At 60.0% G+C, this 115343-nt stretch carries 106 protein-coding genes, 4 tRNA genes and 1 pseudogene; 54 read left to right on the plus strand and 57 right to left on the minus strand.

The window, feature by feature from the left end:
• Positions 1-13: 13 nt before the first annotated feature.
• The 6 genes from msrQ to JN524_RS20295 all read right to left on the minus strand — a co-directional run bounded on the left by msrQ (position 14) and on the right by JN524_RS20295 (position 5989).
• The gene (gene msrQ, locus JN524_RS20270) at positions 14-625 is read right to left on the minus strand and encodes a protein-methionine-sulfoxide reductase heme-binding subunit MsrQ (protein WP_202370497.1); all 612 of its coding nucleotides are present in this window, start codon (positions 623-625) and stop codon (positions 14-16) included.
• A complete protein-coding gene (msrP, locus tag JN524_RS20275; protein ID WP_202370498.1) occupies positions 625-1638 on the minus strand; it encodes a protein-methionine-sulfoxide reductase catalytic subunit MsrP in 1014 nt (337 codons plus the stop codon). The genes msrQ and msrP overlap by 1 nt, the downstream gene beginning before the upstream one ends.
• Positions 1639-1701: 63 nt before the next feature.
• Positions 1702-2559, minus strand: a complete 858-nt coding sequence (gene pssA, locus JN524_RS20280; RefSeq protein ID WP_202370499.1) for a CDP-diacylglycerol--serine O-phosphatidyltransferase — start codon at positions 2557-2559, stop codon at positions 1702-1704.
• Between the two features lie 146 nt (positions 2560-2705).
• The gene (ilvC, locus tag JN524_RS20285; protein ID WP_007959661.1) at positions 2706-3722 is read right to left on the minus strand and encodes a ketol-acid reductoisomerase; all 1017 of its coding nucleotides are present in this window, start codon (positions 3720-3722) and stop codon (positions 2706-2708) included.
• 48 nt (positions 3723-3770) lie between these two features.
• Entirely contained in the window at positions 3771-4262 is a 492-nt protein-coding gene (ilvN, locus tag JN524_RS20290) for an acetolactate synthase small subunit (protein ID WP_003205610.1), read from the minus strand.
• Between the two features lie 2 nt (positions 4263-4264).
• Positions 4265-5989, minus strand: coding sequence for an acetolactate synthase 3 large subunit (locus JN524_RS20295; RefSeq protein WP_098968456.1), 1725 nt, complete (start codon positions 5987-5989; stop codon positions 4265-4267).
• 399 nt (positions 5990-6388) lie between these two features.
• Between JN524_RS20295 and JN524_RS20300 the strand changes: the two genes are divergently transcribed.
• On the plus strand, positions 6389-6805 hold the full coding sequence (locus tag JN524_RS20300) for a DUF4124 domain-containing protein (protein WP_202370500.1): 417 nt from the start codon (positions 6389-6391) through the stop codon (positions 6803-6805).
• A 100-nt stretch (positions 6806-6905) separates the two neighbouring features.
• Here the strand turns inward: JN524_RS20300 and JN524_RS20305 are convergent, their stop codons facing one another.
• From JN524_RS20305 to mrcB, 3 genes are read right to left on the minus strand one after another with little or no spacing between them, the layout of a single operon-like run.
• Entirely contained in the window at positions 6906-7241 is a 336-nt protein-coding gene (locus JN524_RS20305) for a YqcC family protein (RefSeq protein ID WP_202370501.1), read from the minus strand.
• A complete protein-coding gene (locus tag JN524_RS20310; protein ID WP_202370502.1) occupies positions 7241-7996 on the minus strand; it encodes a hypothetical protein in 756 nt (251 codons plus the stop codon). The genes JN524_RS20305 and JN524_RS20310 overlap by 1 nt, the downstream gene beginning before the upstream one ends.
• Positions 7997-8012: 16 nt before the next feature.
• Positions 8013-10337, minus strand: a complete 2325-nt coding sequence (gene mrcB, locus JN524_RS20315) for a penicillin-binding protein 1B (protein WP_202370503.1) — start codon at positions 10335-10337, stop codon at positions 8013-8015.
• A 116-nt stretch (positions 10338-10453) separates the two neighbouring features.
• Here mrcB and JN524_RS20320 point away from each other — a divergent pair, with 116 nt between their 5' ends.
• The 4 genes from JN524_RS20320 (at position 10454) to JN524_RS20335 (ending at position 13823) form a co-directional block, all read left to right on the plus strand.
• Entirely contained in the window at positions 10454-12010 is a 1557-nt protein-coding gene (locus JN524_RS20320) for an AAA family ATPase (RefSeq protein ID WP_202370504.1), read from the plus strand.
• 91 nt (positions 12011-12101) lie between these two features.
• Positions 12102-12446 (plus strand): pentapeptide repeat-containing protein, encoded by a 345-nt coding sequence (locus JN524_RS20325; protein WP_098965625.1) that lies wholly within the window; start codon positions 12102-12104, stop codon positions 12444-12446.
• Between the two features lie 287 nt (positions 12447-12733).
• Positions 12734-13006, plus strand: coding sequence for a TfoX/Sxy family protein (locus JN524_RS20330; protein WP_003228231.1), 273 nt, complete (start codon positions 12734-12736; stop codon positions 13004-13006).
• 16 nt (positions 13007-13022) lie between these two features.
• On the plus strand, positions 13023-13823 hold the full coding sequence (locus JN524_RS20335; RefSeq protein ID WP_202370505.1) for a Crp/Fnr family transcriptional regulator: 801 nt from the start codon (positions 13023-13025) through the stop codon (positions 13821-13823).
• A 226-nt stretch (positions 13824-14049) separates the two neighbouring features.
• Here the strand turns inward: JN524_RS20335 and JN524_RS20340 are convergent, their stop codons facing one another.
• The 4 genes from JN524_RS20340 to JN524_RS20355 are packed head-to-tail and all read right to left on the minus strand — an operon-like array spanning position 14050 to position 17595.
• Positions 14050-14901 carry a ChaN family lipoprotein gene (locus JN524_RS20340; protein WP_202370506.1) on the minus strand — a complete coding sequence of 284 codons (852 nt, stop codon included), beginning with the start codon at positions 14899-14901 and terminating at the stop codon, positions 14050-14052.
• Positions 14902-14921: 20 nt separating this feature from the next.
• Positions 14922-15689, minus strand: a complete 768-nt coding sequence (locus JN524_RS20345) for a heme ABC transporter ATP-binding protein (RefSeq protein WP_202370507.1) — start codon at positions 15687-15689, stop codon at positions 14922-14924.
• On the minus strand, positions 15689-16672 hold the full coding sequence (locus tag JN524_RS20350; RefSeq protein WP_202370653.1) for a FecCD family ABC transporter permease: 984 nt from the start codon (positions 16670-16672) through the stop codon (positions 15689-15691). Before JN524_RS20350 ends, JN524_RS20345 begins: the two co-directional genes overlap by 1 nt.
• Before the next feature lie 50 nt (positions 16673-16722).
• Positions 16723-17595, minus strand: a complete 873-nt coding sequence (locus JN524_RS20355) for a heme/hemin ABC transporter substrate-binding protein (protein ID WP_202370508.1) — start codon at positions 17593-17595, stop codon at positions 16723-16725.
• Positions 17596-17757: 162 nt separating this feature from the next.
• Between JN524_RS20355 and JN524_RS20360 the strand changes: the two genes are divergently transcribed.
• Complete coding sequence (locus JN524_RS20360; protein WP_183786012.1) at positions 17758-18075, plus strand: Rieske (2Fe-2S) protein; 318 nt, start codon at positions 17758-17760, stop codon at positions 18073-18075.
• On the opposite strand, the gene sfsA is transcribed toward JN524_RS20360, so the two are convergent.
• On the minus strand, positions 18072-18785 hold the full coding sequence (gene sfsA / locus JN524_RS20365) for a DNA/RNA nuclease SfsA (RefSeq protein WP_202370509.1): 714 nt from the start codon (positions 18783-18785) through the stop codon (positions 18072-18074). The two genes, JN524_RS20360 and sfsA, sit on opposite strands and share 4 nt — an antisense overlap.
• Positions 18785-19957, minus strand: coding sequence for a pyridoxal phosphate-dependent aminotransferase (locus JN524_RS20370; protein WP_202370510.1), 1173 nt, complete (start codon positions 19955-19957; stop codon positions 18785-18787). Before JN524_RS20370 ends, sfsA begins: the two co-directional genes overlap by 1 nt.
• A 334-nt stretch (positions 19958-20291) precedes the next feature.
• Here JN524_RS20370 and dksA point away from each other — a divergent pair, with 334 nt between their 5' ends.
• From dksA to JN524_RS20450, 16 genes are all read left to right on the plus strand, one after another.
• Positions 20292-20735, plus strand: a complete 444-nt coding sequence (dksA, locus tag JN524_RS20375; protein WP_003228250.1) for an RNA polymerase-binding protein DksA — start codon at positions 20292-20294, stop codon at positions 20733-20735.
• A 196-nt stretch (positions 20736-20931) separates the two neighbouring features.
• A complete protein-coding gene (gluQRS, locus tag JN524_RS20380; RefSeq protein ID WP_202370511.1) occupies positions 20932-21828 on the plus strand; it encodes a tRNA glutamyl-Q(34) synthetase GluQRS in 897 nt (298 codons plus the stop codon).
• 77 nt (positions 21829-21905) lie between these two features.
• Entirely contained in the window at positions 21906-22082 is a 177-nt protein-coding gene (locus JN524_RS20385; protein WP_003176118.1) for a hypothetical protein, read from the plus strand.
• Positions 22066-25020: a sensor histidine kinase gene (locus JN524_RS20390; RefSeq protein WP_202370512.1), complete on the plus strand. Its 2955-nt coding sequence runs from the start codon at positions 22066-22068 to the stop codon at positions 25018-25020. The genes JN524_RS20385 and JN524_RS20390 overlap by 17 nt, the downstream gene beginning before the upstream one ends.
• A 22-nt stretch (positions 25021-25042) precedes the next feature.
• Positions 25043-26479 (plus strand): sigma-54-dependent transcriptional regulator, encoded by a 1437-nt coding sequence (locus tag JN524_RS20395; RefSeq protein WP_103367311.1) that lies wholly within the window; start codon positions 25043-25045, stop codon positions 26477-26479.
• 734 nt (positions 26480-27213) lie between these two features.
• The gene (locus JN524_RS20400; RefSeq protein ID WP_047600294.1) at positions 27214-28614 is read left to right on the plus strand and encodes a polynucleotide adenylyltransferase PcnB; all 1401 of its coding nucleotides are present in this window, start codon (positions 27214-27216) and stop codon (positions 28612-28614) included.
• 3 nt (positions 28615-28617) lie between these two features.
• Positions 28618-29103 (plus strand): 2-amino-4-hydroxy-6-hydroxymethyldihydropteridine diphosphokinase, encoded by a 486-nt coding sequence (gene folK, locus JN524_RS20405; protein WP_202370513.1) that lies wholly within the window; start codon positions 28618-28620, stop codon positions 29101-29103.
• Positions 29104-29505: 402 nt separating this feature from the next.
• Positions 29506-30306, plus strand: a complete 801-nt coding sequence (gene panB / locus JN524_RS20410; RefSeq protein ID WP_202370514.1) for a 3-methyl-2-oxobutanoate hydroxymethyltransferase — start codon at positions 29506-29508, stop codon at positions 30304-30306.
• Positions 30303-31163, plus strand: coding sequence for a pantoate--beta-alanine ligase (gene panC / locus JN524_RS20415; RefSeq protein ID WP_202370515.1), 861 nt, complete (start codon positions 30303-30305; stop codon positions 31161-31163). Before panB ends, panC begins: the two co-directional genes overlap by 4 nt.
• A gap of 199 nt (positions 31164-31362) precedes the next feature.
• A complete protein-coding gene (panD, locus tag JN524_RS20420; RefSeq protein ID WP_007963888.1) occupies positions 31363-31743 on the plus strand; it encodes an aspartate 1-decarboxylase in 381 nt (126 codons plus the stop codon).
• A gap of 230 nt (positions 31744-31973) precedes the next feature.
• Positions 31974-33638, plus strand: coding sequence for a glucose-6-phosphate isomerase (pgi, locus tag JN524_RS20425; RefSeq protein WP_027614102.1), 1665 nt, complete (start codon positions 31974-31976; stop codon positions 33636-33638).
• Positions 33639-33851: 213 nt separating this feature from the next.
• Entirely contained in the window at positions 33852-35789 is a 1938-nt protein-coding gene (gene acs, locus JN524_RS20430) for an acetate--CoA ligase (RefSeq protein WP_202370516.1), read from the plus strand.
• A gap of 51 nt (positions 35790-35840) precedes the next feature.
• Positions 35841-36713 carry an oxygenase MpaB family protein gene (locus JN524_RS20435; protein WP_202370517.1) on the plus strand — a complete coding sequence of 291 codons (873 nt, stop codon included), beginning with the start codon at positions 35841-35843 and terminating at the stop codon, positions 36711-36713.
• A 184-nt stretch (positions 36714-36897) separates the two neighbouring features.
• Entirely contained in the window at positions 36898-37914 is a 1017-nt protein-coding gene (locus JN524_RS20440) for a class I SAM-dependent rRNA methyltransferase (RefSeq protein ID WP_202370518.1), read from the plus strand.
• 219 nt (positions 37915-38133) lie between these two features.
• Positions 38134-41082 carry a DUF748 domain-containing protein gene (locus tag JN524_RS20445; protein WP_202370519.1) on the plus strand — a complete coding sequence of 983 codons (2949 nt, stop codon included), beginning with the start codon at positions 38134-38136 and terminating at the stop codon, positions 41080-41082.
• Positions 41082-41378 (plus strand): DUF2845 domain-containing protein, encoded by a 297-nt coding sequence (locus tag JN524_RS20450; protein WP_027614107.1) that lies wholly within the window; start codon positions 41082-41084, stop codon positions 41376-41378. The genes JN524_RS20445 and JN524_RS20450 overlap by 1 nt, the downstream gene beginning before the upstream one ends.
• 265 nt (positions 41379-41643) lie before the next feature.
• Here JN524_RS20450 and JN524_RS20455 read toward each other — a convergent pair whose 3' ends face one another.
• Together JN524_RS20455 and JN524_RS20460 are read right to left on the minus strand one after the other, a co-directional pair.
• Complete coding sequence (locus tag JN524_RS20455; RefSeq protein WP_025108814.1) at positions 41644-42000, minus strand: BON domain-containing protein; 357 nt, start codon at positions 41998-42000, stop codon at positions 41644-41646.
• A gap of 299 nt (positions 42001-42299) precedes the next feature.
• The gene (locus tag JN524_RS20460) at positions 42300-42740 is read right to left on the minus strand and encodes a pilin (RefSeq protein ID WP_098965660.1); all 441 of its coding nucleotides are present in this window, start codon (positions 42738-42740) and stop codon (positions 42300-42302) included.
• 228 nt (positions 42741-42968) lie between these two features.
• Here JN524_RS20460 and pilB point away from each other — a divergent pair, with 228 nt between their 5' ends.
• From pilB to yacG, 5 genes are read left to right on the plus strand one after another with little or no spacing between them, the layout of a single operon-like run.
• Positions 42969-44669, plus strand: coding sequence for a type IV-A pilus assembly ATPase PilB (pilB, locus tag JN524_RS20465; RefSeq protein ID WP_097089222.1), 1701 nt, complete (start codon positions 42969-42971; stop codon positions 44667-44669).
• 2 nt (positions 44670-44671) lie between these two features.
• A complete protein-coding gene (locus tag JN524_RS20470; RefSeq protein ID WP_098965663.1) occupies positions 44672-45889 on the plus strand; it encodes a type II secretion system F family protein in 1218 nt (405 codons plus the stop codon).
• Position 45890: 1 nt separating this feature from the next.
• A complete protein-coding gene (locus JN524_RS20475) occupies positions 45891-46763 on the plus strand; it encodes a prepilin peptidase (RefSeq protein WP_096795219.1) in 873 nt (290 codons plus the stop codon).
• The gene (gene coaE / locus JN524_RS20480; RefSeq protein WP_202370520.1) at positions 46760-47383 is read left to right on the plus strand and encodes a dephospho-CoA kinase; all 624 of its coding nucleotides are present in this window, start codon (positions 46760-46762) and stop codon (positions 47381-47383) included. The genes JN524_RS20475 and coaE overlap by 4 nt, the downstream gene beginning before the upstream one ends.
• Positions 47380-47577, plus strand: a complete 198-nt coding sequence (gene yacG, locus JN524_RS20485) for a DNA gyrase inhibitor YacG (RefSeq protein WP_003228296.1) — start codon at positions 47380-47382, stop codon at positions 47575-47577. Before coaE ends, yacG begins: the two co-directional genes overlap by 4 nt.
• A gap of 6 nt (positions 47578-47583) precedes the next feature.
• Here the strand turns inward: yacG and JN524_RS20490 are convergent, their stop codons facing one another.
• Positions 47584-47799: a hypothetical protein gene (locus JN524_RS20490; protein ID WP_003228298.1), complete on the minus strand. Its 216-nt coding sequence runs from the start codon at positions 47797-47799 to the stop codon at positions 47584-47586.
• 65 nt (positions 47800-47864) lie between these two features.
• Entirely contained in the window at positions 47865-48554 is a 690-nt protein-coding gene (locus JN524_RS20495) for an energy-coupling factor ABC transporter permease (RefSeq protein WP_202370521.1), read from the minus strand.
• Positions 48555-48671: 117 nt separating this feature from the next.
• On the opposite strand from JN524_RS20495, the gene JN524_RS20500 reads away from it, so the two are divergent.
• From JN524_RS20500 to JN524_RS20515, 4 genes are all read left to right on the plus strand, one after another.
• On the plus strand, positions 48672-49298 hold the full coding sequence (locus tag JN524_RS20500) for a DUF1780 domain-containing protein (RefSeq protein WP_003228301.1): 627 nt from the start codon (positions 48672-48674) through the stop codon (positions 49296-49298).
• A complete protein-coding gene (locus JN524_RS20505) occupies positions 49295-49822 on the plus strand; it encodes an MOSC domain-containing protein (RefSeq protein WP_202370522.1) in 528 nt (175 codons plus the stop codon). Before JN524_RS20500 ends, JN524_RS20505 begins: the two co-directional genes overlap by 4 nt.
• Before the next feature lie 51 nt (positions 49823-49873).
• A complete protein-coding gene (locus JN524_RS20510) occupies positions 49874-50047 on the plus strand; it encodes a DUF3094 family protein (RefSeq protein ID WP_003228304.1) in 174 nt (57 codons plus the stop codon).
• 63 nt (positions 50048-50110) lie between these two features.
• Entirely contained in the window at positions 50111-51409 is a 1299-nt protein-coding gene (locus JN524_RS20515; RefSeq protein WP_047600277.1) for an NAD(P)/FAD-dependent oxidoreductase, read from the plus strand.
• A 171-nt stretch (positions 51410-51580) separates the two neighbouring features.
• Here the strand turns inward: JN524_RS20515 and JN524_RS20520 are convergent.
• The 7 genes from JN524_RS20520 to rluD form a co-directional block, all read right to left on the minus strand.
• A tRNA-Pro gene (locus JN524_RS20520) sits at positions 51581-51657 on the minus strand.
• Between the two features lie 97 nt (positions 51658-51754).
• Positions 51755-51830 (minus strand) — tRNA-Lys (locus JN524_RS20525).
• Between the two features lie 5 nt (positions 51831-51835).
• A tRNA-Pro gene (locus tag JN524_RS20530) sits at positions 51836-51912 on the minus strand.
• Between the two features lie 9 nt (positions 51913-51921).
• Positions 51922-51997 (minus strand) — tRNA-Asn (locus JN524_RS20535).
• Positions 51998-52293: 296 nt separating this feature from the next.
• A complete protein-coding gene (gene clpB, locus JN524_RS20540; RefSeq protein ID WP_007963856.1) occupies positions 52294-54858 on the minus strand; it encodes an ATP-dependent chaperone ClpB in 2565 nt (854 codons plus the stop codon).
• A 131-nt stretch (positions 54859-54989) separates the two neighbouring features.
• Positions 54990-55712 carry a peptidoglycan editing factor PgeF gene (gene pgeF, locus JN524_RS20545; protein WP_134787357.1) on the minus strand — a complete coding sequence of 241 codons (723 nt, stop codon included), beginning with the start codon at positions 55710-55712 and terminating at the stop codon, positions 54990-54992.
• Entirely contained in the window at positions 55709-56671 is a 963-nt protein-coding gene (gene rluD / locus JN524_RS20550; protein ID WP_007963852.1) for a 23S rRNA pseudouridine(1911/1915/1917) synthase RluD, read from the minus strand. Before rluD ends, pgeF begins: the two co-directional genes overlap by 4 nt.
• Before the next feature lie 151 nt (positions 56672-56822).
• Here rluD and JN524_RS20555 point away from each other — a divergent pair, with 151 nt between their 5' ends.
• From JN524_RS20555 to JN524_RS20570, 4 genes are all read left to right on the plus strand, one after another.
• A complete protein-coding gene (locus JN524_RS20555; RefSeq protein WP_027612809.1) occupies positions 56823-57845 on the plus strand; it encodes an outer membrane protein assembly factor BamD in 1023 nt (340 codons plus the stop codon).
• Between the two features lie 127 nt (positions 57846-57972).
• Entirely contained in the window at positions 57973-58206 is a 234-nt protein-coding gene (locus JN524_RS20560) for a PP0621 family protein (protein WP_097089235.1), read from the plus strand.
• Entirely contained in the window at positions 58196-59785 is a 1590-nt protein-coding gene (locus JN524_RS20565; protein ID WP_202370523.1) for an ATP-binding protein, read from the plus strand. The genes JN524_RS20560 and JN524_RS20565 overlap by 11 nt, the downstream gene beginning before the upstream one ends.
• Entirely contained in the window at positions 59782-61128 is a 1347-nt protein-coding gene (locus JN524_RS20570; protein ID WP_202370524.1) for a sigma-54-dependent transcriptional regulator, read from the plus strand. Before JN524_RS20565 ends, JN524_RS20570 begins: the two co-directional genes overlap by 4 nt.
• An 82-nt stretch (positions 61129-61210) precedes the next feature.
• On the opposite strand, the gene thiO is transcribed toward JN524_RS20570, so the two are convergent.
• From thiO to JN524_RS20605, 7 genes are read right to left on the minus strand one after another with little or no spacing between them, the layout of a single operon-like run.
• Positions 61211-62311, minus strand: a complete 1101-nt coding sequence (gene thiO / locus JN524_RS20575) for a glycine oxidase ThiO (RefSeq protein WP_202370525.1) — start codon at positions 62309-62311, stop codon at positions 61211-61213.
• A gap of 57 nt (positions 62312-62368) precedes the next feature.
• Positions 62369-62770, minus strand: coding sequence for a type IV pilin protein (locus tag JN524_RS20580; RefSeq protein ID WP_202370526.1), 402 nt, complete (start codon positions 62768-62770; stop codon positions 62369-62371).
• 15 nt (positions 62771-62785) lie between these two features.
• Complete coding sequence (locus JN524_RS20585; protein WP_202370527.1) at positions 62786-65869, minus strand: pilus assembly protein; 3084 nt, start codon at positions 65867-65869, stop codon at positions 62786-62788.
• Entirely contained in the window at positions 65856-66335 is a 480-nt protein-coding gene (locus JN524_RS20590; RefSeq protein WP_202370528.1) for a pilus assembly PilX family protein, read from the minus strand. Before JN524_RS20590 ends, JN524_RS20585 begins: the two co-directional genes overlap by 14 nt.
• Positions 66336-66346: 11 nt before the next feature.
• Positions 66347-67060: a PilW family protein gene (locus JN524_RS20595; protein ID WP_202370529.1), complete on the minus strand. Its 714-nt coding sequence runs from the start codon at positions 67058-67060 to the stop codon at positions 66347-66349.
• The gene (gene pilV, locus JN524_RS20600; RefSeq protein ID WP_202370530.1) at positions 67057-67506 is read right to left on the minus strand and encodes a type IV pilus modification protein PilV; all 450 of its coding nucleotides are present in this window, start codon (positions 67504-67506) and stop codon (positions 67057-67059) included. Before pilV ends, JN524_RS20595 begins: the two co-directional genes overlap by 4 nt.
• Positions 67503-67976 carry a GspH/FimT family pseudopilin gene (locus tag JN524_RS20605; protein ID WP_135296591.1) on the minus strand — a complete coding sequence of 158 codons (474 nt, stop codon included), beginning with the start codon at positions 67974-67976 and terminating at the stop codon, positions 67503-67505. The genes pilV and JN524_RS20605 overlap by 4 nt, the downstream gene beginning before the upstream one ends.
• A 131-nt stretch (positions 67977-68107) precedes the next feature.
• On the opposite strand from JN524_RS20605, the gene JN524_RS20610 reads away from it, so the two are divergent.
• On the plus strand, positions 68108-68665 hold the full coding sequence (locus tag JN524_RS20610; RefSeq protein WP_202370531.1) for a GspH/FimT family pseudopilin: 558 nt from the start codon (positions 68108-68110) through the stop codon (positions 68663-68665).
• On the opposite strand, the gene ispH is transcribed toward JN524_RS20610, so the two are convergent.
• The 6 genes from ispH to murJ form a co-directional block, all read right to left on the minus strand.
• Positions 68631-69575, minus strand: coding sequence for a 4-hydroxy-3-methylbut-2-enyl diphosphate reductase (gene ispH / locus JN524_RS20615; protein WP_202370532.1), 945 nt, complete (start codon positions 69573-69575; stop codon positions 68631-68633). The genes JN524_RS20610 and ispH overlap by 35 nt on opposite strands.
• A gap of 234 nt (positions 69576-69809) precedes the next feature.
• Positions 69810-70247, minus strand: coding sequence for an FKBP-type peptidyl-prolyl cis-trans isomerase (fkpB, locus tag JN524_RS20620; protein WP_177325639.1), 438 nt, complete (start codon positions 70245-70247; stop codon positions 69810-69812).
• 7 nt (positions 70248-70254) lie between these two features.
• Complete coding sequence (lspA, locus tag JN524_RS20625; RefSeq protein ID WP_202370533.1) at positions 70255-70767, minus strand: signal peptidase II; 513 nt, start codon at positions 70765-70767, stop codon at positions 70255-70257.
• Complete coding sequence (ileS, locus tag JN524_RS20630; RefSeq protein ID WP_202370534.1) at positions 70760-73591, minus strand: isoleucine--tRNA ligase; 2832 nt, start codon at positions 73589-73591, stop codon at positions 70760-70762. Before ileS ends, lspA begins: the two co-directional genes overlap by 8 nt.
• A 13-nt stretch (positions 73592-73604) precedes the next feature.
• Positions 73605-74543 carry a bifunctional riboflavin kinase/FAD synthetase gene (gene ribF, locus JN524_RS20635; RefSeq protein WP_042561145.1) on the minus strand — a complete coding sequence of 313 codons (939 nt, stop codon included), beginning with the start codon at positions 74541-74543 and terminating at the stop codon, positions 73605-73607.
• 129 nt (positions 74544-74672) lie between these two features.
• Entirely contained in the window at positions 74673-76211 is a 1539-nt protein-coding gene (gene murJ, locus JN524_RS20640) for a murein biosynthesis integral membrane protein MurJ (protein ID WP_202370535.1), read from the minus strand.
• Positions 76212-76463: 252 nt separating this feature from the next.
• Here murJ and rpsT point away from each other — a divergent pair, with 252 nt between their 5' ends.
• Entirely contained in the window at positions 76464-76736 is a 273-nt protein-coding gene (gene rpsT, locus JN524_RS20645) for a 30S ribosomal protein S20 (RefSeq protein WP_003228351.1), read from the plus strand.
• A 127-nt stretch (positions 76737-76863) separates the two neighbouring features.
• Here rpsT and JN524_RS20650 read toward each other — a convergent pair whose 3' ends face one another.
• The 5 genes from JN524_RS20650 to rplU all read right to left on the minus strand — a co-directional run bounded on the left by JN524_RS20650 (position 76864) and on the right by rplU (position 80602).
• Complete coding sequence (locus tag JN524_RS20650; protein WP_202370536.1) at positions 76864-77331, minus strand: CreA family protein; 468 nt, start codon at positions 77329-77331, stop codon at positions 76864-76866.
• Positions 77332-77342: 11 nt separating this feature from the next.
• Entirely contained in the window at positions 77343-78461 is a 1119-nt protein-coding gene (proB, locus tag JN524_RS20655; RefSeq protein ID WP_027612826.1) for a glutamate 5-kinase, read from the minus strand.
• 118 nt (positions 78462-78579) lie between these two features.
• Complete coding sequence (cgtA, locus tag JN524_RS20660; RefSeq protein ID WP_003228358.1) at positions 78580-79803, minus strand: Obg family GTPase CgtA; 1224 nt, start codon at positions 79801-79803, stop codon at positions 78580-78582.
• 194 nt (positions 79804-79997) lie between these two features.
• Positions 79998-80255, minus strand: a complete 258-nt coding sequence (gene rpmA, locus JN524_RS20665) for a 50S ribosomal protein L27 (RefSeq protein ID WP_003228360.1) — start codon at positions 80253-80255, stop codon at positions 79998-80000.
• A 35-nt stretch (positions 80256-80290) separates the two neighbouring features.
• Complete coding sequence (gene rplU, locus JN524_RS20670; RefSeq protein WP_003228361.1) at positions 80291-80602, minus strand: 50S ribosomal protein L21; 312 nt, start codon at positions 80600-80602, stop codon at positions 80291-80293.
• A 241-nt stretch (positions 80603-80843) separates the two neighbouring features.
• On the opposite strand from rplU, the gene JN524_RS20675 reads away from it, so the two are divergent.
• The 4 genes and pseudogenes from JN524_RS20675 (at position 80844) to JN524_RS20685 (ending at position 82796) form a co-directional block, all read left to right on the plus strand.
• Positions 80844-81812 (plus strand): polyprenyl synthetase family protein, encoded by a 969-nt coding sequence (locus JN524_RS20675; protein WP_003228362.1) that lies wholly within the window; start codon positions 80844-80846, stop codon positions 81810-81812.
• Positions 81790-81915 (plus strand): annotated as a pseudogene (locus JN524_RS27585) (metal ABC transporter ATP-binding protein); the annotation flags it as partial. The gene JN524_RS20675 and the pseudogene JN524_RS27585, both read left to right, overlap by 23 nt.
• Positions 81916-81992: 77 nt before the next feature.
• Positions 81993-82334, plus strand: coding sequence for a zinc ribbon domain-containing protein YjdM (locus JN524_RS20680; RefSeq protein ID WP_202370537.1), 342 nt, complete (start codon positions 81993-81995; stop codon positions 82332-82334).
• 204 nt (positions 82335-82538) lie between these two features.
• Positions 82539-82796, plus strand: coding sequence for a PA4570 family protein (locus JN524_RS20685; protein ID WP_003228365.1), 258 nt, complete (start codon positions 82539-82541; stop codon positions 82794-82796).
• Between the two features lie 137 nt (positions 82797-82933).
• Here the strand turns inward: JN524_RS20685 and JN524_RS20690 are convergent, their stop codons facing one another.
• The 3 genes from JN524_RS20690 to JN524_RS20700 form a co-directional block, all read right to left on the minus strand.
• A complete protein-coding gene (locus tag JN524_RS20690; RefSeq protein ID WP_003228367.1) occupies positions 82934-83551 on the minus strand; it encodes an FKBP-type peptidyl-prolyl cis-trans isomerase in 618 nt (205 codons plus the stop codon).
• Between the two features lie 121 nt (positions 83552-83672).
• The gene (locus JN524_RS20695) at positions 83673-83978 is read right to left on the minus strand and encodes a DUF6482 family protein (RefSeq protein ID WP_096795239.1); all 306 of its coding nucleotides are present in this window, start codon (positions 83976-83978) and stop codon (positions 83673-83675) included.
• Positions 83979-84113: 135 nt separating this feature from the next.
• Positions 84114-84602 carry a TIGR00645 family protein gene (locus JN524_RS20700; protein WP_007963798.1) on the minus strand — a complete coding sequence of 163 codons (489 nt, stop codon included), beginning with the start codon at positions 84600-84602 and terminating at the stop codon, positions 84114-84116.
• Between the two features lie 174 nt (positions 84603-84776).
• On the opposite strand from JN524_RS20700, the gene JN524_RS20705 reads away from it, so the two are divergent.
• Complete coding sequence (locus JN524_RS20705) at positions 84777-86609, plus strand: hypothetical protein (RefSeq protein ID WP_202370538.1); 1833 nt, start codon at positions 84777-84779, stop codon at positions 86607-86609.
• 6 nt (positions 86610-86615) lie between these two features.
• Here JN524_RS20705 and JN524_RS20710 read toward each other — a convergent pair whose 3' ends face one another.
• Positions 86616-86945 carry a PA4575 family protein gene (locus JN524_RS20710; protein ID WP_007963794.1) on the minus strand — a complete coding sequence of 110 codons (330 nt, stop codon included), beginning with the start codon at positions 86943-86945 and terminating at the stop codon, positions 86616-86618.
• 326 nt (positions 86946-87271) lie between these two features.
• Positions 87272-89710, minus strand: coding sequence for a Lon protease family protein (locus JN524_RS20715; protein ID WP_027612829.1), 2439 nt, complete (start codon positions 89708-89710; stop codon positions 87272-87274).
• Between the two features lie 299 nt (positions 89711-90009).
• On the opposite strand from JN524_RS20715, the gene JN524_RS20720 reads away from it, so the two are divergent.
• From JN524_RS20720 to JN524_RS20735, 4 genes are all read left to right on the plus strand, one after another.
• A complete protein-coding gene (locus JN524_RS20720; RefSeq protein WP_007909797.1) occupies positions 90010-90498 on the plus strand; it encodes a DUF3015 domain-containing protein in 489 nt (162 codons plus the stop codon).
• A 264-nt stretch (positions 90499-90762) separates the two neighbouring features.
• Positions 90763-92616, plus strand: coding sequence for an Lnb N-terminal periplasmic domain-containing protein (locus tag JN524_RS20725; RefSeq protein WP_202370539.1), 1854 nt, complete (start codon positions 90763-90765; stop codon positions 92614-92616).
• A 218-nt stretch (positions 92617-92834) separates the two neighbouring features.
• The gene (locus tag JN524_RS20730; RefSeq protein ID WP_007963787.1) at positions 92835-93191 is read left to right on the plus strand and encodes a hypothetical protein; all 357 of its coding nucleotides are present in this window, start codon (positions 92835-92837) and stop codon (positions 93189-93191) included.
• A gap of 71 nt (positions 93192-93262) precedes the next feature.
• Complete coding sequence (locus tag JN524_RS20735) at positions 93263-93757, plus strand: GreA/GreB family elongation factor (RefSeq protein ID WP_202370540.1); 495 nt, start codon at positions 93263-93265, stop codon at positions 93755-93757.
• Here JN524_RS20735 and gdhA read toward each other — a convergent pair.
• Positions 93754-95091, minus strand: a complete 1338-nt coding sequence (gene gdhA, locus JN524_RS20740) for an NADP-specific glutamate dehydrogenase (protein WP_202370541.1) — start codon at positions 95089-95091, stop codon at positions 93754-93756. The genes JN524_RS20735 and gdhA overlap by 4 nt on opposite strands.
• Positions 95092-95464: 373 nt before the next feature.
• Positions 95465-97129: an energy-dependent translational throttle protein EttA gene (ettA, locus tag JN524_RS20745; RefSeq protein ID WP_003228391.1), complete on the minus strand. Its 1665-nt coding sequence runs from the start codon at positions 97127-97129 to the stop codon at positions 95465-95467.
• A gap of 428 nt (positions 97130-97557) precedes the next feature.
• Between ettA and JN524_RS20750 the strand changes: the two genes are divergently transcribed.
• The 7 genes from JN524_RS20750 to JN524_RS20780 all read left to right on the plus strand — a co-directional run bounded on the left by JN524_RS20750 (position 97558) and on the right by JN524_RS20780 (position 107510).
• Positions 97558-101406, plus strand: coding sequence for a sensor domain-containing protein (locus tag JN524_RS20750; RefSeq protein ID WP_202370542.1), 3849 nt, complete (start codon positions 97558-97560; stop codon positions 101404-101406).
• Positions 101407-101642: 236 nt separating this feature from the next.
• Positions 101643-102896, plus strand: a complete 1254-nt coding sequence (gene glyA / locus JN524_RS20755) for a serine hydroxymethyltransferase (protein WP_003228394.1) — start codon at positions 101643-101645, stop codon at positions 102894-102896.
• 284 nt (positions 102897-103180) lie between these two features.
• Complete coding sequence (locus JN524_RS20760; RefSeq protein ID WP_202370543.1) at positions 103181-103753, plus strand: hypothetical protein; 573 nt, start codon at positions 103181-103183, stop codon at positions 103751-103753.
• 79 nt (positions 103754-103832) lie between these two features.
• Positions 103833-104387 (plus strand): hypothetical protein, encoded by a 555-nt coding sequence (locus JN524_RS20765; RefSeq protein ID WP_202370544.1) that lies wholly within the window; start codon positions 103833-103835, stop codon positions 104385-104387.
• A 286-nt stretch (positions 104388-104673) separates the two neighbouring features.
• A complete protein-coding gene (locus JN524_RS20770) occupies positions 104674-105987 on the plus strand; it encodes a C4-dicarboxylate transporter DctA (protein ID WP_007963773.1) in 1314 nt (437 codons plus the stop codon).
• 84 nt (positions 105988-106071) lie between these two features.
• Entirely contained in the window at positions 106072-106776 is a 705-nt protein-coding gene (locus JN524_RS20775; protein WP_025108765.1) for a FadR/GntR family transcriptional regulator, read from the plus strand.
• Between the two features lie 23 nt (positions 106777-106799).
• Positions 106800-107510 carry a GntR family transcriptional regulator gene (locus JN524_RS20780; RefSeq protein WP_202370545.1) on the plus strand — a complete coding sequence of 237 codons (711 nt, stop codon included), beginning with the start codon at positions 106800-106802 and terminating at the stop codon, positions 107508-107510.
• A gap of 98 nt (positions 107511-107608) precedes the next feature.
• On the opposite strand, the gene yjiA is transcribed toward JN524_RS20780, so the two are convergent.
• From yjiA to JN524_RS20795, 3 genes are all read right to left on the minus strand, one after another.
• On the minus strand, positions 107609-108580 hold the full coding sequence (yjiA, locus tag JN524_RS20785; RefSeq protein ID WP_202370546.1) for a GTPase: 972 nt from the start codon (positions 108578-108580) through the stop codon (positions 107609-107611).
• A gap of 152 nt (positions 108581-108732) precedes the next feature.
• Positions 108733-108930 carry a YbdD/YjiX family protein gene (locus tag JN524_RS20790; RefSeq protein ID WP_003228401.1) on the minus strand — a complete coding sequence of 66 codons (198 nt, stop codon included), beginning with the start codon at positions 108928-108930 and terminating at the stop codon, positions 108733-108735.
• A gap of 15 nt (positions 108931-108945) precedes the next feature.
• Positions 108946-111012 (minus strand): carbon starvation CstA family protein, encoded by a 2067-nt coding sequence (locus JN524_RS20795; protein WP_007963766.1) that lies wholly within the window; start codon positions 111010-111012, stop codon positions 108946-108948.
• 159 nt (positions 111013-111171) lie between these two features.
• On the opposite strand from JN524_RS20795, the gene JN524_RS20800 reads away from it, so the two are divergent.
• Entirely contained in the window at positions 111172-111540 is a 369-nt protein-coding gene (locus tag JN524_RS20800) for a PilZ domain-containing protein (RefSeq protein ID WP_202370547.1), read from the plus strand.
• A 151-nt stretch (positions 111541-111691) separates the two neighbouring features.
• Here the strand turns inward: JN524_RS20800 and radA are convergent, their stop codons facing one another.
• From radA to katB, 3 genes are read right to left on the minus strand one after another with little or no spacing between them, the layout of a single operon-like run.
• Positions 111692-113059, minus strand: coding sequence for a DNA repair protein RadA (gene radA / locus JN524_RS20805; protein ID WP_007963764.1), 1368 nt, complete (start codon positions 113057-113059; stop codon positions 111692-111694).
• Positions 113060-113102: 43 nt separating this feature from the next.
• On the minus strand, positions 113103-113639 hold the full coding sequence (locus JN524_RS20810; protein ID WP_202370548.1) for an ankyrin repeat domain-containing protein: 537 nt from the start codon (positions 113637-113639) through the stop codon (positions 113103-113105).
• A gap of 60 nt (positions 113640-113699) precedes the next feature.
• Positions 113700-115241, minus strand: coding sequence for a catalase KatB (gene katB, locus JN524_RS20815; protein ID WP_202370549.1), 1542 nt, complete (start codon positions 115239-115241; stop codon positions 113700-113702).
• Between the last annotated feature and the right edge of the window lie 102 nt (positions 115242-115343).

Below are 115343 nucleotides of genomic sequence, written 5' to 3' on the forward strand. Positions count from 1 at the left end.
GTTAATTTCAGTTTTATTGCAAAACCTGCTTTTTAGTCAGCAAACGCGGGATTCGACGCGCTATGGCAGGCACACGCAGCAGCAAAAGCATTGCACCTATAAAGGCATAGATCGCCCACTCCTTGAGATCAGCACGCACGATCCACAACATATGAAGCAATCCCAGCCCCAGAATCACGTAGACCAACCGATGCAGTTTCTTCCAACGCACACCCAGGCGGCGCTGACTGTAGCGATTGGACGTAACCGCCAACGCCAACAGACCAAGAAAACCCAGCGTCCCCACAATAATGTACGGCCGCTTACGCAACTCCACGCCCAGCTGCGACCAGTCGAAACCGAGAATAAACGCCATATAGCTGAACAAATGCAGAACCACATAGGCAAAACACCAAAGTCCCAACTGACGGCGCACAGCAATCCAGCCCGCCCACCCCGTCAATTTCTGCAACGGCGTCATGCTCAATGTAATCAACAGCAATACCAACGTCCCCAGCCCCAATCGATCAACCAGCACCTTGCCGGGATCCGGGCCGAGCAAATCGGCAAACGCCTGATAAAACCAGAGCAATGGCCAGATCGCTGCGGCAATGAAAACGCCTATACGCCAGAACGGATATCGCATCAGTAGTTCTTCCGCAGATCGAGCCCTGTATATAAAGAAGCGACTTCATCCGCGTAGCCGTTGAACATCTGTGTATCACGCACATTCGGCTTGAACAGACTGTTCGGCAGACGCCGCTCCCGTGCCTGAGTCCAGCGAGGGTGATCAACCGTCGGATTCACGTTGGCATAAAACCCGTATTCATCTGCCGCGATGCTCTGCCAAGTGGTCTTGGGCTGCTCGCTGACCAGACTGATCCGCACAATGGACTTCACACTCTTGAAGCCGTACTTCCACGGCACCACCAGACGCAACGGCGCACCGTTCTGATTCGGTAATTCACGGCCATACATGCCAACCGCCAGAATCGCCAAGGGATTCATTGCCTCATCCAGGCGCAAGCCTTCTACATAAGGCCAATCGATCAGGGCGAACCCCGAACGCTGGCCTGGCATGCTCTTGGGATCCTGCAGGGTTTCGAAGCGAATGTATTTGGCCTTAGAGGTCGGCTCGACCTGCTTGAGCAACGCAGAAATCGGAAAGCCAATCCACGGGATGACCATCGACCACGCCTCAACACAGCGAAGGCGATAGATACGCTCCTCCAACTGGTACGGCTTCATGAAGTCTTCCAGCGCGTAACGCCCTGGCTTACCCACCTCCCCGTCCACGACCACGCTCCACGGCTCGGTTTTCAGCGAACCGGCATTGGCCGCCGGATCGCCCTTGTCGGTGCCGAACTCATAGAAGTTGTTGTAATGGGTCGCGTCTTTATAAGGCGTGATCGCCTCATCCTTGACGTTGACGGCGCCCCACTTGGTAGAAGGGAGCTTATCGGCAAACCAGGCAGGCGCCTTGCCCGGCTCGACATCGGCATAACGCGCCGCGTCTTCAGCGCTGGCCCAACGCGGCAGGCTGCTCACGGCGATACCGGCAGCGGTAGCTCCGAGCAATTGGCGACGGGACAGATAAATGGATTCAGGCGTGACATCCGACTCATGGCAGTCGGACGCTTTGGGGATTTTGATCAGCATGGCAACTCCGCAGCTTTGGAGGACAGATGCACCCATAGACTGCGGAGTATGCGGGAAATTACATCATTCGGCTTTTTTGTGACGACGAAGACGCAACAGGTATTGCACAGGGCCGGAAGCGGCGTAACCGAGGAACACCAGCAGCAAAATGCGCGGTGGATCGCTGAACACTACGGCGAATACCAGCACCACGGCGAGAATCGCCACGAACGGCACGCGCCCCTTCAAGTCCAGCTCCTTGAAGCTGTTGTACTTGATGTTGCTGACCATCAGCATGCCGGCAGCCGCCACCATCAAGGCGACCAGGAACGACATCTTCGAACCCTGAATGCCGTAATCGCTGAAGGCCCAGACGATGCCTGCGACCACGCCGGCAGCTGCCGGGCTGGCCAGGCCGATGAAGTATCGCTTGTCAGCCGTACCGACCTGAGTATTGAAACGCGCCAGACGCAATGCCGCTCCGGCTACATAGATGAAGGCAACCATCCAGCCGACCTTGCCCATGTCACCCAATGCCCAGCCAAAGGCCAGTAGCGCCGGTGCGACACCAAAAGCGACCATGTCGGACAGCGAGTCATATTCGGCGCCGAAGGCACTTTGCGTATTGGTCATGCGCGCTACGCGACCATCGAGACCGTCGAGCACCATGGCTACAAAGATTGCGATCGCGGCAAAGGCGAAATACTTGCTCGCATTCGCAGAGTCACCGGCACTCAAGGCAGCCTGGGCACTCATCGAGTTGATGATGGAATAAAACCCTGCGAACAGGTTCGCAGTGGTGAACAGATTCGGCAGCAGATAGATACCACGATGCCGGACTTTACGACCTTCTGCGTCGTGCCCTTCCTCGACATGTTCATCGATGGGCAGCAGGCTTTCGGCGTCAGAAGCCTGGTTCGGCTCTTCGGGACGTTCGCTCATGGACATTACCTTGCAACGGTTTGGAAAGTTTCGACAGGTGCCTGTGACGACGGTTCGGCCACAAACGATGCAGCTTTATACCAGAACCATCGGTTTCAAACGAAAAAACGCGGCCGAGGCCGCGTTTTTCGTACAAGGATGACGACTTAGTTTTTGGCTTTGTCGACGATCTTGTTGGCACCGATCCACGGCATCATGGAGCGCAGTTGCTCGCCGATGATTTCGATACCGTGAGCGGCGTTGTTACGACGCTTGGCGGTCATCGAAGGGTAGCCGGTAGCGCCTTCGCTGATGAACATTTTGGCGTATTCGCCGTCCTGAATACGTTTCAGGGCATTGCGCATGGCCTGACGGGATTCGGCGTTGATCACTTCCGGGCCGGTCACGTACTCGCCGTATTCAGCGTTGTTGGAGATCGAGTAGTTCATGTTGGCGATACCGCCTTCGTACATGAGGTCAACGATCAGCTTCAGTTCATGCAGGCACTCGAAGTAGGCCATTTCCGGCGCGTAGCCAGCTTCAACCAGAGTTTCGAAACCGGCTTTCACCAGCTCAACGGTACCGCCGCACAGTACGGCTTGTTCGCCGAACAGATCGGTTTCGGTCTCGTCCTTGAAGGTGGTTTCGATGATGCCGGTACGACCGCCACCCACGCCAGCTGCGTAGGACAGTGCAACGTTTTTAGCGTTGCCCGAAGCGTCCTGGTATATCGCGATCAGGTCAGGGATACCGCCGCCCTTCACGAACTCGGAACGCACGGTGTGACCCGGCGCTTTCGGCGCGATCATGATCACGTCGAGGTCGGCACGCGGAACAACCTGGTTGTAGTGGATCGCGAAACCGTGGGAGAAGGCCAGGGTGGCGCCTTTCTTGATGTTCGGCTCGATTTCGTTCTTGTACAGCTGGGACTGGAATTCGTCCGGGGTCAGGATCATGACCAGGTCGGCGCCGGCAACAGCGGCGGCCACGTCGGTCACTTTCAGGCCGTGAGCTTCGGCTTTGGCAACGGTAGCCGAACCTTTACGCAGACCGACGGTTACGTCGACACCGGAATCTTTCAGGTTGCACGCTTGGGCGTGGCCCTGGGAACCGTAACCGATGATGGCAACTTTCTTGCCCTGGATGATCGACAGGTCGCAGTCTTTATCGTAGAAAACTTTCATGAATTTCCCCTATATATCCAGGCCGTTCAGGCCATTCGCTAATTTGGTTTAGATGCTGAGTACTTTGTCGCCGCGGGCAATGCCGGTCACGCCGCTACGGACGGTTTCCAGAATCGATGCGGTGCCGATGGACTGAATGAAGCTGTCGAGCTTGTCGCTGGTACCGGTCAGTTGAACCGTATACACGCTGGCGCTGACGTCGACGATCTGTCCACGGTAAATATCGGTGGTGCGTTTGATCTCGGCGCGCTGGGCGCCAGTGGCCTTGACCTTGACCAGCATCAGCTCGCGCTCGATGTGAGCGCTTTCCGACAGGTCCACCAGCTTGACCACTTCGATCAGCTTGTTCAGGTTTTTGGTGATCTGCTCGATGATTTCATCGTGGCCAACAGTGGTCAGCGTCAGACGCGACAGAGTCGGGTCTTCGGTTGGCGCCACCGTCAGGCTTTCAATGTTGTAGTTGCGCTGCGAGAACAGGCCGACTACGCGAGACAAAGCGCCGGGTTCGTTTTCCAGAAGCAGGGAAATAATGTGCCGCATGATTAAGTACGCTCCGTCTTGCTCAGCCACATATCGCGCATGGAGCCGTCTTTGATCTGCATCGGATAGACGTGCTCGCTGGTATCGACCGAAATATCGATCACCACCAGACGATCTTTCATGGCGAACGCCTCTTCCATCTTCGACTTCAAGTCTTTGGAATCGGTGATGCGCACGCCGACATGACCGTAGGCTTCAGCCAGTTTGACGAAGTCAGGCAGCGACTCCATATAGGAGTGCGAGTGACGGCTGCCGTAGCTCATGTCCTGCCACTGACGAACCATCCCCAGAACGCCGTTGTTCAGGATGACGATTTTCACCGGCAAGCCGTATTGCAGGCAGGTCGACAGCTCCTGGATGTTCATCTGGATGCTGCCTTCGCCAGTGACGCAGGCAACGTCGTCATCCGGGAAGCTCAACTTGATGCCCATGGCCGCCGGGAAACCGAAGCCCATGGTGCCCAGGCCACCGGAGTTGATCCAGCGGTTCGGCTTGTTGAACTTGTAGTACTGCGCCGCGAACATCTGGTGCTGGCCCACGTCGGAAGTGATGAAGGCATCGCCTTTGGTCACTTCGCACAGGGTCTCGATCACGGTCTGCGGCTTGATCAGGCTGCCGTCGCCCTTTTCATAAGGGAACAGGCCGCGATCACCGCGCCACTCATCGACTTGCTTCCACCAGCTGGCGACGGACTCCTTGTTCGGGGTCTCGCCGATTTCCTTGAGGATCGCGACCATTTCGGTCAGGACGCTCTCCACCGGACCAACGATTGGCACGTCGGCCTTGATGGTCTTGGAGATCGAAGCCGGGTCGATGTCGATGTGGATGATCTTGGCGTTCGGGCAGAACTTCGCCGCGCCGTTGATCACACGGTCATCGAAACGCGCGCCGACAGCCAGGATCACGTCGGCATGGTGCATCGCCAGGTTGGCGGTGTAGCTGCCGTGCATGCCGAGCATGCCGATGAACTGCCGGTCGGTACCCGGGAAGCCACCCAGGCCCATCAAGGTGTTGGTCACTGGCAGGTTGAGCATTTTCGCCAGTTCGGTCAGCGGTGCGGAACCGTTGCCGAGGATCACGCCGCCACCGGAATAGAGCACTGGGCGCTTGGCCGCCAGGAGCATTTCTGCCGCCTTGCGGATTTGCCCGGAGTGACCGCGGACGGCCGGGCTGTAGGAACGCAGCTTGGCTTTTTTCGGGAAGATGTATTCGAACTTCTCGGCCGGGTTGGTCATGTCTTTCGGGATATCGACCACGACCGGGCCCGGACGACCGGATTGCGCCAGGTAGAAAGCTTTCTTCATGACTTCCGGGATTTCCGAGGCGTGCTTGATCATGAAGCTGTGTTTCACGATCGGCCGGGAAATACCGATCATGTCGGTTTCCTGGAACGCGTCGGTGCCGACCATGGTGCTTGGCACCTGACCGGAAATGATCACCATTGGAATCGAATCCATATAGGCGGTGGCGATACCGGTGATGGCGTTTGTGGCGCCAGGACCTGATGTCACCAATACCACGCCGGCTTTACCGGTGGCACGGGCGTAGCCGTCAGCCATATGGGTAGCCGCTTGTTCGTGACGAACCAGGATGTGGGTCACTTCCGGTTCTTTGAACAGGGCATCGTAAACATGAAGGAGAGCACCACCCGGGTACCCGTAGATATATTTGACGCCTTCGTCACGCAAGAAGCGGACGAGCATCTCACCGCCAGATAAAAGCTCCACGTTGTTCACCTCTAAAACGCCAGAATACCGTCCACACAAAAGGGGCGGGTCTTAATAGGTTTACTTCTCGGCAGAGCATGAGCGACGGTGGTCGCCGACTACGTCAGCACTGACTGAGCAAGTATTGGGATCGTCCCAAGTGTTGCGGGCCTTTCCCACCCAGCGCGAGGTAACGCGTTGCGGGTGTAACAGGTCGACGCGGATATGCGCCTCATGATCTACCGAGCGGGTCTGCTTCTGGCAGTCCCTCTACAGCGGACTTTGGATTCTTCTGTTTCGCCCTCTCCAAGTCAAGCCGTCAATGTGCTTAATTGTGGGTAAGCACATGAGAACGCAAGAAAAAACCTGAAAACAGCTACTCTGTTAGCGTCAATTGCGCAATTTTGCCAAGGAATCAGCATGCGAACGCTTCTGTTAACTCTGCTGATCGGCCTCAGCCCCTGGTGCTCGGCCGCTCAGATCTACCAATGGGTCGATGCCCAAGGCGTCACGCACTTCGATGCGCAGCCACCGCAAGGGCTGCCGGCGACGACTATGCAGACGCCCTCCTCGCCCCCACCGAAACCTGCCGCCATGCCTGGAAGCGGTGCGCTGGGCGATCAGAAAGTCATCGACGACAAGGTGAAGAAACAGGTGGCGGAGCAGCAGGCGCAGCTCAAGGCATTTTGCGAACAGGTACGGACGAACCTGGCGCAATTGCAGAACAATCCGCGTTTGCGGGAAGAAGTGGATGGGCAGTTGCGGCGACTGGACGATGCGCAGCGTCAGGAGCGCATCATCGAAGCACAGAAGCAGATTGCGCAGAACTGCGATTAAAAATCTGTAGGAGCTGCCGCAGGCTGCGATCTTTTGATGCTGTTTTCAAAAGCAAGATCAAAAGATCGCAGCCTTCGGCAGCTCCTACAGGGGATCGGCTCTAGCGGGAGGCGGTGATCAGCCGGTCAAACTCTTTGAGCAGTACCTGCAGCTGGCGATCCTTGCCCTGCAGATTGCGCTGGGCGAAGACCATTTCAGCCATTTCCTGAATGCCCGAGGCGTTGGGCAAAGGCAGATCCTGCTCAAGGATCATTTTCATCCGTGGCAGGAAGATCCATTGCAGCCATTGCTCGAAATCCAGCGTGTCGACCGAAAACGGTTCGACACTGCTAAGGGCTTCGGCTGATGGCTGGACCTCGTCCCACCAACCCTGCGTGCGCAGTTCACGCTCGATCAGCAGCAACTGATCGGCGATTTTCAGGAAACGGGAATCCATCACAGCGAAACCTTGGCCTTCTGACGAGCCAGAGCGGCGCCGGCGGAATCGCCTTGTTTCTCACGGGATTGCGCGATGATTTCCCATAGGTTGGCCTGCAAGTCCGGACGACCGTTGGCCATGGTCAGTGCGCGACGGGCGAACTGCTCCGCCTGTGGCGCGTCACCTTGAGCCATGCGTACTTGCGCCAGACGATAAAGCACTTGCGGCTCACGTGGGGCTACACGCTGAGCACGCTCGAGGCTGGAAGACGCACCGTTGAGGTCGCCACCGGCCTGCTGCTGTTGCGCCGTGGTCAGCAAGGCGAGCACCGGGCCATCGAGCTGTTCGTCCGCCGACAGACCACCGCCACTGCTGGCCGAAGGAATCCCGCTTGGCGTCGAAGGCATGCTGTAGCTGCCGGAGTTGATCGGTGCCGATTCGACCGGCGACGGGTTGTACGGCCCCGCGGTGATACCGCCGGAAGCCGGGCCCGGAACGATCGGCGAGGAACTGATCGGTGCCGATGTCGTGGCGCCACCACCCGGCACCATCACCACCACACCGGTATCGCCTTGCGGGATGGCCTGGGATTGCACCTGGCCCTGGACTGGGCGTTTGACCGTCGTCTTGCGGAAACCGCCGTTGGCCGACAGCCGTTCGCTGTTGGATACGGCTGTGCCGGAGTCCACCACCGGGATCGAACCACGCTGTACGGTAGAGCAGCCGCTGAGCAAAGCCACGGCAGTCACCGCTGGAATCAACCACTTGTTCACTTGAAACCCTCTTTGCTTAATTCATCCAGCCCTTGACCCAATCCATCACCGACTCCGGCGAGGCAGGCGTTTCGCTTGCACACGCGGCGCCGGGTGGCGGTTCGCTGCCGCGAATATACGGCATCTGCACCGCCCCCGGACAGTTGGCATCGGAGCCTTGCCCGGTACGCGAATCGACCCACGCCTGCACGATGTTGTCCGGCTGTGGCATGTCCAGCGGCAGCGGATCGGCTTTGCGCATGAAACTGGTCCAGACCTGCAATGCACCGGTCGCCCCGGTGAACGGGGTCTTGCCGTTGTCGTCGCGACCCAGCCAGACCACCGCCAGCAGATCCTGACTGAAACCGGCGAACCAGCTGTCACGCGAATCGTTACTGGTACCGGTCTTGCCGGCCAGCGTCAGGGTCTTGGGCAGCACGTTGTAAACCGAGCTGCCGGTACCTTCACGCATCACACGCTGCATGGCGTTCTGGATCAGGTAGATGGACGCCGGATCAAATCGCTGCTCGATCTGGAACGGATAACGCTTGAGCGGCTCGCCCTCGGCGGTCAGCACACTGCGAATCCCGCGCATCGGCGTATTGAAACCACCGTTGGCGAGGGTCTGATACATGGTCGCCACTTCGATCGGGGTCATGCCGCCAGCACCCAGCAACATCGACGGGAACGCCGGGAATTCCCGGGTTACCCCCAGACGCGCAAGAGTCTTGAGCACATTCGGCACACCGACTTCCAGACCCAGACGCGAGGTCGACAGGTTGTAGGAATGCGCCAGCCCTTGGTAAAGGAAGACTGTGCCGTGGGAGCGACGGTCGTAGTTCTGCGGCTTCCACACCTGGCCGTCCGCGCCCTTGATCGACAGCGGATCATCCGACAGCCAACTGGTCAGCGTGTAATGGCTCGGTTTTTCCAGTGCGGTCAGATACACCGCTGGCTTGACCAGGGAACCGATCGGCCGCACGGCGTCCAGTGCCCGGTTGAAACCGGCGTAACTGGCCTGACGGCTACCGATCATCGCCTGCACTTCGCCGGTTTCCGGGTTGGTCACGACCATTGCCGCTTCCACGTCATCGGAGCCCTTGCGTCCGGCCAGGCGTTTAAAGGTGTCATTCACCGACGCTTCGGCTTTCATCTGTAGAATCGGGTCGAAACTGGTGAAGATCCGCAGGCCTTCTTCGGTCAAGTCTTCGTCACGGTAGTCTTCACGCAACTGGCGTTTGACCAGATCGATAAAGCCCGGGAACGAGCTATCGGCGAGCTTGCCGCGCGTGGTCACACCCAGTGGCATTTTCTTCGCCGCTTCGACCTGTTCGGCAGTCGCCACGCCTTGCTGCTCAAGCACGTCGAGCACCAGGTTACGCCGCTCCAGCGCACGCTCGGGGTTGCGGCGCGGGTTGTAGTAGGACGGGCCCTTGACCATGCCGACCAGCAACGCGACCTGATGCAGCTTCAGCTCGGACAATGGCTGGCCGAAGAAAAACTGGCTGGCCAGACCGAAACCGTGCACGGCACGCTGACCGTCCTGCCCGACGAAGACTTCGTTGAGGTAGGCCTCAAGAATTTCCTTCTTGTCGTAGTGCAGCTCCAGCAGCATCGCCATCATCGCTTCGGTGAGCTTGCGGCTCAGGCTGCGTTCGTTGGTGAGGTAGAAGTTCTTGACCAGTTGCTGAGTCAGCGTACTGCCGCCCTGGGTCATCTTGCCGCCAGAGGTGTTGACCCAGATCGCCCGGGCAATCGATTTCGGCGACACGCCCCAGTGGCTGTAATAGTCGCGGTCTTCCACCGCTACCAGGGTTTCCAGCAGGTACGGTGGCACCTGATCGAGCTTGATCAGGATGCGGTCTTCGAGGTTTTTCGGGTAGATGCCGCCGATCATCAGCGGCTCGAGCCGCACCACGGACAATTTACCGCCGTTGAGCCCGGAGAGCTCGGCCACATAGTCGCCAGAGAAACGCACGCGTACTGGCTGGGCTTTTTCCAGGCCTTCATAGAACTGGAAGCCGCGGGTATTCAGATCAACGGTATTGCCGTTGACGGCTGCAGCGCCGGGGCCATTGCTCACGGCTTCGCGGCGATAGCCCAGGGCATCGAGTTCGGTGAGGAAATCTTCCTTGCTCAGCTTTTGTCCGACGAACAGCTCAAGCGGACGCGCGTAGACCTTGGCCGGGATGGTCCAGCGCTTGCCGGAGAACTTCTCCTGCACCACGGCATCGAGGTAAACGGCGAAGCCGGCCAGCACCACAAGGCCGACCAGGCTCAGTTTAATGGCCCAGCTCAACCACGGGCTGAGGCCCTTGGAGACTGGTTTTTTCTTGGTACGGGGGGATCGAGTTCGAGTCATGGCGGCGGATTATACGCACTTTATTCATCCTCAACAGGAGCGCTCCGAGGTTTGCGTCAGGCTGGCGAGCGGCCATAATGGCGGCCTCGAATTTCCCAGTCTCTGAAGGATCGCCCGTGAGCCAGTCCCTGATCGCTGCCCTGCAAAACCCGGCCCTCTACCCGCACCCCGTCGAAGGGTTCCAGGTCATCGAAACCCATATCTCGTGGGTGATCCTCACCGGCCCGTTTGCTTATAAAGTGAAGAAGCCGGTGAATTTCGGCTTCCTTGACTTCACCGGCCTCGAATCCCGCGCACATTTCTGTGCTGAAGAGCTGCGCCTGAACCAGCGTCTGACCGACGATTTGTATCTGGACGTGTTGCCAGTGACCGGCAGCGTTGATGCGCCACAACTGGGTGGCGACGGCCCAGTGATCGAATATGTGCTGAAAATGCTTCAATTCCCGCAGACCGGCCTGCTCAGCACCCTGCAGGCCAACGGTGAGCTGACCACCCAGCACATTGATGAAATGGCCGAGCAGATCGCCAAATTCCACCTCAGTGCGCCAAAAGTCCCGGCCGAACACGAGGCCGGTACCCCGGACAGCGTGATGGCCCCGGTGCGCCAGAACTTCGAACAGATCCTGCCGTTCCTCAGCGACAAAAACGATCTGCTGCAACTCGAGGCCCTGCAAGCCTGGGCCGAGAGCAGCTTCGATCGTCTCAAGGCACTGTTCAGCCAGCGCAAGGCCGAGGGTTTCACTCGCGAATGCCACGGTGACATTCACCTGGGCAACGCGACTGTCATCAATGGCAAAGTGGTGATCTTCGACTGCATCGAGTTCAACGAACCGTTCCGCTTCACTGACGTCTGGGCCGACACCGGTTTCCTGGCGATGGACCTGGAAGACCGTGGCCTGAAATCCCTCGCCCGCCGCTTCGTCAGCCAGTACTTGGAGCTGACCGGCGACTATCAAGGCCTGGAAGTGCTGAACTTCTATAAAGCCTACCGCGCACTGGTTCGCGCCAAAGTTGCACTGTTCAGCATGCCGGCGGACGCCACCCCGGTGCAGCGCGCCACCACCCTGCGCCAGTACCGCAACTACGCCAACCTGGCGGAAAGCTACAGCACCATTCCATCGCGCTTCATGGCCATCACCCACGGCGTATCGGCTGTCGGCAAGAGCCACGTGGCGATGCGTCTGGTCGAAGCGCTGGGCGCGATTCGCCTGCGTTCCGACGTCGAGCGCAAGCGCCTGTTCGGCGAGCAGACCGTAGCCAACGACGTGCAGGCCGGGATTTACAGCGCCGACGCCAGCGTTGCCACCTATGCCCGCCTGCATGAGATTGCCGGAGTGATCCTACACGCCGGTTTCCCGGTGGTGATCGATGCGACCTACCTCAAGCGCGAGCAACGCGACAACGCCGCTCAAGTGGCCGAGGCCACCGGCACGCCGTTCCTGATCCTCGACTGCAACGCACCGCAAGCCGTGATCGAGAGCTGGCTGGCGATTCGTCAGGCAGACAAAAAGGACCCTTCCGACGCCACGCTGGCGGTGATCGAGGCCCAGCAGGCCAGCCGCGAAGCGCTGACGCCAGAAGAGATTCTGCGCAGCAAACGCGTACAGACCAATGAAAGCGGGACCCTCGACACCGTAGTTGCACAGATCCGCCAGCGCCTGCCAGGCCTGTAAGAAACTATTTCGGCCGTGAAGCCCTCGCTTGCTTCACGGCCGTCAAATAGTGGCACTATACTGGCGTCATAAAACCAACAGGTGATGTGACATGAGCCAGCCGAAACTTCTCGACACCCCGCTTTATGCCTTGCTGCACAAAGACGACATCACAGGCTTCAACAAGGAACGCCCGAACGACGGCCCGATCGACATGGTCGGTGGCGACTTCCGGGGTCTCGATCTACGTGAACTGAACGCCGATGGCGTGGATTTTCGGGACGCCTACTTCCGTTCTGCCGATTTGCGTGGCATCGACTTCCGTAATGCATCACTCGAAGGCGCGAGCCTGGCGCATGCGCAGATTTCCGGCGCGTACTTCCCGCCGGAACTGAGTGCGGACGAGATCCTGATGTCGATGAATTTCGGCACCCGCCTGCGCTATCGCACACGCTGAGCACCATCGGCAGCCCCTGACACAACACCCTCCCCTTGTAGGAGTGAGCCTGCTCGCGATAGCCGACTGACATTCAAAATGGATGTCGGCTTTTACGCCGCTGTCGCGAGCAGGCTCACTCCTACAGTTGTATGCGTCACACTCCTTACTATTGCATTCGCCAGATGTCATCGCCTTTCTTAGAAGCGTTTGCGTCGAATCCGACCAAACAACCACGCTTTTCCTACTGATGGCTACACTCCTGAGAAGATCGCCCACGCACCATTCGGCCGTCGCAAGGAGGCTTGATGAATGATGAACTGCAACACCTGAAGAATCTTGGCAAGACGTCGGCGCAGTGGCTGCATGCCGTGGGCATTCACAGCGCCTCGGACTTGCGTCGCCTGGGGGCGGTGGACGCCTATCGGGCCGTGCGTACCCGCGGGTTTCGCGCATCAAAGGTGTTGTTGTACGCGATCGAAGGGGCGCTGATGGATGTGCACTGGAACGACATCCCGGCCGAACGTAAAGACGCCTTGAACAAGCAGCTCGAAGCCATCTCCTCACGTCACAAGAACTGAACAGGCGCTGACGGCCATGTATCTGCTCGGGGAACAATCGGCACCGGTCGATGCACTGATCAATCGCTTGCAGAGCTTGCCCGCGCGCTGGCTGGAAGGCCTTGCGCCGTGCGGGCCAGCCTTTGAGCCAGAAATCTCTGACAACTTGATGGAGCAGCTCCCACACGATCAGCTGTTTCTGCTGACAGAAGGCGTGATCCACGGCTACATCGGCGGCCGTGCGTTGTTTTACTGGCAGGAAGGTGATCTGCTCGGTCTACAGCAAGGTGACGCCTGGGCCGATTGCCGACTGCGCAGCGAAGGGCCATCGCGCTTGTTGCCCTATCGGCGAACCGAACTGTTCCAGCATTTGTATGCCGAACCGGGCCGGGCCGAGCAATGGCTTGAGTATCTGCTGGGGCAGATGGCGCTGCTGGCTCACGCGGTGGCCGAACTGAAGCCACGGGAGTTTCGCAGCACCAATGGCTTCAAACGGGTCGAAAGCGGTGAGGTGTTGATCCGGCAGGGCGATGCCGCTGATCACGTCTTCGTGATCATCGAGGGGCATGCTGAAGCGTTTGTTGATGGGCACAAGGTCGGCGAAGTGCCCAAGGACGAGATTTTCGGCGCCATGGCGGTGTTCACCGGTGAACCGCGCAATGCCACTGTCATCGCTCGCGAGCCAAGCACGGTGATGCTGATTCCAGGCGAACAGTTTCTGAGTATGACCCGCAACAATCCGAAGATCGCGCACAGCCTGATTGAGAGCATGGCCCGCCGCATCGGCCAGCTCAACCAGCAGATCACGCAACTGAGCGCGGTGAAAGCTGCGCGTTAAGTCCCTTGTTTCCGGGACATTCCGGCCATATGCACGACTAAATCAAGCAAATGGAAAAACAGTGGTTGACTCGCTAATGAGAATCGCTATGATTATCACAACTGATCGCGAGATCAGTCGATATTCTGAAAAGCCCTTGGTTCGGACTCTCAGATTATCTCCTCATCAGGCTAATCACGGTTATTTGACCCGGTTTTTACCGGGTCTTTTTTTGCCTGTGGAAAAGTCATTGGCCAAATTGTTTGCGCATCTGTGCGCAGTAATCCTGCGCGGGCGTGGCCGGGGTGTACCAGACGTAATCGGCCATCGCCGCAGTCACCTCGGCGCCCTGCTCGGCCAGCATCAGCACCGTTGGCGCTTGGGCTGCGCCCAGATCCAGAACATGCAGCGGCACGCCAGCATCCTTGCGCGCATGCCAGGCACCCGCCAGTAGCAAGGCTGGCGTCGGCGCGGCCAGCAAACGTTCGGCCATGCGTCGATCACGCTGTTGCTGAACCGCGAGCATCGCCGGCATCTGTGATTTGGGCAGCAAGCCGCAATGTGAATCGCTGATCTGCTCAAGCAGCCTGGCTTTCACCGAGGCCGCATTGCTGCGAACACCGCTCAGGACTGGCGGCTGACGATAGAACGCGCGGATTTCGCTGTTATCCAGATTAGCCGCCAACAGCGGATAGCCTTGCGTGAGGGCGAACCGAATGATCGGTCCATAAAGATTCCAGTCCCAGCCATCCTGCCAGGCCAACGCGGCGGCAAGATCGCTAGGCGGCGTTGCCGCATGACGAACCTGATCAACCTTCGGCTGTTGGTCCGGCGTGAGCATCTCCAAAAGCAGGCTGCCTTGGGGCCGCTGCTCACCCAGCGCCTGCAACAGCCATAACTGCACAGCGTGATGATCGGCGTTGTCATGTTGCTCGCCAACGATCAGCTGTTGCGGCTTGGCCAGACGCGCCAGCAGTTCCTGTGCCGTCAGTATCTGGCCGCTGTGCAGATCACGAATTTCGCCACTGATTGGCGGGGGCGGGGCAACATGCTGACACCCTGCAAGCAGCAACACCGCTAACAACCACATCCCGCGCATACCATCACCTCGATGAGAAATCAGCGGGCGATGATCAGCGGATGCCCACGCTCCGGGTGCGGCTGCACCAATACTTCGAGACCGAACACGGCTTTGAGAGAATCCGGTCGCAAAACCTGCTGCGGCGTATCCAGCGCCACCGGGCGCCCGCCCTCAAGCAGCAACACCCGATCACAATAGCGCGCCGCCAGATTCAGATCATGCAGGATGACCAGCACTGCTGCGCCACGGTCGGCAAATTCACGCACCGCTTGCAGCGTCGTATGTTGGTGCAACGGATCGAGCATTGAGGTCGGCTCATCCAGCAACAAGGTTTGCCCGGCCTGCCCCGGCCATAACTGCGCCAGCACCCGCGCCAGATGCACACGCTGGCGCTCGCCGCCTGACAATGCCAGATAACTGCGCCCGCTCAGATGCCCGGCATCCGCAGCGTCCAGCGCTGCCGCAATGATTTCGTCGTCGCGTACCCGACCGCTTTGATACGGCAAGCGGCCCATGCCGACCACTTCTTCCACACGAAAGGCAAAATCCAGCGTCGACACCTGCGGCAACACCGCCAGGCGCTGAGCGCGCTGCGTACCTGTCCAGTGACTCAGCGCCTTGTCGTCGAGCAACACTTCACCTTCACTGGCCGCAAGCTCACCGCACAGCGCACCGAGCAAGGTGCTTTTGCCGGCACCGTTCGGTCCGAGCACACCCAGCACCTCACCGGGTTCAAGCTGCAGGGTGACGTCGCTGAGGACGGTCTTGCGCCCGCGGCGGATGTGCAGATTGTGCGCACGCAGCATCAGGCACGCCCTCGCAACAGCAGATAAAGAAAGAACGGTGCACCGATAAATGCGGTAACAATGCCGATCGGCAATTCCGCCGGCGCCAGCGCCAGCCGCGCCACCAGATCCGCCAGCAACAACAGGCTCGCACCCGCCAGTATGGACGCTGGCAGCAACACCCGGTGATCGGGCCCGGCCAATAAACGCACCAGATGCGGCACCACCAGCCCGACGAAACCGATCATCCCGGCTGCCGCTACCGCCGCGCCAACACCCAACGCCGTGCAGAACACCAATTCACGTTTGAGCCGTTCGACATCAATCCCCAGGTGCCCGGCTTCGGACTCCCCCAGCAACAACGCATTCAGCGCCTTGGCACGCCGCGGCAACCACAGCGCGACGCCAGTGCTGATAATCAGCAACGGCCACAAACGCGCGTAACTGGCGCCATTGAGGCTGCCCAGATTCCAGAAAGTCAGCGTACGCAAAGTCGCGTCATCCGCCAGATAGGTGAACAATCCAACTGCCGAACTGGCCAGCGCCGTGAGGGCGATCCCTGCCAGCAGCATGGTTGCGACGTTGGTCTGGCCGTTGCGCCGTCCAAGTCGGTAGACCAGCGCTGCCACCCCCAGTCCACCGAGAAACGCGCACGCCGACAACAGGTACGGCCCGAACCACTCCGGCAAACCGCCAAAAAACGAACCGCCGACAATCGCAATCGCCGCCCCGAGCGCCGCGCCGCTGGACACCCCGACCAACCCGGGATCGGCCAGCGGATTGCGAAACAAGCCCTGCATCGCCACACCCGACAGTGCCAGCACACCGCCGACGGCCAGACCGAGCAAGGTGCGCGGCAGACGGATCTGCCCGAGGATCAGCTCGGCCTGCTCCAGCCCATCCGGCGCCAGCGGCACACCGAGCATGCGCAATGCAGCGCGTAACGTATCGAACAGCGGCAGGCTCACCGGCCCCAACGCCAAGGACAGCCAGATGGCCAGCAAACACAGGAGCGTCAGGCCGATAAACAGGCTTCGTGGTTTGACCAGTACGGTCATTGGCCGCTCGCAGTCGGGTAGAAGCCGTCAGACAAATTCTTCAGTGCCGCCGGTAAACGCGGCCCGAGCCCGCCGACCAGCAGCGTCGGATCCAGCTCCAGCACCCGTCCGGCCTTGGCCGCGCGGCTTGAATTGAGAATGGGGTTTTCCTTGAACAATGCCGCTTTTGCCGCCTCACCACTCAACGCGCGATCAGCGAACACCAGCACCTCAGGATCGAGCCCGGCCAGCGACTCCACGGAGAACGGCTTGTAACCGGTATGCGTCGCCAGGTTGTGTCCGCCGGCCCGTTGCAGCAGCCAGTCGGCGGCAGTGTCCTTGCCGGCAATCAATGGTTTGCCGCCGGCATGCCCGATCAGTACCAGCACACCGGGCGCCTTATGCCTGGTCTGCAACTCGGCGACTCGCGCTTTCTGCTCGGTAAGCTGCTGTTGATAACTTTCCAGCAACTGCGCCGCCTGCGCTTGCGCGCCCAGCAACTGTCCGAGATGCGTAACGTTTTTTTCCAGGGTCGACAGATCCGGCTGTGCCGAGAACAGTTCGACCCGCACCTTCGCGCTCTTCACCTGGGCGATGACAGGCGGCGGGCCCATTTCCTCGCTGCCGATGAGGATATCGGGGCGCAGACTGAGAATGCCTTCCGCCGAAAGACTGCGTTGATAGCCGATGCTGGGCAGCTTCTTCAGCGATTGCGGATGTTGGCTGGTGGTGTCGACCCCGACCAGTTTGGATTCGCCACCCAATGCACTCACCCACTCTGAAAGCGCCCCACCGGCGCTGACCCAACGCTGCGGCAAATCGGCAGCTGTCGCCTGAAGGCTGGCGAGCAGTCCGACACACAGCACAACAACGCGGGTAATCAGGCGCATACGCAGCTTTCCTTGAACAGTTTTCCCGGGCAGCGAACCGGCAGGCCAAGTATCCTTGGCGGCGGCTGCGTGCAGTGGGCGAAGGCGGCCATTTGATAATTGTTTGCATTTAAACGTCAAGCTCGGACATTTCCTGAAACGAGCTGACATTTGAGGATAGCCATGAAGTTTTTGTGCGCCGGCGCCGATCTCGCTGAGGCGGGCAGCCGCGGTTTCGACATCGACGGCAATAAACTGTTTGCCGTGCGCCGCAATGGTCAGGCCTATGTTTATCTCAACCGTTGCCCGCATCGCGGCGTCGGTCTGGAATGGCACCCCGACCAGTTTCTCGACCCGAGCAACAGCCTGATCCAGTGCGCCACCCACGGCGCACTGTTTCTGATCGAGGACGGCGAATGCGTCGCCGGGCCCTGCGCCGGGCAATCCCTGACCGCCATCCCCTGCCGCGAAGATGCCAAAGGGTTGTGGATAGATATTTAACCGTTGAGCAAAACGTCCAGCCGCCGGTCGATCACCATCTCTTCGTGGTTCAAGCGCACGCCGTAGGCCAACACCTCGACCCCGCACGCCACCGCTTCACGCAGGGCATCCGCGTACGCCGAATCGATTTCTTCGGCCGGTCGCACCGCGTCAATCCCGCTGAGATTGACGCAATACAACTGCACCGCACGAATACCGTCACGGGCCAGATGCGCCAGTTCACGCAGATGCTTAGCGCCGCGCTGGGTAACTGCGTCGGGAAAGGCCGCGACATTCGTCCCGTCGAACCCCAAAGTGACACTCTTCACTTCCACATAAGCCGGCCCGCTCGGGTATTCAAGGCGGAAATCGATACGGCTTTTTTCCTGACCGTATGCCACTTCGCGTTTAAGCGCCGTGAAGCCGTTCAACTCGCTGATGACACCGGCCTGCAGCGCCTCTTCAACGAGGGCGTTGGCGCGGCCGGTGTTCACGCAGAACAGCCGACCCTGCGGGGTTTCGCCGATTTCCCAAGTGCCGGGCAGCTTGCGCTTCGGGTCGTTTGAGCGACTGAACCACACTTGCCCGCCTTCGACTTGGCAGTTGAGCATCGAGCCGGTGTTCGGGCAGTGCAGGGTCAACAACTCGCCATTGACCGTTTCAACGTCCGCCAGAAAACGTTTGTAGCGACGAATCAGCCGCGCCTCTTCCAGAGCCGGATAAAAGCGCATCAGCCTTGCCAGCTCTTCAAGCCGCGAGCGATACGTTCCACCGCTTCCTGTAAGCGAGGGAGGTTTTGCGTGTAAGCAAAACGCACATGGTGGCTGGCCTGATAACGCCCGAAGTCCAGCCCTGGAGTAAAGGCAACATGCTCGGTTTCGAGGAAATGTCGACAGAAAGCGAAGGCATCACCGCCGAACTGGCTGATATCGGCATACAAGTAGAACGCACCTTCAGGCTCGACGGCGATGTTGAAACCCAATTCGCGCAACGCCGGCAGCAGGAAGTCGCGGCGGCGGCCAAATTCGGCGCGGCGCTCTTCGAGAATGCTGATGGTGTCCGGTTCGAAACAGGCCAGTGCGGCGTACTGCGCCATGCTCGGTGCGCTGATGTAGAGGTTCTGTGCGAGCTTTTCCAGCTCACTAACCGCAGCCTCCGGCGCCACCAGCCAGCCGAGCCGCCAACCGGTCATGCCGAAATATTTGGAGAAGCTATTGAGGACAAAGGCGCTGTCCTCGACTTCCAGCACGCTGGCGGCATCGGTGCCGTAAGTCAGGCCGTGGTAGATCTCGTCCACCACCAGATGGCCGTGGCGCGCCTTGATCGCGGTGGATAACCCGGCCAGTTCATCGCGGGTCAGGATGGTCCCGGTGGGGTTGGCTGGCGATGCCACCAACGCACCAACGCTGTCGTGATCCCAGTGACGTGCCACCAGATCCGGGGTCAGTTGGTAACGCACCTCCGGCCCGACCGGCACCAGTTGCGCCGCGCCTTCGACCAATCGCAGAAAGTGCCGGTTGCACGGGTAGCCCGGATCCGCCAGCAGCCAGTGTTTGCCCGGATCGACCAGCAAGGCACTGGCCAGCAACAGCGCACCGGAGCCCCCCGGCGTGATCAGGATCCGCCGCGGATCGATGTTCAAACCGTAACGCGATTGATAGAACCCGGAAATCGCCTCGCGCAGTTCAGGAATGCCGCGCGCGGCGGTGTAGCGGGTCTTGCCCGCCGTCAGCGCAGCCTGCCCGGCACGGATGATCGGCTCGGCCGTGGTGAAGTCCGGCTCGCCGATTTCCAGGTGGATCACGTCGTGACCTTCGGCCTGCAGTTCGTTGGCCCGCGCCAGCAGCGCCATTACATGGAACGGTTCGATCGCACGACTGCGCGCACTGTAAGGCTGAGCCATTGGTTTTCCTTCGACGGGGAAAAAGAGACGATTCTACCCATCTGCCGGAACGAGCGAGAACCCGTCGCGGTCACAGCCTCAAGAACGCTGGACTGTAACGATATGAGCGTACGCTCCAGGATTGACTAAAATCAGTGATTGAACAGGCTTTCATCAGCGCCAGACACAGCTTGCCAAACATCTGCAAGCGCCACCCGCCGGGACCTCGACATCCGGGAGTAGCGCGGGCCGAATTGATCTGGTAAGTTCGCCCGCTTGCAGCCGCAGGGCCGGCAGGTGTCGGTGATGGAGCAATCCTGCGCAATGGATTACAAGAGTAGAGGCGGTCCATTTCATGCCCACCCAAGCAAAGCAACAGCAGCAAGCGACGATCAGCGGCTTCGAACCTTACGTTCCGAAGGCCGGCGAAGAGTACATGGGCGCTCCCATGCGCGCGCACTTCACCAAGATCCTGAACAAGTGGAAACAGGACTTGATGCAGGAAGTCGACCGTACTGTTGATCACATGAAAGACGAAGCGGCCAACTTTCCTGACCCGGCCGACCGTGCCAGCCAGGAAGAAGAATTCGCCCTCGAGCTGCGCGCCCGCGACCGCGAGCGCAAGTTGATCAAGAAGATCGACAAGACCCTCGAACTGATCCAGGACGAAGAGTACGGCTGGTGCGAGTCCTGCGGCATCGAGATCGGCGTCAAGCGCCTCGAAGCCCGTCCTACTGCGGATTTGTGCATCGACTGCAAGACCCTGGCGGAAATCAAGGAAAAGCAGGTCGGCAAGTAATCTCGACCTGAACGAAAAACGGAGCGTGCGAACGCTCCGTTTTTGTTTCTGCCTTTTGCCTTTGCCCTTGTGGGAGCGAGCCTGCTCGCGAAAGCGGTGTGTCACTCAACATTTAATCATCTGACACTAAGCTTTCGCGAACAGGCTCGCTCCCACAAGTTGACCTGCGTATAGCCTGAAAAGTAGCTTCGTTTCCATGACTGCCAAAACCGCCCCCGCCTACATCGGCCGCTTCGCCCCGACCCCCAGTGGCCACCTGCACTTCGGTTCGCTGGTCGCCGCCCTCGCCTCTTACCTCGACGCGCGTGCGGTCGGCGGGCGCTGGCTGGTGCGCATGGAAGATCTCGATCCGCCCCGGGAAGAGCCCGGCGCGCAGGCGGCGATTCTCAAGGCGCTGGAAAGCTACGGGTTCGAATGGGACGGCGAAATGGTGCGCCAGAGTAACCGGCACGCTGCCTACGCCGAAGTCCTCAACAGTCTGTTCAATCACGGCCTGGCCTACGCCTGCACCTGTTCGCGCAAGCAGTTGGAGCCGTATCACGGCATTTACCCGGGCTTGTGCCGCAATGCCGGGCATGAGCAGCAAGACGCGGCGATCCGCCTGCGCGTGCCGGAACTGGAATATCACTTCATCGACCGCGTGCAGGGCGAGTTCCGCCAGCATCTGGGGCGCGACGTCGGCGATTTCGTGATTCGCCGCCGCGACGGCCTCTACGCCTATCAACTGGCCGTGGTGCTGGATGACGCCTGGCAAGGCATCACCGACATCGTGCGCGGTGCCGACCTGCTCGACTCCACGCCACGCCAGCTCTACCTGCAAGAACTGTTGGGCCTGCGTCAGCCGCGCTATCTGCACTTGCCATTGATCACGCAGCCGGACGGCAACAAACTCGGCAAATCCTACCGTTCGCCGCCGCTTGAGGCGGATCAGGCCACTCCTTTGCTGCTGCGGGCCCTGCGAGCGCTGGGACAAAACCCCGGTGCCGAACTGGCCCATGCCACACCCGAGGAATTGCTGAAATGGGGCGCAGCCCACTGGGATGCATCGAAGATCCCGCGCACACTGAGCCTGCCCGAGGCGCAACTGCAATGACGACACTTGCAGTCGCGCCGCCATCCGTTACCATCGCCGCACGTTTTCGGGCACGCGCATAAAAAAGAGAGGCCGGGATGTACATCTATCGCTTGGTCCTGCTTCTGGTCGTGGGAATCTATCTGTTTTCGCCAGCCATCATGGATTGGTGGATCGACGCCACGGGCGCCTGGTATCGGCCGTATCTGCTCTGGTTGATCCTGATTGTCGTGACCTTCATCCTGCAGAGCCAAAAAGATGCCGATGAGCTTTAGCCTGACCCAGATGATCCTGGTCAGCGCCGCGTACCTGACGGTGCTGTTCGGCGTCGCCTGGATCAGCGAACGGGGCATGATCCCGCGAGCGATCATTCGCCACCCGCTGACCTACACCCTGTCGCTAGGGGTCTACGCCAGTGCGTGGGCGTTTTACGGCACCGTGGGCCTGGCCTATCAGTACGGCTACGGCTTTCTCTCCAGTTACCTCGGGGTGTCCGGCGCGTTTCTGCTGGCGCCGGTGCTGCTGTATCCGATCCTGAAAATCACCCGCACCTATCAACTGTCGTCGCTGGCGGATCTGTTCGCCTTCCGCTTCCGCAGCACCTGGGCCGGCGCGCTGACCACGATCTTCATGCTGATCGGCGTACTGCCGCTGCTGGCGTTGCAGATTCAGGCGGTGGCCGATTCCATCGGCATCCTCACCGGCGAGCCGATCCAGAGCCGCGTCGCGCTGGCGTTCTGCGCACTGATCATCCTGTTCACGATTTTCTTCGGTTCCCGACATATCGCCACCCGCGAGAAACACGAAGGGCTGGTGTTCGCGATTGCCTTCGAATCGGTGATCAAACTGATCGCCCTCGGCGGCGTCGGCCTCTATGCGCTGTACGGCGTGTTCGACGGCCCGCAACAGCTTGAACTGTGGCTGCTGCAAAACCAGACCGCTCTCGCCGCGCTGCACACGCCGCTGCAGGAAGGGCCGTGGCGCACGCTGTTGCTGGTGTTCTTCGCCTCGGCGATCGTGATGCCGCACATGTACCACATGACCTTCACCGAAAACCTCAATCCGCGCTCGCTGGTCAGTGCCAGCTGGGGCCTGCCGCTGTTCCTGTTGCTGATGAGTCTGGCGGTTCCGCTGATTCTCTGGGCTGGCCTGAAACTCGGCGCCACCACTGACCCGGAATACTTCACCCTCGGCATCGGCATTGCCGCCAACAGCAAACCGCTGGCCTTGCTGGCGTACGTCGGCGGACTGTCGGCCGCCAGTGGCCTGATCATCGTCACCACCCTGGCGCTGTCGGGCATGGCGCTGAACCACTTGGTGCTGCCGCTGTACCAGCCACCGGCCGAAGGCAATATCTACCGCTGGCTGAAGTGGACCCGCCGGGCGCTGATCGTCGCGATCATCATGGCCGGTTTCTGCTTTTACCTGATGCTCGGCGCCGGACAGGACCTGGCCAACCTCGGCATCGTCGCCTTCGTTGCAACCTTGCAGTTCCTGCCCGGCGTGCTCTCGGTGCTGTACTGGCCGACCGCCAACCGTCGCGGCTTTATCGCCGGCTTGCTGGCGGGGATTCTGGTGTGGGTGGTGACCATGCTGTTGCCACTGGTCGGCAACCTGCAGGGTTTCTACATTCCACTGCTGAACATGATCTACGTGCTGGACGACACCAGTTGGCACATGGCGGCCATTGCCTCGCTGGCGGCCAACGTGCTGATGTTCACCCTGATCTCGCTGTTCACCAACGCCAGCCCTGAAGAAGCCAGCGCCGCCGAAGCCTGCGCAGTGGATAACGTGCGTCGCCCGCAACGCCGCGAACTGCATGCCGCTTCGCCCCAGGAGTTCGCCACGCAACTGGCCAAACCGCTAGGCGCCAAGGCGGCGCAAAAAGAAGTCGAACAGGCCCTGCGCGACCTCTATCTGCCGTTCGACGAACGCCGTCCTTATGCCTTGCGCCGCTTGCGCGACCGCATCGAAGCCAACCTCTCCGGCCTGATGGGCCCGAGCGTGGCGCAGGACATGGTCGAAACCTTCCTGCCGTACAAGGCTGGCGGCGAAAACTACGTAACCGAAGACATCCACTTCATCGAAAGCCGTCTCGAGGACTACCACTCGCGCCTCACCGGGCTAGCCGCCGAACTCGATGCCCTGCGCCGCTACCACCGCCAGACCTTGCAGGAATTGCCCATGGGCGTCTGCTCGCTGGCCAAGGATCAAGAGATTCTGATGTGGAACAAGGCCATGGAAGAACTCACCGGCATTGCCGCGCAACGGGTGGTCGGCTCGCGCCTGAGCACCATCGCCAATCCGTGGAAGCAATTGCTGCAAGGCTTCATCAACCTGCCCGATGAACATTTGCACAAGCAGCACCTGGCCCTCGACGGCCAGACCCGCTGGCTCAATCTGCACAAAGCGGCGATCGATGAACCGTTGGCACCGGGCAACAGCGGCCTGGTGCTGCTGGTGGAAGACCTGACCGAAACGCAGATGCTCGAAGACAAACTGGTGCACTCGGAACGTCTGGCGAGCATTGGTCGACTGGCGGCAGGTGTGGCTCATGAAATCGGCAACCCGATCACCGGCATCGCCTGTCTGGCGCAGAACCTGCGCGAAGAGCGTGAAGAAGATGGCGAACTGACGGAGATCAGCGGGCAGATTCTCGAACAGACCAAGCGCGTGTCGCGCATTGTGCAGTCGCTGATGAGCTTCGCCCACGCCGGCAGCCACCAGCACAGCGACGAGCCCGTCTGTCTGGCCGAAGTCGCGCAGGACGCAATTGGCCTGCTGGCGCTGAACCGGCGCAACTTCGAAGTGCAGTTCTACAACCTGTGCGACCCCGATCACTGGGTCGAAGGCGATCCGCAGCGCCTCGCCCAGGTGCTGATCAATCTGCTCTCCAACGCCCGTGATGCCTCGCCTGCGGGCAGTGCGGTGCGGGTCAAGAGTGAAGCCGGCGAACACACGGTCGATCTGATCGTCGAGGACGAAGGCAGTGGTATTCCGCAGAACATCATGGACCGATTGTTCGAACCTTTCTTCACCACCAAGGATCCGGGTGAAGGTACCGGTCTGGGCCTTGCACTGGTCTATTCCATCGTTGAAGAGCATTATGGACAAATCACCATCGACAGCCCGGCTGATGTACAAAGCCAGCGCGGCACCCGTATCCGGGTGACCTTACCGCGTCATGTCGAAGCGACGTCCGCTGTGAACTGAGACCGTCGAGAGTATCGAATCAATGCCGCACATTTTGATCGTCGAAGACGAAACCATTATCCGCTCCGCCTTGCGCCGCCTGCTGGAACGTAACCAGTATCAGGTCAGCGAAGCCGGTTCTGTGCAGGAAGCACAAGAACGCTTCAGTATTCCCACATTCGATCTGATCGTCAGCGACCTGCGCCTGCCTGGCGCCCCCGGCACCGAGCTGATCAAGCTTGGCCAGGGCAAACCGGTGCTGATCATGACCAGCTACGCCAGCCTGCGCTCTGCGGTCGACTCGATGAAGATGGGCGCGGTGGACTACATCGCCAAGCCTTTCGATCATGATGAAATGCTTCAGGCGGTCGCGCGGATCCTGCGTGATCACCAGTCGACACCTGCCGCCGGCGAAGTGCCTGCCGGCAAAGCAGCCAATGGCAGCGGCAAGTCGTCTGTCGACAACAGCAACGGCGAGATCGGCATCATTGGCTCGTGCCCGCCGATGCAGGATCTGTACAGCAAGATACGCAAAGTCGCGCCGACTGATTCCAATGTCCTGATCCAGGGCGAGTCCGGCACCGGTAAAGAACTGGTGGCCCGCGCCCTGCACAACCTGTCCAAGCGTGCCAAGGCACCGATGATTTCGGTGAACTGCGCAGCCATTCCGGAAAGCCTGATCGAGTCCGAACTGTTCGGCCACGAAAAAGGCGCGTTCACTGGCGCCAGCGCCGGTCGCGCCGGTCTGGTGGAAGCGGCGGACGGCGGCACGCTGTTCCTCGACGAGATCGGCGAACTGCCGTTGGAAGCCCAGGCCCGTCTGCTGCGCGTGCTGCAGGAAGGCGAGATTCGCCGCGTGGGTTCGGTGCAGTCGCAAAAGGTCGATGTGCGTTTGATCGCCGCGACCCACCGCGACCTCAAGAGCCTGGCGAAAATCGGCCAGTTCCGTGAAGACCTGTATTACCGTCTGCACGTGATTGCCCTGAAACTGCCGGCATTGCGCGAACGTGGCGCCGACGTCAACGAAATCGCCACCGCGTTCCTCGCTCGCCAGAGTGCGCGCATCAACCGTACCGACCTGAAATTTGCCGCCGATGCCGAACAGGCCATCCGGCACTATTCCTGGCCGGGTAACGTGCGCGAGCTGGAAAACGCAGTCGAGCGCGCAGTGATCCTGAGCGAAAGCCCGGAAATCTCTGCCGACCTGCTGGGCATCGACATCGAGTTGAGCGATCTGGAAGACGACGAGTTCATCGGCTTGCCTGCGCAAACCGCAGGTAACACCAGCAACAGCAGCCATGAGCCGACCGAAGACCTGTCGCTGGAAGATTACTTCCAGCACTTCGTTCTTGAGCATCAGGACCACATGACCGAGACCGAACTGGCGCGCAAACTGGGCGTCAGCCGCAAGTGCCTGTGGGAACGCCGTCAGCGCCTGGGCATTCCACGGCGCAAGACCGGGGTCGCCAGCGAGAGCTGAACGTTACCTGTCGAGTGTGCGCGTAACGCTTGAAGATGTGAAAAAACTGTTACCTCAGTCCTTTCACGTAACAGAAGCCGGGGTTATCGGTAACGAAACCCCGGCTTTTTTTCGCCCCGAGAAAACCGCCATATCGACCTAACCCCTTGTTTTATTGGGCTTCGCAAAAGTTGGCACGGCACCTGCTATATGTTTAGTACAAGAACAATAACAAGCAATGCACAAGACAATAAAAATAAGACGAATCGACTCACGCACAATAAAAACAAGACGGCGAGAGGCGCAGCTAACTGATTCTTTTGGAGAGGCGTTGTATTTGGGGCTTGCCCCACGACCAGGCCGAGAACAACAAAAACTGTCCTAAGACAGAGCCTGTACTGGTTGGATCGCAAGATCACTGCAACACAGCGACCAAAGCAATCCGTTTGCTCTTGGCTCCCGATTGGGAGGGTCATGAAGGAAAAGCTTCATGGCGAGGGCACTCAACAAAAACAAGAAGCCCGAATCAATAATAAAAAGAGCACGCAACTACTTCTGGGGGAGCTTCGGCTCCCCTTGTAGTTTCTTCCGTTCGGAAAATCCTGCTGTTTTATCCCTCCTCGACCCTTGCAGCTTGCGGCTTACAGCGCAAATCTGCTGCGTCCTACACCATCCCCCGACTAAATGCTAGAATCTGCGCCCATCATGCGGTCATTCTTTGGTATGGCCGAACATTCCTTCAAACAGTGCATCCCATGCTGAAGAAGCTGTTCCAGTCATTCCGAACTCCCGTGCGTCGTACGCAACACATCCGCAGCACCCCTGAAGTGCTCAACAGCGGCCAACATTCGCTGCAGAAGGGGCAATTCAGCCGCTATGCGGTCAATATCGTCGAACGCTTGCAGGGCGCCGGCTACCAGGCCTATCTGGTCGGTGGTTGCGTGCGTGACATGCTGTTGGGCATCACGCCCAAGGATTTCGACGTCGCCACCAGCGCCACTCCCGAGCAAGTCCGGGCCGAATTCCGCAATGCGCGGATTATCGGTCGCCGCTTCAAACTGGTGCATATCCATTTCGGTCGCGAAATCATCGAAGTCGCGACCTTCCGCGCCAATCACCCGGTCAATGAAGACGACGAAGACAGCAACCAGTCTTCGCGTAACGAGAGCGGGCGGATTCTGCGCGACAACGTTTACGGCACCCTGGAAGAAGACGCGCAACGCCGCGACTTCACCATCAACGCCCTGTATTACGATCCGGTCAGCGAGCGCATTCTCGATTACGCCAACGGCGTACACGACATCCGCAATCACCTGATCCGCCTGATCGGCGATCCGAAGCAGCGTTACCAGGAAGACCCGGTGCGCATGCTGCGCGCCGTGCGTTTCGCCGCCAAGCTGAATTTCGGCATCGAAAAACACACCGTGCAGCCGATCCGCGAACTGGCGCCGATGCTGCGCGAGATCCCGTCGGCCCGCCTGTTCGAGGAAGTGCTCAAGCTGTTCCTCTCCGGCCATGGCGCAATCACGTTCGAGATGCTGGTCGATCTGCAGCTGTTTGCCCCGTTGTTCCCGGCCAGTGCCGACGCACTGGAGCACAACCCGGAATACACCCACACGCTGATCAGCGAAGCGCTGACCAACACCGACCTGCGCATCAAGCAGAACAAACCGGTAACCCCGGCATTCCTGTTTGCCGCCCTGCTGTGGCCTGCCCTGCCGGCCCGCGTGTTGCGTCTGCAAGAGCGTGGCATGCCGCCGATTCCGGCGATGCAGGAAGGTGCGCACGAGCTGATCGCCGAACAGTGCCAGCGCATCGCCATTCCAAAGCGCTTCACCATGCCGATCCGCGAAATCTGGGACATGCAGGAACGCTTGCCACGCCGCAGCGGCAAACGCGCCGACCTGCTGCTGGACAATCCACGCTTCCGCGCCGGTTACGACTTCCTGCTGCTGCGTGAAAGCGCTGGCGAGCAGACCGACGGTCTGGGCGAATGGTGGACGGACTATCAGGACGCCAACGACAGCGAACGTCGCGACATGATCCGTGACCTCAGCGGCAAGGGCGATGACGCCAGCGGCGCGCCGCGCAAACGTCGCCGCAGCAGCGGCTCCAAGCGCAAGCGCGCCGGGGCACCGAGCGCATCGGGCGAATAAGGCATGGAACGCATCTATATCGGCCTGGGCAGCAACCTCGCTGACCCGGCCGAACAATTGCGCAGCGCGCTCAGCGCGCTGGGGCAATTGCCGCAGACTTCCCTTGTTGGTGTTTCGGCGTTCTATCAGAGCGATTCACTGCTGCCGGGACAACCGCGTTACACCAACGCGGTCGCCGCCCTCGACAGTGATCTCGCGCCGCTGGACCTGCTCGATGCGCTGCAAGCCATCGAGAACGATCAGGGCCGCGAACGCCTCGAACGCTGGGGCCCCCGCACGCTCGATCTGGACATCCTGTTGTTCGGCGATCGCCTGATCGACGAGCCGCGGCTGAAAGTCCCGCATTATCAAATTCAGGAACGGGCGTTCGTGCTCTATCCCCTGGCCGAACTCGCTCCCGAGGATCTGCGCCTGGCCGATGGCCGCGCGCTGTCCGATCTGCTCGCCGCCTGCCCGTTCATCGGCCTCGAACGCCTCGTTCACGCCTGACAAAAATCCCCTGTAGGAGCTGCCGGAGGCTGCGATCTTTTGATCTTGATCTTGTTTCTGAAAAACCAGGATCAAAAGATCGCAGCCTTCGGCAGCTCCTAAACCAGAGAGCGTACAGCATTGCTATTTTTGTCGGACAAAAACGCCCCGATCAAGCCCCGCCGCAGCGCTGAATCGCATCAGTAACGCCGGTAACACTCCCCTCGTAACAATGCGGTAACACACGCAATTGACTTCCGCTTGGCTCCTCACGACTATAGGCGTCCCGCTGCCGCCAACCCGGCACATACGGGCGCAATCCAGGCCTTATAAGCACGACAAAAGAGCGTGCGCCTGAGTAGACGAAGAATCACGCGCGTTACTCGCAGTAGTTTCCAGAGCGCCTGAACGAGGATTTTTTACATGCCAGCCATCACCCTGACCACGCTCCAGAGCCTCAAGCAGAAAGGTGAAAAGATCACCATGCTGACCTGCTATGACGCGACCTTCGCCCACGCCTGCAACGAGGCCGGTGTCGAAGTGCTGCTGGTGGGCGACTCCCTCGGCATGGTTCTGCAAGGGCACGACAGCACCTTGCCGGTGACCATCGCAGAAATGGCCTACCACACCGCGTGCGTCAAACGCGGCAACACCGACGCCCTGATCCTGGCTGACCTGCCGTTCATGGCCAACGCCACTATCGAACAAACCCTGACCAACAGCGCCACGCTGATGCAGGCCGGCGCGCACATGATCAAGGTCGAAGGCGCGCTGTGGCTGGCGGAGTCGATCCGCCTGCTGGCCGAACGCGGTGTGCCGGTCTGCGCGCACATGGGCCTGACCCCACAGGCCGTGAACATTCTTGGCGGCTATAAAGTGCAGGGCCGCAACGAGAACCAGGCGCGGCAGATGCGTGCCGACGCGATCTCGCTGGAACAGGCTGGCGTAGCCATGCTGCTGCTCGAATGCGTGCCGAGCGAACTGGCTGCGGAAATCAGCCAGGCCGTGAAGATTCCGGTCATCGGCATCGGCGCCGGTAGCGATACCGACGGCCAGGTACTGGTGCTGCACGACATGCTCGGCCTGTCGATCACCGGTCGCGTGCCGAAATTCGTGAAGAACTTCATGAACGGCCAAGACAGCATCCAGTCAGCATTGAAGGCTTATGTTAATGAAGTCAAAGGCGTCACGTTCCCTGGCATCGAACACGGATTCTCTGCATGAACACCGTTAAAACCGTACGCGAATTGCGCGCCGCCGTGGCGCGCGCCCGCAGTGAAGGCAAGCGCATCGGCTTCGTGCCGACCATGGGCAACCTGCACAGCGGCCATGTCGCGCTGATCACCAAAGCCACCCAGCGCGTGGACTTCGTGGTCGCGAGCATTTTCGTCAACCCGCTGCAGTTCGGCGCCGGCGAAGACCTCGACAAGTACCCGCGCACTCTGGCGGCGGATCAGGAGAAACTGCTGCAAGCCGGCTGCCATTTGCTGTTCGCCCCGACCGTCGAAGAGATGTACCCCGACGGCATGGCCGGGCAGACCCGGGTCAGCGTTCCGCAACTGTCCGAAGGCCTGTGCGGCGCTAGCCGTCCGGGGCACTTTGAGGGCGTGGCGACGGTGGTCAGCAAGCTGTTCAACATGGTCCAGCCGGATCTGGCGATCTTCGGTCAGAAAGACTTCCAGCAACTGGCGGTAATCCGCGCGCTGGTGCATGACCTGAACATGCCAATCCAGATCATCGGCGAACCCACCGTGCGTGCGGCCGACGGCCTGGCGCTGTCGTCGCGTAATGGCTTCCTCAGCGAAGATCAACGCGCGGTGGCCCCGGTGGTCTACCGCACCCTGAGCGCGATTGCCGAGTCGATCAAACAAGGCGAGCGTGATTTTCCGGCGCTGATCGCAGCCCAGGTGCAACAGCTGGAAGCCGCCGGCCTGCGTCCGGATTACCTGGAAATCCGTCATGCCCTGACCTTGCGTCCGGCGACGGCAGAAGACCGCGATCTGGTGATTCTGGTGGCGGCGTTCCTCGGCACCACGCGGTTGATCGACAACCTGCACCTGAACCTCGATACCCCAGTCTAAAAAACACCGCAATACCCCTGTGGGAGCGGGCTTGCTCGCGAATGCGGTGCATCATTCAGCAGATAGGTTGACTGACACACCGCATTCGCGAGCAAGCCCGCTCCCACATTGGTTTCTGGTGTCCACACAGACCATATTGCCGCCCCCAAAGCCTTCGGGCACACTGCCCGCCGTTTGCTTCCAACCCGGGAAATCCCTCATGCACGCCATCATGCTCAAGGCCAAGCTGCACCGCGCCGAAGTCACTCATGCGGTACTCGATTACGAAGGTTCCTGCGCCATTGATGGCGAGTGGCTGGACTTGTCCGGCATCCGTGAGTACGAGCAGATCCAGATCTATAACGTCGACAATGGCGAGCGCTTCACCACCTACGCGATTCGTGGCGAAGAAGGTTCGCGGATGATTTCGGTCAATGGCGCAGCCGCGCATAAAGCCAAGGTCGGCGACCGCGTGATCATTTGCGCCTACGCCCATTACAGCGAAGCGGAACTGGTCAATTTCAAACCGCGCATGCTGTACATGGCCCCAGGCAACGAGCTCAGCCACACCAGCAACGCCATTCCGGTTCAGGTGGCCTGAGCCGCTTCGACGCGCCACTCCCCTTCCGTTGGTCGGCCAGTTCCCGGTATTGATGTTAAAAAAGTACAGGGAACAGGTCAGAAGAAGTCAAGACAGATCGCAGCGCGAGGTTTACTGTATTCGCCCTGCGTTGAAAAATCGTGTCGACGCATTTGACCCTCGCCCAAACATGGCGTATCGGTCTGTTCTGTGTTCAAAAGGCCGTTCAAGTAAAAAGGAAAACCGCAGCGATGGCGTACTACCGCACTCCTCATGACGTTACCGCTCTGCCTGCCTGGCAAGCGTTGAAAGATCACCGCCAAGCCATGCAGGATTTCAGCATGCGCGAAGCCTTCAACGCCGATCCGCAGCGCTTCAATCAATTCACGCTCAGCAGCTGCGGACTGTTTCTCGATTATTCGAAGAACCTGATCAACGCCGAGACCCGCAACCTGCTGGTGGGTCTGGCCAATGAAGTCGATCTGAAAGGCGCGATCAAAGCGCTGTTCGACGGCGAAATCGTCAACGCCTCCGAAGGCCGCCCGGCACTGCACACCGCCCTGCGCCGCCCGGTGGGCGACAAGCTGTCGGTCAACGGTGTCAACGTGATGCCGGAAGTGCACAAGGTGCTGAACCAGATCACGGATCTGGTCGGCCGCATCCACGACGGCCTGTGGCGTGGTTACACCGAGAAGCCGATCACTGACGTGGTCAACATCGGCATCGGTGGCTCGTTCCTCGGCCCGGAGCTGGTCTCCGAAGCGCTGTTGTCCTACGCGCAGAAAGGCGTGCGTTGCCACTACCTGGCGAACATCGACGGCAGTGAGTTCCACGAACTGACGCAAAAGTTGCGCGCCGAAACCACACTGTTCATCGTTTCGTCGAAATCCTTCAACACCCTCGAAACCCTGAAGAACGCTCAGGCCGCCCGCGCCTGGTATCTGGCTCAGGGTGGTTCGGAAGCCGAGCTGTATCGCCACTTCATCGCGGTATCGAGCAACAACGCTGCGGCCGTTGCATTCGGCATCCGTGAAGAAAACATCTTCCCGATGTGGGACTGGGTAGGCGGTCGTTACTCGCTGTGGTCGGCCATCGGTCTGCCGATTGCCCTGGCCATCGGCATGTCCAACTTCAAGGAACTGCTGTCCGGTGCCTACACCATGGACCAGCATTTCCAGAGCGCACCGTTCGAACAGAACATGCCGGTGCTACTGGCCCTGCTCGGCGTCTGGTACGGCAACTTCTGGGGTGCGCAAAGCCACGCGATCCTGCCGTACGACCACTACCTGCGTAACATCACCAAGCACTTGCAACAGCTGGACATGGAGTCCAACGGCAAGAGCGTGCGTCAGGACGGCACCTCGGTGTCGACCGATACCGGCCCGGTGATCTGGGGTGGCGTCGGCTGCAACGGTCAGCATGCCTATCACCAGTTGCTGCATCAGGGCACCCAACTGATCCCGGCCGATTTCATCGTGCCGATCGTCAGCTTCAACCCGGTCTCCGATCACCATCAGTGGCTGTACGCCAACTGCCTGTCGCAGAGCCAGGCGCTGATGCTCGGCAAGACCCTGCCGGAAGCGGAAGCCGAACTGCGCGAAAAAGGCATGAGCGAAGAGCAGGTGCACAAACTCGCACCGCACAAGGTAATCCCGGGCAACCGTCCGAGCAACACCATCGTGGTCGAGCGCATCAGCCCGCGTCGTCTCGGCGCGCTGGTCGCCATGTATGAGCACAAAGTGTTCGTGCAGAGCGTGGTCTGGGGCATCAACGCCTTCGACCAGTGGGGCGTGGAACTGGGCAAGGAATTGGGCAAAGGCGTTTACAACCGTCTGGTCGGCAGCGATGAAACCGTTGCTGACGATGCCTCCACCCAGGGCCTGATCAACTACTTCCGCGGTCGTCACCGCGGGTGATTTGAAAGCGCCGCCTTATCCCTGTGGGAGGGGGCTTGCTCCCGAATGCGGTGTGTCATTCAGCAGAAATGTTGACTGAAACACCGCATTCGGGAGCAAGCCCCCTCCCACAGTTGTTTAAGGTCCATTCAAAATCAGATTCCGAATCTGGCTTGAACCTGTCGGCTGCTCGGCGCATCTTTATTCTTCGCACAACAAGAATAAGGAACCGTCATGTTCGATATCAGCACGTTCCCCAAAGCCGATGCCGTCCGCCGGGCTGCGCAGTTGAGTCAGGACGACTATAAGCGTCTGTACCGCGAATCCATTGAACACCCCAGCGCCTTCTGGGCCGAACAGGCCACCCGCTTCCTCGACTGGAGCACACCGTGGCAGACCGTCCAGCGCTACGACCTGAAAACCGGTGAAGCGTCCTGGTTTGCCGGCGGCCAACTGAACGTCAGTTACAACTGCATCGACCGTCACCTCGCCCAGCGCGGCGAGCAGACCGCGATCCTCTGGGAAGGCGACGACCCGGCCGAATCAGCGCAGATCACCTACAAAAAACTTCACCATCACGTCTGCCGCCTGGCCAATGTGCTGAAAAGCCGTGGGGTGAAAAAAGGTGATCGGGTGTGCATCTACATGCCGATGATCCCCGAGGCGGCCTACGCCATGCTCGCCTGCGCGCGGATCGGCGCGATTCACTCGGTGGTGTTCGGTGGTTTTTCCCCGGACTCCTTGCGTGACCGCATCCTCGACGCCGACTGCCGCACGGTGATCACCGCCGATGAGGGCGTACGCGGCGGCAACTTCGTGCCGCTCAAGCAGAACGTCGACAAGGCGCTGCAAAGTTGCCCGAATGTCAGCACCGTCATCGTCGTCGAACGCACTCAGGGCAAGGTCGATTGGGTCGAGGGCCGCGACCTCTGGTATCACCAGGCCGTGCGTGACGTCAGCGATGACTGCCCGCCGGAGCCAATGGATGCCGAGGATCCGCTGTTCATCCTTTACACCTCCGGCAGCACCGGCAAACCCAAGGGCGTGCTGCACACCACTGGCGGCTACCTGCTGCAAGCGGCGATGACCTTCAAATACGTGCTCGATTACCGCGAGGGCGAGGTGTTCTGGTGCACCGCCGACGTCGGCTGGGTCACCGGCCACAGTTACATCGTCTATGGCCCGCTGGCCAACGGCGCGACCACGCTGATCTTCGAAGGCGTGCCGAGTTATCCGAGCACTTCGCGCTTCTGGCAGGTGATCGACAAACACCACGTCAACATCTTCTACACCGCGCCGACGGCTCTGCGCGCGTTGATGCGTGAAGGTGCCGGGCCGCTGCAGGAAACGTCGCGCCAAAGCCTCAGATTACTCGGCAGTGTCGGTGAGCCAATCAACCCGGAAGCGTGGGAATGGTATTTCAATGTGGTCGGCGAACAGCGCTGCCCCATCGTCGATACCTGGTGGCAGACCGAAACCGGCGGCATCATGCTCAGCCCGCTGGTCAGTGCGCAACGAATCAAGCCGGGTTGCGCCACGCAGCCGATGTTCGGTGTGCAACCGGTACTGCTCGACGAGCACGGCAAGGAAATCAAAGGCGCCGGCAGCGGCGTGTTGGCGATCAAGTCGAGTTGGCCGGCGCAAATCCGCAGCGTCTACGGCGATCCGCAAAGAATGGTCGACACCTATTTCAAACCCTACCCCGGCTATTACTTCACCGGTGACGGCGCACGCCGCGACGAGGACGGCGATTACTGGATTACCGGGCGCATCGATGACGTGATCAACGTCTCCGGCCACCGCATCGGCACCGCCGAAGTGGAAAGCGCGCTGGTGCTGCACGACAGCATCGCCGAGGCGGCCGTGGTCGGTTACCCGCACGACGTCAAAGGCCAGGGCATCTACGCCTTCGTCACGCCCATGAACGGCGTCGAACCGAGCGATGAGCTGAAGAAAGAATTGCTCGCCCACGTCAGCAAGGAAATCGGCAGTTTCGCCAAACCGGACCTGATCCAGTGGGCGCCGGCCTTGCCGAAAACCCGTTCAGGCAAGATCATGCGCCGCATCTTGCGCAAGATTGCCTGCAACGAACTCGATAGCCTCGGCGACACTTCGACCCTGGCCGATCCGAGCGTAGTACAAGGCTTGATCGACAAACGCCTGAATCAGTAACGTCTGCGGCGCGGTCAACCGGCCGCGCCCGTCCACCCGCAATGAGTTGTCATGGAATTCATCCGCAGCCGTATCGAACAGCAACTCATGAGCCTGACCGGGCTGTCGCTCGGTCAGCTTGACCTGGAAAATCCCAAGGGCGATCCCGGGCTGTTCGGGCCGGACTCGGTCAGTTGGCAAGTCCACGGAGATTTCAGCAGCATGCTGATCGGCGGCATCAGCGCGTTGTTGCTGCAAGCCCTGCATCCGCTGGCGCTGGCCGGGGTCTGGGATCATTCGAACTTTCGTCAGGACATGCTCGGACGTCTGCGCCGCACCAGTCAGTTTGTCTCCGGCACCACGTTCGGCTCACGCCGCGACGCCGAATGGCTGATCGACAAGGTGCGCACCATTCACCTGCAAGTGGTCGGCACTGCGCCGGATGGCCGGCCGTATGCGGCCAGCGATCCGGACCTGCTGACGTGGGTGCATGTGGCCGAGGTCAGTCACTTTCTTGCGGCGCATTTGCGTTACCGCAACCCGCAATTGTCGGCGGCGGATCAGGATCGTTACTACGCGGAAATCGCCGTGGTCGCCGAGCGCCTGGGTGCGCGGCATGTGCCGAAATCGCGGCAGGCCGTGGCTGACTATCTGCAATGCATGCGCCCGCAACTGCTCTGTGATGACCGCAGCCGCGAAGTCCTGCGCCTGCTGCTCGACGCCCCGGCTCCGAGCGTGCTGGCCCGCCCGTTTGGCGATCTGATGATGAAGGCCGGCATCGACCTGCTGCCGGACTGGGCAAGCGCCATGTTCGGCATACGGCAGAATCCGCTGCAACGCCAGCTGATCCGCGCCAGCGTCAAGCGCAGTGCGCCGATGCTGCGCTGGGCGATGCGCAACGGTTCGGTGCAACGGGCCAAACGCCGAATGGGACTGCTCACCTGATTTATACACAGAACCTGTGGCGAGGGAGCTTGCTCCCGCTGGGTTGCGCAGCGACCCTCGGAATGTTGCGAGCGCTTCGCACTCGAGCGGGAGCAAGCTCCCTCGCCACAGATCTGCGCAATGTCTCAGGGCTTCGGTAACTGCTAAACTCCCGCGCCTCAATTCTCACCAGCAAGGCGCACGCATGTCTTCCTTGAATCAGGCGCTGCGCGCCGCCCTCGATAAACGCCAGAATCTGCTCGCTGAGCTGCACAGCCAGGGCACTGATTGCTATCGGCTGTTTCATGGCAGTCAGGAAGGCGCCGGTGGCCTGACCGTCGACCGCTACGGTCCGCAATTGCTGGTGCAAAGTTTTCACCAGACCCTGGAGCGTGACGACCTGCTGCAACTGCACGCCATGATCAATCAAACCCTGGGCTTTGACACCCTGCTGGTCTACAACGACCGCTCCCGGGGCAACTCGCGCATCGACCGCGAAGACAGCGTCTACAAAGCTGACGCCGCCGCGCTGGCGGATCTGGTCGGTCACGAATGGGGCCTGAACTATCGCGTGCGCGGGCGGCATGCCGGGCAGGATCCGCTGCTGTTTCTCGACCTGCGCAACACCCGCGGCTGGGTCAAGGATCACGCCAAGGGCAAAAGCGTGCTCAACCTGTTTGCCTACACCTGTGGCGTCGGCCTGAGTGCCGCTGCCGGTGGTGCGCGCGAGGTGTGCAATCTGGATTTCGCCGAGGGCAATCTGGCGGTCGGCCGGGAAAACGGTCTGCTCAACCCGCAATTGCCCGAGATGCAATTTATCCAGTCCGATTATTTCCCGGCGATCCGTCAGCTCGCCGGCCTGCCGATCAGCCAGCGGCGCGGGCAGAAACTGCCGAGCTATCAGCGCCTCGACCAGCGTCAATACGATCTGGTGCTGCTCGACCCGCCCGCTTGGGCCAAGAGCGCCTTCGGCACCGTCGACCTGCTGCGCGACTATCAGAGCCTGCTCAAGCCGGCGCTGCTGACCACCGCTGACAACGGCGTGCTGATCTGCTGCAACAACCTGGCAAAAGTCAGCATGGACGACTGGCGCGAACAGGTCCTGCGTTGTGCAGAGAAGGCCGGGCGACCGGTGCGCGAATGGAGCGTGATGACCCCGGGCGCGGACTTCCCGTCGCTGGATCAGCAGCCACCGCTGAAAACCCTGATCCTGCAGTTGTAACCCCCCCCTGCGGGACTGGCAACCATCCAATGTGGGAGCGAGCTTGCTCGCGAAGGCGGCGCGTCAGTCAGCATATTTCTCGACTGATCCGCCGCTTTCGCGAGCAAGCTCGCTCCCACAGTGTCTTGGTCCTACAGAACAATCTGAACAATCCTGCAACCCAAGATGCACTTCGGAACCAGAATCGCGTGCCATACTCCAAGGCACTCCGATTCAGAGATGACGCCGCACATGCCCAAAGGATTGATTCGCGCGATTGGCGCCTTGTTGACTGCTCTGGCCCTCTACAGCCTGCTGGGGTTTCTGATTTTGCCGGGCATCGCCCTGCGTATCGCCAACCAGCAACTGGCGAACTACGCCACGGTGCCGGCGCATATCCAGCGCATCGAACTCAATCCGTTCAGCCTGGAAGTCACCCTGTGGGGCTTGGTCGTCGGTGAGCCGGGCAAGGAGCAGGTCGGCTTCGAGCGGCTGTATGCCAACCTGCAACTCGACAGCCTGTGGACCAAGGCGCTGCACTTGGCCGATATCGAGCTGGACAAGCCCAAGACCGAAATCCTCTTCGCCAAGGACGGCCAGCTCAATCTGCTGGGCCTGTTCAAGATTCCCGCCAGCGAACCGACCCCGGCCGATCCGAATGCCAAGCCGTTCCCGCTGCGCATCGATCGCATCCAGCTGGCCGGTGGCAACGTACATTTCCAGGACGCCCGGCCGAGTGAACCGATCGAGTTCATCTACGACAAACTCGACTTCGAGCTGAAAAACCTCAGCACCCTCCCCGACGATAACGCCGACATGACCCTGGTCGCCGCCGGCCCGGCCGGTGGGCAGATCGACTGGAAAGGCAACTTCAGCCTGATCCCGTTCACCTCCGAAGGCACCTTGAAAGTCACCGACGGCAAGATGAAATCCTTCTGGCCTTACGTGCGTGACGCGCTGCCGCTGGTACTCGAAGACGGCGTGCTGAATCTCAGCACCGAGTACAAACTGAATCTGTCGAAAGAAACCGAACTGCTGTTGAACAACGTCGCGGTGAGCATTGCGCCATTCGCGATCAAGGCGCCGGACGGACGCCCATTGGCGAAACTTGAACGCCTCGACGTCAGCGAAACCTCGGTCGACCTGACCAAACAGCAAGTAGTGGTCGGCAAGATCCGCAGCAACAAACTGGAAACCTGGGCTGCGCTCGAAGCCGACGGCCAGCTCGACTGGCAGAAACTGTTCGCCAGCCAGCCATCGAAACCTGCCGCCAAGGCCGCCGCCGAACCCAAGACCACTCCGGCCGCCGCCGACTCGCCGAAAGCGCCGGCCGCGCCGAGCAAGCCCTGGCAAGTGCTGCTCAAAGACGTCCAGCTACGCAACTACACCGTGCATCTCGCCGACCGTTCGGCCAACCCGCCGGTGGCGCTGGATGTGACGCCGCTGAACATTGATCTGCAGGATTTCGACAGCCTCAACGGTTCGCCCTTCAAGGTCAGGCTCGACAGCGGCTTGGGCAAACAAGGCAAGATCAACGCCGATGGCGTGGTCAACCTCGCGCCGGTCACCGCCCAGCTCAATGTGAAAACCCAGGACATCGACCTGCGCGTTGCACAGTCCTACATCAATCCGTTCATTCGCCTGGAACTGCGCAGCGGCATGCTTGGTAGCGACCTCAAGGTCAACCTCAAGAGCACCGAACCGCTCGCACTCGGCGTGACCGGGCGCGCGCAGATCGATCAACTGCACACCCTCGACACCCTGAAAACCCGCGACTTCCTCAAGTGGCAGCAAGTGGTGGTTGAAGGCATCAACTATCAACACGGTGACAGCCTGTCGATCGACAAGGTCAACCTGTTCCAGCCGTACGCGCGGTTCATGATCAACGACGACCGCACCACCAACATCGACGACCTGCTGATCCCGCAGCCCGCTGACAATGGTGCGAAAACCGCAGCGGCGAAACCGGCCAGTAAAGACAAACCACTGGGCATTCACATCGGCGCGATTGCGATCAACGACGGCTCGGCCAACTTCGCCGACTTCAGCCTGACGCCGAATTTCGCTACGGCGGTCCAACAGCTCAACGGCCAGATCGGCACCATCGACAGTCGTCAGGCGAAACCGGCCAGCGTCGACATCAAGGGCAAGGTCGACCGCTATGCCCCGGTGACCATCAAAGGCGCGGTCAATCCGTTCGACCCGATGGCCAGCCTCGACATCGCCACCAGTTTCAAACGCGTCGAGCTGACTACCCTGACCCCGTATTCCGGCAAGTTCGCCGGTTACCGCATCCGCAAGGGCCGGCTCAACCTCGACCTGCACTACCTGATCACCAAGGGCCAGTTGAAGGCTGAAAACAAAGTGGTGGTCGAGCAACTGCAACTCGGTGAAAAAGTCGACAGCCCGGATGCCGTGAGCCTGCCGCTGAAACTGGCGATTGCCCTGCTCAAGGACGTAGACGGCAAGATCTCCATCGAACTACCAGTGACCGGCGACCTCAACAACCCGCAGTTCAGCGTGATGCCGATTGTCTGGCAGACCCTGCGCAACCTGATCGTCAAGGCCGCCGCCGCACCGTTCAAGATGATTGGCGGGCTGATCAACGGTGGCGGCTCCGAAGACCTCGGTACCGTGTCCTTTGCCCCGGGTTCGAGCGACCTGAGCAAGGATGCCGCGTCGGCGCTGGATAAACTGTCCAAGGCCCTCAAGGAACGTCCGGCCCTGCGTCTGGAAATCGAAGGCACTGCCGCACAGAGCAGCGACGGCCCGTTGATTGCCGAGCAGCGTCTGGAGCGCGAATACCAGTACACCTACTACAAGATGCTCCAGCGCCGTGGCGACAAGGTGCCGGCGCAAGCGTCCCTGCTGCAAGTGCCGGAGAGCGAGAAAGGCCCGCTGCTCGAAGGCATCTACCGCACCCGTCTGAAAACTCAGCCACCGGCCGAATGGAAGGATCTGGGCAAAGAAGAACGCACGGCGAAAATGCGTGATGGTGTGATCAAGTTCTGGAGTTCCAGCGATGTGCTGCTGCGGCAGTTGGGTCAGGAACGCGCCAGCAGCATCAAGGACTATCTGGTCGACAAAGGTCAACTGGCCGATGATCGGGTGTACTTCATCGATGCCAATCTGGGCGAAGCCGAGAGCGATGGCCGAGTGGTGACGCAAATGCACCTGGACGCCGAATGATGAACCACAAGTGGCTGCTTGCGCTGATGCTGGTGCTCGCCGCCAGCCCGGCTCTGGCCTCTGACACGCTGCGTTGTGGCAGCCAGTTGGTCAGTCTCGGCGACCGCGCCAGCGAAGTGCTGCAGAAGTGTGGCGAACCGGTCAGCCGCGATGTCCTCGGCTACAAGCGCAGCGCCAACCGCCGCGAAGAATTTCAGGTCGAGGAATGGACCTACGGCCCGAGCAACGGCATGTACCAGTACCTGCGCTTTGAAGGCAATCGCCTGCGGCAGATCAACAGCAAGCGCGGTAATTAATTCACCCCCCCTGTAGGAGTGAGCCTGCTCGCGATAGCGGTGTGTCAGTCAGCAGATTTCTCAATCTGACACACCGCTATCGCGAGCAGGCTCACTCCTACAATTGTTTTGTGGTGCCCCTGAAATAGAACAGGCCCCGACACAAGTGCCGGGGCCCGTAATGGTCACGTCCGTGTGACCGTTCGCATGAACTCTAAAGTTGCGGCAGACGTATTGCTCGGCCCGTCTGTCGCGCCTTCTCCCGGTCCAGGCGAGAAGTCATGCCTTACTCGGCTTTCAGGCCGTCAGCGGAGACCGCTTTGACGCCTTTGATTTTCTTGGCGATAGCCACGGCGGTGGTTTTCTGAGCCTCGGTCACTGCAACAGTGGAGGACAGGGATACAACGCCTTTGTTGGTTTCAACTTTGATATCGGTACCTGGGATGCCTTTTTCGGTTACCAGGTCGCTTTTGACTTTGGTAGTGATCCAGGTATCGGAAGTAGCTTCTTTAGCCTTGGTCATTTCACCAGCAGCCAGAGTCATTGGAGCCTGAGTAGCCTGGGTGGATTGTGCGAAAGCACCGGAAGCCATGGTCAGGGTCAGCGCGGTAGCAGCAGCGGCAGTGATAGCGAACTTCTTCATACGAGTAACTCCTGTTTTTCTGGAAAGTCTGCTGGTTGTCTTGTCAGCAGGGTTACTGGGTATATTGCGAAGGCTGTGCCAACTTTTCGAAAGACAATAAATCCTTTTAAATCAATGATTTACGAATTAAGCAAATTTTCGGAATCATGCAATTTGCATGACAAGTGCATTATCGACATGCAAGTTGCGGCTTTTCGGAAAGTTCCTAACACGCTGAAATTCTTGAAGCTTTTTTCCAGCGTCAAAAGACAAAAAAATGCCCCGCAAAGCGGGGCATCCGGTGACGCTTGTCGAGTCAATCAGGCACCGCTGCCAGGGCAACCCTTAGGCGCGTAGTCGGCGTTCACCGTCGAAGCGCAGCTCCAGACACCCGCCGCCGAGCCGGTCCCCGAAGAACGAGTCAGCGTGATGGTTTTGCCCAGCACTGGAGCCGGGGCGTTGGCCAAGGTGCAGACGATGGTCCCCGCGCCAGTCGACGCCGTGCCGGACGCGGTCACGGTGCCGCAATTGGTGGTAGTAAACGACGCGCTACCTGCCACCAGCGTCAGCGTCGGGTCCGTACCTTGATTAATGGTGTCCTCGAAAGGCACTTTTAGCGCGCTGATTTCCGCCAGTCCGGCAGTGACTTTCGAGCGTGCCTGATACTTGGTGTATTGCGGCAGGGCAATCGTCGCCAGAATCCCGATGATCGCCACCACGATCAGCAGCTCGATCAGAGTGAAACCTTTTTGGTTGTTCATAGACAGGCTCTCCATGCATGAGTCGGAATCTCATGATCTGCAAAGGGCTCAGCATAGGCCGTGCCAACCGCTTGCAGACCCCGCACGCTCAGCATAAAGGTGCCGTGTCGCGCTTTCCTACAACCCGTAACCGCACTATCTGACACTTTTTGTCACCTGTACCGGGCGTGTTTGGCGCTGTCACTTGACTAGGCTATAAGTCATGAACTGTCAGCATCCGGAATCCCCATGAATGACATCGCTCTGAGCGGTCTGGCCAAGCAATTGGTGCAGGCCGAACTGCTTACGGAAAAAAGCGCCCAGCAGGCCTGGCAACAGGCGCAGCGCAATCGGCTGTCGCTGGTCAGCTACCTGGTGCAGAACAAACTGGTGAAGAGCTCACAGGTGGCCGAGATCGCTTCCGAGCATTTCGGTATGGCCTTCATGGACCTCAATTGCCTGGACAAGGAAACCCAGCCCAAAGGCCTGGTCAGTGAAAAACTGGTGCGCCAGCATCACGCCCTGCCCTTGTGGCGCCGTGGCAACAAGCTGTTCGTGGGCATTTCCGACCCGAGCAATCATCAGGCGATCAATGACATTCAGTTCAGCACCGGGCTGAGCACCGAAGCCATTCTGGTGGAGGACGACAAGCTCACCGAGGCCATCGAGAAATTCTTCGACACCCACGCCAGCGGCCTCGAAGAAATGGCCGACGTCGATCTCGACGGCGTGGATGTCGAGTCCGTCGACGACAGCCGCCAGGACGCCATCGGCGGACTCGACGCCGATGACGCGCCGGTCGTGCGTTTCGTGCACAAGATGCTGCTCGACGCGATCAAGAGTGGCTCCTCTGACCTGCACTTCGAACCTTACGAAAAGACCTTCCGGGTGCGGGTGCGCACCGATGGCATCCTGCGCGAGGTGGCCAAACCGCCGATCCAGTTGGCCGGGCGAATCGCCGCACGCCTGAAAGTCATGGCTAGCCTCGACATCTCGGAACGGCGCAAACCCCAGGACGGGCGGATCAAGATGCGCCTGTCGAAGACCAAGTCCATCGACTTCCGGGTCAACACTTTGCCGACCCTATGGGGCGAAAAAGTGGTGATCCGGATCCTCGATCCGTCCAGCGCGCAGATCGGCATCGATGCATTGGGTTACGAACCGGCGCAGAAAGAACTGTACATGGCCGCGCTCAAGCAGCCCCAAGGGATGATTCTGGTAACCGGGCCAACGGGTTCGGGGAAAACCGTATCGCTGTACACCGGCCTGAATATTCTCAACACCGTCGACATCAACATTTCCACCGCCGAAGACCCGGTGGAAATCAACATGGAAGGCATCAACCAGGTCAACGTCAATCCGAAACAGGGGCTGGATTTTGCTCAGGCCCTGCGTTCGTTTCTGCGGCAGGATCCGGACGTGATCATGGTCGGGGAAATCCGCGACCTGGAAACCGCCGAAATCGCGATCAAGGCCGCGCAGACCGGCCACCTGGTGCTGTCCACGCTGCACACCAACAGCGCCGCCGAAACCCTGACCCGTCTGCACAACATGGGCATTCCCGGGTTCAACATCGCCACCTCGGTCAGCCTGATCATCGCCCAGCGCCTGGCGCGCAAGCTGTGCAGCCACTGCAAGAAACCGATCGAGATCCCCCGCGAAACACTGATCAAGGAAGGTTTCCCGCCGGAACAGATCGGCAGTTTCACGATCTATGAGCCGGTCGGTTGCGACCTCTGCAACGGCGGCTACAAGGGACGCGTGGGGATTTACGAAGTGGTGAAAAACACCCCTGACCTGCAACGGCTGATCATGGCCGAAGGCAATTCGCTGGAAATCGACAGCCAGATGCGTCGCGACGGCTTCGACGATCTGCGCACCTCCGGCCTGCACAAGGCCATGCAAGGCATCACCAGCCTGGAAGAAATCAACCGGGTCACCAAGGACTGAACATGGCGGTCAAGGCAGCGAAAATCAGCATCTACGCCTGGGAAGGCACGGATCGCAAAGGCAGCAAAGTCACGGGCGAGTTGAGCGGGCAGAACCCCGCGCTGATCAAGGCCCAACTGCGCAAGCAAGGAATCAATCCGGGCAAGGTACGCAAGAAATCCACCTCCCTGCTCAGCCTCGGCAAACGCATCAAGGCCCAGGACATCGCCCTGTTCACCCGGCAGATGGCAACCATGATGAAAGCCGGCGTACCGCTGCTGCAGTCGTTCGACATCATTGGCGAAGGCTTCGACAACCCGGCGATGCGCAAACTGGTAGACGAGGTGAAGCAGGAAGTGGCCGCCGGCAACAGCTTCGCCGCCGCACTGCGCAAGAAACCGCAGTATTTCGATGAGCTGTATTGCAACCTGGTGGATGCCGGCGAGCAATCCGGCGCCCTCGATACGTTGCTTGAGCGGGTCGCGACCTATAAGGAAAAAAGCGAAGCGCTCAAGGCCAAGATCAAGAAAGCCCTGACCTACCCCAGCGCCGTGGTGCTGGTGGCAATGGTCGTTACCGGGATTCTGCTGGTAAAAGTGGTGCCGCAGTTTCAGTCGGTATTTTCCGGCTTCGGCGCCGAATTGCCGGCCTTCACCCTGATGGTAATCAGTATCTCGGAGTTCCTGCAGCAATGGTGGTGGGCGGTGCTTGGTGCGCTGATCGCGGCGGTGTTCGGCATCCGCCATGCGCTGAAGAAGTCCCAGGCCTTGCGCGACCGCAAAGACACCTGGCTGCTGAAGCTGCCGCTGGTGGGCACGCTGATGTACAAATCGGCGGTGGCGCGATTCGCCCGCACCCTGTCGACTACCTTTGCCGCTGGCGTACCGCTGGTGGAGGCACTGGATTCGGTGGCGGGTGCCACCGGTAACGTGGTGTTCAAACGCGCGGTGCTGCGCATCCGTCAGGACGTCGCCACCGGCATGCAGCTGAATTTTTCCATGCGCAGCACCGGAGTCTTCCCGAACATGGCGGTGCAGATGACCGCCATCGGTGAGGAATCGGGCGCGCTGGATGACATGCTCGACAAGGTCGCCGGTTTTTATGAAGAGGAAGTGGATAACATGGTCGACAACCTCACCAGCCTGATGGAGCCGTTCGTCATGGTGGTGCTCGGGGTCATCGTCGGCGGGCTGGTCGTGGCCATGTACCTGCCGATCTTCCAGCTTGGCTCAGCGATCTGACATGCCTATCGACGAACTCTTCAGTCTGTATCCGCTGGCCTTTGTGTGCACCGCCCTGCTGTTGGGTCTGGTGGTCGGCAGTTTCCTCAACGTACTGGTCTGGCGCCTGCCGAAAATGCTCGAGCGCGATTGGCGCCAGCAGGCGCAGGATGTCCTCGGCCTGCCGAGCGAAACACCACTGCCGACCTACAACCTGATGCTGCCGCACTCTCAGTGCCCACACTGCGGCCACCGGATTCGGGCTTGGGAAAACATTCCGCTGCTCAGTTACCTGGTGCTGCGCGGACGCTGTTCGGCGTGTGCCGCGCCCATCAGCAAACGTTATCCCCTGACCGAACTGGCCTGCGGCCTGCTTTCGGCATTCGTTGCCTGGCATTTGGGTTTCGGCTGGCCGGCGGGCCTGTTGATCGTCCTTACCTGGGGGCTGCTGGCGATGAGCCTGATCGACACCGAACATCAACTGCTGCCCGATGTGCTGGTGTTGCCGTTGTTGTGGCTGGGGCTGATCGTCAACAGTTTCGGGCTGTTCGTCTCGCTGCACGCGGCGTTGTGGGGTGCGGTGGCCGGTTACATGGCGCTGTGGTCGGTGTTCTGGCTGTTCAAGCTGCTGACCGGCAAGGACGGCATCGGCCACGGCGATTTCAAGCTGCTGGCGCTGCTCGGGGCCTGGGGCGGCTGGCAGATTCTGCCGCTGACGATCCTGCTGTCATCGCTGGTGGGGGCGATTGTCGGGGTGGTTCTACTGCGTCTGCGTGAGCAGAAAACCTCGACGCCGATGCCCTTCGGCCCGTATCTGGCAATTGCCGGCTGGATTGCCTTGCTCTGGGGTGGTCAAATAACCGACTTCTATTGGCAGTTTGTCGGTTTGAAATGAATACCCCTGTGGAAAAACCCTGGATTCTCGGCCTGACCGGCGGCATCGGCAGCGGCAAAAGCGCCGCGGCCCAGCACTTCATCGATCTCGGGATCCATGTGGTCGACGCCGATCACGCAGCGCGCTGGGTGGTCGAGCCGGGGCGTCCGGCACTGGCGAAGATTGCTGAACACTTCGGTTCCGGTGTCCTGCAAGCCGATGGCACGCTGGACCGTGCGGCCCTGCGCAAGTTGATCTTTGAAGTGCCTGAAGAACGCCGCTGGCTCGAAGCCCTGCTGCATCCGTTGATCGCCGAGGAAATCGCTCACCATCTGGCGCTGGCAACATCGCCTTACGCGATTCTGGTTTCACCGTTGCTGATCGAATCCGGGCAGTACGCGATGACTCAAAGAATTCTGGTGATCGATGCCCCGCAACAACTGCAGATCGAACGCACCTTGCAGCGTGACCAGACCAGCGAACAGCAGGTCCAGGCGATCCTCAAGGCCCAGTCCAGCCGTGAAGACCGCGTGAGCCGTGCCGATGATGTGGTGGTCAACGACCGCGACCTCGCCTGGTTGCACAGCGAAGTCGAGCGCCTGCATCACTTTTACCTGACTTTATCCGGAGGCCAGTCATGAGCCCTACAACCGTCGAATGCCCAACCTGCGGCGCCCCCGTGGAATTTACCCCCGAGAACAAATTCCGCCCGTTCTGCTCCGATCGCTGCAAGCTGATCGACCTCGGCGCCTGGGCGTCCGAAGAGCACAAGATTCCGGTCGCCCCGGATGCCGAAGACGAAATGTTCTCCGGCGATTTCGACCCGCGTCACTGATCGCGATCAGGGCCGCATGAAGCCGTAGTCCTGATCGTCGTCGAGGTTTTCCGCGAGAAAGCGCAACTCGTCGGCCAGGTCTTCGGCGTTGCGCACCGTCTTGCTCTGTTGCACCACCGCGCTGAGCAAGGCGCGCAGACTCAGGCCCGGATCGAAGCCCACCTCCAGCGCCATGTCCAGACTCTGCCGCGTCTCCTGCCTCGCCCACTCGTAAACACTCATGCCGCTGCTCCTGAAGGAATTTGGCCGAGCATGAAATGCCGCGTGGATGACGGATTTGATGTGGATCAAGACTTGGGGTCGTCGTCCTTCCACGGCGCCGAAAGGTAGCGGGTGCGGTTGAAGGTTTCCAGCCACTCGGGGCTGAACACCACCAGCGCGCTGATCACCATGCCGTTGATGAACGCTTCGGGAAAGATCAGCAGCCACAGGTAGCCGATGAAGTCTTCCAGCCATTCCGGCATGGCGAACAGACCGTCGTACCAGAGCAGGCCCAGACTCAGCGTCAGACACAGCAATGCGGACAACGCCGCCGCAAAGAACCCGGAACAGAAGATGTACACAAACGGATTTCGCGGCTGGGCACGCTCGACGAGGATCGCCACGCACTCGGTGATCAACACCGGCAACAGGATCAGCAACGTACCGTTGACCCCGACCGCCGCCAGATCCTGACGCCCGAGCAACACCAGCCCGAGCTGCGCCACCAGCCCGCCGATGATCGCCAGCGGCCAGTCGAGCAGCAACGTCACGGCGGTCATACCGATGAAGTGATAAGAAACCCCGGTGTCGAAATCCCTGCGCACCATCCACAGCAGAAACAAGGCGAACACAGTGCCGAACAGCAGATGCTGACGACGACTGTCGCTGAACAACTCGACCCACGGCGCACGACAGATCGCCCACAACAGCACCGGCAGGTAAATCAGCCAGCCGAGTGTCAGGCTCGTCGACGACAGCAGTTCTGCACCGATCATGAATCCCTTACCTTCTCCATGGGTTTGATTCCTTCATCGGAGTCTACACCGCCCTCTTCCGGGCATCAGCCGATGCAAAGCTTTCTGCTTGTCGCATTTGAACGCTAAGCTTGGCCTATGGATGACTCAGATTACTTACGCCTGCTGACCATTGCGGCCGAGCAAGCCAACGCGTTCCTGTCCAATGCCCGCAAATGGGAGCGTGAGCGTTGGGTCTGCCAGCGCCTGCTGCAAGGCTTGAACATTCCCTACCGTGCCGATGAGTTCGCCCCCGCCGGCGAGCCGCCGGACGTGCTGTTTCGCGATGCCAATTTCGAAGTGTTCTTCGTTCTCGATGAAGGGCGCCGGCTCAACGACGAATGGCGCGATGAACTGCAACGCCGCCGCAGTGCGTTTTCCCTCAGCCAGTTGGTGCGTCGTGAAGCCAAGCCACGGCGGATCCCGGCCAATGAATTCTTACTGCGACTGGCGCCGACCTTGCGCAAAAAAGCGCACAACTACAAGGAACGCGGCATGGATCTGGGCGAACTGGACATCATCGCCTTCGCCAGCCTCAAGCGCGAGGTGCTGGACCTCAACAGCCATTTTCCACCGCCGACCGAGTATCTGCGTCAGGGTTGGCGCTCGCTGTCGCTGGTCGGCCCGACCTTCGCCCGGGTGCTGTTCGCCCATCCCGATGCGCCGGACTTTCTGCGCAGCAACCTCGGTCGCAGTATCGTCTTCGATGTCGGGATCAGCCTGTGACGCCGCTGCAGCAGTTGATTGCCGACGTCCCGCAGACTGGCCGCGTACGCTGGATCGGCGTGCGCCCCGAGTCTCGCGGCCCGATGATCGAGCTAGACGCGGTCGAGGCACGGCTCGAAGCCGGATTGACCGGTGACCACGCCCGCCCCGGCGTGCGCAATGCGCGGCAAGTGACGTTGATTCAGTTCGAACACTTGGCCGTGATCAGCGCGCTCATGGGCCGACCTGAAGATCAACCCGTGCGGGCTGAAGACCTGCGGCGCAATCTGGTGATCAGCGGTATCAATCTGTTTAGTCTCAAGGGTCGGCGCTTTCGCATCGGTCAGGCAATATTCGAGACCACCGGTTGGTGCCAGCCCTGCGCGCGCCTGCAAAACAACCTCGGTCCCGGCACCTTTCAAGCGGTGCGCGGGCATGGCGGAATTACCGCGCGGGTGTTACAAAGCGGGATCATTCGCCTCGACGACGGTGTGTCTGTCGAACCGGTTCCGGACAGCGGCTATGCTGCGTTCAACCCCGGTTGAAAACCGCTGTAGCTTCTGCACATTCAGCAACGTCTACCTGACGAGGCCTTTATGACCAGCCGCCTGAACCCCGAAGACCAAAAGCATGTCGAAGAGTACCTGCAACTGTCCCAACACCGTGTCGAGCGCCGGCCTTTTCGGCCGTGGATGCTCCTGGTGCTGGTGCTGGCAGTGACCATTGGTCTGGGCCTGCTGAGCCGACTTATCAGTTACCTGACGCTATGAGCAGCATTGCGCTCGCGAAGGTGATTGCACCGATTTCCTTTAAAAACCTTGCGAGTGATCCCTATGTCCCATCGTATTGTTATTGTCGGCGGCGGCGCCGGCGGTCTGGAGTTGGCTACCCGTCTGGGTAAGACTCTGGGCAAGCGCGGCACGGCCAGTGTGATGCTGGTCGACGCGAACCTGACGCACATCTGGAAGCCCCTGCTGCACGAAGTGGCCGCCGGATCCCTGAACTCTTCCGAGGATGAACTCAATTATGTTGCCCAGGCGAAATGGAACCACTTCGAGTTCCAGCTGGGGCGCATGAGCGGGCTCGATCGCGCGCAGAAGAAAATCCAGCTGGCCGCCACCTACGACGAAAACGGCGTGGAACTGGTTCCTGCGCGTGAAGTGGCCTACGACTCGCTGGTGATCAGCGTCGGCAGCACCACCAACGATTTCGGCACCCAGGGCGCAGCGCAGCACTGCCTGTTCCTCGACACCCGCAAACAGGCCGAGCGCTTTCACCAGCAATTGCTCAACCATTACCTGCGCGCGCATGCCGGGCAGACCGATGTGGTCGAGCAGATCAGTGTGGCGATCGTCGGGGCCGGCGCCACGGGTGTCGAACTGGCGGCAGAACTGCACAATGCCGCACACGAACTGGCGGCCTACGGTCTGGACCGAATCAAACCGGAAAACATGCACATCACCCTGATCGAAGCCGGCCCACGGGTGTTGCCAGCCCTGCCGGAGCGCATCAGCGGCCCGGTGCACAAGACTCTGGAGAAACTCGGGGTCAATGTGATGACCAACGCTTCGGTCAGCGAAGTGACCGCCGACAGCCTGATCACCGCCGATGGCAACGTGATCAAGGCCAGCCTGAAAGTCTGGGCTGCCGGGATTCGCGCGCCGGGTTTCCTCAAGGACATCGACGGCCTGGAGACCAACCGCATCAACCAGTTGCAAGTGCTGCCGACGTTGCAGACCACCCGCGACGAAAACATTTTCGCCTTCGGTGACTGCGCCGCCTGCCCTCAACCGGGTTCGGATCGCAACGTGCCACCGCGTGCGCAAGCCGCGCACCAACAGGCGTCGTTGCTGGCCAAGTCACTGAAGCTGCGCATCGAGGGCAAAACCCTGCCGGAGTACAAGTACACCGACTACGGCTCGCTGATTTCGCTGTCGCGTTTTTCGGCTGTGGGTAACTTGATGGGTAACCTGACCGGCAGTGTGATGCTGGAGGGCTGGCTGGCGCGGATGTTCTACGTGTCGCTGTACCGCATGCACCAGATGGCGCTGTACGGACCGTTCCGCACGGCGATGCTGATGCTGGGCAGCAAGATCGGTCGCGGCACCGAGCCACGCCTGAAGCTACATTGATCCACCCTGTAGGAGTGAGCCTGCTCGCGATAGCAGTGGGTCAGTCAATTCATTCATGACTGACACACCGCTATCGCGAGCAGGCTCACTCCTACAATGATTTTGCTTAGGGCCTGAGTTTTTCATGGGCAAAAAAAATCCCCGTATCTTTCGATACGAGGATTTTCAATATGGTCGGGGTAAGGGGATTCGAACTCCTGACATCCTGCTCCCAAAGCAGGCGCGCTACCGGACTGCGCTATACCCCGGTAAAAAAAAGGCGACCTTTCAAAGATCGCCTTCTTCGATCAGCGCTTTTGGCCTCTGATCTTAAGATTCGATCCCAGTGTTACCTGGTTTCAAAAATGGTGGGTCGTGTGGGATTCGAACCTACGACCAATTGGTTAAAAGCCAACTGCTCTACCAACTGAGCTAACGACCCAAAAATGGTCGGGGTAAGGGGATTCGAACTCCTGACATCCTGCTCCCAAAGCAGGCGCGCTACCGGACTGCGCTATACCCCGGTTTGAAATTGGCTCCGTGACCAGGACTCGAACCTGGGACCCAATGATTAACAGTCATTTGCTCTACCGACTGAGCTATCACGGAACTACATATTTCAATTTACAACGGTGAAACTTACAGCTCTTAGACTTCCGTTCGCATCACTGCGTTCGTGTGTCTGAGGCGCGCTATTCTACAACCTAGAACACCTCTGTCAACCCCCTAAATCGCTTTCAAGTTAATGATTTGCAACTTATTTCAGATTTCAGCTCAGTGAGCTGAGATGCTGCGGGTGACTGACTGCGGGGCGCACTTTACAAGCCTTTTCCTTAGACTTCAACAGCCTAACGAAAAAAAGGCCTCGCAAAGCGAGGCCTTCCTTATTTCATTGGCGTTGCCGCTCAGTCGAAAACGATTTCGTCGTTCACGACCTTGCCGGTTGCCGTGTCGCCTGGCAGGAAATGCCCCGACAGGATCAACTGCGCCAACGGGTTTTCGATCCAGCGCTGGATCGCACGTTTGAGAGGACGTGCGCCATAAACCGGGTCGTAACCGACGGCAATCAGCTTGTCCATCGCTTCCGGACTCAGTTCCAGCTTCAGCTCGCGCTCGGCCAGACGACTGCGCAGACGGCCCAACTGGATCTCGGTAATGCCCGCGATCTGATCCCGCGCCAATGGCTCGAAGATCACCACTTCGTCGACCCGGTTGATGAACTCCGGACGGAAGTGCGACGTCAGCGCGTCCATCACCGCTGCACGCTGGGCCTCACGGTCACCGACCAGTTCCTGGATCTGCGACGAACCGAGGTTCGAGGTCATGACGATCACGGTATTGCGGAAATCCACCGTGCGCCCGTGACTGTCGGTCAGACGCCCATCCTCCAGCACCTGCAGCAGGATGTTGAACACATCCGGATGTGCCTTCTCGACCTCGTCCAGCAGGATCACCGAGTAAGGCTTGCGGCGTACCGCTTCGGTCAGGTAACCACCCTCCTCGTAGCCGACATAGCCTGGTGGCGCACCAATCAGCCGTGCCACGGAATGTTTCTCCATGAACTCGGACATGTCGATCCGCACCATCGCCTCTTCAGTATCAAAGAGGAATTCGGCCAGCGCCTTGCACAGCTCGGTTTTACCGACACCGGTCGGGCCGAGGAACATAAACGAGCCGCTTGGACGATTCGGATCCGCCAGCCCGGCACGCGAGCGGCGTACCGCGTTGGCGACCGCAACCACTGCCTCGTCCTGACCAATCACACGCTGATGCAACAGGCTTTCCATCTTCATCAGCTTGTCGCGCTCGCCTTCGAGCATTTTCGACACCGGAATACCGGTCCACTTCGAAACGACTTCGGCGATTTCCTCTTCGGTCACCTTGCTGCGCAGCAGCTGGTTTTCGCTCTTGCCGTGCTGATCGACCATTTGCAGGCTGCGTTCCAGATCCGGGATCACCCCGTACTGCAATTCGGCCATGCGGTTGAGGTCGCCTTTACGGCGCGCCGCTTCCAGTTCCTGACGCGACTGCTCGATCTTTTGCTGAATCTGCGCCGAACCCTGTACCTCGGCTTTTTCCGAGTTCCAGATTTCTTCCAGATCCGAATATTCACGCTCGAGGCGAACGATTTCTTCCTGGAGTTTTTCCAGGCGTTTCATCGCCGCTTCATCGCTTTCTTTCTTCAGTGCCTGGGATTCAACCTTGAGCTGAATCAAACGACGTTCCAGACGATCCAGCACTTCCGGCTTGGAGTCGATCTCCATGCGGATACGGCTGGCAGCCTCATCGATCAGGTCGATGGCCTTGTCCGGCAACTGCCGGTCAGTGATATAGCGATGGCTGAGCTTGGCCGCGGCGATGATCGCGCCGTCAGTGATCGCCACTTTATGGTGAACCTCATAACGCTCCTTTAGGCCACGCAGGATGGCGATGGTGTCTTCTTCGCTCGGCTCGTCCACCAGGACTTTCTGGAAACGCCGCTCAAGCGCCGCATCCTTCTCTATATATTGGCGATACTCGTTGAGCGTGGTAGCGCCGACGCAGTGCAGCTCACCGCGCGCCAGTGCCGGTTTGAGCATGTTGCCGGCATCCATCGAGCCTTCGCCCTTACCGGCACCGACCATGGTGTGCAGTTCGTCGATGAACAGAATGATCTGCCCCTCCTGTTTCGACAGCTCGTTGAGCAGCGCTTTCAGGCGCTCTTCGAACTCACCGCGATACTTGGCACCGGCAATCAGCGCGCCCATGTCCAGCGACAGCAGACGTTTGCCCTTGAGGCCGTCCGGCACTTCGCCGTTGATGATGCGCTGGGCCAGACCTTCGGCAATCGCGGTTTTACCCACGCCAGGTTCGCCGATCAGCACCGGGTTGTTCTTGGTGCGACGCTGCAGAACCTGAATGGTGCGGCGAATTTCGTCGTCACGGCCGATCACCGGATCGAGCTTGCCGTCTTCGGCGCGCTTGGTCAGGTCGACGGTGTATTTGTCCAGCGCCTGACGCGACTCTTCGTGGTTGGCGTCATTCACCGCCTCACCACCGCGCAGGTTGTTGATCGCGTTTTCCAGGGCTTTCTTGCTCACGCCCTGGCCGAGCAGCAGTTTGCCGAGCTTGCTGTTCTCGTCCATCGCGGCGAGCAGCACCAGCTCGCTGGAAATGAACTGGTCGCCCTTCTGCTGAGCCAGGCGATCAGCCTGATTGAGCAGACGCGCCAGATCCTGCGACATGTTGACGTCGCCGGTCGGGTTCTGGATTTTCGGTAATTGGTCGAGCTCTTTGGTCAGCTCTTTGCGCAAGCTGTTGACGTCGAAGCCGACTTGCATCAACAGGGGTTTGATCGAACCACCCTGCTGTTCAAGCATGGCCTGCATCAAGTGCGCCGGCTCGATGGCCGGATGATCGTGGCCAACGGCCAGGGATTGGGCGTCGGACAACGCCAACTGTAATTTGCTGGTTAAACGGTCTATACGCATGGGGTCACCTTCCTTTTGAGCAGGCCGGACCTAAAAACCATCCTGAATAAAGAAACCTGCCAGATACCACTGTAGATGCGGTCGATTCTGGGAGATTCAAGCGTCAGCGAGTTGATTCAGGTCAGGCAAGTCTAGCGGGTGAGCCAGACAAGGGAGGCGAAACGGCCAGTGCGCGACGCACGGCGGTAAGAAAAGAAGCGCGGGTCGGTCACGGTGCAGAAACCGCCGCCATAAACCGCAGTGACACCGCGTTCAGCCAGGCGCAGGCGCGCCAGCAGATAGATGTCGGCCATGAACTTGCCAGCATTGTGGCTGGGGACGAAGGCTGCTGCCGCTTCCGGCAATTGATTGACAAAGACTTCGCGTACTTCCGGGCCGACTTCAAAGGCTTTCGGGCCAATGGCCGGGCCGAGCCAGACCAGTACGTCCGCCGCAGCAGTGTCGAGATGATCTAGAGTGGCTTCCAGTACGCCCGCCGCCAAACCGCGCCAACCGGCGTGAGCCGCCGCGACGCGAGTACCGGCACGGTTGCAGAACAATGCCGGCAGACAATCTGCGGTCATCGCCGTGCAGGCAATCCCGGGAGTCGCCGTCCAACTGGCATCGGCGGTGGCAACCACGCCCGGATCAGCATGGGCCACGGCAATCCCGTGTACTTGCTGCAACCAGGCAGGCTGTATAGAAAAGTGTTCGGTCAGACGCCGACGATTCTCGGCGACTGCATCCGGGCGATCATCGACATGATCACCCAGATTGAGGCTGTCGAACGGCGCCTCGCTGACACCCCCCTCGCGGGTGGTGACACAGGCCCTGACGCTGGCCGGCGCAGGCCAGTCCGGCGTCAGCCAGTTCATCCGACGAATGCCTCGCGATCCTGCTTGAGCAGGGTCAGCAGCCAGACGAAGTCTTCCGGCAGCGGCGATTCCCAGCTCATGCGCTCACCGGTGGTCGGATGATCCAGCTCAAGGAAGCGCGCGTGCAGCGCCTGACGCGGGAAGTGCTTGAGCGACTCGACCATGGTCGGGTTCGCGGCAGGCGGAATGCGGAAACGACCGCCGTACGCCGGGTCGCCGACCAACGGGAAGTTGATGTGCGACATGTGCACGCGAATCTGGTGGGTCCGGCCGGTTTCCAGTTTGACCCGCACGTGCGTGTGCGAACGGAAACGCTCCAGCACGCGGTAATGACTGACGGCCGGCTTGCCGCCTTCCATCACTGCCATGCGCTGGCGCTGCTGACCATGACGGCCGATCGGGGCGTTGATCTTGCCCCCGGCGGTCACGACACCGATCACGATGCACTCGTAGATCCGGCTGACACTGCGGCTTTGCAACTGGGCAACAAGCTTGGTCTGCGCCTGGATGGTCTTGGCCACCACCATCAGACCGGTGGTGTCCTTGTCCAGGCGGTGCACGATACCGGCGCGCGGGACATTGATGATGTCCGGCACGTGGTGCAGCAAGGCATTGAGCAAGGTGCCATCGGCGTGGCCGGCAGCCGGGTGCACCACCAGGCCCGCAGGCTTGTTGATCACCAGGATGTCGTCGTCTTCATAGACGATGTCGAGCTCGATGTCCTGGGCGATCCACTCGCCCTGGGCTTCCTGCTCGGCAGTCAGCTCAAGGATGGCACCGCCATGCACGATGTCGCGCGGGCGGATGACCGCCCCGTCCACAGTCAGGCGACCTTCTTTGATCCAGGCGGAAAGGCGCGAGCGTGAGTGCTCAGCGAAGAGTTGGGCGGCGACTTGATCGAGGCGTTGGCCGCCCAAATCGGACGGCACCTCTGCGCGAAGTTCAATTTTATCGGACATGCTCTGACTGGGCGTCGGCACAGCCTTTGGTTTCGGCTGCGCGCTTGTGGTTAAATACGGCGTCTTTTGCCCCGAGGCTTTTCAACGGGGCGCTCATCATAACAGGACGGCCCCGCCCAAGACAGCGGCCGTCATAGGGACGCAAGCCGCCATGCAAGTGAAACACCTGCTGCTGATCGCCATCCTCGCATTGACCGCTGCTTGCTCATCGAAGGAAGTCGTAGACGAAAACCTCAGCGAAGCCGAGCTGTATCAGCAGGCTCAGACTGACCTGGACAACAACAGCTACACCAGCGCCACAGCCAAGCTGAAGGCCCTGGAGTCGCGTTATCCGTTCGGTCGCTACGCCGATCAGGCACAGCTGGAGTTGATCTACGCCAACTACAAGAACGCCGAGCCGGAAGCTGCAAAGTCCGCCGCCGAGCGTTTCATTCGTTTGCATCCGCAGCATCCGAACGTGGATTACGCGTACTACTTGAAAGGTCTGACCTCTTTCGACCAGGACGTCGGCCTGCTGGCGCGCTTCCTGCCGCTGGACATGACCAAGCGTGACCCGGGCGCTGCCCGCGACTCGTACAACGAGTTTGCCCAGCTGACCAGCCGCTACCCGAACAGCCGCTACGCGCCGGACGCCAAGCAGCGCATGATCTACCTGCGCAACCTGCTGGCGGCCTACGAAATCCACGTAGCCGACTACTACCTGACTCGTCAGGCCTACGTCGCCGCCGCCAACCGTGGCCGTTATGTAGTGGAAAACTTCCAGGAAACCCCATCGGTCGGCGACGGCCTGGCGGTGATGACCGAGGCTTACCAGCGTTTGCACCTGGACGATCTGGCCGCCACCAGCCTGGAAACCCTGAAGCTCAACTACCCGAACCACCCGAGCCTGCAGGACGGTCAGTTCGTGCCATCGGTCGCCGAAGCCGACAACCGTTCGTTCCTGAGCAAGGCGACGCTGGGTCTGATCGAATCGCGTCCACCGCTGCCGCCGGGAGAAACCCGCGCCAACCAGGACGTGCAGAAGCAGTTCCAGGACGCGAAAGACGCAATTCCGAACGAGCTCAAGCCTAAAGACGAAAACGGTGACGTGATCGAGGAAGAACATCACGAGGCTGAGGGCAACAACGATGACCGTTCGTGGTTCAGCTACATGACCTTCGGCGTGTTCGACTGATCACACCGGGCGGCACAAAAAAGGGAGATCTGCGGATCTCCCTTTTTCATTGCAGCGCATTAATAGTCTGTGCGCTTGCCGGCTCCTTGGCTAAACTGCCGAATCATTAGCCGAAAAGCCGCCCATCATGCTTCGTTTACTGTTCTGGATTGTCCTGATTTTCGCTGCGGTATGGCTGTGGCGCAAATTCAAGGCGCCCGCCGCTTCCGCCCAGTCGCCCCGCGAGCATGACGCCGCGCCGATGGTGCGCTGCGCCCATTGCGGCGTGCACCTGCCGCGCGATCGCGCGCTGAACCTTCAGCAACAGTGGTATTGCAGCCAGGCTCACCTTGAGCAAGGCCCGGGCACCAGTGATCGCTGAGGCCGCCAACGCCGACAGTAAACAGGCGCAGCGCCTGCTGCGCCTTTATCACCTCTACCGTTTAAGCGTCGGCATCACCCTGGTGTTGCTGATCTCCAGCAACATGGACAACCGCCTGCTGACGTCGGCCGACGACGACCTGCTGCGCAGCGGCAGCTGGTTGTATCTGGTGTTGAACATTCTGCTGGTGGTGTTCCTGGAGAACACCCGCCGCCCGGCGCAGCTGTTCAGCCTGGCGCTGGTCGATGTGCTGCTGCTGTGCGGCCTGTTCTACGCGGCGGGCGGCGTCGCCAGCGCCATCGGCAACCTGCTGATTGTCTCGGTGGCGATCGCCAATACCCTGCTGCGCCGACGCATCGGCCTGCTCATTGCCGCCATCGGCGCGCTCGGCATTGTCGTTTCCAGCTTCCTGCTGGGTTTCAGCCATCCCCTGAGCGCCAATGATTACCTGCAAGCCGGGACCCTCGGCGCCCTGTGTTTTGCCGCATCGATGCTGGTACAGGGCCTGGTTCGACGCCTGGAAGTCAGCGAGACCCTCGCCGAACAGCGCGCCAGCGAGGTGGTCGGCCTCGAGGCCCTCAACGCCCTGATTCTGCAGCGCATGCGCACCGGCATTCTGGTGCTCGACGAACAGCGCCGGGTGCAACTGGCCAATCACAGCGCGAAAAACCTGCTGGCGCAGTCGCACCTTGAGGGGCATTTGATCGATGACTACTCGCCGGCACTGGTCGAGCGCCTGCAACTGTGGCTGAGCAACCCGACCCTGCGCCCGCAGAGCCTGAAGATTCCCGGCAACGGTCTGGAGCTGCAACCGAACTTCATCGCCCTCGCACAGAGCCCGAACCAGCAGACCCTGATATTTCTCGAAGACCTCGCGCAAGTCGCCCAGCAAGCCCAGCAACTCAAACTCGCCGCGCTCGGGCGCCTGACCGCCGGCATCGCCCATGAAATCCGTAACCCGCTGGGGGCCATCAGTCACGCCGCGCAGCTATTGGGCGAGTCCGAGGAACTCGATGGCGCGGATCGACGTCTGACACAGATTATTCAAGACCACTCCCAGCGCATGAACCGAGTCATTGAAAACGTCCTGCAACTGTCGCGTCGCCAGCAGAGCGCTCCGCAACGGCTGGATCTCAAGCCGTGGCTGGAACGCTTCGTCTGCGAGAGCCGCGAGCAGGCGACTGAGCGCCAGTCGATTCATTTGCGGATCAACTCCGGAGACTTCATCACATTGATGGACCCCGACCAGCTCACGCAAATTCTCGACAATCTGTTACGCAACGGCTGGCGGCACAGCGCCCTGCTGCACGAGCAGGCCGAGGTCTGGCTGGCACTGTTCATAGACCCCGACAGTCAGCTGGCGGTGCTCGAAGTACAGGACAACGGCCCCGGTGTGCCGCCCGATCAGCAGGCGCATCTGTTCGAACCGTTCTTCACCACCAGCAGCCAAGGCACCGGCCTTGGGCTTTATCTGTCCCGTGAGCTGTGCGAAAGCAACCAGGCGCGCCTAGACTTCAAACCACGCCAAGGCGGCGGCTGCTTTCGCATCACCTTTGCTCACGGACGGAAACAAAGTTGAACACGAGCCCACGGCAAAAAATCCTCATCGTCGACGACGAACCGGATATCCGCGAACTCCTGGAAATCACCCTGGGACGGATGAAACTCGACACCTTCAGCGCACGCAACCTCGGCGAAGCCCAAGCGTTGCTGCACAACAACACCTTCGACCTGTGCCTGACCGACATGCGCCTGCCCGACGGCACGGGGCTGGACCTGGTGCAGCACATCCAGCAACGTTATCCACAACTGCCGGTGGCGATGATCACCGCGTACGGCAGTCTGGAAACGGCGATCAACGCCTTGAAGGCCGGGGCCTTCGACTTCCTGACCAAGCCGGTTGATCTGACGCGCCTGCGCGAACTGGTCAGCACCGCATTGCGCATGCCGGCGGCGGGTGGCGCTGTATCGTCGATAGATCGGCGCCTGCTTGGCGACTCGCAGCCCATGCGCAATCTGCGCAAACAGATCGACAAACTGGCGCGCAGTCAGGCACCGGTCTACATCAGTGGAGAATCGGGCAGCGGCAAAGAACTGGTCGCGCGGCTGATCCACGAACAGGGGCCACGCGCCAGCAAGCCGTTTGTGCCGGTCAACTGCGGGGCAATTCCGTCGGAGCTGATGGAAAGCGAGTTTTTCGGCCATCGCAAGGGCAGCTTCACTGGCGCGGTCGAGGATAAACCCGGACTGTTCCAGGCCGCGCACGGCGGCACCCTGTTTCTCGACGAGGTGGCGGACCTGCCGCTGTCGATGCAGGTCAAATTGCTCCGAGCGATTCAGGAGAAGGCCGTGCGCAGCGTCGGCGGCCAGCAGGAAGCGGTGGTCGATGTGCGCATTCTTTGCGCCACCCACAAGGATCTCGACGCCGAGGTCGCCGCCGGACGCTTTCGCCAGGACCTGTATTACCGCTTGAACGTGATCGAACTGCGCGTGCCATCCCTGCGCGAACGGCGCGATGACATCGAAGTGCTGGCTGCGCAGATGCTCCAGCGTCTGGCGGCAGGCAGCGGCCGCGCGGCGGCCCGTCTGCACCCGCAGGCGCTTGAGGCGCTGAAGAGTTACCGTTTTCCGGGGAATGTGCGGGAGCTGGAAAACGTCCTCGAACGGGCGCACACGCTGTGTGAAAACCAGTTGATCGAGGCCGCGGATTTACGTCTCAGCGAAGGTAATTGCGCGGTCGAGGGCGGTATTGCCGACCTGACGCAAATCGATAACCTTGAGGACTATCTGGAGAACGTCGAGCGCAAGCTGATCCTGCAGGCGCTGGAGGAAACGCGCTGGAATCGTACGGCGGCGGCGCAGCGGTTGAGTCTGTCGTTTCGCTCGATGCGTTATCGGCTGAAGAAACTCGGTCTGGATTGAGCCTGTAAAGATCGCAGCCTGCGGCAGCTCCTACAGGAAACGCATTCCAATGTAGGAGCTGCCGCAGGCTGCGATCTTTTGCTTAAATGCGGCCCTCTGGCGCATACGGCGCCGGATCAATAATCGGCGCACGCCCCAGCATCACATCGGCGAACAACTGACACGACGCCGGCGCCAGCACCAGGCCATTGCGGTAATGCCCGCAGTTCAGCCACAACCCCTCAAACCCCGGCACGCGGCCGATATACGGGATTCCCTCAGGCGAGCCCGGGCGCAAACCGGCCCAGTGCCCCACCACTTCGGCCCCCGCCAGCGCCGGCAGCAGCTCGACCGCCGAAGCCTTGAGGCTCTGCAACGCGACCTCGGTCGGGGTCTTGTCGAAGCCTTCGTGCTCCAGGGTACTGCCGATCAGAATGTGCCCGTCGCGACGCGGAATCGCATATCGTCCCTTGGCCAGCACCATGCTCGGCAGGAAATCCGCTGCACACTTGTAGAGAATCATCTGGCCCTTGACCGGCTCGACCGGTAGCGTCAGGTCCAGCGTCTTGAGCAGATCACCGCTCCACGCCCCGGCCGTCAGCACGATCTGCTCGCTGCGGATCAAGCCCTTGGACGTCTCGACGCCAACCACCCGCTCGCCTTCGCGAACAAAGCCGCTGACTTCGCATTGCTCGTGAATCGTCACGTTCGGCAGCGCGAGCAAAGCGGCTTTCAGCGATTTGACCAAACGCGGGTTACGCACATTGGCCACATCGGCCATGTAGATCGCCCGGGAGAACCCGCCGCTCAGCACCGGCACCGCATCGTGCGCCGCCGAGATATCCACAGCCCGCAGCGGACGGTTTTCTCGCTTGGCCCAGGCCAGTGCCTCGGCTTCATCCTCCAGATCCAGCCAATACAGGCCGGTGGTGTGCACTTCGGGATCAACCCCGGTATCGGCAAACAGCCGCTCGCCCAGCTGTGGATAAAAATCCTGCGACCAATGCGCCAGCGCGGTGACTGCCGGGCTGTAGCGCCACGGGTACAGCGGCGAAACGATACCGCCGCCGGCCCAGGACGATTCCTGGCCGACGTTCGAGCGATCCAGCAGCACCACGCTGCGCACTTCGGAGGCGAGGTTGTAGGCGGTCAGCAGGCCAATCACCCCGCCACCGACAATCACCACTTGCTGTTGCCTGGTCATGTTTGATCCAACCGTAAAAAAGACAGTGGGCGCAAAAGGCGCCCTTGAGAAGGTACCTCAGCGGCCCCAGCAATCCTTGGTGGTCAGCCCGGTGGTTGCGTTGTTCATGCCTCTGACACCCGTATTGGTCAGGGTGAAATCCCCGCACTTGTCGGTGGCCATGGCAGTACCAGCCTTGCGGGTGGCGGTCAGCAGGAAGGTCTGGTCAGCGATTGTCGGGGTGATGGTGTAGAAATCATTGCCCGTGCTCAGACCGGTGATGCCGGTGTAGACGTTGTTTTTGGTATAGAAACGCTCGAGGCTCTGCGCCTGCTCCGAGAGCAGCGACACCACTTCAGCGCGACGGCCCTTTTTCAGGTATTCGGTGTAACTCGGTGCGGCGATGGTGATGATGATCCCGATGATCGCAATCACGATCATGATTTCGATCAGGGTGAAGCCTTGGTTGACTCTGCGCATGCCTCAAACTCTCACTTACTGTATTTGTCGCCACATGATACGACGGCTGCCACCGCCGGATTTTTCCACCAGTGTGGTGACGGTGCCACTGGAATCGTTGACGATCTTGCGCGTCGCGCCATTGACGATGGCGTTCAGGGTCGGAATCCCGCCGGTGAACACCACGCCGCTGGAAATCGTGTCATTGCTGTCGACCACACCATCGGCGTTGGTGTCGAGCACCGCGTAGTTGAGCATCTTACCGCTGAACGCATCGAGTTCGACCAGTTTGCCGGTGCCGAAATTGGCACACGGGTCGGTGGTATCGACACTGGCGGTGGTAAACACGATGCGTCCGAGCACCAGACTGGCCTGATTGATCACCCGCTCGCCGGTCAGCACGTTGTTGTACACCAACGGCAGGTACCAGCCCTTCTCCCCCGGATAGGTCGTGTCGTTCTGGCTAGTGGTGATGAACTGCCCGGTGCTGCCGGAGAACACTCCAGTCACTGCCTGCGCCTGCAGGCTGCTGACCGTCAGTTGCCCGGAACCGCCGTCGGCATCCCACACCGAATAAAATGCCTGCAGATCCTTGTTGGTCTTGTCGGCGGTCTCGTTGAATTTGCCGGTGCCGACGAAGATCTGTTTGCCCCCCAGCGAATTGTCCGCCAGCAGCGGCTGCGCGGTGATCGGCTGACTCGCCCCGCCTGCCGTGGTGAACAACGGTTTACCGGAGAACGCCACACCCCAGCTGTCAGTCGACGTCGCGCTCAGATCGAACTTCCACAATCGCCCTTTCAGGTCACCGCCGTAAGCGGCCTGCACCACGTTGGAAGAATTGACCTTGAGCTTCACCGACGACAGGCCATTGGTGGTTTCGGTGCTGTCGATCACGATCTTCTTGATCAGCGAACCGTCACGCACATCCAGCACATACAACGCCGCCACCCCGGAGTTGCTGCCATAACCATTGGCAATGAATGCCGCCCAGCGACCATCGGCCAAGCGTGCCACTTCCGGCCGGGCATAGGCGTAACCCAGATCATTGAATGCGTTGGCAGTGTTCGCCGTGGCGGGTGCACTGACTTCCCACAGGGCATTGAGCACATTGCCCGCGGACGCATCGAACAGTTGCAGCGCATAGAACGTCTTACCGCCAGCACCGGTGCCGCCGATGGCCACGGTTTTCCAGGCACTGTTGAACTGAAGGTCGTAGACCCCGACCTGGCCGTCCACCAGAAACTTGTGGCTGACGCCATTGATGTAAGCCGGGTCGGCAATCAGCCGCAGCGACGGCAACACGCTGGACGGCATGTAGGCATAACGCCGGGTGCCGTTGGCCGAGTTGATCACGTTGACGAAACCGTCGTTGGCATTCACCACCAGACTCGAATTCATGTTCGCCGCTTTGGTGGTCAGGTACGTGGTGTAGGTGGTGTCGCCCGAGAGGTCGGAGGCGGTTTTGTCGCTGGGCGAGGCCAGCACCAGCGGCGAGTTGATGATGTCGCCGAGCAACACGCTGCGCACTTTCAGCCCGGTCTTGTTGGTGCCCTTGCTCCACTCCACCAGATCGCTGCCGCTGATACCGGTGGGCAGGCTCTGGCTCAGCGTGGTCTGCTGGGTCGCGGAAAAGTTGCCGTAAGCCAGAGTCACGGCGGCGTTACTGGTGGTGTTCCACGATTGATAAGTCGGTGCGGTCGCGCCCGGCACGATCGTGGTATCGGTGGTCCACAGGGCTGTCGAAGTATTCACCGCGCCAGCCGAAGTGAAGCCAAAGGATTTGATCGTGCCGCGCCAGTCCTTGGGGTCGTAGCTGGTCTGGAAATAACTGGTGCCACTGGCCAGCGTAGTGCCGCTGGTGACGCCGCTGCCCCCGGACCCGGCCTTGGAGGTGATGTCGCTCAAGGCCGAGGACAGCGCGGTGTTGAGGCCGGTGCTGTCGGTGGCCTGGTAATACTTGCCTTGCCCATAGGCAGCGGCGTCGGAAAGCATGTCGTTGTCGGCAGTAAAGCCGACGGTGTAGGTGTTCATGTTCTGCTTGGGAAAATCCGCCGAGCCCCAGCTCTTGCCCGCGAGATCGGTACCTGTCGACCGCATGTCGATGTCGAACGCAAACTTGGCAATGTCATCCAGATACAGCGTGTCACCCTCGTTATCGCCATTGAGGTTGTTGCCATCATTATTGATGCCATCCCAGTTCGGCAGACGACTGCCACCCAACGGATCGTTGGTTGGGAAGGTGCGATCGTAGGTCGGCAAACCGTCAGTGATCACCACGCCGTAGTTCTTTTGGCAGCGGTACTGGATCGGACTGGTGTAAGTGGTGGGTGTGCTGTTGTAGTACGGCGTCATGCCGCGCATGTACCGGGTGATTTCGTAATAGGTTTCTGCCAGCGGCGTGTTGGCCACGGCCCCCAAACCACCGATCGCCGAAATCAACGCATTGTAGTTGGCGTCGGCCTGCGCCTGGGTCACGCTGCCGGAGACCGGCGACAGATCACTGATGGAACGAGCGATGTATCCACCGTTCCCGGGGTTGTTGCTGGTCACCGGGTTGAAGGTCGACAGGCCCATGCGCAAGTTACGGTTGCTGGTGACCAGTGCGGTGGACACGTTGCGCGCGACGTTGATCCGATAGTCGTTGGGAATCGCCCCGGTGGTGAAGTCGCGGGTGCCGTTGTTGATCGCCAGCCCGACCACATAGGCGATGTAATCCCCCGTGTAGCGAGTATTGCCGCCGCCCACCGGATCCGGCAGTTTCAGGCACAACGGCGCGACGCTGTTGTTGTAGAAGGCGAAGGCGCCGCCGGAGCAACCGGAGGTCGGCAGGTTCGAGAGAAACACCGGATCGCCAGTGATCGCCGTCGAACTCAGGCACAGCCCGAGCAACGCATTACATTGCCGGGCCGGTGTACGCGTGACGTCGGGGTCGAATCCTGCCGCGTAAATGATGCTGTTCATGCTGCCGGAATCATCGATCAGCAACATCACGTTGGGCGGCACCGCCGCAGCACTCAACAGTGGCGAATCGGACGGCGTGAACGCATACGCCGGCGCCGCCAGATACAAGCTCAGCAGCATCCCCGCCAACAACGTCCGGCAGCGCTCAATACTTCGCATAGACACTCTCCACCACACTGCGCGAAGTACCAGCAATGCCGACAGCGGTCACTCGGTACAGGGTCGCCGACGTGTTGCTCGGCACGTTGACCGCCGTCAGGGTGGTGCCAATGTTCTGCACCCCATAAAAGCCATTACCGGCAGCGATCCACGTGACCCCGGAAGTCGAATTGAGCCCCGCCGCACTGACCACCGCAGACTCCGCCGGCGGTGCACACTGCGTGGTGCTGGCACACACCGCCAGCGAATAACTGTCGAGTTGCACCGCACTCTCGCCGATGCGCAACGCCGCCTCGGCGGTCTGGAACGACTGATTGCGCAGGCTAACGCTGCCGGCCATTTTTTCCTGCAGATTGGCACTCTGCATCGACGATAGCCCGATCAAGGTCAGCAGCAACAGAAACACCAGACTGACCAGCAACACCATGCCACGCTGGTTTTGCCGCTGGTCGAAAGTCATCCTCATCGGCCCGCCCCTCATTGCAAGCGGTTGCGCAAAGCGGCAACCACGTTGAAGGTTTGGTTGGCCACCCGGTTGTTCGGGTCGGTGAGGGTCAGGCTCAGTCGCACACTGCGGATGCGTGCCGGATCGCTGGGATTGGCGCTGTACGAGGACGCCGCGACATCGGTGGCGGACGTCGCCAGACCGAACATGACTGTGAACGCGCTGACGTTGTTCACCAACACCTGTTGGGTCGGCGTGCCGCTGCCGGTGCCCATGAGAATCTGGTTGTTGCTGAAGCTGTAGATCAAGCGGCGGATCGGAAAGGCGATCTGCCCGCTCGCCGCCGCCCGCAACCCGGTATAGGCCGTGGCGCTGTTGCGGCAATCGGAGACCACCGTCCAGGTCGGCGTGCCACCACTGCCGCCGACATCAGCGGTAACCAGAGTCAGCTTGAGGTTGCTGTTGTCCCAACTGATCGGGGTGATCTGCGCCGCGGTGAAATCCCCTGCCGAGCTCGCATCAGTAATCGTGCCCAGACAGCCGAACATGCCGACCATGCGCAATTCCTGAATCATCTTGCTCAGGACAAAACGTGCGTCTTCCTGCATCGCGGCAGCGGTGTTCTGGCTGACGTAAGTGTTTTTAGCGGCGAGGAACGTCTGCACCACGCCCAGCACGATGATCAGCCCAATCGCCAGGGCGATGAGCATTTCGATCAGGCCGAAACCTCGATTGGAGCGCTTCATGGGCCGGCCACCGGATCGACCGTGGCACGACTGGTCAGGACGAAACTGCGCGTGGCGCCGGTGGCATTCGCCGCCCGTGAGTCATTCCAGTTGATGGTGATGGTGTACACCCGTTGATTGAGGGTGATCGTGCCGGTTGCGGTCGGCCCGCCGAAATTGACGATGTTAGTAGTGAAATCGTAGAGATCCTGATCTCGCGCCACGCTGAGGTTGCCCGAGGTCGGCGGCGTGACGGTGTAATCAGCGGCGGCGTTGGCGCGGATGCGGTCCATCATGTCGTAGGCAATGAAGCTCGCCTGACTGGTCATCCGCGAACTGTCGGTGTACTTCAGCGCATTCACTTGAACGGCTGCCGCGCCCAATATGCCGACGGTCAGAATCAGCAACGCGACCAGCACTTCGATCAGCGACATGCCCTCCTGTGCCTGTGTGCTCCCTGCCCTCATCCGCAACTTCCACCCAATTGAATTCGTCCATTCAGACACACGTTCAGCGTCCTGCTTTGCGTTCCCAACACGTAGCTGATGACTACCGCCGTCGACGGCGCCGCCAGACCGCCCAGATTATTGAAATCCAGTGCGGTCACTCCTGAGGGTAGCGTCAGAGTCGCGCCGCTGCTCATCGCTGGAACAACCCGCAATACATTCGCCGGTGTGCCAGTACTGTCGTAGACCGACAATTCGCCGGTCCACACGCTGCCGCCGGCGCTCGGGCGCAAGCGTGTGGTCACGCCGCGATCAATCGCCTCCAGCCGCGCGTAGTTGATGGCGCGCTGCAGGTCGCCCATTTCGGTGTCGGCCTTGCTGCTCTGGATCGAGCGGGTAAAACCCGGCACCGCCAGGGTGATGAGGATCACCATCACCGCTACCGCAGCCAACAACTCGGGCAGCGTGAAACCTTTTGTACGATGATCCATCGATGCCCTCCGTTGCCGTCGGCTATACCTGCTTCTACAAACTAGAACATTCAACCGGCCTGCGTCGGTTGATTTGCCCTGCCCGGCGAAAAGGATCCCGCCGGGCTTCATGCTCCACGGAGGGAGTTGTCATGCCGCAACAGGGTTTCAGCCTGATTGAATTGCTTATGGGACTGGCGATTGGCGCAATTGTTCTGGCGCTGGTCAGTCCGGCGTTTGCCGCCTTCAGCGAATCGACGCAGCGCGACCAGGCGGCGCAGTCGCTGCTCGACGGAATTCGCAACGCCCGCACCCTGGCCATCACCCGCAATCAGAGCGTGGTGATCCATGGCATCAACGGCGACTGGAGTCAGGGCTGGAGGATCATTCTGGATATCAGCGGCAAGGGGCCGCAGGACAGCAGCAATCCGCTGCTGGTGGAGCAAGCGAGTGACGGGCGGACACCGATTGTCGGCAATTGGGCGGTCAGTCGTTATGTGCGCTTCAGCAGTCTGGGACAACCACTGATGCCCGGGCGGGCGTTTCAGGCAGGGACATTACATATCTGTTCGGCACGCGAGCCGGTCAGCCAGCGCCAGGTAGTACTGGCGGCAACTGGCCGGGTGCGCCTGACCAGCGCGAAGGCTGAGCAGGCGCTGTGCCTGAAGAAGAGCGTTAGATCGAGCGGACGCGCAGCTCTTTCGGCATAGAGAACGTGATGTTCTCTTCGCGGCCGGCCAGCTCGTCGGCACCGGTCGCACCCCAGGCTTGCAACTGCTGGATCACGCCGCGCACCAATACCTCCGGCGCGGAAGCACCGGCGGTGATGCCGATGCGCTCGACACCCTCGAACCAGCTCTTCTGCAGGTCTTCGGCGCCGTCGATCAGGTAGGCCGGCGTGGCCATGCGTTCGGCCAGTTCGCGCAGTCGGTTGGAGTTGGAGCTGTTCGGACTGCCCACCACCAACACCACGTCGCATTCGTCGGCCAGTTGCTTGACCGCGTCCTGACGGTTTTGCGTGGCGTAGCAGATGTCGTCCTTGCGCGGACCACCGATGGCCGGGAAACGTGTGCGCAGGGCATCAATCACGCGACTGGTGTCGTCCATCGACAGGGTGGTCTGGGTCACGAACGCCAGTCTTTCCGGGTCACGCACTTGCAGTTCGGCTACGTCTTTCTCGTCTTCGACGAGGTAGATCGCGCCGCCACTGCTGGCGTCGTACTGGCCCATGGTGCCTTCAACTTCCGGGTGACCGGCGTGGCCGATCAGGATGCACTCACGGCCGTCGCGGCTGTACTTGGCGACTTCGATGTGCACCTTGGTCACAAGCGGGCAAGTGGCGTCGAAAACCTTCAGGCCACGGCCGGCGGCTTCATTGCGCACGGCCTGGGAAACGCCGTGGGCACTGAAGATCACGATGACATCGTCCGGCACCTGATCCAGTTCTTCGACGAAGATCGCGCCACGGTTGCGCAGGTCTTCGACCACAAACTTGTTGTGCACCACTTCATGACGCACGTAGATCGGCGGCCCGAAGACTTCCAGAGCGCGGTTGACGATTTCGATCGCCCGGTCCACGCCGGCGCAGAAGCCACGGGGGTTGGCGAGTTTGATTTGCATGCTGTGCCTCGTGTCTTGCGCGCAAGAAATAGCGAAAACGGTTGAAAACATTGTGGGAGCGAGCCTGTTGTGGCGAGGAGATTTATCCCCGATCGATTGCGAAGCAATCGTCAAAACAGTCAACGCTTTCCGGTTCTGAATCGCGGTGATCAGATTCGGGGGCGCTTCGCACCCCATTGGGGATAAATCCCCTCACCACAAAAGCCCGCTCCCACAGTGGTTTTGCAGTGTTACTCAGATCGCTTTGACGTTGATGATCTCGACGTCAAAGGTCAGCGTCTTGCCGGCCAGCGGGTGGTTGAAGTCGATAGTCACTTGCGCGTCATCGAACTCTTTCACCACACCCGGCAGCTCAGTATTGGCCGCATCGTTGAAGATCACCAGCAGACCCGGCGACAGTTCCATGTCGACGAACTGCGAACGCGGGATGATCTGTACGTTTTGCGGGTTCGGCTGGCCAAAAGCGTTTTCCGGCTCAACGGTCAGCGTACGCTTGTCACCAGCCTTGAAGCCGAACAATGCCGCTTCGAAACCCGGCAGCAGGTTGCCGTCGCCGACCTTGAAGGTCGCCGGGGCCTTGTCGAACGTGCTGTCGACGGTGTCGCCGTTCTCCAGGCGCAATGCAAAGTGCAAAGTGACTTCCGTGTTCTGGCCGATGCGTTGCTCAGCCAATACCTGTTCAGTCATGAACGGCTTCTCCGGTTTTCTTACTTTTGAACATGTCCAGTGCGAGCATCACCGCACCGACGGTGATGGCGCTGTCGGCGAAGTTGAACGCCGGGAAGTACCAGCGGTTCTGCCAGTGCACCAGAATGAAGTCGATCACATGGCCCAGGGCAATGCGGTCATACAGATTGCCCAGCGCGCCGCCCAGCACCAGCGCCAAAGCGACAGCCAGCCAGGTATCGTTGCGCCCCAGACGCTTGAGCCAGACCACCAGCAACGCACTGACCACGATCGCGATCAGGGCGAACAGCCAGCGCTGCCAGCCGGAGCTGTCGGCCAGGAAGCTGAAGGCCGCGCCGGTGTTGTAGGCCAGGGTCCAGCTGAAGTAATCGGGAATGATCACGATCTGCTGGAACATTTCGAGCTTGCCTTCGAAGTAGAACTTGCTGGCCTGGTCGATGACCAGAACCAGCAAACTCAACCAGAGCCAGCTCAACCGTCCGAAACGGCCAACGGCGTTAGGCATAGTGACGAACCTCGCCGGCGCCGCTGATGTTGTCGACGCAACGACCGCAGATTTCCGGATGCTCCGGGTTCACTCCAACGTCTTCGCGGCAGTGCCAGCAACGGGCGCATTTCGGGAAGGCCGATTTGACGATCTTCAGTTTCAGGCCGCTGACTTCGGTGGCTACCGCGTCCGCAGGTGCCTGAACGAAAGGTGCCACGCTGGCAGTCGAGGTGATCAATACAAAGCGCAGCTCGTTGCTCAGCTTGGCCAGGTCGGCGCTCAGCGCCTCTTCGGCAAACAGCGTCACTTCGGCCTGCAGGTTGCCACCGACGGCCTTGGCCGCACGCTGGATTTCCATCTCTTTGTTGACCGCTACCTTCACTTCCATGATGCGATCCCAGTAAGCGCGACCCAGCTCGAAGCCTTCCGGCAGCTCGGTCAGACCTTCGTACCAGGTGTTGAGCATCACCGATTCGTTGCGCTCGCCCGGCAGGTACTGCCACAGCTCGTCGGCGGTGAACGCGAGGATTGGCGCGATCCAGCGCACCAGCGCTTCGGAGATGTGGAACAGCGCGGTCTGGCACGAGCGACGTGCCTTGCTGTCGGCGCCGGTGGTGTACTGGCGATCCTTGATGATGTCGAGGTAGAAACCACCCAGCTCCTGCACGCAGAAGTTGTGGATCTTCGAGTAAACGTTCCAGAAACGGTATTCGCCGTAGTGCTCTTGCAACTCGCGTTGCAGCAGCAGGGTACGATCCACGGCCCAGCGATCCAGTGCGAGCATGTCTTCAGCCGGCAGCAGGTCGGTGGCCGGGTTGAAACCGGTCAGGTTGGAAAGCAGGAAACGCGCGGTGTTACGGATGCGACGATAGGCGTCCGCGCTGCGCTGCAGGATCTGCTCGGACACGGCCATTTCGCCAGAGTAGTCGGTCGACGCGACCCACAGACGCATGATGTCGGCGCCCAGGGTGTCGTTGACTTTCTGCGGCGCAATCACGTTGCCCAGCGATTTGGACATCTTGCGGCCGGACTCATCGACGGTGAAGCCGTGGGTCAGCAGCTCGCGGTACGGCGCGTGGTTGTCGATGGCGCAACCGGTCAACAGCGACGAGTGGAACCAGCCGCGGTGCTGGTCGGAACCTTCCAGGTACAGGTCGGCACGCGGGCCGGTTTCGTGACCCATCGGGTGCGAACCGCGCAGCACGTGCCAGTGGGTGGTGCCCGAGTCGAACCAGACGTCGAGGGTGTCGCTGATCTTGTCGTACAGCGGCGCTTCATCGCCCAGCAGTTCTGCGGCGTCGAGTTTGAACCAGGCTTCGATGCCTTCGACTTCAACGCGCTTGGCGACTTCTTCCATCAGTTCGACGGTGCGTGGGTGCAACTCGCCGCTTTCCTTGTTCAGGAAGAACGGGATCGGCACGCCCCAGTTGCGCTGACGGGAGATGCACCAGTCCGGACGGTTGGCGATCATCGAGTGCAGGCGCGCCTGGCCCCAGGCCGGAACGAACTTGGTGTCTTCGATGGCTTTGAGCGAGCGCACGCGCAGGGTGTCGCCGCTGACCGGCTCTTTGTCCATGCCGATGAACCACTGCGCGGTGGCGCGATAGATCAGCGGGGTCTTGTGGCGCCAGCAGTGCATGTAGCTGTGTTCGATGACGGTGGTGTGCATCAGCGCACCGACTTCGGTCAGTTTTTCGACGATGGCCGGGTTGGCCTTCCAGATGAACTGGCCGCCGAAGAACTCCAGCGACGGCACGTACACGCCGTTGCTTTGTACCGGGTTGAGGATGTCATCGTTGACCATGCCGTACTTCTTGCAGGTCACGAAGTCGTCCACACCGTAGGCCGGGGCGGAGTGAACCACGCCGGTGCCAGCGCCCAGTTCGACGTAGTCGGCCAGGTACACCGGCGACAGGCGGTCGTAGAACGGGTGACGGAAGTTGATCAGTTCCAGTGCCGAGCCCGGCGCGGTGGCCAGTACGGTGCCTTCTACGCCGTAACGCGACAGGCAGGATTCAACCAGCTCTTCAGCCAGCACCAGCAGCTTGTCGCCGATATCAACCAGGGCGTAATTGAATTCAGGGTGAACGTTCAATGCCTGGTTGGCCGGGATGGTCCACGGGGTGGTGGTCCAGATCACGATCGAAGCGGGTTTGCTCAGCGATGGCAGACCGAACGCGGCGGCCAGTTTGGCCTCGTCAGCGATCGGGAAGGCCACGTCGATGGTCGAGGACTTCTTGTTCTCGTACTCGACTTCGGCTTCGGCCAGCGCCGAACCGCAATCGAAGCACCAGTTCACCGGCTTCAGGCCCTTGAACACGAAACCGCCCTTGACGATTTCGGCGAGGGCGCGGATTTCACCGGCCTCGTTCTTGAAGTCCATGGTCTTGTACGGGTTGGCGAAGTCGCCCAGCACGCCGAGACGGATGAATTCGCTCTTCTGCCCTTCGATCTGCTCGGTGGCGTAGGCACGGCACAGTTCGCGGGTCTTGTCCGCGCCCAGGTTCTTGCCGTGGGTCACTTCAACCTTGTGCTCGATCGGCAGGCCGTGGCAGTCCCAGCCCGGGACATACGGCGCGTCGAAGCCCGACAGGGTCTTCGAGCGGATGATCATGTCCTTGAGAATCTTGTTCAGTGCGTGACCGATGTGGATCGTGCCGTTGGCGTACGGAGGGCCGTCGTGCAGGACGAACTTCGGACGATCCTTGCCAATCTCGCGCAACTTTCCGTACAGGCCAATACTGTCCCAGCGCTGCAGAATCTGCGGTTCGCGCTGTGGCAGGCCGGCCTTCATTGGGAAGGCGGTGTCCGGAAGGTTAAGCGTGGCTTTATAGTCGGTCATTTAAGGCTCTTCATTAGCGATGGGCGCTAGGTGCGGCTAGTGCACGGGCGGTGGCGACATCCGCGTTGATCGCCGTTTTCAGTGCCTCCAGGGAGGCGAAACGCTGCTCTTCACGCAGCTTTTGGTGGAAAACCACCGTCAGACGCCGGTCATACAGATCGCCGGCAAAATCCAGTAGATGAACTTCAAGGTGGGCTTTGCCATCACCTTGGACCGTAGGCCGCACGCCAATATTGGCGACGCCGGGCCAGGTTTTGCCGTCGATGTCCACATCTACCAGGTAAACCCCGGTGAACGGTACGCGACGGCGCTTGAGTTGAATGTTGGCAGTGGGCGTACCCAGTTGCCGGGCCAGTTTCTGACCGTGCAGCACGCGACCGGCGATCCGGTACGGGCGACCGAGCAAGCGTTCGGCCAAGGCAAAATCGGCGGCGGCCAACGCGTTGCGCACCTGAGTGCTGCTGACGCGAATGCCGTCCAGCTCGACGGTTTGCGCGGCTTCCACGGTAAACCCGTGGACCTGGCCGGCCTGCAGCAGAAAATCGAAATCGCCGAGGCGGTCGCAGCCAAAGCGGAAATCGTCGCCGACTTCCAGATGCTGCACGCCGAGACCGTCCACCAAAATGGTATCGACGAACTCACTGGCGCTGAGCTTGCTCAAGCGCTGGTTGAATGCCAGGCACAACACCCGGTCAACGCCTTCGGCGGCCAGCAGCTGCAGCTTGTCGCGCAAGCGAGCCAAGCGCGCCGGCGCGGTCTCCGGGGCGAAGAATTCCCGTGGCTGTGGCTCGAAAATCACCACGCAGCTGGGTACGCCCAACTCGAGCGCACGCTCACGCAGTCGGGCCAGGATAGCCTGGTGACCACGGTGAACACCGTCAAAGTTGCCAATAGTGGCGACGCAGCCCCGATGCTGGGGGCGCAAGTTGTGGAGGCCTCGAACCAGCTGCATAACGCGCTTCTTGCTCATAAAGTGGTCGATTATAACCACACCCGACGGTCGACGACAGGCAACACCGTAACGCAAAGTGATCGAGCCGACAAAACTGCCGGCCCGTGCCCGGTTATAAAGGCTGAAACCTCAGCTCAACGCCTTGCGATTGAAGTCGCGCAGACGGAAACCGAGCAGCAGCAACATACCGAAATACGCCACCACACCTGCAACCACCAGCGCCCCCAGACGCAGGAAGCGCTCCAGCATGTGCCCCTGATCCCAGGCCGGCATGAAATGCATGCCCAGTAGTAATACCGCCGACATGACCGCTACCGCCACTACCAGTTTGAAGCCGAACATGTACCAGCCCGGTTGCGGCTGATACATCTTTTGCTTGCGCAATTGATAGAACAGCAGCCCGGCATTGAGGCAGGCACCGGCACTGATCGCCAGCGCCAGACCGGCATGAGCCAGCGGTCCGATCAACAGCAGGTTGAACAGTTGAGTGACGATCAGGGTGAAGATTGCGATTTTTACCGGGGTGCGGATGTTCTGTTGCGCGTAAAAGCCCGGCGCCAGCACTTTAATCACGATAATTCCGAGCAGACCGACAGAATAGGCAATCAGCGCACGCTGGGTCATGGACGCATCAAACGCGCTGAACTGGCCGTACTGGAACAGTGACACGGTCAGCGGCTCGGCAAGAATCCCCAGCGCCAGCGCACACGGCAACACCAGCACGAAGCATAGGCGCAGGCCCCAATCGAGGATCCGCGAGTATTCGTGGCGATCCTTGCTCGCATAAGTCTTGGCCAGCGTCGGCAGCAAAATCGTGCCCAACGCTACGCCGAGCACGCCGGACGGCAATTCCATCAAACGGTCGGCGTAATACATCCACGACACCGAACCGGCCACCAGGAACGAGGCGAAAATGGTGTTGATGATCAGCGAAATCTGGCTGACCGAGACACCGATGATCGCCGGCAGCATTTGCTTCATCACTCGCCAGACGCCGGTATCGCGCAGATTCAGACGCGGCAGCACCAGCATGCCGATTTTTTTCAAGTGCGGCAGTTGATAGAGCAACTGCGCCAGACCACCGACCAGTACCGCCCAGCCGAGAGCCATGACTGGTGGATCGAAATACGGCGTGAGAAACAGCGAAAACACAATCATGCTGACGTTGAGCAGGGTCGGCACGAACGCTGGCACCGAAAAGCGGTTCCAGGTGTTGAGAATCGCCCCGGCCAGCGAGGACAGGGAGATCAGCAATATATAGGGGAATGTCACCCGCAACAGGTCGGAGGTGAGCTGGAATTTTTCCGGCGTATCGGCAAACCCCGGCGCCGTGGCCCAGATCACCCACGGTGCGGCGATCATCCCCAGCGCAGTGACCAGCGCCAGCACCAACGTCAGCAGGCCCGATACATAAGCAATGAAGGTGCGGGTCGCTTCTTCGCCCTTCTGACTCTTGTATTCAGCCAGAATCGGCACGAAGGCCTGCGAAAACGCACCCTCGGCGAAAATTCGCCGCAGCAGATTGGGCAGTTTGAAGGCAATGAAGAAGGCGTCCGTCGCCATGCCGGCGCCGAATGTGCGTGCGATGAGCGTGTCACGGACGAACCCCAGAATCCGGGAAAGCATCGTGATAGAGCTGACAGCGGCCAACGATTTGAGCAGATTCATTAAGGAAATGTGTGCCTGTCGATAAACAGCAGGCGAACAATGCGCCCACTTGTGCGATACTCCGCGCCGCAACAGCACAGAGCCAAAGCTCGCGAGTTTACAGGTCAAGCGCCGGAAATAAATATCCCGCCTCTTCATACCTACCACTTAGCGGAACGTTTCAAGCGCCCTTGACAAGACTTCTCTTCATCGGCATGATTCGCGGCCTATTTTGTTTGCTATTTCCTAAAAAGTCTTTCGAGGAGCTCGACGGTGGCCAACTCACCTTCCGCCAAAAAACGTGCAAAACAGGCTGAGAAGCGTCGCAGCCACAACGCCAGCCTGCGTTCCATGGTTCGTACCTACATCAAGAATGTAGTTAAGGCCATCGACGCAAAAGACGCTGAAAAAGCTCAAGCTGCATACGTTCTGGCTGTGCCAGTTATCGACCGCATGGCCGATAAAGGCATCATCCACAAGAACAAGGCTGCTCGTCATAAGAGCCGTCTGAATGGCCACGTCAAGGCACTGAAAGAAGCTGCTTAATCGACGTAGTCATTAAAAAACCGACCTTAGGGTCGGTTTTTTATTGCCTGCGATTTAGCGAATGCAGCACAAAAAATGTAGGAGTGAGCCTGCTCCGGGCGGCGCTCCTACAGTTGTTTCTGCGGTGTTACTGCTGGACCGGCACCCACGGTACGATCGGAATTGCGGTTACCGCATTCTGCGGACTACCCTCGATCACGCGATCGCTGTAAACCAGGTACACCAGCGTATTGCGCTTCTTGTCGAGGAAACGCACCACCTGCATGGTCTTGAACACCAGCGACGTGCGCTCCTTGAACACCTCGTCGCCATCCTTCAGTTCGCCCTTGAACTTGATCGGACCCACCTGACGACAGGCAATCGACGCCTCGGCGCGATCCTCGGCCAGACCCAGGCCACCCTTCACCCCACCCGTCTTGGCGCGAGACAGGTAGCAGGTTACGCCGTCGACCTTCGGATCATCGGAAGCTTCGACCACGATCCGGTCATTCGGGCCGACGAACTTGAACACCGTCGACACCTGACCGATTTCCTCGGCCGAGGCCAGCAATGGCAACGCCATCAGCAGACCCAACAATCCTTTTGCCATGCGCATCGCGTTTTTCCTTAGACCAGAATCAGGTTGTCACGGTGAACCAGTTCCGGCTCAGCCATGTAGCCCAGCACGCCGACAATTGCATCCGACGACTGACCAATGATTTTTTGCGCCTCAAGCGCACTGTAGTTGGCCAGGCCACGGGCGATCTCGCGACCGTCCGGCGCCACGCAGACCACCATCTCGCCGCGACGGAAGCTGCCCTGGACCAATTTGACGCCGACCGGTAACAGGCTCTTGTTGCCTTGCGACAACGCCGACACCGCGCCTTCATCCAGCACCAGCGTGCCGCGAGTCTGCAGATGCCCGGCCAGCCACTGCTTGCGCGCCGCCAGCATGCCGCGCTCAGGCGACAGCAGCGTACCGATGCGCTCGCCAGCCTTCAGGCGATCGAGCACTCGCTCCAGACGCCCACCGACGATGATGGTATGCGCCCCGGAACGCGCCGCCAGACGCGCCGCGCGCAGCTTGGTCTGCATGCCGCCACGCCCCAGCGCACCGCCGGTACCGCCCGCCACTGCATCCAGGGTCGGATCATCGGCGCGCGCTTCGTAAATCAGTTGCGCATCTGGGTTATTGCGCGGGTCGGCGTCGAACATGCCGTCGCGATCGGTGAGGATCACCAGCAGATCGGCCTCGACCAGGTTGGCCACCAGCGCTGCCAGCGTGTCGTTGTCGCCGAAACGGATTTCATCGGTGACCACGGTGTCGTTTTCGTTGATCACCGGGATGACTTTCAGCTCGACCAGCGCACGCAGGGTACTGCGAGCGTTCAGGTAGCGCTTGCGGTCGGACAGGTCATCGTGAGTCAGGAGAATCTGCGCGGTGTGCCGGCCATGTTCGGCAAAGCTCGATTCCCAGGCCTGCACCAAGCCCATCTGACCGATTGCAGCAGCGGCCTGGAGCTCGTGCATCGCACTGGGTCGTGCGGTCCAGCCCAGGCGGCTCATGCCGGCAGCCACCGCCCCGGAGGACACCAGCACCAACTCGACACCCGCCTCATGCAGGGCGACCATCTGCTCGACCCAGACACTCATTGCCGCACGATCCAGCCCTTTGCCATCAGCTGTCAGCAAAGCGCTGCCGATCTTCACGACCCAACGCTGCGCACCTGTCACCTTGCTCCGCATCATCTTCAACCTTAGCTTGAGGACAGCGCGACCCAGCGCTGCCCGTTAATCGTGACTACCGATTTCCAGATACCAAAACGCCGCTCGATTGAGCGGCGTTCAAGTTTATCGCAACAGATCAGTCGCGCACGTAAATGATTTCCGGACCGTCCTCATCATCCACATCTTCTTCGTCCCAGTCATCGTCGCCGATGTCATGGACCGACTTCACGCCGCTGCGACGCAGGGCACGCTTGTCATCCAGCGCCTGCAACTGTGCACGGGCTTCGTCTTCGATGCGCTGATCGAGATCGGCCAGCTCTTCCTTGTACGCCGGGTCGTTAGCCAGGCGATCGGCACGATCTTCCAGATAACGCATGATGTCGCGGGTCAGGCGCTCGGTGCCTTCTTTGGCGATGGCCGAGATCACATAGACAGGACCTTCCCACTGCAGGCGATCAACGATTTCCTTGACGCGCTCTTCGTGCTCTTCCTCGAGAATCTGGTCGCACTTGTTCAGCACCAGCCAGCGATCACGCTCGGCCAGCGACGGACTGAATTTGACCAGCTCGTTGACGATCACTTCAGCCGCATCCGGTGCGCTGGTGTCATCCAGCGGCGCCATGTCGACGAGGTGCAGCAACAGACGCGTACGCGCCAGGTGCTTGAGGAAGCGAATACCCAGGCCGGCACCGTCGGAAGCGCCCTCGATCAGACCCGGAATGTCGGCGATGACGAAGCTTTTCCAGCGGTCAACGCTGACCACACCCAGGTTCGGCACCAGCGTGGTGAACGGGTAGTCGGCAACTTTCGGCTTGGCGGCCGACACCGAACGGATAAAGGTACTTTTACCGGCATTCGGCAAGCCCAGCAGACCGACGTCAGCCAGCACTTTCATTTCCAGTTTCAGGTCGCGCTGCTCACCCGGCTTGCCCGGAGTGGTCTGGCGCGGCGCACGGTTGGTACTGGATTTGAAACGGGTATTGCCCAGACCGTGCCAACCGCCCTGCACCACCATCAGTTTCTGGCCGGCCTTGGTCAGGTCGCCAATCACTTCCTGGGTGGCCGAGTCGATCACGGTGGTACCGACCGGCACGCGCAGGATCAGGTCTTCACCTTTCTTGCCGGTGCAATCGGTGCTGCCGCCGTTGGAGCCACGCTCGGCATCGAAGTGCCGGGTGTAACGGTAGTCGACCAGGGTGTTGAGGTTTTCGTCGGCCATCATGTAGATGGAACCGCCGTCACCGCCATCACCGCCGTTCGGGCCGCCGTTTTCAATGAATTTTTCCCGACGGAAACTCATGCAGCCATTGCCGCCGTCGCCAGCTTTTACGCGGATCGATACTTCGTCTACAAACTTCATAACTCAACGCCTCTCGCCATACGGACGAGCCGAAAAACAATCAAGACATAAGACTCTTGCAAAAATGAGCGCAGCGACCCCAAAACACGACCTGCATCGCACGCCGACAGCCCATACAAACAGTTTTGCAAGAGACTCACCCCACAAACGAAAAAGCCCCGTCGCAAGACAGGGCTCTTCCAGCGATCTCGCGATTAAGCCGCGACAACGCTCACGTAACGACGACCGAAGGCGCCTTTTACTTCAAACTTGATCACGCCTTCGATTTTCGCGAAGAGGGTGTGATCCTTACCCATGCCAACGCCGTAGCCAGCGTGGAATTGGGTGCCGCGCTGACGCACGATGATGTTGCCGGCCTTGATGACCTGGCCGCCATACATCTTCACGCCAAGGCGTTTGGCTTCTGAGTCGCGACCGTTACGGGTACTACCACCAGCTTTTTTGTGTGCCATGAGTTCAATTCTCCTAGTGAGGAATTAGGCTGTAATTAAGCCTGAATACCGGTGATTTTGATCTCGGTGAACCACTGGCGGTGGCCCATACGCTTCATGTGGTGCTTACGGCGACGGAACTTGATGATGCGGACTTTATCGTGACGACCTTGGGAGATCACTTCAGCCTTGACGGTTGCGCCAGCAACAACAGGTGCGCCGATGTTCACGTCGTCGCCATTGGCGACCAGCAGAACGCGGTCAAAAGTCACGGATTCGCCAGTAGCGACTTCCAGTTTTTCGATCTTCAGGTATTCACCTTCAGCGACCTTGTATTGCTTACCGCCGGTAACGATTACTGCGTACATGGTATTTCTCCGATAATCCTGCTCACCCAGCTCTTTATAAGAAGAGGTATTGGCTGGCATGGCTGCATGGGGCTGGAACGGCCCAAGTGCAATTGCGTAAGGCAGGTGCTGCCCAGGAAGTTCAGGGTGCGCGATTGTACGCAAGCCGCGAGAGTCACGCAAGTGGCCGTCCATCGCGCCTTGACAGGCCCCGGTGTGGGTCCTAGCATGCCGCGCAACCCTTCTGGAGCAACTGTCGCTGATGCAACCCCAAGCTTTCTACCGCGCGGTGGCGGACGATTTTAACGCCGTCGACGGCATCATCAAGAAGCAGCTGACTTCCCGAGTGCCGCTGGTATCGAAAATCGGCGATTACATCACCTCGGCCGGCGGCAAACGCCTGCGTCCTTTATTGGTGCTGCTGTGCGGCAAGGCCCTGGGTCGCGAAGGCGACGACATGCGCCTGCTGGCCGCCACCATCGAATTCCTGCACACCGCGACCCTGCTGCATGACGACGTGGTCGACATGTCCGGCATGCGCCGTGGCCGCTCGACCGCCAACGCCATGTGGGGCAACGCCCCGAGCGTGCTGGTCGGCGACTTCCTGTACTCGCGCTCGTTCGAAATGATGGTCGAGCTGGGCTCGATGCCGGTGATGAAGATCCTGTCCCAGGCCACGCGCATCATCGCCGAAGGCGAAGTGTTGCAGCTATCCAAGGTACGCGACGCCAGCACCACCGAAGAAACCTACATGGAAGTCATCCGCGGCAAGACCGCGATGCTTTTCGAAGCCTCGACCCACAGCGCCGCCGCACTGGCCGGTGCCACCGCCGAGCAGAGCGAAGCCCTGCGCACCTTCGGTGATCACTTGGGCGTGGCGTTCCAGCTGGTCGACGACCTGCTCGACTACAAGGGTGATGCCGAGACTCTGGGCAAGAACGTCGGTGACGATCTGGCCGAAGGCAAGCCGACCCTGCCGCTGATCTACACCATGCGCGAAGGTACGCCGGAGCAAGCTGCTCTGGTACGTCAGGCGATCCAGAAAGGCGGGATCGAAGACCTCGAAAGCATCCGCATCGCCGTGGAAGCCTCGGGTTCGCTGGAGTACACCGCGCAACTGGCCCGCGACTACGTGGCCCGTGCGATCAAGTGCCTCGACGCGCTGCCGGCCAGCGAATACCGCGATGCACTGGTGGAACTGAGCGAATTTGCGGTCGCCCGCACGCACTGATCTGCCTTCTGTGGGAGCGGGCTTGCTCGCGAAAGCAACCTGTCATTCAACATTAATGTTCAATGACACACCGCATTCGCGAGCAAGCCCGCTCCCACAGTTGTTTCTGCTCTATGCCCTCCTGCGCGTAAAACCCTATACAATGTGCGACTTTTAGCGATCCCCTATCAAGGAGCCTTAGTGAGTACGTTGCCACCCTGCCCGAAATGCAATTCCGAATACACCTACGAAGACGGTGCCCAACTGATCTGCCCTGAGTGCGCCCACGAGTGGTCGGCCAACGGCGAAGCCGAAGTGGCATCCGATGATGTCGTGAAGAAAGATTCGGTCGGCAACGTGCTGCAGGACGGCGACACCATCACCGTGATCAAGGACCTGAAGGTCAAGGGCACCTCGTTGGTGGTCAAGGTCGGCACCAAGGTCAAGAATATCCGCCTGTGCGACGGCGACCACGACATCGACTGCAAGATCGATGGCATCGGCCCGATGAAGCTCAAGTCCGAGTTCGTCAGAAAGGTCTGATCCTGCTGTCAGCCATCCCGTGCCCGCCGCGGGATGGTGCGTCACCCTCCCCGCCAGCCCCCGCATTCTCGCGTAATAGCCAGGCGCCAGCCGTTTTGACCTTACGCAATCTTTACCCGGAAAAAATCGCATTCCGCCAATAGGCACTTGCTATTTGACGAATAAGAATTATTCTCATTGAAACCTTTCAAGGAGATGAGACCCATGACTTATTTGATCGACGCCTGGCTGGATCGCCCACACCCATACCTCAGGATCCTGCATCGGGAAACCGGAGAAGTCTGTGCGGTACTGGAAGAAGAAGCCCTGCATGAGCTGCAGGATCAGGGTGATCTGGACGTCAGCAGCCTGAATTCCAGCGAACCGCTGGTGCTCAAGGAGCTAGTGCGCAATCTGTTCCTGTTCTGCTATGCCCGGGCCTTGCGCCCGACCAATGAGCTGCATCACAAGATCGAAATATGAGTAGCGCGGAAAAAACTGTGGGAGCCAGCCTGCTGGCGAAAGCGCTGTATCAGGCAACGAATGGTTTGCCTGAAAGGACGCCTTCGCGAGCAAGCCCGCCCCCACATTATTGACCTGTCACCGGGACAGGCCAGGCATTACAGAACGTCCAGCAGCTCGACGTCGAATACCAGAACGCTGTGCGGCGGGATGCTGCCAACGCCTTGAGCGCCGTAAGCCAGTTCGCTCGGCACGTACAGGCGCCATTTGCTGCCGGCATTCATCAGTTGCAGAGCTTCGGTCCAGCCAGCGATCACGCCACCAACCGGGAATTCTGCTGGCTGGCCACGATCGTAGGAGCTGTCAAACACGGTACCGTCGATCAGCATGCCGTGGTAGTGAGTACGCACGGTGTCTTCACGGGATGGCTTGGCGCCTTCGCCCTGGGTCAGCACTTCGAATTGCAGACCGGAAGCCAGAGTAGTAATGCCTTCTTTCTTGGCGTTTTCAGCCAGGAAAGCACGGCCTTCACCGGCAGCCGCTTCAGCTTTGGCGGCGGCTTCGGCTTGCATGATCTCGCGGATAACCTTGAAGCTGGCGGACATGGCTTCCTGATCGACACGGCTTGGCTTGCCGGCGAATGCGTCGGTCAGACCGGCCAGGATGGCGTCCAGGCTGACACCCGGTGGCGGGTTATCGCGCAGCTGGTCACCCAGCTGACGGCCAATACCGTAGCTGACGCGGGTTTCGTCGGTGGACAGATTTACTTCGGACATGACACTGCTCCGCTGTGCGGACGGCCATCAGACTTGCCGTGCGTGCACAGCGCGTCCCGGCGCGCCCGGAACCAAAAGGGCGAGCAGACTAGCACAGATGCCCGGCGATGGGGCGCAACGCCTACAGGGCCGAGCGCCAGGCCAGCGGCACTTTCAGGCTTTCCTCGTCACTGACGCCCAGGCCGCACATTTCATCGTGCACCGAGGTGTGTACGAGGTTGAACGGCAGCACCGGAAAGTTATGCAAAAGATCCCGTGCATGCTCCACCGAACGCAGCTGCAGCATCTCGCCCTTGAGATCACTCAGCGGATACGCCGCCCCGTGCATCCGCGCTTCGAGCAGATAAATCCCGCCCTCCATGGAGATCAGGTTCAGCTCATCGACCTTTCTGGCGATGGCAAACGCATTCAGCTCTTGCAGGTTCATGAACGCACCTCGTGCGGTGGCGAGCCAGGACCCTTACAGGGATATGCCCGCGCGCGCCAAAGCACAAGCCACAAACGACACCGCCCGTCTGTTTCGCAACAGACGGGCGGTGTTTTTGCAGCGATCAAACAATGATCAGTGCTTGGTGAGCTTGTCCAGGTAGCCCATCGCGAACGCCGAAATCACGAAGGTCATGTGGATGATCACGTACCACATCAGGTGCTCGGGATCGACGTTCTTGGCATCCATGAAGATCCGCAGCAGGTGGATCGAGGAAATCGCCACGATCGACGCCGCCACTTTCATCTTCAGCGACGAGGAATCCATGGTGCCCAGCCAGCTGAGCTTCTCTTTGCCTTCGTCGATGTTCAGCTCGGACACGAAGTTCTCGTAGCCGGAAATCATCACCATCACCAGCAAGCCGCCCACCAGCGCCATGTCGATCAGCGACAGCAGCACCAGGATCAGATCCGATTCGGCCATGGAAAACACGTTGGGAATGACATGAAACACTTCCTGGAAGAATTTCAATGCCAGCGCCAGCAGCCCGAGGGACAGCCCGATATAGATCGGCGCCAGCAGCCAGCGCGTGGCGTACATTGCATTTTCGATAAAGCGTTCCATTGACTCTCACACAATAAGGATTGAAATCGGCGGCGAGTATACCAGCCGCCCGTGACCGCCAGAAACCGCCCGGCTCGCACCTCCCATCACCGCAACCTGCGTGTGTGTGTGAATTTTTTTCTGCTACTGTCCAAACCATTGACCGCCTAGCGAAAGTGGACAGGACGACTGGAAATGCATGTGCGATTACCGTTGACGACTGCCGGAATTTGCCTCGTTCTGCTGCTGGGTGGCTGCTCACCCGGCGATGAGAAAAAGCCCTCGGTCAGCCTCGACGCGAAGACGGCAACCTTCGAACACTCACTGGACGCCATTACCGACCCGAAACTCAAGGACGCCGTGACCGAACTCGGCGGTTCGCTGCTGCTGCTCGAACGCGCGCAGCTCAAGCTCGACAGCACCCCGCTGAAAACCGTCTACGGCGAAGACACCCTCGGCATCCTCAAGCACTACCCTTCGCCGCAGGCGCTGGTCGATACCTTTATCAACGGACTGTTCGTGCTGCACAAGGACGCCAGCTCCGATTACCTTACCGACCTGCAACCGGTATTCCCGTTCAACCTGAACATTCCCGGCGGCTTTCTATTCCCGCACGGCGTGGAATGGCAGTCGGTGACCCTGAGCAACAAGCGCGTGATCGCCTATCAGCCGGAGTGGTCGGAAACCGATCCCGGCATTCAGTTGAGCCCGTCCAGCTCCAACGTCAACAACCCCGATGACCTGACCGTGACCTACCCGTTCATCGAAGGGCTGGACGTGGACAAGAAGAGCCAGCCACAACCGGTGAGCCTGCAAGGCAAAGTCGAAGTCATCGCGCCGCGCCGCCTGTTCAGCTTCAACCTGAGCCAGAAGGACGTCGGCCAGACCCGCACCGATGACAACCTCAGCGTCACCCTGCTGAAGCTTGAAAAGAACTACGCCGAAGTCGAATTCAGCAACAGCCTGCCATTGGCCCCTGAGGTCGAGGGTGCGCAGCTCAACCCAGTCATCGTTCAGGCCCGTGACACCAGCGGGCAATACCTGGTGCGCGCCGGCTCAATCAATGAGAGCCCGGCACAAGTCGCCTTCTACGAGAAACAACTGGCGCATCTGCAACAACAGAAAACCTGGAGCGAGGCGTTGGAAAAACAGCTCGAGGACGAACAGCAGACCTTCGAGCAGCAGCATCCGCGCCGCTACAACAAGGTCTACTTCAACGGCCCTATCGACACTCTGGAAGTCAGCGTGCTCGATTTCTCCTCAGCGACCGTGACCCGCAAGGCGCTGGATCTGCCGGTGCGCACCTTCAGTCAGCACACTACGGAAAAAGCCATTCAGCCGCTGGACCCGGCGGTGGTCGTCTATGACGATCTGGCGCCGAACTGGCTCAAGGGCGCAAGCCTCACCGAGGAAGCGTTGAAGGCCGGCATCCGCATCCATCAATCCGTGGAGGATCCGAGCGCTGCACGCATCGAGTTCTCGCACCGGCGCACCTTCAACGATGAATTGCTCGGTGATGATTTCAGCCCGGGCGAGAGTCCCGTGACGTTCTTCACCGAGAAACGCAGCGGCAAACTCGATGAGCCGATCGAACTGCCGCCCGAGGCGTATCAGGTCGATCCGCTGCAGGCGACCATCACTTACGATTTGAACCTGTTTCCGGAAACCCCGGCGATTGCCGTGGGGTCGATGCCGCTGTTTCTCGCCAGCGTGGAGAAAAAAGCCTACGACGCCAAATCCCTGCCCAAAGGCCTGGAGATCAAGAACAACACGTTGGTGGTGGACCTGAAACTGTTTCCGGCCAACGCCTGGCGATTCTTCGTCAAGGACGACAGCGGCAATTACCTGAAACAGATTCTCTCGGTCAGTCACGACGCGAGTGCGGATGGCCCGGCGCTGTTCGGCGTGCATTACTTCTATGGTCGTCCAACGCACGTGGAGACCTATCAGCGGACCGAGCTCAATACCGTGCAATACGGCTTTGAGGTCAAACTCGACAAGGCGCAGCAGTCCGACACCGCGCCATAATTGCGCCTAGTGGTCGAACACGCCGACCGTACGCCCACGCCCGCCATTGATCTGGCGCAGCTGTGCCTGCAGGTGCAGGCTCCAGATCTGCGGATCGTCGGCCAGCTCGTAGCCGTGCATCGTCAGGCTTTCCACAATAGTGTCGAGAATCGACTCGGCGGCGACCGGCCCGTGAAACGGGCCCTGGGCCTTGATGGCGGAGGGTTGTTCGCCGGCCATGCCGGCAGCGAAGAGCAAGGTCCACATGCCGTTATCGCCGGCCAACGGTTTGATGGCGCATTCGATGCGGGTCACAAGACCCAGGCACTGACGGGTGAGGCAGAGGTTGCGCGACATGGCGGCGACCCTCGGTAAAGCCTGTATTCAGCCTTCACGCGAAGGCTGTTTCGATCCAGTGATACTGTCGATGTCCTTGAGCAGAGAATAGAAGAAAAGTCCGCCGCGCAAGCTGGATAGAACCAGAAGGCGCCGAATGGTCATTGTGTGAATTCTGACGCCAGAGTAGTGGCACTTTTCCCGAAGATCAGCGCAAAAATCAATCTGGAAAAACAACTGTGGGAGGGGGCTTGCTCCCGAAGGCGGTGTCTCAATTAACTAATGTGTCGATTGGTACACCGCCTTCGGGAGCAAGCCCCCTCCCACAGTTTTTACCGCGTTTGCGGTCAGGCTGGTTTGGCTTCGGCTAGTGCCTCCTGCGCCAGTTCCTTTTCCGCCTCTTTGAGGTCGTCTTCACTGATCATCTCGGCAATCACCCGCAGACGCTCGACCACGCGCGCGTTGACGCTGCCTTCAGGGAACTGACCGTCAGCATCCGGCTCACCGGCCGGCTCGCCGACCAACAGGCTCAGCGCTTCGTCAGCCTGACGCACCGCGTACACGTGGAACTGCCCGGCGCGCACCGCCGCCAGCACCTTCTCGTCGAGCATCAGCGTGGCGACGTTGGCCTGCGGAATGATCGCGCCCTGCTCGCCGGTCAGCCCGCGCGCTTCGCAGAGGCGGAAGAAACCTTCGATCTTCTCGTTGACCCCGCCGACTGCCTGCACTTCGCCGAACTGGTTGATCGAACCGGTGATCGCAAAGCACTGCTTCAGTGGAGTTTTCGACAGCGCCGAAATCAGCGTGCAAGCCTCGCCCAGCGACGCACTGTCGCCATCGACGTAGCCGTAGGATTGCTCCAGCGCGATGCTCGCGGAAATCGCCAGCGGGAATTCCTGGGCGTAACGGCTGCCCAGATACCCGGTAAGGATCATCACGCCCTTGGAGTGGATCGGTTGCCCAAGGTTGACCTCGCGCTCGATGTCGACGATACCGCTGCCGCCCGGGTACACCGTGGCGGAAATCCGCGCCGGTACACCGAACGCCGAATCGCCGACTTCCAGCACGGTCAGCCCGTTGCACTTGCCGACCGCGGCGCCGTCGGTGTCAATCAGGATGATCCCGGCGAGCATGTCGTCGAGAATCCGCGCCGAGACCCGACCGGTGCGAGTGGCCTTGGCTTTCAGCGCACGCTCGATGTGCCCGGCATCGGTCATTTCATCGCCGGCCAGATGACGGATGAAGTCCGCTTCACTGACCAGTTGGAACAGATCGCCGATCCGCGCCGACAAACGCCCCTGATGCTCGGCCAGCCGTGCACTGTAGGTCGCCAGACGCGCCACCGCATCGGCGGTCAGCGGCGCCATGCCTTCCTCCGAAGTACGGGTTTTCAGCAACTGGGCAAATTGCTCCAGGCTTTCGTCGACCATCGGGATGTCTTCGTCGAAGTCGACCAGCACGCGGAACATCTCCTGGAAGTCCGGATCGAGGTCCTGCAGCGTGTAATACAACTGCCGCGCACCGATGATGATGACTTTGACCTGCAACGGAATGTGTTGCGGGTTGAGGGTCACCGTGGCGAAACGGCCCATCTCGCCCAGCGGCGATTCCATTTTCAGCTTGCGCGATTGCAGGGCGCGTTTCAGCGCGTCCCACACGAACGGCTCGCTGAGCATTTTTTCCGCTTCAAGGATCAGGAAGCCGCCATTGGCCCGATGCAAAGCACCTGGACGCAACTGCCGGTAAGTGGTGTAAAGCGCGCCCTGATCGGTGGTGTACTCGATGCGCCCGAACAGGTTTTCGTAAGTCGGGTGCGGCTCGAACACTACCGGCGCCCCGCCGCTGGCCGGATGACCGACCACCAGGCTCGGCGCGTATTGCTCTTCCAGCAGCTTGCGCGCCACGGCGTCGGTCTTGCTGTCGTCGACCAGTTGCTCGACCACGGTTTTCAGCAAGTACACCTGCATCGCTTGCAGGTAACCGCAGACCGCAGCGTTCTCCGCGTACTTCTCGGACAACGGCGAGAGCAACGGCTGCAAGGCCAGGGTGATGGTTTCCTCGTTGAGCTGACGCAGTTGATTGTTCGACTCACGCTTCCACTGCGGCAGGCTGGCGAGTTCTTCGTTCAGACGCTCTTCGAGGCCGGAGATGTCTTCGTGAAACCGTTCGCGCTCGGCTTCCGGCAATTGGGCGAATTCCGCTTCATCCAGCGCCTTGCCTTCAAGCATCGGCGTGAAGGCGATATTGCTGCTGTCGCGGTACAGGGCGACGTCCTTCTCCAGCGCCAGCCGCTCGATGATATCGAGGGCCTTGTCGTAGCGCTGGTTGAAGGCGCGGTCGATGGCGCTTTTCTTCTGCTGGTAGGACGGGTGTTCGAACACTGCCGGAAAGGTTGCCAGCAGGTTATCGATCAGGCCGTTGATGTCACCGATGAACGAAGCCGCCGTGCCAGAAGGCAATTCCAGCGCGCGGGGCTCGCGCGGCTCATCGAAATTATTGACGTAGACCCAGTCCGCCGGGGTCTGCAGGCGCTTGCCTTCGGCCTTCAGGTAGCGTTTGACGAACGAGAAGCGGCCAGTGCCGGGCTCGCCCATGACAAAGACGTTGTAACCGGGGCGTGGCATCGCCACACCGAACTGCAAGGCTTCGACCGCACGTTCCTGGCCGAGCACACCGCGAAAGGGCTCCAGATCATTGGTGGTAGTGAAGCTGAACTGTTCAGCGGAAAACGGACGAGTCAGCGCTTCGGGCGCTATACGCAGGCTGGCAGCAACAGGATCAGGCATCGGGCTTCCTTAACAATCAGGCGGGGCGGATAGCGGCATTCTGGCGCTGCCCGTGCCCCACTGGCAAGGCGCGCCACACGACAAAGCATAGTCAACCGGGCCACCCCGCCCCGTCCCCCGTGAATCCGGGGTTATCGCCAAATCTTTTGTAAAAAATCACGGAACCCCCGGAACGTGCCTAAACTCCAAACTGCGCGGCTGGAACTAATACCGGCCCACTGGCGCTTCAAGGGTCTGTTATCACGGAGCCTGGGGGCCAGAACCCTGTCCATTGGTATGCACACAAAGAGAACAAAGCTATGAAACGGATTCTTCTCGGTACTCTCTTCACCGCTGTTTCCATCAACGCCATGGCGCAAGCCCCGGGTGGCCCGGATTGCGGTTGGGGCAACATGCTGTTCGAAGGTCAGCGTGGCACCCCGGCACACTTCCTGGCATCCACCACTAACGGCACCTCCGGTAACGCTACGTTCGGTATGACTTCCGGCACCAACGGTTGCTCGACCAACGCGTCGCTGACCTACGGCGGTAAATCCTGGTTCGCCATGAATGGCATGATGAACGAGCTGTCCGAAGACATGGCCAAGGGCAACGGCGAAGCGCTGACGACCTACGCCGTGGTACTGGGCGTGGCGCCGGAAGACCGTGCGCACTTCGCTGCTGTCACTCACGAGCACTTCCAGCAGATCTTCAGCAAAGCTGACGTGACCGCAGAAGACGTGCATACCAACACCCTGGCCGTGCTGAAGTCGGACCCACGTCTGGCCAAGTACGCAACTCAGGCTTAAGCTCGACCCCACCCGCTTCTTTCGGGAAGCGGGTTTTGTTTTGAGTGCAATCACTCGAATGTGACGCTGAACCTGTGGTGAGGGGATTTATCCCCGATCGGCTGCGAAGCAGTCGTGAAACCATTCAATTCGGTGTATCTGATACACCGAGTTTTGCAGGTATGAGGGCCGCTTCGCAGCCCATCGGGGATGAATCCCCTCGCCACAGGGGAGTGATCGCAGCCCGAATCGGGTTTTATTTTCTTTCGACTTAAGTTGCCACCTATGCTCAAACGCCTTGCCTGGCTGGCGCTCTGTGTCTGCGCCCCGCTGTCCGCCGCGCCTCACATCGACCCTCAACGTTTGCAGCAACTGGCCAACGACCGCTTCTGGATTTCCCTCGGTCATTACGAAACCGCCAAACTCGGCGGCTGGCGCAGCTATGTCAGCGACAGGAAATTCTTTCTCGCGCCCGATGGCAACGAACACCCCGACCATGAACTGGCCGCCACCGTGCAGGCGCTGTACGCCCCGGCCAGTCTCGGCGAACAGCATGCACAGTGTGTCTACCCGGCGCGTACGCGCTGGCTGAAAGCACAACTCAATCTGACCGACCTGCCCGCCCCCGATTGCGCCGAATTCAAGAAGTGGTTCAAGGACGTCTCGCCGCACAGCGCGGTGATGATTTTTCCAGCGGCCTACCTCAACAGCCCGTCATCGATGTTCGGCCATACCCTGTTGCGCATCGACCAGGCCGACGTGCAGGCCGACAAGACTTCGCTGCTGAGTTACGCGATCAATTTCGGCGCCTACATCGAAGGCTCGGACAACAGCATTCTCTACGCCTGGAAGGGCTTGATGGGTGGCTATCCCGGGCTGTTCGCGCTGGTGCCGTACCAGGAAAAACTCTCCGAGTACCGCAGCCTGGAAAACCGCGATCTGTGGGAATACCGGCTGAACCTGACCCAAGCAGAAACCGCGCGCATGGTCGAGCATGTGTGGGAGCTGAAGCAGATCCAGTTCGACTATTTCTTCTTCGACGAAAACTGCTCCTATCGCCTGCTCGAACTGCTGCAAGTGGCACGTCCGAGCCTGCGCCTGACCGAGCAATTCCCGCTGACCGCCATCCCTACCGATACGGTCAAAGCGGTGAAAGAAGCCGGGCTGGTGGAAAGCATCGAATATCGCCCGTCCCGCGAGCGTGAACTGCTCAGCCGCGCCGAGCCGTTGAATAAGGAAGAACAGCAATGGGTGCTGAAGGTCAGCGCCGATCAACAGGTGTTGCAGGAGCCGACCTTCAAGGCCCTGCCCCGGGATCGTCAGGCGCTGATCATCGATGCCGCCTATCGTCTGGAGCGTTACCGCGCCAACGGGCAGGAACGTGATGCGCAACGTGCACAGCGCAGCTTCGAACTGCTGCGGGCAATCAACAAGAACCCGGCGCCGGAGTTGCAGATTCCACAACCGGGCCTGCCCGAAGACGGCCATGAATCGCGCACCTGGCAGGCCGGCATCGGCACCCGCGGTGATCGGGCATTCGGTGAGTACGGTTTGCGCATGGCTTATCACGATCTCAATGACAACGCCGAAAGCTTCCCCCTTGGCGCGCAGATCGAAATCCTGCAGATGAAGCTGCGTCAATACGAAGGCAACCAGTGGCAGTTCCAGCAACTGGACCTGGCGACCATCCGCTCGCTGACCCCGCGCAATGAACTGCTGCAGCCTCTGTCGTGGCAAGTCACCGGTGGCCTTGAGCGGGTGCCGGGCAAGCATGATGACGAGACGCTGGTCAGCCACGTCAACGGTGGCGGCGGCGGCACCTGGGCGTTAGGTGATGACGTATTGGGTTTTGCCCTCGGTACCGTGCGCGTTGAACACAACAATGACTTCGCCGAGTTCGTCTCCCCGGCCGGCGGTTTCAATACCGGCGTGTTGTGGAAAAACCCGCTGGGCAATCTCAGCCTGGAAGCCAAGGGCGATTACTTCGTCAATGGTGAAGTGCGCCGTAGCTTGAGCCTGAATCAGCAATGGGAGCTGTCGCGCAACCTCGGTTTGCGCCTGAGTGCGCAGCGTGAGTTCAGTCATGTGGCGACACCGGAAACCGAAGTGATGCTTGAGGTGAAGTGGTACCACTACTGATCTGAAGCCTAATCAATACCCCCTGTGGGAGCGGGCTTGCTCGCGAAGGCGTCGTGTCAGGCGATTCAAATCTCGACTGATCCAGCGCTTTCGCGAGCAAGCCCGCTCCCACAGGGCCCTCCGGTGTTTAACGAATTACTCACATGCCTTTCACCTACGTCCGACGAATCCGCTTCTAGACTTTCCCTATCAGCCGAGAATCGGCGCGGGAGAGTGCGATGTGGCGGTGTGCGGGATTGCTGGGTGTTTTGCTGTTGCTCGGGGGTTGCCAGACCACCCATGAAGACTTGATCGCCAAAGGTTATCCACCGGCATTCGCCGACGGTTTTGACGATGGCTGCGTCAGTGGCCGGCAAGCCGCCGGCTCGATCAGTGGCGAGTTTCGCAAGAACGTGCCGCGCTATCTCAAGGACAAGCAATACGCCGAAGGCTGGACCGACGGCTTTCGCCAGTGCCAGGCGATGCTGGAGAACAAGGATCGCGAAGAGTATCGCAACGAGCACTGGGACGAACGCGAGCGCGCCTGGCAGCAGCAGAAAGATCAGGACGCCGGGCGGGCTTATCGCTCGCAATAGGTCGCTTCCAGACATCCAGTGAAACCAAATGCCGGCGACCATGGCCCAAACTCTTTGCAGAGGAGGACAGCATGAGTCGCGCTTTCGTCAACGAAGACAACGCCGCCGCGCAAGCCGATCAGCCCGTCGAACGGCAGGTCAGTGCGCAGCCCAATTACGTCACCCCGCAGGGATTGGTGCAGTTGCAGGCCAAGGTCGCCGAACTGCAAGCCTTGCACGCCGAACAATCGGCCAAGGGCGAACAGGCCGACAAGCAACGGCTGGCTGATCTGCAACGGGATCTGCGCTACTTCAACCAACGCCTCGCCAGCGCACAGGTCGCTGCCCCAGCGACCTCTACCGACAAGGTGCAGATTGGCAGTTGGGTGACCTACGCCGACGAACACGACACCGAAAGTCGGGTGCAACTGGTCGGCGAAGATCAGGCCGACGCCAGCCAGGGCCTGATCAACTGGGCTTCGCCGCTGGGCCGGGCGCTGCTCGGCGCCCGGCTCAATGACGAAGTGCTGTGGCAGCGCCCCGCTGGCGATCAGCTGATTGAAGTGATTCGTATCGAACCGGCTTAAACCACACCCTGCGCGAGCATCGCATCGGCGACTTTGACGAAGCCGGCGATGTTCGCGCCTTTGACGTAGTTGATCCGTCCGTTCTCTTCGCCGTAATGCACGCAGGCATGGTGGATCGACTGCATGATCGCGTGCAGCTTGCTGTCCACCTCGCCGGCCGTCCACAGCAGACGCATGGCGTTCTGCGACATCTCCAGCCCGCTGACCGCAACCCCGCCAGCATTCGACGCCTTGCCCGGGGCAAACAAAATGCCGGCCTCGATGAAGATATCCACAGCCGCAAGCGTAGTCGGCATGTTCGCGCCTTCGGCCACGCACACGCAGCCGTTGCGCAGCAGCGTACGAGCAGATTCGGCGTCGAGTTCGTTCTGCGTTGCGCAGGGCAGCGCGATGTCACACGGCAGCGACCAGGGCAACTGACCGGCACGGAATTCCAGACCGAACGCCGTGGCCAATTCGCTGATGCGTCCGCGTTTGACGTTTTTCAGTTCCAGCAGCGCCTGCCACTGTTCTTCGCTCAGGCCCGATTCGCAGTACAGCGTGCCTTCGGAGTCGGACAGCGAAATCACCTTGCCGCCCAGGTCCATGACCTTGCGCGCCGCGTACTGCGCGACGTTGCCGGAACCGGAGATCGCCACGCGTTTGCCTTCGACGGTCTGTCCGCGGCGCTTGAGCATTTCTTCGGCGAAGTACACGCAACCGAAACCGGTGGCTTCCGGGCGAATCAGGCTGCCGCCGTAGGTCATGCCTTTGCCGGTCAACACGCTGGTGAACTGGTTGCTCAGGCGTTTGTACTGGCCAAACAGGAAACCGATCTCCCGCGCACCTACACCGATGTCACCGGCCGGCACGTCGACGTCGGCGCCGATGTGGCGGTACAGCTCGCTCATGAACGCCTGGCAAAAACGCATGACTTCGGCGTCGCTCTTGCCCTTCGGATCGAAGTCCGAACCGCCCTTGCCGCCGCCCATGGGCAACGAGGTCAGAGAGTTCTTGAAGGTCTGCTCGAAGGCGAGAAACTTCAGCACGCCCAGGTTCACCGAAGGATGGAAGCGCAAGCCGCCCTTGTACGGGCCGATGGCACTGTTCATCTGGATGCGGAAACCGCGATTGACCTGAACCTTGCCCTGATCGTCGACCCACGACACGCGGAACACCACCGCCCGCTCCGGCTCGCAGATACGCTCCAGAATGCCCGAGGTCAGGTAGTGCGGATTGGCTTCAAGAAACGGCCACAGACTGCGCAGGACTTCTTCGACGGCCTGGTGGAATTCGGGTTGATCCGGGTCGCGTTTTTTCAGGCGGGCGAGGAAGGATTCGACGGATTCGATCATGGGAAAAGTCTCGGCAAATTTATTGTCGTTGGAAGCGATTGAGCCGGACTGTAGCAAACGATTTGCGCACAGGAACAGCGCAAAATGTCGCAGTTATGAAATTAAATGGTGCACAGGATATAAATCAGAGGGCTTTTTGGACTGATATTGCACCTGATTGGTGAGAGCCAATCTGAAAGTCGCACCAACAGTTACACCGCTATCGCTGGCAAGCCAGCTCCCACAGTTTTCGCGGCGCTCACACATTCCTGGCACGACACAAATCCCTGTGGGAGCTGGCTTGCCAGCGATGAATTCAACTCGGTATTGCCGAAAAACCCAGGCAAAAAAAACGGAGCCCGAAAGCTCCGCTTTTTCATCCAACCAACCCGAATCAGGCCAGTTTCTTGTGGCGTACCCGGTGTGGCTGCGCCGCCGCTTCGCCGAGGCGCTTTTTGCGGTCGGCTTCGTACTCGGTGTAGTTACCTTCGAAGAACACTGCTTGCGAGTCGTCTTCGTACGCCAGGATGTGAGTCGCGACGCGGTCCAGGAACCAGCGATCGTGAGAGATCACAATGGCAGCGCCCGGGAAGTCCAGCAGGGCTTCTTCCAGCGAACGCAGGGTTTCAACGTCGAGGTCGTTGGACGGTTCGTCGAGCAGCAGGACGTTGCCGCCCTCCTTCAGGGTCAGCGCCAGGTGCAGACGACCGCGCTCACCACCGGACAGGTCCTTGACGAACTTCTGCTGGTCGCCGCCCTTGAAGTTGAAGCGACCGACGTAAGTGCGCGACGGAATCTCGTAGTTGCCGATGCGGATCTGGTCGGAACCGTCGGAGATCTGCTGGAACACGGTCTTGCTGCCGTCGAGGTCTTCGCGGCTCTGATCCACGCAGGCCAGTTGCACGGTTTCGCCGACTTCGATGGTGCCGGAATCCGGAGTTTCCTTGCCCATCAACATGCGGAACAGGGTCGACTTACCGGCACCGTTACCACCGATCACGCCAACAATGGCGCCTTTCGGCATTGAGAACGACAGGTTGTCGATCAGCACGCGATCGCCGTAGCCCTTGGTGACGTTCTTGAATTCGATGACCTTGTCGCCCAGACGCGGACCGGCCGGGATGTAGATCTCGTTGGTTTCCGAACGCTTCTGGAATTCCTGCGATTGCATTTCTTCGAAGCGTTGCAGACGTGCCTTGGATTTCGACTGACGGGCTTTCGCGCCTTTGCGCACCCACTCCAGTTCTTCCTTCATGGCTTTTTCGTGAGCCGACTGCTGCTTGGATTCGGCCGCCAGACGATCGGACTTGGCTTCGAGCCAACCCGAGTAGTTGCCCTCGTAAGGAATGCCCGCGCCGCGGTCGAGTTCCAGAATCCAGCCGGCAACGTTATCCAGGAAGTAACGGTCGTGCGTGATCGCGACCACGGTGCCCGGGAAGTCGTGCAGGAAGTGCTCCAGCCACGCCACCGAATCAGCGTCCAAGTGGTTGGTCGGTTCGTCGAGCAGCAGCATGTCCGGAGCGGACAGCAGCAGACGGCACAGGGCCACACGACGTTTTTCACCACCGGACAGGTGTTCGACCTTGGCGTCCCACGCCGGCAGACGCAGGGCGTCGGCAGCGACTTCCAGTTGACGCTCCAGGTTATGACCATCGCTGGCCTGCAGGATCGCTTCGAGCTTGGCCTGTTCGGCTGCCAGCTTGTCGAAGTCGGCATCCGGATCGGCGTAAGCGGCGTAGACCTCGTCCAGACGCGCTTGCGCATCCTTGATCACGCTGACCGCTTCCTCGACCACTTCACGCACGGTCTTGGTCGGATCAAGTTGTGGCTCTTGCGGCAGATAACCGATGTTCAGGTCCGGCATCGGACGGGCTTCGCCCTCGAACTCGGTGTCGACGCCAGCCATGATTTTCAGCAGCGTGGATTTACCCGAACCGTTGAGGCCGAGTACGCCGATCTTGGCGCCGGGAAAGAACGACAGCGAAATGTTTTTCAGGATTTCCCGCTTCGGCGGAACAACTTTGCCCAGCCGATGCATGGTGAAGACGTATTGAGCCATGGAGAACCTTGGGTCAGTGACAGATGAATGATTGGAGCGCAGGCGATGCCCGGCCAGACCGATGCGCGTCGTTCACTTGATGGTCATCAATGCGTGCGCGCGGAAAAAAAGTCTGATTCTAGGAGCTGGGCCAGACGCTGTTAAAACGTAACGAGCGAAGGAAAGACAAGGCGGAAACAGGCGAGGACGCGGAGTTTACGGGTTGTAAATGAGCAGTCCGAGCCTGTTTTCAACGCAGTATTTCCGAGCGCAGTAGTTTTAACAGTGTCTGGGCTCCCGCGTAACCGGCAAAGCTACCTTAATGACCGGTGGCAGTCCAGCCGAGTGGGGCTGGCACTTCGCCACAACTCAAGGCATGCTAGCCGCCCTTCGGGCGTCCGGCTTATAGTGCACGTCGCGCCAGTCCAGCCAAACCGCAGGATTACAGCTTGTCCAACGTTACCCCGCCAGCTTCTGTGAGCGCGTCCAATCCGGGGACCGGCTCGCCCCTGCGCGGAACATTGAAGGGTGCGTTGGCGACGCTGGTACTTTTGCTGCTGGCATTGCTGTTCTGGCAACTGCTCGATCAATTGCGCGAGACCCAGAAAAACCAGCGTCAGTACACCATCGACTACACCGCCGACCTCGCCTCGCAGGTCAGCCTGAACATGTCGCTGAATGCGCAAATCGCCCTGAACCTGCTACCGATCGTCGAACAACCGCAGTCGTCCGACGAACAGCAGGCGCTGCTGCGCAAGCTCCAGCAATCGCTGCCGGATCTGCGCAGCCTGGCCCTGCTCAGCCCATCCGGGAAAATCCTCAACGACAGCGCCAGCGACAGCCACGACGCCGATTACCTCGCTGAACTGGTGCGCCGCAGCCGCGCCCAGGCGCATTACTTCAGTAACGCCGACGACGGCTCGGTGGTGCATCTGTTGTTGCATCAGGCCAGCGGCAGCACGCGCGGCTACTGGGTATTGCGCCTGACCCCGACCTTCTTCGACTCGCTGACCAAGCTGGGCGAAACCGGCATCCGCCCGTTGTGGCTGGTGGAAAACCGTCTCAACCATCAGATCATCAGCCGCGACGAAGCGCTGTCTTCTGCCCGGCCCGGGGTGCTGAGCCCGGACGACATGGCCAACACCGTGCTGACCGTGCCACTGAGCAGCAGCGACTGGCAGTTGCGCGGGCTGTTCGATCGTCAGCGGGTGCTCGAAGAACTGCTGCCAGCGTTCATCGGCAAATGCCTGCTGGGCCTGGCGTTCTCGATGTTGCCGGTGATCGCGCTGCTCAACATGCGTCGCCGCCAACGTCAGTTGCATGAAGGCCGCCGGCGCTATCAGGACATCTTCGAAGGCACCGGCGTCGCTCTTTGCGTGCTCGATCTGTCCGGCCTCAGGCAAGTGTTCGACAAGGCACAGATCCAGACCAGCGACCAGCTCAAGGCCTGGCTCGACCAGCCGGCCCAGCGCCAGCAACTGCTGCAGGAACTGCGCGTCACCGAGGTCAATCAGGTGGCGCTGCAACTGCTCAATGTCAATTCCTGCGAGCACGCCTGGCAGTTGCTGATCGACGGCCATCCGCACAGCCAGTGCGCCATCGGCAACCAGGTGCTCGACGCAGTTTTGCAGCAACAGAATCAACTGGAACTGGAAATCAGACTGCCGGACATCAATGGCCGCGATCAGCACCTGTGGATGGTTCTGCGCCTGCCTGAGGAACAGCACGACTATAAAGCGGTGATCCTCAGCATCAACGACATCACCAGCCGCAAGCTGATCGAACTGTCGCTGCTGGAGCGCGAAGGCTTCTGGTCGGACGTGGTGCGCACCGTGCCGGATCATCTGTATGTGCAGGACGTGATCAGCCAGCGGATGATTTTCAGCAACCACCACCTCGGCCAGACCCTCGGTTACAACCGCACCGAGCTGCATCAGATGGGCGAGTATTTCTGGGAGATCCTGCTGCACCCGGAAGACGCCGACTATTACCACCGCTCACGACAGATGCAACGTCACGCCGGGTACAGCCAGTTGTTGCAGTGCCAATTGCGCTTCCGTCATCGCGACGGCAAGTGGCGGCGCTTCGATATTCGTGAGCAGGCGCTGGCCCGCGACAAGCATGATCAGGTCACGCGGATCATCGGCGTGGCCAAGGACATCACCGAGCAGATCGAGGCCAGTGAGTCGTTGCGCGACAGCGAGCAGCGCTACCGCATGCTCGCCGAAAGCATCAGCGATGTGATTTTCTCCACCGACAGCAAGCTGTCGCTGAACTACGTCAGCCCGTCGGTGCAGGCGGTGCTGGGTTACGACGCCGAGTGGATCTTCCAGAACGGCTGGCAATCGACCATCGCCAACCCGCAACAGCTATCCGGCATCTACACCTTGATGGATCGAGTCAGCAAAGCGCTCGACAAGCCTGAGCAACTCGCGCAACTGCGAAGCCAGGTGCAGACGCAGATGTTCCTGTTCGACTGCCTGCGCGCCGACGGCCGCAAGATCCCGATCGAACTGCGGCTGGTGCTGGTGTGGGACGAACACGGCGCGTTCGAAGGCGTGCTCGGCGTCGGCCGCGACATCAGCCAGCAGCGCCGCGCCGAGAAAGACCTGCGCATGGCCGCCACGGTATTCGAGCACTCGACTTCGGCGATTCTGATCACCGACCCCGCCGGTTACATCGTGCAGGCCAACGAAGCCTTCAGCCGGGTCAGCGGTTACGCGGTGTCGGAAGTGCTCGACCAGTTGCCGAACATGCTCACCGTCGACGAGCAACAGGACGCGCACCTGCGCTACGTGCTCAAGCAATTGCACCAGCACAGCACCTGGGAAGGCGAAGTCTGGCTCAAGCGCCGCAACGGCGAGCATTACCCGGCGTGGGTCGGCATCACGGCGGTACTCGACGATGAAGGCGACCTGGCCAGTTACGTGTGTTTCTTCAGCGACATCAGCGAGCGCAAGGCCAGCGAACAGCGCATCCATCGCCTCGCCTACTACGACGCCCTGACCCACCTGCCGAACCGAACCCTGTTCCAGGATCGCCTGCACACCGCGCTGCAATCGGCCGAACGGCAGAAGTCGTGGGTGGTGCTGATGTTCCTCGACCTCGACCGCTTCAAGCCGATCAACGACTCCCTCGGCCACGCGGCTGGCGACCGCATGTTGAAAGACATGGCCACGCGGTTGCTGGCCTGCGTGGACGATGACGACACCGTGGCGCGCATGGGCGGTGACGAGTTCACCTTGCTCCTGCAGCACCGCTCCAGCCGCGAAATGGCGCTGAACCGGGCGATTCATGTGGCCGAGCAGATCCTCGCCAGCCTGGTGCGTCCGTTCGTGCTGGAAGGTCGCGAATTCTTCGTCACCGCCAGTATCGGCATCGCCCTGAGCCCGCAGGACGGCAACGAGCTCAGCCAGTTGATGAAGAACGCCGACACTGCGATGTACCACGCCAAGGAGCGCGGCAAGAACAACTTCCAGTTCTATCAGGCCGACATGAACGCCAGTGCGCTGGAGCGTCTGGAGCTGGAAAGCGACCTGCGCCACGCGCTGGAGCAGAACGAATTCGTCCTGTATTACCAGCCGCAATTCAGTGGCGACGGCAAACGCCTGACTGGCGCCGAGGCACTGCTACGCTGGCGTCATCCGCGTCGTGGACTGGTGCCGCCGGGGGATTTCATTCCGGTGCTGGAAGAGCTCGGTCTGGTAGTGGACGTTGGCGACTGGGTGATCAGCGAAGCCTGCCGCCAGCTCAAGACCTGGCACCAGAATCGGGTGCGCGTGCCGAAGGTCTCGGTGAACATTTCGGCACGACAGTTCTCCGACGGCCAGCTCGGTACGCGCATCGCCACCATCCTGCGCGAAACCGGGCTGCCGCCGGCGTGCCTGGAACTGGAGCTGACCGAAAGTATCCTGATGCGCGAAGTCAGCGAGGCGATGCAGATCCTCGCCGGGCTGAAGAACCTTGGCCTGAGCATTGCGGTCGACGACTTCGGCACCGGTTATTCGTCGCTGAACTACCTCAAGCAATTCCCGATCGACGTGCTGAAGATCGACCGCACCTTCGTCGACGGACTGCCGTCAGGCGAACAGGATGCGCAGATCGCTCGCGCAATCATCGCCATGGCCCACAGCCTCAATCTGGCGGTGATCGCCGAAGGCGTGGAAACCCATGAGCAACTGGACTTCCTGCGCGAGCATGGCTGCGATGAGGTTCAGGGCTATCTGTTCGGACGGCCAATGCCGGCGAGCCGGTTTGAAGCGCAGTTCAGCAATGATGCGCTGTTCATGTTTGACTGAAGAAAAGATCGCAGCCTTCGGCAGCTCCTCCAGGGATTGATGTCGGTCACAGTATTCGCAATCAGCCCCGATTACTGTAGGAGCTGCCGAAGGCTGCGATCTTTTCAGGCCGGCAAAAGCACCGCACATCTGTCATGAACGCCACTTGTCTGCGACATGATGTCGTTTCATATGCCATCCAAAACCCATTGGGTTAGAATGCCCCCCTTTTCTGCCCCCGATCCTTGAGGACCGCCATGTTCAGCCGTGATTTGACTATTGCCAAGTACGACGCCGATCTCTTTGCCGCCATGGAGCAAGAAGCTCAGCGCCAGGAAGAGCACATTGAGCTGATCGCTTCGGAAAACTACACCAGCCCTGCGGTGATGGAAGCTCAAGGCTCGGTACTGACCAACAAATACGCCGAAGGCTACCCGGGCAAGCGCTACTACGGTGGTTGCGAGTACGTTGACGTTGTTGAACAACTGGCCATCGACCGCGCCAAAGAGCTGTTCGGCGCCGACTACGCCAACGTTCAGCCGCACGCCGGTTCCCAAGCCAACGCTGCTGTCTACCTGGCCCTGCTGCAAGGTGGCGACACCATCCTGGGCATGAGCCTGGCCCACGGTGGTCACCTGACCCACGGCGCCAGCGTTTCCTCCTCCGGCAAGCTGTACAACGCCGTACAGTACGGCATCGACGCCAACGGCCTGATCGACTACGACGAAGTCGAGCGTCTGGCGGTTGAGCACAAGCCGAAAATGATCGTGGCCGGTTTCTCTGCCTACTCGCAGATTCTGGACTTCCCGCGCTTCCGCGCCATCGCTGACAAGGTCGGTGCCTACCTGTTCGTCGACATGGCTCACGTGGCCGGTCTGGTCGCCGCTGGCGTCTACCCGAACCCGGTGCCTTTCGCTGACGTGGTCACCACCACCACGCACAAGACCCTGCGCGGTCCACGTGGCGGTCTGATCCTGGCGCGCGCCAACGCCGAGATCGAGAAGAAGCTGAACTCCGCGGTATTCCCGGGCGCCCAGGGTGGCCCGCTGGAGCACGTGATCGCCGCTAAAGCGATCTGCTTCAAGGAAGCACTGCAGCCTGAGTTCAAGGCTTACCAGGAACAAGTGGTGAAGAACGCCCAGGCCATGGCCGAAGTGTTCATCGAGCGCGGTTTCGACGTGGTTTCCGGCGGTACAAAGAACCACCTGTTCCTGCTGTCGCTGATCAAGCAGGACATCTCCGGTAAAGACGCCGACGCCGCGCTGGGCAAAGCGTTCATCACCGTGAACAAGAACTCGGTACCAAACGATCCACGCTCGCCGTTTGTCACTTCCGGTCTGCGCTTCGGTACCCCGGCTGTGACCACTCGCGGCTTCAAAGAGGCAGAGTGCAAAGAGCTGGCCGGCTGGATCTGCGACATCCTGGCTGACCTGAACAACGAAGCGGTGATCGACGCCGTTCGTGAGAAAGTCAAAGCCATCTGCAAGAAACTGCCGGTGTACGGCGCGTAATCGCGACGTTAAATCTGCAGCATGAAAAACCGGCCAGAGATGGCCGGTTTTTTTTCGCCTGAATAAATATCGCAACCCTTGCCTGGATAACATAATTAAAAAGCCTGAAACAATAAGCGCCGGCAAAAAACAGACTCACCCCGCAACTTAGCTGGTACTGTTACCGCCACACAACACAACAAAAAAAACCCACTCAAACCAACTACCAGAATGGCAATACCATAATTAAATTGTTTCAAACCACACTCTAAAAAATTGACCACAAGGAATTCAAGGATGAGTTCATGATTACCGACAGGCAGAATTCTTTTATTGCGACACTGGAACTTGACGATCAACACGTCGATTTTCTTGGCCAACTGCATGGCACTACGGCTCTGCGCAACGACAGAACATTTTCAGGCGGTTTCTTTACCGGCGCGCCAACATTACGGGACGATTCACATCTGCTGGGATGTCGTCCCGCTCAAGAGATTGCGTTGCATGCACCCTTGACGGTTTATTTTCGCTGCACGGACGATTACTACCATCTCTATATCCGCTCACACCCGACTTACACCGGGCACTGCATCAGCAAGAGTGCCCAAAAGGTACTGGGTGCCTATCTGCCGGACGACGGTGACACGACATCCTTCAACCTGATGAGCCTTGAAAACCGGATTGTTACCCTGCAAGAGATGAAGGGCGGCATTCAGCGTGTTCGACTCAAGGCTCGTAATTCGAAGGCCATCGGCATTATCCGCCGCAAGGGCGCGCCTTATCTCTATCTGTCTGAACTCGATGGAGAGGGTGTGGTTTTCAAGTTACGCATCATCGAACGCAACGCATCGTTCCTGAGTAATCCGGACGAGATCTGACCGTTCACGGGAACACTCCATCACGCTATGGCTTATTGGCCATTCAGCGTTAACGCCCAATACTCGACAAGGCAACATCATGAGTACAAACCAGGAAAAATCCTTTACGGCGACATTGAGCACTCGGTTTGGTTATCCACACTTTCCGAGACTGACCTATGGTAGAAAAGTCACCACTCCTCGCCCCGACTACGAGTTCTTCAGCTTCTCCCACCATATTGATGTTTCCAACTATCTGTTTTTGAAGCCGGAGGTTGCACCTGATGCACTGACGTTTTACTTCCGGTGTATCGATGACTATTACACGATGTACATATTTACCCTTGGTACTTATCACTACATGACCGTCAGCAAAGAGGAGGAGGATTTCCTTAATGCCTATAGCCCTGACGACGGTGACCAGACGACTTTCAATCTTCTGAATGCCAAAGGCAAAATCATCACGCTGGATGAAATCGACAGCAACACCCCCACCGTCAGAATCCAGACCCGAAGCGGCCGCTTGCTGCAGGCAGGTCTGAGCCGCAACAAGTACGACCCGAAGGTTGGCACCTTTGTGCGGACCCTTGCATCCCGCAGCGCCGCCATCCTGGATTTCAAAATGAACATCCTGCAACGCAATGTTCCGTACTGACCGCATTGTCACCGGGGCATGCGGCGCGCTAGCGCCAATCACCCGCTACAACCCCAGGCGCCCGGCAAGATAGCCGGGCGTCATCGACTTGCAGACCGCCTCACCGCATGAAGGAACACCACTGGTCAGACCGGTCATGCCAATTACATGATTTTCACTTGTCATCTCAAAAAAACCGAGCGTAGACTGCACCCGCACTGGACATACCGGTAAGACCACAATAATTAAGTCCTGAATCTGATGTGCTCCGCACACGGCAGCCAGGACACCGACCAGGATTCCTCCCATGCTCAGATGGTGCTCGCGTTCAATCTTCCTCCAAGTGGTTCTCGGACTGGTGCTCGGCATCGTCTGCGGGCTGACCCTTCCCGAATATTCCGCTCAGTTGAAACCGTTGGGCGACGGCTTCATCAAATTGATCAAGATGCTCATCGGCCTGATCGTGTTCTGCGTGGTGGTCAGCGGCATCAGCGGCGCAGGCGACCTGAAGAAGGTCGGGCGCATCGGCCTCAAATCGGTGATCTACTTTGAAGTGCTGACCACCATCGCGCTGGTGATCGGCTTGGTATTCGCCTTCAGCACCGGGATCGGCAGCGGCGCGAATATCCATCTGGAGCAGTTGTCGGCAGCCGACATGGGCGACATCGCCGAACGCGGTCAGCACATGCACACCACCACGCAGTTCCTGATGGACCTGATCCCGACCTCGGTGCTCGGAGCCTTCGCCGACAACAACATCCTGCAGGTACTGCTGTTCTCGGTGCTGTTCGGCAGCGCGCTGAATCTGGTGGGCGAAGCGGCTTCCGGGATCTCACGGCTGATCAACGAGCTGAGCCATGTGATCTTCCGCATCATGGGCATGATCGTACGCCTGGCGCCGATCGGCGTGTTCGGCGCCATCGCTTTCACCACCAGCAAGTACGGCCTCGATTCGCTGCAACACCTGGGCAGTCTGGTGGGCTTGTTCTACCTGACCTGCATGGCGTTCGTCAGCGTGATCCTCGGCGTGGTGATGCGCGCCTCGGGCCTGCGTCTGTGGCCCCTGCTCAAGTACCTGCGCGAAGAATTGCTGATCGTCATGGGCACCGCTTCTTCCGACGCCGTGCTGCCACAGATCATGCGCAAACTTGAACACCTGGGGATTGGCAGCTCGACGGTCGGGCTGGTGATTCCCACAGGCTATTCGTTCAACCTCGACGGTTTCTCGATCTACCTGACCCTGGCCATCGTGTTCATCGCCAACGCCACCGGCACGCCACTGGCGATGACCGATCTGCTGACGATTCTGCTGGTGTCGCTGATCACTTCCAAGGGCGCCCACGGCATTCCCGGCTCGGCGCTGGTGATTCTCGCGGCGACGCTGACGGCGATCCCGGCGATTCCGGTAGTGGGTCTGGTGCTGGTACTGGCAGTGGACTGGTTCATGGGCATCGGTCGGGCGCTGACCAACCTGATCGGCAACTGCGTCGCTACCGTGGCCATCGCCCGTTGGGAAAAGGACATCGACGTACAACGCGCAAACAAAGTACTCAGCGGTCAGCAGGGCTACACCTTTCAACCGCGTAAAACCGGAACTCCGGCGCACCAGCAAGAGTTCTGATTTTCAACCCCGCAGGAGCTGCCGCAGGCTGCGATCTTTTGATCTGGTTTGCGGCACCCCCAACGGGCTTACGGAGCAAGACAAGTGATCACCACATCAACCGTCGTCAACTCAGTCGTAGAAAAACTGCGCGCCGCCCTCGCCCGTGGTCAGTGGCGCTCCGGCGACATGCTGCCGGGCCAGCGCGAACTGGCCGAACAACTGGGCATCAGCCGCCCGAGCCTGCGCGAAGCGGTGATCGTCCTGGAGACCCTTGGCCTGGTGCGTTCGATGCCGGGCAAAGGCGTGGTGGTGCTCGACGCCCAGCTCAGTGACAGCCAGAGCCACGACAGCGCGGTGGCCGGCGCCAGCCTCGAAGACGTGCTGCAACTGCGCTACACCCTTGAGCCGTTCATCGTCGGTCTGGTGGCGCAGTCGATCAGCAGCAAGGAAGTCGGGCAGTTGCGCCTGACGTTGATGGACATGCGCGAAGCCCTTGAGGCAGGCGACAGTGAAGCCGGAGTCAGCGCCTACATCGCCTTCCACGAGGAGCTGTTCACTCTGACTTCGAACCCGATTTTCCAGAGTGTGGTGCAGCAAACCAGCAATGCCCTCAAGCAAAGCGCCGAAGTGCTGCGCAATTCGCCTGAGCACCTGGCCGAACGCCTGGAAGAAAACGAAGCGGTGGTGCGCGCGATCCGCAGCAAGAACAGCGCTCAGGCCAGCGCCGAAATGCGTCGGCACATTTTGCGCGAAGGCCAGCGCATGGGCATTGAACTGAACATTCCGGAAGACAACCTCAGCCACTGAAGAATTCACACTGGAGACCGGCCATGAACAGTCTTGCCACGTCGCCGCACACTCGTCAGATGTCGGCCCCGCTGCCCTTCTCCCGCCTGCAGGCGCCGGCAGATGATCTGTATCCGCGGCTGTTCGACGCGATTCTGGACCGGCGAATCGACCCGGCCAGCCGCTTCACCGAGGACAGTCTCAAGCAGATGTTTGGCGTCAGCCGCGCCGATGTGCGCCGGGTGCTGACACAGTTATCCCATGAGCAGGTGATTGTGCTGCGCGCCAACCATCGGCCACGGGTGGCCGCACCGGATGCCGAGCAGACCCGGCAAACCCTGCACGCCCGGCGCCTGACCGAAGCGACGCTGGTGCGTCTGGCTTGTCAGAATGCGTCAGCGGAGGGTTTGAAACGCTTGCGCACGCTGGTCGAACGCGAACGTCTGGCCGTGGCTCAGGAACGGCGTGCGGCGGCGATTCGTTTGTCCGGCGAGTTTCATCTGCAGTTGGCACGGATGGCGGGGAATGCACCGTTGGCGCATTTTCTTGGCAGTCTGGTGCCGTTGACGTCGCTGGCGATTGCGCGGTGTGATGGATCGACGCCGGGTTGCTGCGCGTGGCAGGAGCATCTGGCGATTGTCGAGGCGGTCGCGTCTGGGGATATGTCCATGGCTGAGCGACTGATGAGTCAACACCTGGATCATCTTGAGCAGACCTTGCTGGGTACAGCCCTTGAGCATTGTGTTGCAGGTTAGACTGCTATCGCGAGCAGGCTCACTCCTACATTTGAAACGCGTTCCCCTGTAGGAGTGAGCCTGCTCGCGATGGCGTCATTACAGGCACCACAAACCCATCAGGCAGAAGCTACCCTGGCAAACCCCGCCCGAATCTTCTCTTCCGGCAAATCATCGGCAATAAACACAATCACACTTTCCCGCACCTCACCCTCGGTCCACTCGGTATCCCAGTCAAAACCGTAAAGTTTCAAAACCCCCTGAAACACCAGGCGCCGATCCTCGCCAGCAATGCTCAGCACACCCTTGTAACGCAGTAACTGTTTGCCGTGCTCCTCCAGCAGCTCGTTCATGAACTCGCTGAGTTGATCGATATCCAGCGGCTGGTCTGTGCGCAGCACCAGGCTGGAGATACGGTCGATGGAAGGCGCCTTGCTCACCGGACGCAGACTCACTCCGCCGCCCAGGTCGGCATTGAGATTGAAGCCACGCACGTCGAGCAGTTCGGCCAGATCGATGTTGCCGTGCTCGACCACGCGGATCGGCGCACGACGGTTGATCCGCGTCAGGCGTTCGCTCAGTGCGTTGAACGTGGCTTCATCCACCAGATCGGTCTTGCTCACCAGCAAGCGGTCGGCGAAACCGATCTGCGCCTGGGCGATGGTCTGGGTCAGGTGCAGGTCGGCGTGAGCGGCATCCACCAGCGTGATGATGCCGTCGAGCAGATAGCGTTCGCGCAGTTCTTCATCGATGAAAAAGGTCTGTGCCACCGGGGCCGGGTCGGCCAGACCGGTGCACTCGATCACCAGACGGTCGAAGGCGATTTCACCGCTGTCCAGGCGTTCGAGCAGCAAGTACAGGGCCTTGGTCAGATCGGTGTGGATGGTGCAGCAGACGCAGCCGTTGGCCAGGGTCATGACTTGCACCGGTTCGTCGCCGAGCAACTGGGTGTCGATGCCGGCGTCGCTGAATTCGTTCTCGATCACGGCGATCTTCAGGCCGTGCTCGGCTTTAAGCAGATGGCGCAGCAAGGTGGTCTTGCCGGCACCGAGGAAACCGCTGAGTACCGTTACGGGTATGGGAGAAGACAAAACACGATCTCCTGAAACAAACACAAAACGAATGTGGGAGCGAGCTTGCTCGCGAAGGGGTCATGTCAGTCGACATCATTGCTCGATGACACACCGCTTTCGCGAGCAGGCTCGCTCCCACAGGGGGATGACCTCAACCGCAGGCTGTCAGCTCAACAGCACTTCGGCCCACCCTTGCCACCGTAACGCGCTTCCTGACGTTCGCGGAAGAACATCTCGTAGCTCATTACCGGTTTGTCCGGGTGTTTGGTTTGCATATGCTCGACGTAGGTGTCGTAGTCGGGCATGCCGACCATCAGGCGCGCGGCCTGACCGAGGTATTTACCGAGGCGACTCAGGTCATTGAACATGGTGCAATCCTCTGTTTACGCGTCCGGCAGGGCCTGGAATGGCGATTCTTTATCCGTACGCTCTTTTTTGCCCCAGGCGGCGATGCCGACCTTGAGCGCATAGAACAGGATGCTGAAGACCACGAACAGGAACAGCGCGGTGAGCGTTGCGTTGGTGTAGGCGTTGAAGATCACGTGCTGCATCTGTTCGATGCTCTTGGCCGGGGCAATCACCTGGCCGGCGGCCAGCGCATCGCTGTACTTCTTGGCCAGCGACAGGAAGCCGATCGCCGGGTTGGCGTCGAACAGCTTGATGAAGCCTGCAGTGGTGGTACAGATCAGCAGCCAGGCGGCTGGCAGCAGGGTGACCCAGATGTAGCGCTGACGCTTCATCTTGATCAGGACCACGGTGCCGAGCATCAGCGCGATACCGGCCAGCATCTGGTTGGAGATACCGAACAGTGGCCACAGGGTGTTGATGCCGCCCAGTGGATCGATCACGCCCTGATACAGCAACCAGCCCCACATCGCCACACAACCGGCGGTGGCGATCAGGTTGGCGGTCCACGATTCGGTACGCTTGAGCGCCGGAACGAAGGAGCCGAGCAGGTCCTGCAGCATGAAGCGCCCGGCACGGGTACCGGCGTCTACAGCAGTCAGAATGAACAGCGCTTCGAACAGGATCGCGAAGTGGTACCAGAACGCCATGGTGTTTTCACCCGGCAGGACACTGTGCAGGATCTGCGCGATGCCGACTGCCAGGGTCGGCGCACCGCCGGCACGGGCGAGGATGGTGGTTTCGCCGATGTCGTGAGCCACCGCTTGCAGCGCCTCCGGCGTGATCGCGAAGCCCCAGCTGCTGACCATCTGCGCCACCGAAGCGACGTCACCGCCGACCACGGCGGCCGGGCTGTTCATGGCGAAGTACACGCCCGGCTCGATCACCGAAGCGGCAACCATGGCCATGATCGCCACAAACGATTCCATCAGCATGCCGCCGTAACCGATGTAGCGCGCGTTGGTTTCGTTATCCAGCAGCTTCGGCGTGGTGCCCGAAGAGATCAGCGCGTGGAAACCCGATACCGCACCGCAAGCGATGGTGATGAACAGGAAGGGGAACAGACCGCCCTTCCACACCGGCCCGGTGCCGTCGACGAACTGAGTCAGCGCCGGCATTTTCAGCTCGGGCATGGTCACCAGAATGCCGATCGCCAGGGCAATGATGGTGCCGATCTTGAGGAAGGTCGACAGGTAGTCGCGCGGCGCCAGAATCAGCCACACCGGCAACACGGCGGCGACGAAGCCGTAACCGATCAGCATCCAGGTGATTTGCACGCCGGTGAAGCTGAAAGCCTTGGCCCACACCGGATCAGCGGCAATCTGCCCACCGAGCCAGATCGAACCGAGCAGCAGCAACACGCCAATGACCGAGATCTCGCCAATGCGGCCCGGACGGATGTAGCGCATGTAGATGCCCATGAACATCGCGATCGGGATGGTCGCCATCACGGTGAAGATACCCCACGGGCTTTCAGCCAGGGCTTTCACCACGATCAGCGCCAGCACCGCGAGGATGATGATCATGATCAGGAAGCAGCCGAACAGGGCGATGGTGCCGGGGATGCGGCCCATTTCTTCACGCACCATGTCGCCCAGCGAACGGCCGTTGCGCCGGGTCGACATGAACAGGACCATGAAGTCCTGCACCGCGCCCGCCAGCACCACCCCGGCAATCAGCCACAGCGTGCCGGGCAGATAGCCCATCTGCGCCGCCAATACCGGGCCGACCAGAGGCCCTGCGCCGGCGATGGCCGCGAAGTGGTGACCGAAAAGAATGTGTTTGTTGGTTGGAACGTAGTCCAGACCGTCGTTGTTGAGCACGGCGGGGGTGGCCCGACGCGGATCGAGTTGCATCACATTGTTGGCGATGAACAGACTGTAGTAACGGTACGCAACCAGGTAGATGGCCACGGCCGCGACCACGATCCACAAGGCGTTGATCGCCTCTCCTCGGCGCAATGCCACTACGCCCAGGGCGCACGCTCCTACGATTGCCAGCACTAGCCAGGGTAAGTGGCGTAGCAGGCTATTATTATTTTTCATTTTATTATTCCAGCCAGGGTGGACAAGAAAGACAGCCACCCCGAGTTTAGCGCTTACGGCGCCAAAGGCCATACCCCGACGTTGGTCTAGACGCCTGGTTGATTGGCAGCCACCCAATGGTCGGGTCTATAGTCAGCGAACTCTTCCGAGGATTGCGCCATGAGCGAACACCCAGCCAATCGCCGTCGCTTCAAACGTATTGCGTTCGATGCCAGAACCGAGCTGAGTCAGGGCCACTTCATCTGGCCGGTGAAGTTGATCGACCTGTCGCTCAAGGGCTTGCTGATCGAGAAGCCGGAGCCGTGGCTGGGGGACAAGGAGCAGGATTTCTTCGTCGACATTCATCTGAGCGATGACGTGAATATTCAGATGGATGTGCATCTGGCCCACGAGGATCACGGGCAACTGGGGTTTGAATGCCGGCATATCAGCCTGGAATCGATCCAGCGCTTGCGGCGGTTGATCGAACTGAATCTGGCTGACGAAGCCGGGCTTGAGCGCGAACTCCGCGCACTGATCGAAATCTAGCCCCCAAATCGATCTGTGGAAACAACCGTGTGGTGAGGGGATTTATCCCCGATGGGGCGCGGAGCGGCCCTGATAAATCCGGGTCTGCTGCGCAGCCCATCGGGGATAAATCCCCTCACCACAGGTTTTCATTCAATCAAGGCAATGGCAGCTATTCGAAGAGTGCGTCGAGCGCTTGTTCCAGCCGGGTCACGGCAATGATCTGCAACCCCGGCGGCGCCTCCTTCGGCGCATTGCCCTTGGGCACGATTGCCCGTTTGAAGCCATGCTTGGCCGCTTCCTTCAAGCGCTCCTGCCCGCTCGGCACCGGGCGCACTTCGCCGGACAAACCGACTTCACCAAACACCAGCAAATCATGCGGCAACGGCCGGTTGCGCAAGCTCGACATCACCGCCGCCATCAACGCCAGATCCGATGCTGTCTCCAACACCTTCACCCCGCCGACCACGTTGAGGAACACGTCCTGGTCGTGGGTCGGAATACCACCGTGACGGTGCAATACCGCCAACAACATTGCCAATCGGTTCTGATCAAGGCCCAACGTCACGCGGCGCGGATTGGCCAGATGACTGTCATCCACCAGCGCCTGCACTTCCACCAGCATCGGCCGGGTGCCTTCCCACGTCGCCATGACCACACTGCCCGGGACTTCTTCCTGGGCACGGGTCAGAAAAATCGCCGACGGGTTGGAGACTTCTTTCAGGCCCTTGTCGGTCATGCCGAACACACCCAGCTCGTTGACGGCACCGAAACGGTTCTTCACCGCCCGCAACAAACGCAAACGGCCATCGGATTCGCCTTCGAAATACAGCACGGTATCGACCATGTGCTCGAGCACCCGTGGACCGGCGAGCGCGCCTTCCTTGGTGACGTGACCGACGAGGAAAATCGCCGTGCCGCTCTGCTTGGCATAACGCACCAGCAACGCCGCGCTCTCACGTACCTGCGAGACGCCACCCGGCGCTGATTGCAGTTGTTCGGTGAAAATGGTCTGGATCGAGTCGATCACCATCACCTTGGGCTTTTCCTGGCGGGCGGTGGCGATGATGGTTTCGATGCAGGTTTCGGTCATCACCCGCAGTTGATCCTGGGGCAGACCCAGACGCCGGGCACGCATCGCCACTTGCTGCTGGGACTCTTCGCCGGTGACGTACAGCGCCGGCATGCTCTTGGCGAGGTTGCACAGGGTCTGCAACAGAATCGTCGACTTGCCGATGCCCGGGTCACCACCGATCAACACCACCGAGCCGTCGACCAGACCGCCACCTAAGACCCGATCCAGCTCACCGGACGCGGTGGAGAAGCGCGGAATCTCCTCGATGCTGACTTCGGCCAGGGTCTTGATCTGCGCCTGCTGCCCGGCCCAGCCGGTACGCCCGGTGGGCGCCGTGGCCCCGCCGCTTTCGATCATGGTTTCGGTCAGGGTGTTCCAGGCGCCGCACTCGCCGCACTGGCCCGCCCACTTGGGAAAGGTTGCGCCGCACTCGGTGCAGCCGTACATGCGCTTGGCCTTGGCCATCTGGATCCCTCGGCAAAAACCGCGATGATAACGCAGCCACCGCTCAGCGCGGCGCGGCGGTACGGATTTCGCCGTTGGCCAGACGCGCGGCGCTATTGCCCAGCGGATCTTCGGCATTGAGATCGGCGCCTTTGGCCTTGAGCGCATCGAGCAGTTCGACACGCTTGAACAACCCGGCGTACATCGCCGCAGTCTGGCCTGCGCCGTTGCGCTGATCGGGGCTGCAATCAGTGGCCATCAACCGTCGGGCGATCTGAATCTCGCCTTTGAAAATCGCCCCCATCAACGCCGTGTTGCCACGCTGGTCCTGCGCGCAGGCATCAGCGCCCGCCGCCAGTAACCGGTCAACTGCCGCGTCTTGGCCGTGATACGCCGCCAGAATCAAAGCGGTGTAGCCCTTGCTGTCGCGCGTATCGAGGGAATAACCGGACTCGATAAAGGTCTCGAGCATCGGCACATCGCCACGCCGGGCGGCATCGAAATAGTAATCCTGCAACTGCGCCTTGATCGCCTCAGGGCTTTGCCCGGCCTGCGCTGTGAAGGACAGGCATCCGAACAACAGTAAAAGAAAGGCACGCATAAACGCTCTCCTTGGGCAGAACGGGGCCTGAATCAGGCCCCGCATGGCATGGCGTCGAGATCAGTCGACCAGTTTCGCCGCCAGCGCCTTGACCCGGCTCAGGTCTCCCTTGGCCACGTTGGTCACCCCGGTGCCGTATTCCGGATCGGCCTTATAAAGGAAGGACAGGATAATGTGCTTGCTCTCCTCATCGGCGGTCGCCAGCGAACCGCCGAAGCTGGCGATCAGATCCTGACGTTCCTGCTGGCTGAACGATCGATACAGATCACCGGCCTGTTTGAAGTTCTGCTCACGCTGAATCTTCGCCTGCTGGGTGCTGCCCGACAGTGCCAGCTGGCTGTAACGCGCGCTTTGCGGCTCTTCACGCGGTTGCAGGCGGCTTGGCTGATAGTTCACGCCAGACTGCGTGGCTGCAAAGTTCATCGCACCGTCCTGATTGCCATTGTTGACGGCAACTTTTGGCGCGTTGATCGGCAACTGCAGGGCATTGGCCCCCAGACGATACATTTGCGTATCGGCATAAGAAAACACTCGGCCTTGCAACAGACGATCTTCTGAAGGTTCGATACCCGGCACAACATTGGCCGGAGCCATCGCAACTTGTTCGGTTTCCTGGAACACGTTGGCTGGATTACGGTTCAACACCATTTGTCCAACTTTTCGCTCAGGAACATTTGGCCAGATCTTGGTAGCGTCCAATGGATCGAAATCAAACTTGGACAAATCTTGCGGATTCAGCACTTGGATGTACAAGTCCCATTTCGGGAAATCACCCTTGTTGATATGACTGACCAGATCATTAGTCATATGACTGTAATCCTTGCCCTGAACTTTTTCGACTTGTTCAGGTGTCAGGTTTTTGATGCCCTGCAAACTTTTCCAGTGAAACTTCACATAGTGCACTTCGCCTTTGGCGTTAACCAACTTGTAGGCATGCACGCCATTACCGTCCATCTCCCGATAACTGGCTGGAGTACCCGAATTGGAATACAGCTCGGTCAGCGTGCGAGTAGCTTCCGGCACATGGGAGAAGAAGTCGAAACGACGCGAGTCATCGTCAAGGTTGGTACGTGGATCGGGCTTGAAGGCGTGGACCATGTCCGGAAACTTGATCGCATCGCGGATGAAAAAGGTCGGGAAGTTGTTGCCCACCAGGTCCCAATTGCCGTCGGCGGTGTAGAACTTGGTGGCAAAACCCCGTGGATCACGCAAGGTTTCCGGTGAGTGGTTACCGTGTACCACTGCGGAGAAGCGCACGAACACTGGCGTCACCTGCCCGGCAGCGAACACCTTGGCCTTGCTCAGGTCGCTGAGATCGTTGGTCACCGTGAACGTGCCATGGGCACCGGTACCGCGGGCATGCACCACGCGCTCGGGAATGCGCTCACGATCAAAACGCTGGAGCTTCTGGATCAGTTGCACATCCTGCAGCAGCACCGGGCCGGTGGCGCCGGCGGTCTGCGAATTCTGATTATCGCCGACCGCTGCGCCGTTATCCCGGGTCAGGGGCGCGGCGTGCACGGAGAAGGTCAGCAAGCTGGCGGTAAGCACGCCGAGCGTACGGCGATGGGGAAAAGCCCCCAGTCCAAGAGTGGAATTCATATCAGGTTCCTCTGGTTTTTTTGGGCGCATCCAGGTGCGCCAACCAGAGGCTAGAGGGCTATGCCGGTGAACATAAATAGAAAGTTCGTAACCCGACGATTG

Origin of the sequence: Pseudomonas sp. MWU318, assembly GCF_016756945.1 — a bacterium.
Classification (GTDB): domain Bacteria; phylum Pseudomonadota; class Gammaproteobacteria; order Pseudomonadales; family Pseudomonadaceae; genus Aquipseudomonas; species Aquipseudomonas putida_A.

Coding starts and splice junctions, on each gene's coding strand:
- msrQ (WP_202370497.1), bottom strand. CDS start 625: ATGCGATATCCGTTCTGGCGTATAGGCGTTTTCATTGCCGCAGCGATC.
- msrP (WP_202370498.1), bottom strand. CDS start 1,638: ATGCTGATCAAAATCCCCAAAGCGTCCGACTGCCATGAGTCGGATGTC.
- pssA (WP_202370499.1), bottom strand. CDS start 2,559: ATGAGCGAACGTCCCGAAGAGCCGAACCAGGCTTCTGACGCCGAAAGC.
- ilvC (WP_007959661.1), bottom strand. CDS start 3,722: ATGAAAGTTTTCTACGATAAAGACTGCGACCTGTCGATCATCCAGGGC.
- ilvN (WP_003205610.1), bottom strand. CDS start 4,262: ATGCGGCACATTATTTCCCTGCTTCTGGAAAACGAACCCGGCGCTTTG.
- JN524_RS20300 (WP_202370500.1), top strand. CDS start 6,389: ATGCGAACGCTTCTGTTAACTCTGCTGATCGGCCTCAGCCCCTGGTGC.
- JN524_RS20305 (WP_202370501.1), bottom strand. CDS start 7,241: ATGGATTCCCGTTTCCTGAAAATCGCCGATCAGTTGCTGCTGATCGAG.
- mrcB (WP_202370503.1), bottom strand. CDS start 10,337: ATGACTCGAACTCGATCCCCCCGTACCAAGAAAAAACCAGTCTCCAAG.
- JN524_RS20325 (WP_098965625.1), top strand. CDS start 12,102: ATGAGCCAGCCGAAACTTCTCGACACCCCGCTTTATGCCTTGCTGCAC.
- JN524_RS20330 (WP_003228231.1), top strand. CDS start 12,734: ATGAATGATGAACTGCAACACCTGAAGAATCTTGGCAAGACGTCGGCG.
- JN524_RS20335 (WP_202370505.1), top strand. CDS start 13,023: ATGTATCTGCTCGGGGAACAATCGGCACCGGTCGATGCACTGATCAAT.
- JN524_RS20340 (WP_202370506.1), bottom strand. CDS start 14,901: ATGCGCGGGATGTGGTTGTTAGCGGTGTTGCTGCTTGCAGGGTGTCAG.
- JN524_RS20345 (WP_202370507.1), bottom strand. CDS start 15,689: ATGCTGCGTGCGCACAATCTGCACATCCGCCGCGGGCGCAAGACCGTC.
- JN524_RS20355 (WP_202370508.1), bottom strand. CDS start 17,595: ATGCGCCTGATTACCCGCGTTGTTGTGCTGTGTGTCGGACTGCTCGCC.
- JN524_RS20360 (WP_183786012.1), top strand. CDS start 17,758: ATGAAGTTTTTGTGCGCCGGCGCCGATCTCGCTGAGGCGGGCAGCCGC.
- sfsA (WP_202370509.1), bottom strand. CDS start 18,785: ATGCGCTTTTATCCGGCTCTGGAAGAGGCGCGGCTGATTCGTCGCTAC.
- JN524_RS20370 (WP_202370510.1), bottom strand. CDS start 19,957: ATGGCTCAGCCTTACAGTGCGCGCAGTCGTGCGATCGAACCGTTCCAT.
- dksA (WP_003228250.1), top strand. CDS start 20,292: ATGCCCACCCAAGCAAAGCAACAGCAGCAAGCGACGATCAGCGGCTTC.
- gluQRS (WP_202370511.1), top strand. CDS start 20,932: ATGACTGCCAAAACCGCCCCCGCCTACATCGGCCGCTTCGCCCCGACC.
- JN524_RS20385 (WP_003176118.1), top strand. CDS start 21,906: ATGTACATCTATCGCTTGGTCCTGCTTCTGGTCGTGGGAATCTATCTG.
- JN524_RS20390 (WP_202370512.1), top strand. CDS start 22,066: ATGCCGATGAGCTTTAGCCTGACCCAGATGATCCTGGTCAGCGCCGCG.
- JN524_RS20395 (WP_103367311.1), top strand. CDS start 25,043: ATGCCGCACATTTTGATCGTCGAAGACGAAACCATTATCCGCTCCGCC.
- JN524_RS20400 (WP_047600294.1), top strand. CDS start 27,214: ATGCTGAAGAAGCTGTTCCAGTCATTCCGAACTCCCGTGCGTCGTACG.
- folK (WP_202370513.1), top strand. CDS start 28,618: ATGGAACGCATCTATATCGGCCTGGGCAGCAACCTCGCTGACCCGGCC.
- panB (WP_202370514.1), top strand. CDS start 29,506: ATGCCAGCCATCACCCTGACCACGCTCCAGAGCCTCAAGCAGAAAGGT.
- panC (WP_202370515.1), top strand. CDS start 30,303: ATGAACACCGTTAAAACCGTACGCGAATTGCGCGCCGCCGTGGCGCGC.
- panD (WP_007963888.1), top strand. CDS start 31,363: ATGCACGCCATCATGCTCAAGGCCAAGCTGCACCGCGCCGAAGTCACT.
- pgi (WP_027614102.1), top strand. CDS start 31,974: ATGGCGTACTACCGCACTCCTCATGACGTTACCGCTCTGCCTGCCTGG.
- acs (WP_202370516.1), top strand. CDS start 33,852: ATGTTCGATATCAGCACGTTCCCCAAAGCCGATGCCGTCCGCCGGGCT.
- JN524_RS20435 (WP_202370517.1), top strand. CDS start 35,841: ATGGAATTCATCCGCAGCCGTATCGAACAGCAACTCATGAGCCTGACC.
- JN524_RS20440 (WP_202370518.1), top strand. CDS start 36,898: ATGTCTTCCTTGAATCAGGCGCTGCGCGCCGCCCTCGATAAACGCCAG.
- JN524_RS20445 (WP_202370519.1), top strand. CDS start 38,134: ATGACGCCGCACATGCCCAAAGGATTGATTCGCGCGATTGGCGCCTTG.
- JN524_RS20450 (WP_027614107.1), top strand. CDS start 41,082: ATGAACCACAAGTGGCTGCTTGCGCTGATGCTGGTGCTCGCCGCCAGC.
- JN524_RS20455 (WP_025108814.1), bottom strand. CDS start 42,000: ATGAAGAAGTTCGCTATCACTGCCGCTGCTGCTACCGCGCTGACCCTG.
- JN524_RS20460 (WP_098965660.1), bottom strand. CDS start 42,740: ATGAACAACCAAAAAGGTTTCACTCTGATCGAGCTGCTGATCGTGGTG.
- pilB (WP_097089222.1), top strand. CDS start 42,969: ATGAATGACATCGCTCTGAGCGGTCTGGCCAAGCAATTGGTGCAGGCC.
- JN524_RS20470 (WP_098965663.1), top strand. CDS start 44,672: ATGGCGGTCAAGGCAGCGAAAATCAGCATCTACGCCTGGGAAGGCACG.
- JN524_RS20475 (WP_096795219.1), top strand. CDS start 45,891: ATGCCTATCGACGAACTCTTCAGTCTGTATCCGCTGGCCTTTGTGTGC.
- coaE (WP_202370520.1), top strand. CDS start 46,760: ATGAATACCCCTGTGGAAAAACCCTGGATTCTCGGCCTGACCGGCGGC.
- yacG (WP_003228296.1), top strand. CDS start 47,380: ATGAGCCCTACAACCGTCGAATGCCCAACCTGCGGCGCCCCCGTGGAA.
- JN524_RS20490 (WP_003228298.1), bottom strand. CDS start 47,799: ATGAGTGTTTACGAGTGGGCGAGGCAGGAGACGCGGCAGAGTCTGGAC.
- JN524_RS20495 (WP_202370521.1), bottom strand. CDS start 48,554: ATGATCGGTGCAGAACTGCTGTCGTCGACGAGCCTGACACTCGGCTGG.
- JN524_RS20500 (WP_003228301.1), top strand. CDS start 48,672: ATGGATGACTCAGATTACTTACGCCTGCTGACCATTGCGGCCGAGCAA.
- JN524_RS20510 (WP_003228304.1), top strand. CDS start 49,874: ATGACCAGCCGCCTGAACCCCGAAGACCAAAAGCATGTCGAAGAGTAC.
- JN524_RS20515 (WP_047600277.1), top strand. CDS start 50,111: ATGTCCCATCGTATTGTTATTGTCGGCGGCGGCGCCGGCGGTCTGGAG.
- clpB (WP_007963856.1), bottom strand. CDS start 54,858: ATGCGTATAGACCGTTTAACCAGCAAATTACAGTTGGCGTTGTCCGAC.
- pgeF (WP_134787357.1), bottom strand. CDS start 55,712: ATGAACTGGCTGACGCCGGACTGGCCTGCGCCGGCCAGCGTCAGGGCC.
- rluD (WP_007963852.1), bottom strand. CDS start 56,671: ATGTCCGATAAAATTGAACTTCGCGCAGAGGTGCCGTCCGATTTGGGC.
- JN524_RS20555 (WP_027612809.1), top strand. CDS start 56,823: ATGCAAGTGAAACACCTGCTGCTGATCGCCATCCTCGCATTGACCGCT.
- JN524_RS20560 (WP_097089235.1), top strand. CDS start 57,973: ATGCTTCGTTTACTGTTCTGGATTGTCCTGATTTTCGCTGCGGTATGG.
- thiO (WP_202370525.1), bottom strand. CDS start 62,311: ATGACCAGGCAACAGCAAGTGGTGATTGTCGGTGGCGGGGTGATTGGC.
- JN524_RS20580 (WP_202370526.1), bottom strand. CDS start 62,770: ATGCGCAGAGTCAACCAAGGCTTCACCCTGATCGAAATCATGATCGTG.
- JN524_RS20585 (WP_202370527.1), bottom strand. CDS start 65,869: ATGCGAAGTATTGAGCGCTGCCGGACGTTGTTGGCGGGGATGCTGCTG.
- JN524_RS20590 (WP_202370528.1), bottom strand. CDS start 66,335: ATGAGGATGACTTTCGACCAGCGGCAAAACCAGCGTGGCATGGTGTTG.
- JN524_RS20595 (WP_202370529.1), bottom strand. CDS start 67,060: ATGAAGCGCTCCAATCGAGGTTTCGGCCTGATCGAAATGCTCATCGCC.
- pilV (WP_202370530.1), bottom strand. CDS start 67,506: ATGAGGGCAGGGAGCACACAGGCACAGGAGGGCATGTCGCTGATCGAA.
- JN524_RS20605 (WP_135296591.1), bottom strand. CDS start 67,976: ATGGATCATCGTACAAAAGGTTTCACGCTGCCCGAGTTGTTGGCTGCG.
- JN524_RS20610 (WP_202370531.1), top strand. CDS start 68,108: ATGCCGCAACAGGGTTTCAGCCTGATTGAATTGCTTATGGGACTGGCG.
- ispH (WP_202370532.1), bottom strand. CDS start 69,575: ATGCAAATCAAACTCGCCAACCCCCGTGGCTTCTGCGCCGGCGTGGAC.
- lspA (WP_202370533.1), bottom strand. CDS start 70,767: ATGCCTAACGCCGTTGGCCGTTTCGGACGGTTGAGCTGGCTCTGGTTG.
- ileS (WP_202370534.1), bottom strand. CDS start 73,591: ATGACCGACTATAAAGCCACGCTTAACCTTCCGGACACCGCCTTCCCA.
- ribF (WP_042561145.1), bottom strand. CDS start 74,543: ATGCAGCTGGTTCGAGGCCTCCACAACTTGCGCCCCCAGCATCGGGGC.
- murJ (WP_202370535.1), bottom strand. CDS start 76,211: ATGAATCTGCTCAAATCGTTGGCCGCTGTCAGCTCTATCACGATGCTT.
- JN524_RS20650 (WP_202370536.1), bottom strand. CDS start 77,331: ATGCGCATGGCAAAAGGATTGTTGGGTCTGCTGATGGCGTTGCCATTG.
- proB (WP_027612826.1), bottom strand. CDS start 78,461: ATGCGGAGCAAGGTGACAGGTGCGCAGCGTTGGGTCGTGAAGATCGGC.
- cgtA (WP_003228358.1), bottom strand. CDS start 79,803: ATGAAGTTTGTAGACGAAGTATCGATCCGCGTAAAAGCTGGCGACGGC.
- rpmA (WP_003228360.1), bottom strand. CDS start 80,255: ATGGCACACAAAAAAGCTGGTGGTAGTACCCGTAACGGTCGCGACTCA.
- rplU (WP_003228361.1), bottom strand. CDS start 80,602: ATGTACGCAGTAATCGTTACCGGCGGTAAGCAATACAAGGTCGCTGAA.
- JN524_RS20675 (WP_003228362.1), top strand. CDS start 80,844: ATGCAACCCCAAGCTTTCTACCGCGCGGTGGCGGACGATTTTAACGCC.
- JN524_RS20685 (WP_003228365.1), top strand. CDS start 82,539: ATGACTTATTTGATCGACGCCTGGCTGGATCGCCCACACCCATACCTC.
- JN524_RS20690 (WP_003228367.1), bottom strand. CDS start 83,551: ATGTCCGAAGTAAATCTGTCCACCGACGAAACCCGCGTCAGCTACGGT.
- JN524_RS20695 (WP_096795239.1), bottom strand. CDS start 83,978: ATGAACCTGCAAGAGCTGAATGCGTTTGCCATCGCCAGAAAGGTCGAT.
- JN524_RS20700 (WP_007963798.1), bottom strand. CDS start 84,602: ATGGAACGCTTTATCGAAAATGCAATGTACGCCACGCGCTGGCTGCTG.
- JN524_RS20705 (WP_202370538.1), top strand. CDS start 84,777: ATGCATGTGCGATTACCGTTGACGACTGCCGGAATTTGCCTCGTTCTG.
- JN524_RS20710 (WP_007963794.1), bottom strand. CDS start 86,945: ATGTCGCGCAACCTCTGCCTCACCCGTCAGTGCCTGGGTCTTGTGACC.
- JN524_RS20715 (WP_027612829.1), bottom strand. CDS start 89,710: ATGCCTGATCCTGTTGCTGCCAGCCTGCGTATAGCGCCCGAAGCGCTG.
- JN524_RS20720 (WP_007909797.1), top strand. CDS start 90,010: ATGAAACGGATTCTTCTCGGTACTCTCTTCACCGCTGTTTCCATCAAC.
- JN524_RS20725 (WP_202370539.1), top strand. CDS start 90,763: ATGCTCAAACGCCTTGCCTGGCTGGCGCTCTGTGTCTGCGCCCCGCTG.
- JN524_RS20730 (WP_007963787.1), top strand. CDS start 92,835: ATGTGGCGGTGTGCGGGATTGCTGGGTGTTTTGCTGTTGCTCGGGGGT.
- JN524_RS20735 (WP_202370540.1), top strand. CDS start 93,263: ATGAGTCGCGCTTTCGTCAACGAAGACAACGCCGCCGCGCAAGCCGAT.
- gdhA (WP_202370541.1), bottom strand. CDS start 95,091: ATGATCGAATCCGTCGAATCCTTCCTCGCCCGCCTGAAAAAACGCGAC.
- ettA (WP_003228391.1), bottom strand. CDS start 97,129: ATGGCTCAATACGTCTTCACCATGCATCGGCTGGGCAAAGTTGTTCCG.
- glyA (WP_003228394.1), top strand. CDS start 101,643: ATGTTCAGCCGTGATTTGACTATTGCCAAGTACGACGCCGATCTCTTT.
- JN524_RS20760 (WP_202370543.1), top strand. CDS start 103,181: ATGATTACCGACAGGCAGAATTCTTTTATTGCGACACTGGAACTTGAC.
- JN524_RS20765 (WP_202370544.1), top strand. CDS start 103,833: ATGAGTACAAACCAGGAAAAATCCTTTACGGCGACATTGAGCACTCGG.
- JN524_RS20770 (WP_007963773.1), top strand. CDS start 104,674: ATGCTCAGATGGTGCTCGCGTTCAATCTTCCTCCAAGTGGTTCTCGGA.
- JN524_RS20780 (WP_202370545.1), top strand. CDS start 106,800: ATGAACAGTCTTGCCACGTCGCCGCACACTCGTCAGATGTCGGCCCCG.
- JN524_RS20790 (WP_003228401.1), bottom strand. CDS start 108,930: ATGTTCAATGACCTGAGTCGCCTCGGTAAATACCTCGGTCAGGCCGCG.
- JN524_RS20795 (WP_007963766.1), bottom strand. CDS start 111,012: ATGAAAAATAATAATAGCCTGCTACGCCACTTACCCTGGCTAGTGCTG.
- JN524_RS20800 (WP_202370547.1), top strand. CDS start 111,172: ATGAGCGAACACCCAGCCAATCGCCGTCGCTTCAAACGTATTGCGTTC.
- radA (WP_007963764.1), bottom strand. CDS start 113,059: ATGGCCAAGGCCAAGCGCATGTACGGCTGCACCGAGTGCGGCGCAACC.
- JN524_RS20810 (WP_202370548.1), bottom strand. CDS start 113,639: ATGCGTGCCTTTCTTTTACTGTTGTTCGGATGCCTGTCCTTCACAGCG.
- katB (WP_202370549.1), bottom strand. CDS start 115,241: ATGAATTCCACTCTTGGACTGGGGGCTTTTCCCCATCGCCGTACGCTC.